This is a genomic window from Vibrio lentus, assembly GCF_030409755.1.
GTDB classification, from domain to species: Bacteria; Pseudomonadota; Gammaproteobacteria; order Enterobacterales; family Vibrionaceae; genus Vibrio; species Vibrio lentus.
Genome location: NZ_JAUFQE010000001.1, coordinates 1,787,814 through 1,903,156, shown reverse-complemented (window position 1 = coordinate 1,903,156; position 115,343 = coordinate 1,787,814). Strand labels below are relative to the sequence as shown.

Sequence of the window (115,343 nt, the reverse complement as noted above, 5' to 3'; positions counted from 1 at the left end):
TGACCAAATTTGGAAGGTAATGTCTCTGTGTATGCAGCGTGGTTTTGATACTGAAGGTATTCTTGATGGCGGACTAGAAGTCACCCGTCGAGCGCCAGCTCTTTTGAAAAAGCTGGAAGCGAATGCTTCGATTGAAAATGATCCAATGGAGATCATGGATTGGATTAACCTGTTTGCCTTCGCCGTGAGTGAAGAAAACGCAGCGGGTGGTCAGGTTGTGACATCACCAACTAACGGTGCTGCTGGCGTTATTCCTGCGGTATTGATGTACTACCATCGCTTCATCAAAGAGCTAGACACCAAGCAGTTAAAAGACTTTTTAGCAGTATCTGGCGCTATTGGCATCTTGTACAAAACCAACGCTTCGATTTCTGGTGCTGAAGTGGGTTGTCAGGGCGAAGTTGGCGTATCTTCTTCAATGGCAGCGGCTGGCCTAACCGCCCTACGCGGTGGCAGCAACGAGCAAATCTGTATTGCAGCTGAGATCGCAATGGAGCACTCACTTGGCATGACATGTGATCCAATCGGCGGGCTTGTTCAAGTACCGTGTATTGAACGTAATGCTATGGGCGCGATGAAAGCAATCAATGCATCACGTATGGCGCTGAAACGCACAAGCAAGTGCCTTATCTCGTTAGACAAGGTTATCGAAACCATGTACCAAACGGGTAAAGACATGAACAAGAAGTACCGTGAAACATCTTTAGGTGGCTTGGCCGTGATCCACATGGCGCCACCTTGTGAGTAACAGACAAGAACACGAGTTAAGAAAGCCCCTATAGAGATGGCATTCTTGTAAACTTAGTTTTCAATATCAAAACAAAGCCAGCTGCCAAGCTGGCTTTTTTAATGGCTAAAACCCAACGGCCAATTGAAAATGGTATTCACTTGAAAAACTTTACAAGATGAGCGTCGATAACTTTTCCTTTATTTGTTCATTACTTAGCCACAAATAAAAATGGTTGAATTTCACACAGTCATGCATCCGCTAGCAAAATCTAATATTGCAGATTTCATTCATGAGAAATATCAATGTACTCATAAGAAAAGGTATATCGAGTAAAGTTCTGTTTGGGACACATGTTTCATTTTATGTATTGCTACTAATGATAGTATAATTGGGCAATTACACTACATATCAACACAAATGTGAGAAAAAATATCCGCCTTCTTAGAAGGCGGTTTTGCTTTATAACCCCCTAGAAGGGGGCGTCCACGCTATCAGTTCTTCAATAACTGCAGTTGTTGTTCATACTCTATGTCCTGTTTATCTTGGTGTCGGACATATCGTCGAATGACTTCTTCATTCACACCGACCGTATCTACAAAATACCCTCTAGCCCAAAAGTGATTTCCCCATAGTTTCTTACGTATATGTGGAAATTTATTGAAAAGTCTAATTGCTGTCCGGCCCTTTAAAACTCCTAACAAACTCGAGATCGACAACTTGGGAGGAATAATGACAACAAGATGAACATGATCTGGTTGAACATTTAACTCTAAAACCTCGCAGTCTTTCATATTGCACAAAATATAAATTGAACGATAAAGCTCCTTTCCAACCTTATCTTTCAAAATCTTATATCTATACTTTGGAGTCCAAACTATATGGTATTTGCAACGCCAATAGACATGTGATGAACTTCTGTAATCGCCCATGTGGTTGTTTCCTCTTACTTGTGGTGAATAAGAGGTTACTTCTAACATGGGCACTTCTTCAGGCTATAGCCTAGAGGAACAATCACCACCGCCCTAGGCGGTGGTTTTGAGGAGCCAATAAAATAATGTGGAATAGATTAAACAAATCAATGATGTTCTGCCAAATGATGTTCGGACTTTCGTTCTATGGCGTCATGGTGATCTTGACTCGTTTCTTCCTTGAAGATCTGAACTACAATGAAGCCGACACCATGATGGTTGTTGGTGCTTTCTCTGCAATCGGACCGCTGTTTGCTATCGCAGGTGGCTTCATCGCCGATAAATTTTTAGGCGCATACCGATCTTTGACTATTGCCTTTTTAGGCTTCGCTAGTGGTTATGTTTTACTGGTACTCGGTGCAGCAGCAACCAATGTACCGATGGCATTATGTGGTATCGCTTTAGCAAGTTATGCACGTGGTTTGATGTCCCCTTCTTACCCAAGTCTTTACAAGCGCACGTTCAAAACTCAAGAAGATTTTGAAAACTGCTACCCGATTAACTACTCAGTAAACAACATTGGTGCGTTACTAGGCCAATACTTGTTCCCAATGCTAGTGCTTGTTGTTGGTTTCCACGGTGGTTTCCTTCTTTCAGCTGTTCTAGCGGGCGCAGCGCTGCTAATGATGATCTTTGTTCGCAAAGGCCTTGTTGAAGCCAGTGCTGAAATCGATCAACAACCGGTAAGCACTAAGAACTGGGCAGCCTTCCTTGGTCTTTCGGCAGCAATGATTGGCTTGGTATTCTTCATGTTTTCTAACATGGATATTGGCCAAAACATCGTATACGCAATTGGTGGTGCTGCGATCGTCTACTTTGTTTCTTTGATGCTGAAGTCGAAAAAATCAGACATGCTGAAAATGGGCACTATCTTAATCATCACATTCCTGACCACATGTTTCTTCGTGTACTACGGTCAAATGATGACGTCGATGACAATGGTAGCGATCAACACAATGCGTGGCGACCTATTCGGCTTTATCCCCGTAGCACCTGAAGCTTCAATGGCAATGAACCCATTGTGGTGTATGGTTGCTGGCCCGATCATCGCAGGTATCTTCTCTAACCTAGAAAAGAAAAACATTAACTTCTCAACTGCAACGAAAGTAGGTTTCTCATTCATTCTAACGGCTATCGCTTTCGGTATCCTTACAATGGCCGTAACCACAGTTGGCGACGACGTTCTAATTCGCCCTGAAGTGTTCCTAGCGATTCACTTCTTCCTAGCGTTTGGTGAAGTGATTGTTGGTTCAATGGTTGTAGCCTTCATCCTGTCTGTCGCGCCTAAGCACATCGAGAACTTCTCTGTAAGCCTGTTCTCTGTTGCAATCGCACTGTCAGGTATTGTTGGTGCGGTATTCTCAACGTCTATTGCACTAGAGAAAGGTCAACAAATCACGCAAGAGATCGTACAAACGGTTTACGGTGATTACTTCCAAATGCTGACTGTTCTTGCGGTAGTAATGGTGGGTATCGCAATGGCTGCATCGTTCATTATTCGTAAGATGCTGGAAGCAGCGAAAGCCGCTGAAGAAACTATCGAATTAGAGCAAGCAAACAGCTAATTCTGCTTACGTTAAACAGTTCGAATACATCAGCCCTTTAGTTTTCTAAAGGGCTTTTTTGTCTATATTTTTGTTTCTATTGATAGCGGGTTCAAGTTACGTTGCGCTTGTGTAAATAAAAGTAAATGATAATTATTAGTATTGAGTGTTTTCTTGTTCAGGATTATGATGTGGAAATTAAAATCTAAGAGAGCCTTATATGAGCAAGCCTAGCCCTATCACATTAACTGTTACTCAAACCTCAACTATCACACCAAACATGCAACGTATAACGCTGAGCGGTGAGGGGTTAAGTAAATACCCAACTGAATGTGCCGGCGGCTACATCAAGCTTTTATTCTCGCCATTGGGTACAACCGATTTAAGCCAACTGGATGACGGTGAGCGCCCAACCATGCGCACTTACACCATTCGTCAGTACAACCCTGTAGAAAACTGGATTGAGGTTGATTTCGTTCGCCACATCACCACAGATTTGCAATGTGGCTTCGCTGCAAGATGGGCAATGAACGCAGAAGTGGGTGACACAATTTCAGTGGCGGGACCTGGTTTGATTCAAGGGCTGAATCTGGAGTCTGATTGGTTCTTCTTAGTCGCAGACATGACCTCACTCCCTGCGCTTTCTGCAAAAGTAAAATCACTTCCAGAGCATGCAACAGGTCACGCTGTTATTCAGATCAATTCAGCAGCAGATAAACAAACGCTTGCAGCGCCTCAAGGCATCAAAGTTACTTGGTTAATTGAAGATGAAACCTCAGAATCCCTTTCACAAACGGTTCGCAATTCAGAATGGTTAGACGGTCAGGTTTCGATTTGGACAGCGTGTGAATTTGAAAGCATGCGCGAGCTGAGACAATACTTCCGAAACGAAAAAGAAGTCGCCAAAGAGAACATCTACATCAGCAGTTATTGGAAGCGTGGCGTCACTGAAGATGGCCATAAAGTATTGAAGCAACAAGATGCTCAAGCTTTAGCGGGTTAAGTCTGTTACTGCATGCGTCTTTTGCTAGATAAATAGACAACGCCCTTAGCGAAGTTCATCTCGTTAAGGGCGTTTTAGTTTGAATCCGATGAAGAGCAAAGCTGAAATGTAAAATTAAATACTCTCACCCACTTCAATCTCATAACCGAGATCCAGCTTCGCCACCCATTCATTGTTGCCTTGTAAACGCGCTACAACTTGCTCTGCAGCGACTTTACCGATCTGCTCCCTAGGTGTTACGACAGTCGCTAAACGCGGCGTCATCGCCACTGTGATGTCGTGTCCGTGGAAACCTGCAATCGCCATCTGCTCGGGGACTTGAATACCACGTCGTACACATTCGTAAAAAGCACCAATGGCCAAATCATCGTTAGTACAGAAAATGCCATTCACTTGTGGGTGTTTCTCAAGTAGCTCACCAATCAGTTTTGCACCAAGAGTAAACGAGGAAGCGTCTTCCGTTTGCAGTGTCACAGGCGTTTTATCGGCTTCTTGCATTGCATGCTCGTAGCCCGCCATTTTCAAGCGAGTACGCTCATCCATACGTGCTGCTAAGTAAGCGATATTGGTGCGCCCTCTCTCGAGCATGGTTTTGGTCATCGCTCTAGCCGCTTCGAAGTTATCAAAGCCAACCGCTTGTTCAATTCTTGGCGACACTGAATCCATAATCTCAATCACAGGGATAGAAACAGTCTGCAACATCTTACGCGCTCTATCGGTGTGCACGTTTTCTGAAAGGATAATCGCATCAACGTTGTAAGAAAGCAGTGAAGCGATGCTCTGCTCTTCCAGTTCAGCGCTATAGCCATAGTGGGCAATCATGGTTTGGTAGCCTGCGGGCGCTGTGACTTGTTCAATGCCACGGATAACTTCAGCAAAAACTTGGTTGGTTAACGAGGGAACTAAAACACCAATCGCATTGCTTTTTGCGTTGGAAAGAATGTCTGGTGCGCGATTAGGGATATAACCTAGCTCGTCTACTGCAGCGCTGATCTTATCGCGCAGAGCTTCTGACACTTGAGAAGAGTCTCGCAGGCAGCGACTGACGGTCATTTTAGTGACACCAACGAGGTTGGCAACATCTTGTAATGTGGGACGTTTTTTCTTATTCGACATAATTAGTAATTATTATTTTTGAGTTATGTTACTGGTAACAGTGTATCCGACTGACGTGGAATTTGAAGCCTAATTTAGTAAAATGTTGATACAGCGTCATAATTACAAACGCCCTCTTGTTGAGGGCGTTATTGATTGTTTAAGCGTTCACTTTTACTTCAGTTCTTGGAGACTGACTCCAAGTCACGTGAAACTTTTCAGCTTCATCTCTATCGACTCGCGAATAAGTATGAGAACCAAAATAGTCACGTTGCGCTTGCAATAGATTCGCTGGTAGCACTTCAATGCGCAGAGAATCAAAGTAGCTTAATGCTGAACTAATTCCCGGCATCGGCACACCATACAAAGCTGAGTTCGCTACCGCGATGCGCCAAGCAAGCTCGCGATCTTCCACTTGTTTGATGAAAGCCTCATCGAATAACAGGTTCGCCAGCTCACTATTTTGTTGGTAAGCCGATGTGATACTTTGCAAGAAAGCGGCACGAATAATACAACCCGCTCGCCAAATCTTAGCAATTTGAGTGAAATCGAGATTCCAACCCTCTTTGTCTGACGCAGTTTTAAGCAAATCAAAGCCTTGAGCGTAAACAGACAACTTGGCGCAATATAGAGCATCGTGAAGCTCAGAAATAACCTCTGTTTTATCCAACTGACTGGCATCAGCAATATTGCCCTTTAGAAGCTGACTACCTTGAATACGTTGTGATTTTTGACCGCTCATCGCACGTGCATAAACCGCCTGTGCAATGGTTGGCGTTGGGCAACCTTCTTGAAGGCTGTTAACTGCCGTCCACAAACCCGTACCTTTCTGCCCTGCTTTATCAAGCACAACCTCAACGAACGGCTTACCCGTTACAACATCTTCTTGTTGAAGAATATCGGCACTGATTTCCATCAGGTAACTATTAAGTACACCGTTGTTCCATTGATCAAAGACTTGTCCAATCTCTTGAGCTGGCATTTCAAGCACATCACGCATGAAATGGTACACTTCGCAAATAAGCTGCATGTCGGCATATTCAATACCATTGTGTACCATTTTCACATAGTGCCCTGTACCAGAAGGACCAACATACGCAGCGCATGCTTCACCCGCTTCAAACTGACCAACAGGTAGTCCATTAGCATCCACTTTTGCAGCAATCGCTTCCCACATCGGTTTCACATATTGCCAAGCTGATTGGTCGCCACTCGCCATGAGCGCAGGGCCAACACGAGCGCCTTCTTCACCACCAGAAACGGCGGTGCTAAAGAAGCGCAGTTTGCCTTTGTAGCTCACTTCACGCGCCTCGGTATCTGTCCAAAGGCTGTTGCCTGTATCGATAACAATGTCGTCATTTTCTAAGCCAGCATCAAGCAAGCTATTTACGACGATATCGACAGGTTTTCCAGCAGGAACCGACAAAGCGATGACACGCGGCCTCGCGAGCCCTTGCAGCACATGCTCAAGGCTAGTCCCTTGTGTGAACTGACCTTTACCAGTAAACGATTCATTAAGCAGCTTTGCTTCTGAACTGGCGCGATCAATATTGTCTGTATTCAAGTCAAAGCCAGCAACGTTAAAACCGTTATCCAGTAGGTTGAGTGCAAGGCTTTTTCCCATCACTCCTAAACCAATCATCGCGATGTCATTTTTTATCTGAGTCATGGTTTAGCCTATCTGCTTAATTTGTTTGAGTGCACTTTCTATGACTTGCTCAACATCTTGCGATATATCGACAAATAACGCTTCATCTAGCTCAGGTTCAACTAAGGTTGCGAATTGGCTTTTCAACATTTCTTGACCATTAAAGTAATGGTTTTCGCGAGCTTTATGGCGATTCCAAATCGTATCGAAACTGCCCTGAAGGTAAACAATCACTAAGTCTTCATTGTTCTCTCGCAGAATCTCGCGGTATTGAGGTTTCAATGCAGAGCATGCAATCACAGCACTCGGTTGTTCGATATATTGCTTATTCAGTGTTTCTAGCCATCCTTGACGATCTTCGTCAGTCAGCGGGATACCTTGACGCATTTTTTCAACGTTGCTTTGCGGATGGAAGTCATCGCCATCAAAGAATTGAAGTTCTAAAGCCTGCGCGATACGGCTGCCAATCAGGCTTTTTCCGCATCCAGATACGCCCATCACGAGTATTTTTTTGCTTTTCATAAGGCAAGCCTTCCCTAAGCCCCAACCAAAACAGGGGCTGACAATCGAATCTAATAGTTAAACTTGTGTTGCTGTTGGTAGGTTCCTGAACGTTAAACTCACTCAGGAACCTTCGCTGTTATTGCCACCAAAGCGCGAGCTGAGGGAAGATAATAACCAGTGCCAGAACCAATACTTGAAGTGCAATGAACGGCAGCAGTGAAGAGAAAATCTCACCTAAGCTGATGTCTTTTGGTGCTACTGATTTCAAGTAGAATGCCGCAGGACCAAACGGCGGTGACAAGAACGACACCTGCATGTTTAGGCAGAACACAACGCCGAACCATACTGGGTCAAAACCAAGGCCAGTGATGATTGGAACGAAGATTGGCATTGTTAGAAGTGCTACACCTACCCAGTCAAGGAACATGCCTAGTACCAACAAAATAGCCATCATGATTAATAGCGTTACTGTCGCGTTACCGCCACTGAGCGCAAGGATGGTTTCTTCAACAAAATCAATGCCGCCCATCAGGTTGTAGATACCAACCAATGCGCTTGCACCGATACCAATCCACATGATCATGCCGCAGGTACGCATGGTTGCGATGGCACTCTCTTTCAACATGCTGAAGTTCAGTTCACCACGGATTAGCGCACTGATCATGATGCCAACTACACCCAAAGCAGACGCTTCTGTTACTGATGCGATACCTGTGTAGATACTGCCCAAAACCGTTGCGACAGAAAGCAATGGGAAGAACAGAGCTTTGAAGTAGCTTGGCTGATTGGCGATATCGTCTTCTGTCTCATCATCACTTGGAATAGGCGCAAGAGAAGGGTTTAGCTTACAGCGAATCAATACATAACCGATATAACAGCCAGCAAGAATAAACGCTGGTAAGAATGACGCTTTAAATAGGTCGCCAATCGATACGCTGGCTGTCATACCGTAGATGATCAGTACGATACTTGGTGGAAGCATGGTACCAAGTGCGCCACCCGCACAGGTTGTACCGATAGCAAGCTTACGGTCATAACCCAAGCGAAGCATTTGTGGCAGAGCAAGAATACCCAGTAGTACCGTTTCACCACCGATAACGCCTGACATCGAAGCCAATAGAACCGCAACTAATAGCGTTTGAACTGCAACACCACCACGAACCTTACGGCCAACAGATTTCATTGCATCAAACAGATCACGCGCGATACCCGAACGGTCTAATAAAGCCGCCATCAATACGAACATCGGAACGGCAAGGAAAACATAACCAGAAGCAAAACTGTAAGTGCGGCTCGCAATCAAAGGTAAGGCATCAGGGCCAAACCAACAAAGAGTGAAGAAAATCGCGACAAAGCCTGTTACGAACGCTAGCTGCATACCGGTCAGTAGCAAGCCAATCATCATAACCAGCATGAGCAAACTGCCCCATGCGATACCAATAGAAGATAAATCAAACATCGTCATTCTTCCTTAGACCCATCAACTCTTGGATTAGGTGCAATACAAACTGGACAACAAGAACACACAAAACGACAAAAATCAGGCCTTTCAGCAGCGCAGGATAAGGCGCGTTTAACACTGAGCCAGATGTCTCAAGGCGGAATTCACCCCATGGTGCAAACCACGCTTCTTCCGCAGTGAAGTAAGCGGCGTAAGCGAGCATGCCAGCAAAGGCCAAACCAACAATGTGGTGAACAAGATTAAGATATTTGCGTGCTTGGTTAGACACTGAATCGTAGATAAGAACCACACGTACATGCTTATTCGCAGCAAACGCGTAGATACCACCAATAATGAATAAAGAACCACCGATGAAAGAAGCTGTTTCATGTACCCATGTGGTCGGGGCATCGAATGCGTAACGCATCACAACTTCATAAAATGAAATCAATACAGTAAAAATAAACAACCAGCTAACGAGATTACTGAACTTTATAACAAAACGATCAAGCGCATTTCTTGGTTGCTCGTCGTTTTCAGCTGGTGCGTGGGGGATTTTATCGGTCATGAGCCAAATTTCCTGGGAGAATACGGGAGAGCAGTGCCCTCCCCCGTCAGTAAACTAAGTTTAAATTACAGTAAGCCGTTTTCTTCTAGGAACACAGTCACTGAGGTGTAAACTTTTCCTGCGTTATCAGAACGCTCTGCAAATACCTTCCATTGGCCTTTCGCGATTTCACGGAACTTCTTACGCTCTTCTTGAGACCAGTCGTGGATAGTGATTTCTGGGTTCGCTTGAGCTTCTTTAAGCGCAGCCTGGTCAGCCATTTTCAGCTGAGTCGTCATGTCGTAAGAGAAGTCACGAACTGATGTTTGCAGAATCGTTTGTAGATCAGCTGGCATCTTGTCCCACTTCTTCTGAGATACAGAGATATCGATAAGAGGCAGTGAGTGGAAGCCCGGTTGAACTGGGTGAGTAGCGATATCGTTCATGCCCGCTTTTTGGTTGGTAGAGAATACCGTGTAGTCCGCAGCATCAATAACGCCTTTGCTTAGGCCAGTAAATACTTCAGAACCCGGCAGGTTTACTGGAGTAGCACCCGCGGCTGCAAATACTTGTTGAACTAGGCCTTCAGGCGCACGTAATTTCAGGCCTTTAAGATCCGCAACACCATCGATTGGCTTTTTAGAAATGAAAGATTCAACACCCGTCGTAGAAGCACCAACAAACTGAACACCGTAAGGCTTGTACAGTTCGGTCATTAGCTCATTACCACCACCGTAGTTCATGTACTGAAGCAGTTGTGTTGTGTCTGACCATGCGCCAACCATGTTACCGATAAGACCAAATGCTGGATCTTTACCAGAGAAGTAACCTGTTGCTGTGATGTGACCATCTAGGATGCCCATTTTGATCGCGCCTAGCGTTTCTGTGTGCTTAACCACAGCGCCTACAGGCAGAAGATCGATATCAATACGTCCGTTAGACATCGTCTCTACGCGCTCAGCCCACTTCTGCTGAACCTTGAAGTTCAAATCACCAGAAGGATCTGAAGATTGAATTTTAAGTTTAAAGTCTGCAGCCATTGCTGAAGTAGCAAATAGACCAGTGAGGGAGGCAGCAATCAGCGTTTTAGTCAGAGCTTTCATTTGGGTATCCTTATGAGTTTCACAGAGTCCGGTTTGTAATTATATGTTACCGGTAACGTTAGGGTGGATGTTACCGGTAACTTTACAGCCTTGTCTATGAGAAGGATCACATCTTTAACATTAGTAAAACGTTTGCTATCAATAAGAAAAATGCGACTGAAAAGTCACATTATAGGTTGGAGGTAGGATTTAATTTCTTTTTAAGTCAGTGAGATAACTAAACCTGCAATGATAAAAACGACGCCTACACCACGTGTAACGTGCCACTTTTCCTTTAAAAAGTAGATCCCCATCACTACGCCGAAGATGATACTTACTTGCCTAAGAGCAACAACCAAGCTGACGTTCTCAGTCATGGTCATCGCAAACAACACCAAACCATAAGTCGAAGCCATCATGATGCCGGCCACTGTGGCTTTCTTTCGTAGTATCCACGCATTAGTAAACTCGATTCTTTGGTTGGTTACGAATAACCAAACACTCAGCGGAATCACAATCGCCCAAAACTGAATGCCTAGGTAGAAAATCGCAGTGTGTTTGTTAGTAACGGTGGGTGTGCTTAGAGGCTCTAATAATAGAAGCGCCTCTTTATCAATGATGGAATAGCCCGTGGTACCAATAGCGGCAATTAACGCCCACAACACGCCGAGGTTGAGATACGCTTTTAACCTAAGATCTGAAAACTGCTTTAGTGGTACAAACATGCAGCCTAAGGTTATTAAAGTGAACCCAGTCCATTGATTCGACGACAATTCATAGCCGATCAACACCGTGCCTAAACCTACCATCAACACAGGCAGTGCTCGTGCCATTGGGTAAATAACACCGATATCAGCCTGTTTATAGGCCGCGCCTAACCCAATCAAATAGATGATTTGACAGATCCCACTCAAGAAAACCAGTTGCCAGAATGGAAGTGAGATATTTGATAGCCCTACACTGTGAACATACCAAATCAAATATGGCGTCAATATCGCTGCGGCGGCAAAGCCAGAGGCTAGGAAGAAAGACGAACCCGATCCTTGATTAGACTTACCTAAAACGTTCCAACCCGCATGAAGCAAAGCCGAAACAATCACGATTACAATGGCAGAGAATTCCATTTCATTCCTAAATTATTGATGAACTAGCACAACGGCTGACAACCGGTGATAAAAAGGCCTCCGAATAAGAGGCCTTTGATCGTTTCAATTGGGCGAACCTGCATAATTGCAGATATGCCAGCATTCTAAATGTATGACTAACGCTCGAGCTGTGCTATCGACTCAATACTGATCGCATCATGACGCCAATACTCAATATCGCAGTCAATCAAATCGCCGTTCTGATTGTAGTTAACACGCTCAACCACCATAGCCGGAGAACCCGAAGTCGCACGCAGTGCTTGCGCTGTTTCACCCAGTAAAGACGTTGTGCTCACACGATAACGTATCTTCTGATACACCACGCCAAAGTGCTCTCGGTAGATGTCCGTCAACGACTTAGACAAGTCGTAGTCAAGCAAGTTAGGGAACAGTTCAGGTCGAATATAGTTGGTCACATACACAACTGGCCTATCTTCAAGGTAACGAACTCTGTCTACTCGATAAACATCCGAAAAAGGTTGTAGCTCAAGAAGCTTAGTGGCCTCCTTGGTTGCTAGCATGCCTTTCGCTGCCACTAATTCTGTTTTCGGCTTACGATTCTGCGACAAAGCCATATTAGTGAAGTTCAGCGTTTGCGTTGGGTCGTAGCGTAGTGGCGCTGGAGAGATAAACCAACCACGGCGGTCTTCTCGATAAATACGCCCTTCCGCTTCAAGTGAAGACAGCGCTTCACGCAACGTTACTCGTGTTGTATCAAACGATTCAGCCAGTTTGCGCTCCGCAGGCAGCTTCTGTCGTGGCGTTAACATGCCCGACTCTATCTGCTCTACGATGACATCTTTGATTTTTACGTACTGCACTTCATTTCCTTTTATTCTTGTTCTTGTCGTCAGCCACTCCTTGGCCAACTGCAATATAAAATGGTTCGCTAGCGTTTGCGCCAAGCTTGGGTGCGCTTCTCAAATAACTTGTTGATTAACATATGAATCAACTTCGCACTTGCCGCCGATATCATGATCATGACGGCCATGGCTGCTGCTGCACCGGTTTGTCCCGCATCGTCCATATTCAGTACTGAAACTGACGCAGGTATCGTATCGGTAGAATACAAGAATACTACCGCAGATGTCGTGGTAAGTGCATTAATAAACAGGTATGTCGCAATATCTAAAATCGCAGGCAAACAAACCGGCACCGTCACCTTAAAGAACAGCTTGTATTGCGGTAGGTTAACCGAGGCCGCCGTCGCTTCTATCTCCTCAGGCAGCTGTTTTAATGCGGTTAATGCCGTCATGTGCCCTACCGTGTAATAGTGAACCACGGTGTTGATCACCAAGAACGCCATCGTGCCATACAAAAAGTTAAGTGGGTTGCTCAAGTCATTGAAGTAGAAGATGTACCCCAAACCCAACACCATTCCCGGAACCGCCATCGGCACAACGCTGAGCATTTGCATTGCTTGACGAACAGGACCAAATGCTCTGCCTTTCTCAATGCAATATGCACCAAGGAAAATCAACACGGTACCGATAATAGCAGTCCATGCGCCCAGCGTTAGAGAGTTGAAGAACGGTGTCCAACCATAAGTACTCATTTCTGCGAAGTTATAGTTATTCAAGGTGAGTGCTTTGTTCCAAGGCCAGAACGTGACCATAGAACCGTATATCGCCATGCCTAGCACGATAACAACAGCAGCAGAGATGATGAAGCAATAGAGCAAACACACGCCGTCACGTAGAGTGTTTGGTTCAGGTTGGTACGCGACGGATCGAGTATCAAACAAGCTCTTCTGTTTCTTTTGAACCCAGCGATCCACTGTAAACGCAAGCAGTGCCGGCAATAGCAATAAAATACTGGTTACTGCACCCATAGAGAAATTCTGTTGCCCTACCACTTGTTTAAAGATGTCTGTCGATAGAACGTTATAACTGCCACCAATCACCTTTGGCACACCAAAGTCACAAACCACCAGCGTAAATACAACGATCAGCGTGCTGATCAAACCATACTTTGCCGCAGGTAGCGTCACCATGAAAAAGGTTTTTAAAGATGAAGTATTGAGTGCACGTGCCGCCTCATACAGACGAGCATCAGAGGTTCTTAACGAGGTGGTAAGAATCATCAAGGCGTGTGGAAAAGTCCAGAATATTAAGCCGAGTGATATACCAATCAAACCGTATACCGAACTTCCCCCTAACACTTCTTTGGCGATACCTTGGTTGCCAAATAAGAAGATCAAACTGATCGCAGGAAGCAACGATGGAGCTAGAATCGGCGCTGAACCCAACACCTGAAAAAGCCCCTTGAAAGGCATACATGAACGAGTCAACGCATAGGCATAACCAAACGCTAATACACCCACGACAACCGTTACTAACAGCCCAAGCGTAAACGTGTTACCTACCGACTGCCAGAGGCTCTGCGAAGCAAAATACGTTGCGAAATTCTGTAATCCTACAAATTCACCGTCTGCGTTCTGAACACTCTTTTTCAACATTGCCCACAGAGGCATCAGAATGAATAGCGTCATGACCACTGACAAAAAAGCCAGAAGCCCGAATAGGATTACGTTGTCTTTACTTAACCGAGCAAGAAAAGGCGTTACTCGTCGTTGAATTAGCAGCTTAGATTGCATCATTTGAGTCGATTCCATGATTGTTACGCCGCCTCGTCTTTCATCACTTGCAGGCTTTCAGATGGGTAAGCTCTAAGACCTTCTTCATCAAACGCTACGTAACGAATATCGCTACGACGCAGTTTCAATCGATTAAACTCTTTGACTGACACATCAACGATGATCTCTTTAGCCGTTGAGTCATGTTGCAGCTCGCACTCAACTCGATAGAACGCCCCGAGGAACTCGCTAGATATGATTCTTACGGGTAAAGACTCGTTAAAGCGATCAACAAACTGAATTTGTTCTGGACGCACCGCGATATCAAAACGATCGCCATGCTTTGGTGTCAAATTATCTAAAACTGGCAACGCTAACATCGACTCTGCAATGCGCATTTTGCCTTTCGCAGCAACAGAAGCTTGAATGAAGTTCATGCTACCAACGAATTCAGCGACAAAGCGGCTAACTGGATTTTGATAGATTTCTTGCGGAGCACCCACTTGCTCGATAACACCATGATTCATGACCACAATGCGATCGGCCATGGTTAAGGCTTCATCTTGATCATGGGTCACCATGATGGTGGTAATGCCCAGCTTACGCTGCAATTGACAGATCTCATCACGCAGGTGTGTTCTTACCTTCGCATCAAGCGCAGAGAGCGGTTCATCGAGGAGTAGCAAACCTGGAGACAAGGCCAATGCACGAGCGAGAGCCACGCGTTGCTGTTGTCCACCAGACAGTTGATTCGGGTATTTTTGGCCAGAAGTTGGTAAACCAATGGTTTCTAACCAAGATTCTACCGCTTCCAGAGCTTCTTTGGTCGACATCCCTTGGTTCTTCAAACCAATTGCGATGTTCTCTTCCACAGTCAGATTTGGAAATAGAGCATAAGATTGGAATACGATACCAAAATCGCGCTTCTCAGGAGGTAGGAAGGTCGTATCATTACCGTTCTGCTCAATAGAGCCTGAGGTCGGTAAATCCAGTCCTGCAATCGCACGTAGTAGTGTCGTTTTACCGCAGCCAGATGGGCCAAGGAAACAGACGAATTCACCTTTATCGATCGATAGATGTCTTTTAACGCTGTAAATTGGCCAAATTGCTTTACAACGTTTTCAATATTCAAATAAGTTTGGTTGCTCATACTACAGCACTCTTTAAATGGTATACACCAAATTTAAACTTTGAATATTGCAGTTGAGTGACAAATTTATAGAAGCTAAATGACAGTTATATTGCAGAAATAATAAGCATTAAAGATTGCTATTTGTTCAGCATTAAAAGTCAGTTCAACGTTGAAAACCCTCAGTGACTTGCCCATAAATCACTGAGAGCCCAAATGTAAACTTCTAATTTAAACGCCAGATTAATCTATGATTCAACCTTGTCGGCTTTACCTGCCGCACCTGCGAGCTTTGCCAATTGCTTATCCAGCCACAATGGCGTGTTGCCAGAGTCTTCCGCGTTCTCTTTTCTTCGAACAGCATCTCTAACCATCATTGCCCCAACCCAACGGAATGGCTCTGGTGGGAAATAGCCTCGTGGACCGCTAGTTAAGCCACTACGTGTCCATTCGTTATCATCTCCGAACACCATTGAAGACAAAATTTTGCCGCCCATGCGGGTTTGAGCCACACCATTACCTGAGTAACCGAGCCCATAATAGATGTTGTTTTGGCCTTTTAGATTACCGAAAAATGGCAATCCTGTGACGGATCGGTCTGAACCGCCCGACCAGTTGTAATCGAATTCATTCTGCTCCAGTTTAGGGAACAATTTCTGGAAGGATTGATTGAGAATCGGTAGGTAGTTAGTCGTTTGGTTGAACATGCTTTCAACCTGATTCGCAAACGAGAATTTATTGCCGCCTTTGCCCAACATGAGTCGTCCATCCTCAGTGTCACGGTAGTAATGAACAAAGATGCGCGAGTCCACTACCGCCGCTCCTTTTTCGGGACCAAACTGCTTGAGTTTTTCTGGAATAGGCTTAGTCACTACCATGTCAGACGAGACAACCACAATGCTGCGTTTGAACTCTTTAAAGTGATCGAGCATCCATGCATTGAGCGCTAAGATCACTTTATCGGAAGTTATCGTCCCATCCTTAGTTTGGACGCGAGCTGGTGAGCCGTAATCAAGAGAAGTCATTTCTGTATTTTCGTAAATTTCGACACCCAATTCGATCGCAATGCGGCGCAAGCCTCTCGCCAATGACGCTGGCTGAACGCTACCAGCAGCTTCCGAGTAATAACCTTCAATATGACGATCCGACCCTGCTTTATCAGGCAATGACTGATCGCACTTCTTCCAACTGTTGATACCCTGCTTGACCAACTCATTAACGATAGGCGTCATTCCGCCCTTTTGAGATTCATTGGTTGCCGTGTAGTAAGTTCCACTTCTATAAAGATGCGCATCGATTTTATGCTCGTTACAGAAAGCTTCGATCTCGTAAATGACCTTTTCAGATTCCTTAACCAACCATTTGGCTTGCTCTTTCCCATAGAGCTTTTTCAAGGTTGGATACTTAGTCGACCACGTCAACATACAGCCACCGTTCGCGCCAGAAGCACCGCTGCCACACAAGCCTTTTTCAATCACTACAACATGTTTTTCGGGCTGTTGTTGTTTGATTAAAATCGCCGTCCATAAACCGGTGTAACCACCGCCGACAATGGCGATATCACAGTTAACGTCTTTTTGAAGCGGTTTAGCGGATTCTAGCCCAGCATTGATGCTGCCAAATTCCTGTTCCAATGCTTGCTTGAACCAATATGAGTAGTGCTTTGTCATTTGTTGTACCTTACTTAAAACCTAAAGGTGTAAAACTAAAAAAGGAAGACCGAAGCCTTCCTTTACTGATTCCTAACTTCTAATGAGCTGAATAGGTCGTCAGATTAAGATTTTGGCTCTGATTTAGCGTCAAACTTCTCAGACCATGTTTTCAGAACATCTGCACGTTCGCTGCCCATACGAGCGAAGTCCATTTTTGCCATGTTCTTCTCTACGTTCGGGAAGTTTTCTGCTTTACCTGTGACATCTTGGTGGCCAACAACTGGGTACATTTCGATGTAAAGTTCATTCGCTGCTTTAGAGATAGACCAATCGATAACACGTTGTGCTGCATCTGAAGGCTTAACAAGACCTACCGCTTCAGATTCCCAACCGATACCTTCCGGTGTAATCACAGAAAGTGGCGCGCCTTGAGTCTTCAGCTTCGCGCCGCGGCTCGCCATAGAAATACCGATAGCCACTTCACCCATACCCGCTTGAACACATGGCTTCGAACCTGAGTGCGTGTAATGAGCAATGTTTTGGTCTAGCTTCTGCATGTAGTTCCAACCTTGGTCTTCACCCATGTTTTGTAACCAAGCCGAAACCTGCATGTAACCCGTACCAGAAGACGCTGGGTTTGGCATTGCAATGTGGCCTTTGTAGATAGGCTTCGTTAGGTCATCCCAAGATTTAGGTGCAGGTAGGTTCAATTGCTTAGCAACTACTTCGTTGAAACAAACCGCATTGAAGAATGCGTCATTGCCATACCAAGCTTGAGTAGATTGCGGATCGTTAAGATTTACACGCAGCGCTTCTACACCTTGAGGAGTGTAAGGCTTAAGAATGCCCTCTTCTTTAAGCAAAGCCATAGAAGAACCCGCAAGACCCCATACGACTTCTGCACGAGGGTTGTTTTTCTCGGCCAATAATTTTGCCGTCATGATCCCAGTTGAATCACGAACCCATTTGATGTTGATGTCTGGGTTTTCACTTTCAAATGCGTTTTTGTATTTCGCTAAAATGTCAGTTTCAAAAGCTGTGTAAACCGTCACTTCCTGTGCTGCATAAGCATTACCAGCTAGTAGAGTAACTAATGCTGCAAGTGATCCTTTCATAAAACGGTTTTTCATCATTTTCTCCAGTCAGGCCCGATGCCAAGGTTAGGAATTCCAAGGTTAAAGTTGTTAATGCTAGAAGCTCCATCTAGTGGCTTCTATATCCATAAATTCATTTAGGTTGTGAGCACACACATTTACATTGGTATGTACCAGATTTCGAGTATTAAGCTAACTGGCTTTTATGACGATTAAATGAACAAAAAATGGCAATTTCAAGATCGGAAAATTTCTCAACACATGTGACAAATTTGAATATGAAGCTTTTGTGAAAATAACGTTTGGGCTATTTACGACCGTTTAAATTGGTTGTTAAAGTAATCGCAAATATTGGTATAGTCCAAAATACAAATCACGAGAATTGAACATGAGAAACGAATACTTACTGCTGACACCGGGTCCTCTATCTACTTCTGAAACCGTTCGCCAAGCGATGCTAAAAGATTGGTGTACTTGGGATGATGAATACAACAAAGACGTTGTTGAAGTGATTCGTAGCAAGCTTGTGACTTTGGCGACTAAGCAGGCGGGATATACAAGTGTATTAATGCAAGGCAGCGGCACTGCTTCAGTTGAAGCAACAATCGGTAGCGTTATCTCTAACAGCGGTAAGCTTCTTGTGGTTGATAACGGTGCGTATGGTGCTCGTATTGCTCAAATCGCAGAATATTTAAACATTCCATGCCATGTCGTTTCCCCAGGTGAAACATCACAGCCTGACTTGAACGAAATGGAAACGGTATTGGCCATGGATTCAGACATTACTCACGTGGCGATTGTCCACTGTGAGACCACTACAGGCATGCTGAATCCAATTGAAGAGATTGCTAAATTGGCAAAACAGCACAACAAAACCGTCATTCTTGATGCTATGTCGAGTTTTGGCGGTATTCCTATGGATATTGCTGACTTAGGTATCGATTACATGATCAGCTCGGCAAACAAGTGCATTCAAGGTGTACCGGGGTTCGGCTTTGTTATTGCTAAGCAATCAGATCTGGAGAAGTGTAAAGGCCAAGCTCGCTCATTAAGCCTTGATTTGTTTGACCAATGGCACTGCATGGAAAGCAACCATGGTAAATGGCGCTTCACCTCTCCGACTCATACAGTGCGCGCTTTCTACCAAGCTCTACTTGAATTGGAGCAAGAAGGTGGCATCGAAGCTCGTCATAGTCGCTACCAAACCAACCAAACCACATTGGTTGCAGGTATGCGTTCTCTTGGCTTTGAACCACTGCTCAGTGATGACCTTCATTCACCGATTATCACCTCTTTTTATTCTCCAACTCATAGCGATTACCAATTCAAGGAATTCTATGACCGTTTGAAAGAGCAAGGGTTTGTGATTTATCCGGGCAAGGTTTCAAACGCAGACTGCTTCCGCATCGGTAACATCAGTGAAGTTTACCCTTCTGATATTGAAGCCCTCATTGGCGCAGTGAAAAACGCTATGTACTGGGACATCAAATAATGACCACGACCAATCAAGATTCTGTTCTAAAGACGACACACTTTCGAAGCGAAGGCGATGTGAACACCACGCCAGCGCGTGAGAAATGGAACGAGTCGCTAAACGATGATGCAACTCAAGCGATGTTAAAACGTGACTCTGACGTATTTCTTCATCAAGCGATGTCAACGCCTTGTCTAGACACACTTGAAGCTGCAGAGGGCATCTACATTCAAGATGCGACGGGCAAGAAATACATGGACTTTCACGGTAACAATGTTCATCAGCTGGGTTATGGCCACCCACACATCATTGATAAAGTGACTCAACAAATGGCGTCATTGCCGTTTTCACCGCGTCGATTTACCAATGAAACCGCCGTTCAGTGCGCAGAAAAGCTGACACAGATCTGCGGTGGTGATTTGAATCGCGTGTTGTTTGCTCCAGGTGGTACTTCAGTTGTTGGTATGGCACTCAAACTGGCTAGACATGTCACCAACAACTTCAAAGTCGTTTCATTGTGGGATTCATTTCACGGCGCGTCACTCGATGCAATTTCAGTGGGTGGTGAAGCCTGTTTTCGTGAAGGTATGGGACCATTGATGGCTGGCGTAGAACGTATCCCACCAGCTGTCTCTTATCGTGGCGCTTTCCCGCTTGATGACTCTTTTTCGCTTCGCGGGCAAAGCTCAGGCGGTGAAAGTGAAACTGCATGTGATGTGCACTATGCCGATTACCTTGAGTATGTGATTGAAAAAGAAGGCGGTATTGGTGCCTTCATTGCCGAAGCGGTTCGTAACACAGACGTTCAAGTACCAAGTAAGGCTTACTGGAAACGCATCCGTGAGATCTGTGACAAACACAACGTCATGTTGATCATTGATGACATCCCAAATGGCATGGGTCGCAGTGGAGAATGGTTCACTCACCAAGCGTTTGATATCGAACCTGACATCTTATGTATCGGTAAAGGCTTTGGCGGCGGCTTGGTTCCAATTGCAGCCATGGTCACTAAAGACAAATACAACACGGCAGCGCAAGTTTCACTGGGTCATTACACCCATGAGAAAAGCCCTATCGGCTGCGCGGCGGCACTGGCTACCATGGAAGTGATTGAGCAAGAAAATCTACTTGAAAAAGTGCAAGCAGACAGCGTATTCGTTCGTGAACAACTGCTGCAAATGAAAGAGAAATATCCTGTCATTGGTGACGTTCGCGGCATCGGTCTTCTATGGGGCGTTGAGTTGGTCACCGACCATATCACCAAAACCCGAGCTTTCGATGAAGCAGAAGCCGTACTTTACCAATGTCTGAACGATGGCCTGAGCTTTAAGGTGTCACAAGGTAACGTGATTCAGTTGAGCCCACCATTGATCATCAGCCGCAGCGAACTAGAAGTCGCTCTGTCTGTCTTCGAAAAAGCGATAGCAAAAGTCTGTAAAGACTTTGAGTACCTTTAAACCATCATCTAACCAATAACCTAAAACAATCATTTGCTCTCCCAGTACTTTGAACTGGGAGTGACACAAAAATAGGACATTATTATGAACACAACATCACCTATCCAAGCGGTTATCTTTGACTGGGCTGGCACTATCGTTGATTTTGGATCGTTTGCTCCAACCAGCATTTTCGTTGAAGCATTCAGACAAGGTTTCGACTTTGATATCGACTTAGCAGAAGCGCGTGAACCTATGGGTATCGGCAAATGGGACCACATCCAAGCGGTGGGTCGAATTCCAGCTGTTGACGCTCGTTGGAATGCTCAATTCGGACGCTCGATGACCAGTGAAGACGTTGATGCGATCTACGCGGCATTCATGCCTCTTCAGAAAGCAAAAGTAGCCGACCACGCAGCTCCAATTTTAAACGCTATTGAAGTGGTAAATAACCTAAAAGAAAAGAACATAAAAATAGGCTCTTGTTCTGGTTACCCACGTGAAGTAATGGATGTACTGATCCCAGCTGCAGCAGATTACGGTTATCTTCCTGACAACGTAGTAGCAACGGATGACTTACCGCAAGGCGGTCGCCCTGCTCCATTCATGGCACTTAAAAACGTCATTGACCTAGGTGTGACGAACGTCGCTGCGTGTGTGAAAGTGGATGACGCTGCACCGGGTATCGATGAAGGCCACAACGCAGGCATGTGGACAGTAGGACTTGTACTATCAGGCAACGAAGCAGGCTTAACCTACCAAGAATATGTGGATGCTGACGAAGCGACACTTGCAACTGCGCGAGAAAAAGCAAGCGTGAAGCTAAACAAATCAAACCCGCATTACCTGATCGATACTATTGCCGACTTACCTAGAGTGATTGCAGATATCGAAAAGCGTTTACTTGAAGGTGAGCGTCCATAACTCCTGTAACATCCGCAAATCAAGGTCTATAGTCCAATAATCCGTACAAATGAAAATGAAACCTCGTATCGCCTAAAAATGATACGAGGTTTCTTCGTTTCCAATATTTGAGACAACAATTAATTGACAAAAACCTCTGTAAATAGCACCTTAAATATATAATTTTTAACAATTTCATTGACTGCAATACGCAACTAAACTAACAATATAACAACAGTTCCAAGATAGGTTCGACCTGAATCGACGCCTGGAACGATTTACTGTTGCAGTGTCCCAATCAGTAAGTCGTCGCTTTAAAGGCTCATTCAGATAACAATAAGAGTTAATCCAAGGATAAGATTATGAAAAAACTGTCAAAAATCATGTGTGCTGTGATAGCTGCTTCAGGTTTCGCTGCTGCTCCCTCAATTGCTTCAACCACGTATGTTGGTGCTAAAGTTGGCATGGGTTGGCTAGATAGCGCTTGTGTAAGCGGTGAAAAGTGTGAAGATGATTCTGTTGCGGGTGGTATTTACGGTGGTTACAACTTTACCGATAACATTGCTCTTGAATTGAATGCAGATTACTTAGGTGATTATGATACCAGCTTTAACAACAACGGAACGCCCAAAGCATACAGTGATTCGATCGTAGCCATTTCTTTAAGCCCAATGTATCGACTAGCGATTAAACAAGAGTTTGATATCTTCTTTAAAGCAGGTCCTGCTTACATCATGCACGATGACGAAGACGACGTTGTATTAGCACTAGGTATCGGTGCTGAGAAACAGCTATCCGACGACTGGGCTCTTCGAGTTGAATATCAATACTTCGATGATTTTGACGATAAGATTATCCAAGACCTTAACTCCAACCTTGTTACCGTTGGTCTAAGCTACAATTTCGGTACAGGTAACACGACAGCGTCCGCCGCAACAGTAGCTTCTGCGGCAGCCGTAACACAGGCTCCATCTGAACCAATTGCAGAACCTGAAGCCGTTGTGGTTGAAGAAGAGACTGTTGTAATTAAAGCGCAAACTGAAAGCTTCTCTCAAGGTATGTTTGAGACAAACAGTACTGACTTGTCTACAGAAGGTAAAACTGCACTAACACCATTAGTAGAAGTGCTTCAAACTTACCCTCAATCATCAGTTAATGTTGTTGGTCACACCGATTCAACAGGCGCTGCTGAGTACAACATGATGATCTCTAAGAAACGTGCTGCCGCTGTAGCAGCATACATTGAAGAGCAAGGTATTGAAGCAGGCCGTATTACGGCTACAGGTGAAGGTGAAGAAAACCCAGTAGCAACAAACGATACTGCTGAAGGTCGTGCGCAGAACCGTCGTGTTGACGCAACAATCCCAAGTTTCGAATACCAAGAAGAAGCGAAAATGGAAGAGGTTATTGTAGAAACGGCTGAATAATAGCAGTCAACTCTAGCTTGAATAATAAAGGGCGGAACACTTTAAAGTGCTCCGCCCTTTTCTTTATCTGGCTCTACCCATACACCGTAAGCCGTAAGCCGTAAGCCGTAAGCCGTAAGCCGTAAGCCGTAAGCCGTAAGCCGTAAGCCGTAAAAATTAGCCTACCGACACAAGGTATACAATAAGAAGACTAAACGATTTCCCAGCTGTGGGTCATTTCTACGCCAGCGCCTAGCATTAGGCATACTGAACAGTATTTCTCTAACGAGTCAGCACATACTTTAGCAACCAGCTCAGAATCAAGATTGTCGCCAGACACTTCAAAGTGAATATTAATCACAGTAAAGATTTTAGGTGCCGTTTCACGACGCGTTGTTTCAAGTTTTGCATTACAGCCTGTGATGTTTTGGCCTGCTGATGTCAAACCATCTACGACATCAACAGAGCTACAACCACCAGCGGCCATCAGCACCATCTCCATAGGGCTTGGTGCTGTAGCTCCACCGCTTCCGTCCATAACGATAGAATGGCCTGATTGAGATTGACCTAGGAATTTAAAGCCTTCGACCCATTTAACTTCTGCTTGCATGTTGTTCCTTAGATGTACGAAAAGCGTCATCATTAACTAGTATTTTATATCAATGCCTACACCCTACTACTGGCGGCATTTATGAGCAAGATTTCTGTTTGAGATATTTATTTCATGAATTGTGCAATTTTTTCCATCTAAAACCTGTCTCTATTCGTACATTCAAAATCGAATGAAAAGACGTCAAGATGAGGTATCTATGAATAAATTATCTAAAATATTGGTATCACTCGTGGTTGCGCTACCACTGATTTCGCTGTTTGTGAGCCAGACTGGCACTGCCAATACAATGGATAAAACGGCTAACTCAGGTAAGAGTGAAATAGCGACACTGGCTGGTGGTTGTTTTTGGTGTACAGAATCCGATCTGGAGAAGCTCACAGGAGTCTCGGATGTTGTCTCAGGATATTCTGGTGGCGAATTAGAGAATCCAACCTATAAACAAGTTTCGTCAGGTAAATCTGGTCACATCGAAGTGATCAACGTGACTTACAACCCTGATGTGGTTAGCTACGAACAGGTGCTTGACCAATTCTTCAGACACATCGACCCAACTGATGACAAAGGTTCATTCGTTGACAGAGGTCCACAATATCGACCTGCTGTTTTCTATCATAACCAAGAACAAAAAGACGTCGCTCAGAACTTCATGATGGAGATAGACAAGGCTCAAATCTTTGGTGAACCATTAAAAACAGAACTGATTAAGTTTGAAAAATTCTGGCCAGCAGAAGATTACCATCAAGATTATTACAAGAAGAGCAAGGTTCGTTATAACTACTACCGCTACGCTTCTGGTCGTGATCAGTACCTAGATAAAATCTTCGGTGATGATAGAAAAGAAAATCCGAAAACGATCCGTCAGATCATCGATGGACAAAATGCGACAGCCAATGCTAAGACATACAGTAAGCCGTCTGATGCAGAGATCAAAGCGTCTCTAACTTCACTGCAATACGATGTTACACAAGACGACGCGACAGAGCGCCCATTTGACAACAAATACTGGGATAACAAGCAAGAAGGTATTTACGTTGATATCGTAACGGGTGAGCCTTTGTTCTCTTCAAAAGACAAATACAAATCAGGTACAGGTTGGCCGAGCTTTACACAGCCAATCAGCGAGGCTTATGTCGTAACGACTACTGACTACAAGTTGCTTTACCCGAGAACAGAGGTTCGCAGTAAATTTGGTGACTCTCATCTAGGACATGTATTTAAAGATGGTCCAAAGCCAACAGGTTTGCGCTACTGCATGAACTCAGCCGCTATGCGCTTTATCCCAGCAGATAAATTGGCTGAAGAAGGCTACGAAGAATATATTGAAATGTTCGAAGGCTAAATACTAAAAAATTAGAGCTACACCTATAACAACAAAGCCAGCATATCGCTGGCTTTGTTGTTACTGACAAAATGTGATTCATTAGCCTGGTAACGTTATTAACCCGTTAACACAGTATCTTCGGGGTATTTCAACAAGGAAGGTTCTGGGCGAGCTAGCATATAAGCCAACGTCAAGGGACCGATACGTCCAATCACCATAACGACAATCATGATGTATTTACCCGGCTCAGTCAGGTTCGCAGTGAGTCCTGCTGTTAGGCCAACGGTTGCAAAGGCAGAAATCACCTCAAACATCACGCGATCAAACGCTGCCTTTTCAGTAAGCATTAACAAAAACATCGCAGTGGTTAATAACGCCCCACTAACCACAATAATGGCCAAAGATTTTGTTACCGCTTGCCAAGTCACGGTGCGCTTAAACATCACGACATGCTTTTTCTGACGCAAGAATGTCCAAGTTGCGACAAACGCAACTGCAAAGGTCGAAACCTTAATACCACCACCAGTAGAAGTCGAACCAGCACCAATCAACATCAGTACGATCATCACCAATAATGCCGGTTGCGTATACTGAGATAAATCGACACTGTTGAAACCGGCAGTACGAGCACTCGCCGATTGGAAAAATGCAGCTAACCACTGACCTTGTATAGAGAGGCCTTCCATCGTTGCTGAGTTATTCCTCTCCAATAACCAAAACATAACCGTCCCTACCAACAACAAAGTTGGTGTTGCGGTCAGCATGATCTTAGTATGCAGATGCAAGTGCTGGAAGCCTTTACGCCAGTTACTCGATAAGTCCCCCACTACCGTGAAGCCTAATCCACCAAAGATGAATAAACCCGCCAAAGTACAAATCACCAATGGATCATCAACAAAACTCATCATGCTGTCTGAGAACAGCGCGAAACCTGCGTTATTGAATGCAGATATAGCGTGAAAGAGTGCATAAAAGCTTCCCGTTGCCCATCCCATTTCTGGAACCCAACGGAAACAGAGCAACACAAACCCAACAAACTCCGCCACCAACGCAAAGATGATGATCTTCTTAACTAATTTACGGAGATTAATCTTACGATCTTGACCCAGCGCTTCCTTCGCCAATGCTTGTTGCTTGAGACTTAATCTAACGCCAAACATATAGAGCAGCACTGCAGACAGGGTCATCTGCCCTAAACCGCCGACTTGCATCAAAAACATCAGCAGTATTTTGCCCGCCAGAGTGAAATGTTCACCTGTATCGACAACACCCAAGCCTGTCACACTGATTGCGGATGTGGCAGTAAACAGCGCATCTGTAAAACTAAGCCCAGTCACAGAAAAGACTGGCAGCGTCAACAAGATTGCAGAAGGGATAAGAACACCTAAGAAACTCGTAAGGATAATCTTTGGCTCTGAGCCTTTGCGCGGCTTTTTATCTGTCTTGAGCGTGTAGAAAGTACCTTTTCGTTTCAACGAATTCATACGGTTACCTTATTACCAATTACTTATTACCAGTTACCAATTGCGTAGCTTTCTAGACAAGGTCTCTTTCGGCCCTGCAATGATCACCACATCACCGATCTCTAAACTGACATCAAGTTCAGGTGCTTTGGTTAGGTTCGGGCCGCGCTTGAAGCCAAGTACTTCAACCCCTACCTCTTTGCACAGCTTTAGGTCGCGAAGTTGCTTACCTAAAAACTTTGAGCCAATAACGATTTCTGTCATCGCTAAGCCACTGCCAAGGTCGATAAATTCGAGAACGCGTCTGTCCAGCATCTTACGAGCAACACGAATACCCATATCTCGCTCCGGCATGATGATATGATCAGCACCAATCTTAGAGAGGATCTTGCCGTGGAACTTATCATTCGCCTTAACCCAAACTGCTTTTGCTCCAGATTCTTTCACCACCAAAGTCGTTAGAATGCTTGAGTTAACGTCAGAGCCTATCGATACCATCACCATATCGTAATCATCGAGTCTTAACTCTTTCACCGTCTCTTCGCTCGTGCAGTTCGCAACAATCGCTTGTGAAACAAAAGCCGCTGCTTCTTTCACTCGCTCTTCATCAATATCGACGGCCAGTACCTGTGCCCCTGAACTTTGCAGCTCTTTGCAAACAGACAGACCAAATCGCCCTAAACCGATAACTGCATATTGTTTGTCGCTCATTTGAAATCCTGTTTAGAAATTTTAATTACACGGGATAGCCAAACCTACATTAGTTTCTATCTCAAAAAAAGTTAGTTCTGCAAGAATAAGGTTATACTATTGTCATAATCGTTTGATTTATAAAGGTAGAGAACAACTCGAGTTTCTGCTAATTTCCAATTCATAATTTCTGCGGCAGCACACACAATGAATGAATTCATAACCCAAGTACAAACCTACATCAACCAGAGCCATAGTGATTGGGCAAACAGCGTCCTATTCATCACTATTGCGAGTTTTCTCGCTTGGGTAGCTTGGCGAATTATCCATAATCGCTTAGAAATTCTGGTTCAGAAAACTCCATTCCACTGGGACGACCTACTGCTAGAGGCTCTAAAAACGCCTGTCAGCACGTTACTTTGGTGTTGGCCTGCTACTGTGTCTATAGGCCTGATCCTTCAAGGCCAGTTTGGCAATGAAATCAACTGGTTAAAAACGCTTAAGCACATACTGATCATCTGTACTTTTGTTTGGTTCACGTTGCGAATGATTAGCAACTCTGAAGCGTATGTCTTAGAACAGAAGACCAGGGACGAAACCACCGTTCAGGCTATCGCGAAAGTTGCTCGCTTGTTCTTTATGGTGATGGGCGGCCTGACCATCATGCAGGCGTTTGGGCTCAGTCTTTCAGGCTTACTCACCTTTGGTGGTGTGGGTGGCTTGATCGTCGGTTTAGCGGCTAAAGACTTACTGTCGAACTTCTTCGGTGGCATGATGATTTACTTCGACCGCCCTTTTAAAGTTGGAGATTGGATACGCTCACCAGACCGCCAAATCGAAGGCACCGTCGAACGCATTGGCTGGCGCATGACCATCATTCGCACTTTTGATAAACGTCCTTTGTACGTACCGAATTCTGTGTTCAGTAACATTGTGGTGGAAAACCCATCAAGAATGTTGAACCGCAGAATCAATGAAACGTTTGGGCTTCGCTATCAAGACGCAAACAAGCTTGCTCTGATTGTGAATGACGTAAAAGCCATGCTTGAAACGCACCCTGACATTGATGCCAAACAGACGCTGATCGTTAACTTTGATAAGTTCGGGCCATCAACGCTCAACTTCTTTATCTACACCTTCACCAAGACGGTTAATTGGGTGAGATACCACGAAGTGAAACAAGATGTTTTATTGCAGGTGTTAGCGATTATTCATAAGCACAATGCTGATATCGCCTTCCCAACACAAACACTCAAGATTGAAGCGCAAGACATCAACGATTCTCAAGTTGTAATGAATTCGAGCCCTGAAGCTCATCGATAAGCCATAAGCGTGGTAACATAGTGTTAGTAACCCTTTACGCCTAATTACCACTTTATGATTTTACCTGTCATTCTAGCTGGCGGCTCCGGAAGCCGCCTCTGGCCATTGTCTCGCGAACTCTACCCTAAGCAATTCCTCAACATTGCTGGCGAACAATCAATGCTTCAGCAAACGCTTCAACGCCTGCAAGGTCTTGAGGACTATCTAACGGGTAGCAAGTGCGCTGCTCCATTCATTATCTGTAATGAAGAACACCGCTTTATTGCAGCTGAACAAGCTCGATCGGCTAACATCCAACATAGTGGTATTCTGCTAGAGCCCGTCGGTCGAAACACGGCTCCAGCCATCGCATTAGCGGCATTACAAGCCTTAGGTAAATCAACCAATAATGAGCAGGATGCATCAGACCCGATCTTATTAGTACTGGCTGCTGATCATCACATCGCTAACACCTCTGAATTCCAACAAGTGATCAGTCGTGGTGTTGATTATGCGAAGCAAGGCAAACTGGTGACATTTGGAATAACCCCTAATGCGCCAGAAACAGGCTACGGTTATATCAAACAGGGGAAACCTCTTTCCCCGCTCGTTCAAACTGATACTAATGCTAAAGAGCAGTCAACCCATCACGCCTATGCCATTGATTGCTTTGTTGAAAAACCTGATAAAGTAACTGCAGAAGAATACATACGTTCAGAGCAATACTTGTGGAATAGCGGCATGTTCATGTTTAAGGCATCCAGCTACCTTGGAGAACTCTCTCAACACCGCCCAGATATCTTGACGGCTTGCAAACTCGCTCTTTCAAAGCAAAATACCGACCTCGACTTTATTCGTATCGACGCAGAAGCATTCAAAAATAGCCCAAGTGACTCTATCGATTATGCCGTGATGGAAAAGACCTCACACGCCGCAGTGATCCCGATGGATGTTGGTTGGAATGATATTGGCTCGTGGTCTGCTATCTGGGATGTCAGTGATAAGGATGAACACAACAACGTCATTGAAGGCGATGTGTTAACCGTCGACTCTCAACACAACTACATTCATGCGGAGAATAAGCTTGTCGCGACGGTAGGTGTCGAAAACCTCATTATTGTCGAAACCAAAGATGCAATATTGGTTGCGAACAAAGACAAAGTTCAAGGTGTTAAGTCGATTGTTAGCCAACTGAATCAGGCTGGTCGAACGGAGCATGTCCATCATCGCGAGGTGTTTAGGCCTTGGGGTAAATACGACGTGATCGATCTAGGCAAGCGCGACAAAGTGAAACGTATCACCGTAAAAGCGGGTCATCAGCTTTCACTACAGATGCATCACCATAGAGCGGAACATTGGGTAGTAGTGGCAGGGACTGCGAAAGTAACCAACGATGAGAAAACGTATCTCGTCGAAGAAGATCAATCCACTTACATTCCGTTAGGTCATATCCACAGCCTAGAGAACCCTGGAGACTCACCTCTCGAAATGATCGAAGTACAAACCGGTAGTCATTTAAGTGAAGACGATATCATTCGATATCAAGACAGCTATGGGCGAGATGTTCGAAACCAACAAGCTTCTTCGTCTCAGAACAACAAATCGAAATAAAGCGGCGACAATCAAGTGAAACCAACATTAGACCTTAGCTGCTTTAAGAACAACGATATTCGCGGCATCATTGGTGACCAAATCAATGGGCACTTTGCCTACCTGCTCGGCAAGGCATTTGGCGAGTACGTCCTATCCACGACACCTGAAACTTCATTCGATGGCTTAGCTCAAGTGGTGATTGGTCGTGATAACCGAGAAACGTCCCTTTCATTGCAAGAAGCCATGACCAAAGGCTTAATCGAGTCTGGAATAACCGTCGTTGACCTTGGAATGACAGGGACTGAAGAAGTCTACTTTGCAACTCGCCACCTTAACGCCATTGGCGGAATCCAAATTACGGCAAGCCATAACCCAATCAATTACAACGGAATGAAGTTGGTCGGCTTGGACGCTAGCCCGATAAGTAAAAACAGTGGGTTAGATGAAATCAAACTACGTATTAAAGTATTACATCAAGAGCTGAACAGCGATTTATCTATCGGTCATGTACAACCGAATAACTCTAGCCGATCGACCAGCATTCTCGCCCCTTACGTAGATCACCTGCTCACTTATATAAATCCATCCAAACTATCACCGATGAAGGTGGTAGTTAACGCTGGAAACGGTGTTGCAGGACATGTTATCGATGCTTTAGAGGAGCGTTTCAACAAACTCAATGTTCCTGTCACCTTCATCAAGGTACACCATGCCCCTGACGGAAAATTTCCTAATGGCATCCCAAACCCATTGATTAAAGAGAACCAAGTAGCAACTCGAAATGCAGTCTTAGAGCACTCCGCCGATCTAGGTATTGCGTGGGATGGCGATTTCGACCGTTGTTTTTTCTTTGACGAAAAAGGCAATTACATTGAGGGTTATTACATTGTCGGGTTGCTCGCTGAAGCCTTCTTACTAAAAGAATCGAATGCAACCGTATTACACGATATGCGCATGACATGGAACACGATTGAAGTCGCCAACAAGCTTGGTGGGAAGGCTATTTCGGTCAAAGCTGGGCATGCGCTCATCAAAGAGAAGATGCGAGAATTAAACGCGGTGTATGGTGGTGAAATGAGTGCGCACCATTATTTCCGTGACTTTGGGTATTGCGATTCAGGAATGATTCCTTGGCTCTTGGTGATTGAACTGATCTGTGAGACTCAGCAATCTCTTCATCAATTGACCAGTTCGAGTATGGATAGATTCCCTTCTTCGGGAGAGATCAATCGTAAAGTTTCCGACCCAGAACAAGTCATGGCTTATGTGTTGGCACACTATCAAGTTTATGCCGTTGAGATCGATCACACAGACGGGCTCAGCATGAATATGGGCTCGTGGCGCTTCAACTTAAGAAAGTCCAATACAGAGCCGTTGATACGGCTCAACGTGGAAACCAAGCAAGATAGAGCTTTGCTGTCACTCAAAGTCGACGAGTTACTGTCTTTTCTCATTTAAGAGTACAAGGCACTTTCCGTTTACAACTAAGAACCACAAAAAAGCCCTTACTAGCAACGGCTAATAAGGGCTTTGAATTTTCAGTCGCTTAGTCGCTGACTGTAATTCGTCTATTTGTTGCGGCGAGCTTCAACAGCGTCTGCCAACTGGCGAAGTACTGTTTCAGTATCTTCCCAACCAATACATGCATCAGTAACAGATTGGCCGTAAGTTGCAGCTTTACCATCAACAAGATCTTGGCGACCTTCAACAAGGTGAGATTCAATCATCACACCAAAGATAGCTTTATCACCGCCTGAGATTTGAGCACTAACGTCATCAGATACGTTCATTTGACGCTTAAACTGCTTAGAGCTGTTTGCGTGGCTGAAATCAATCATTACCTTTTGCGGAAGGCCTGACGCTGCTAGTTCTTCTTTGATTTTACCTACATGCTCAGCGCTGTAGTTTGGCTCTTTACCGCCACGTAAAATGATATGACAGTCAGGGTTACCCACTGTTTCAATAATTGCTGAGTGTCCGTACTTAGTTACAGATAAGAAATGGTGCGAAGCGCTTGCCGAACGAATAGCGTCTGTTGCGATCTTGATGTTGCCATCAGTACCATTCTTAAAACCAACTGGGCAAGATAAGCCAGAAGCCAATTCACGGTGAACTTGAGATTCAGTAGTACGCGCGCCGATTGCACCCCAGCTGATTAGATCTGCTACGTATTGAGGTGTGATCATATCTAGGAATTCACTTGCTGTAGGCATTCCCATATCAGTTAGGTCAAGCAATAGCTTACGTCCAAGACGAAGACCATCATTTAGCTTGAACGTATCGTTCATGTACGGGTCATTGATTAGGCCTTTCCAACCAACAGTTGTACGTGGCTTTTCAAAGTAAACACGCATTACGATTTCTAGGTTATCGCCTAGTTCGTCGCGTAGCACTTTCAAACGTTTACCATACTCAAGCGCAGCTTCTGTGTCATGAATAGAACATGGGCCAACAATAACAAGCAAGCGGTCGTCGCTTTCTTCTAGAATATTGTGGATCGCTTTGCGGCTTTCAAAGGTTGTAGAAGAAGCAACTTCTGTCGCTGGAAACTTTTCTAAAACAGCAACAGGTGGTAATAACTCTTTTACTTTGTTAATTCTTACATCATCAGTCTGGAACATTGCTTACTTCTTCCTTTTTTCTATCCTTGAGCTGAATGTACGTTGTCTCACGTAACTTTCTATCAGCACTAATCTTCTTGTTCCCTGTAACTTAACTAGTAAAAACTCTAGTTTCAATCACTAATTGAAAATAAACGCAATTTTTTTTGTGTTTTATATTTAAAACACCCTGTATACCATTATTTACACACTATCGATTGCGTAATTTATGACAGGTTAAGAACGGTTATAGTTCAAGCTTCACCATACATGTAAAATTATGCAGAACTTGAAAATAAAAAAGCTCACGTGATTAACGTGAGCTTCTAACTAATTACATTCTTTTCAATGGCTTGACAACGCTATCAAGCCCTTCAATTTTTAATGCCAAACACAGCTTGAGTAAGTCACCTAACTCACCAGAGGGAAAGCCTTTTTTATCGAACCACAGTAAGTATTCCTCTGGCAGATCGATCAATATACGACCAGCGTATTTACCAAATGGCATTTGCATTCTAGCAAGTTTAATCAGGTTCTGTTTCTCTAGCATTACAGGCTCTTTCTAGGCTTTTTCTATTCTTTGTAGAGTATCACCTAAACGCTCAACCCAATAGTTGATTGCATCTTTGGCATCATCCAGTGAATCAATCATTGTCGAGAAATCTTTATTGCCTGCTTCACGGTCAATGGCTGCAAACAATGGTGTGCCCTCTTGAGCATCACTTACCAAGAGCTCAACACTGGCGCTTCCCACATTGGTGTGCTCTCCGGTCGTGACCTTAGATATGGTAGACATCGCAAGACCAAACGGCAGTACACTACTGGTCACGGCTAAGATGGGGTTGGGGGTTTCAACGTTACTCAAGGCAATGCTTAGGCGCAGCGTATTCCCGGTAGGCTCATCGACAATCGTTTTATGGGGCGATATTTTCTCTTCCAAGCGTGCAACCATGTGATCAGTCAGCTCTTGAATCTCTTCCTGATCGAGCGAACCTTCTTCTGCAAGCACAAAGATCTGGTCGATCACCACTGAGTCGTACTCATCGAGTTTGGCTTTCAGGCGCTGTGAATCACGTAACCCTATCCTCACCCATACAAGATCGACGCCTCCATCAGGTCCGACGCTAAAATCTTCATAGCTGGTGAATTTGGTTGCAGTTTTAATTGGGCCGCCTGCACAACCAAACAAAAAGATGCTGGTTGCAACAAGCAAGAGAAGTTTTAAAGGTGTCATAGCGCACTTCGGTTAAATTTATGAATCTAAACAAGTATGCCATACCCTATGTGAAAAGATTGTAGAAAAAGGGGTTAAAACTCAGAGCTATCTCTAAAATTAGTCATGTTGCACAGTGTGTGCATACTCGACAATCACTTGATTACCTTCAATGTAAGCATTTTGGATCTCGCCATCCACACTCATTCGGCTTTTCAAATACACCACTTTAGGCCCAGATTGGTTGCCTTCTTTGAGTGAAGGGAACACATTCCTAGGTTCTAAATGAAGTAAACGACAAAAGTGGCTAATGAAAGACATCGTTAATGGCGTCTCGCCTCTCAACACTCTAGAGAAATCAAGCTGGTTCATTCCTAGCTTTTTTGAAAACTCCATCTGCGTAATTCGCATTCTCGATTTTTGTGACATCCAAGTTTGATACAGCGCATCTCTATCTTGTTCTGTGAATTCCATACTGCTTCCTTTATATAACTTATACCAATCAATTGTCCGGCTTTTCATACATGGCGTGTCAGGGTTTGGTTAGTGGAAACCAAAGGTTTGGTTTTGATATGCGCGCAATTGTCTTATAGAACGGAACGCAATCACCAAAATCATTCACAAAAACGATTAGAGCAAATACTTTCTTCATTTATATCAATAATTTATACGTTAACGAACTAAACATATAGCAAGTTAATTTGTATTAAGAATTAAAAGTTCGAGATTAGCATTCCACATTTCAATCGATTGATTCGCATTTATAAAACTGGTTGGCTACATTCCGCTTGCTTAAACGCACTTCTGGCAAACTATTTGAAAGAATAGGACGCAAAGCCACCGGTCTGTCGACAAATATTCTGTCTATGATAGCGGGGCCGCCACTTAATAGGATTTAAGTGTCAATGCATGCCGGAGTGTTCTCTTTTTTGTCGGCCAAATACAGTAAGGACAAATAATGAAACAACTCCCAAAAAAATCACTCATCGCGCTATCGCTACTTAGCGTAAGCGGTGCAAGCTTCGGTCACGGTTATGTTTCGGCATACGATAATGGCGTAGCAGAAAGCCGTGTCGCGCTATGTAAATTCCCAGCGAGTGATACGCAAGAGAAAAACACGAACTGTGGCGGTATCCAATATGAACCACAAAGTGTAGAAGGCCCTGAAGGCTTCCCTGAAGTCGGCCCTGCCGATGGAAAAATCGCCAGTGCGCAATCATCTTTAGCGGCAGCGCTAGACGAGCAGACTGCAGATCGCTGGGTTAAACGTCCTATCAAGTCGGGCTCTCAATATTTTGAGTGGACGTTCACTGCCAACCACGTGACTAACGACTGGAAATACTACATTACTCAACCAGACTGGAACCCAAACCAGCCTTTGGCGCGCAGCTCTTTTGACTTAACACCATTCTGTGTTGTTGAAGGCAATGGGCAACAACCACCTATGCAAGTAAGCCACTTGTGTAATGTTCCAGAGCGCGAAGGTTATCAAGTGATCCTTGCGGTATGGGACGTGGGTGATACTGCGATGGCTTTCTACAACGTTATCGATGTGAAATTTGATGGCGACGGCCCTATCATTCCTGATTGGGATCAAGGCGGTCAAATCAACCCAACTCAAGATCTAAACATTGGTGATGCTGTTTACACTCGTGTCTTCGATCAATCGGGTGAGAACGCTTCATACAGCACAGAGCTCGTCATTGAGAGCAACGAGCAAGGCAAAGCAAATAACTGGTCTTACGCGCTTGCCTCTAAGATCAACAAAGAACAAGCGCAAATCAAAGCAGGTCAGCTGAACGACCAAGGCGATTTTGCACCCGTGTACGGCACGAACCCTGTTTACCTAAAAGCCGGTTCAGGCTTTAAGAGCGTCGAGATCGGTTACAAGATTGATACTCCAGAGCCCGAGCATGAGCTAGCAGTGACAGGCCTAGAATCTGAGTACATTATTGATGAAAACCAGCCAACACAGCTTGATCTAACATTAGAAGCAACTGGCGATATTCAAGCAGAACTGACGGTGTACAACCATCACCGCGAAGCACTTGCTTCTCAAAAATCAGAACTGGCAGACGGACAAGTTGAAGATGTTCAACTCACTCTGTCTAAATCGGAGGCTGGCCACCATATGCTTGTGGTTGTGACTAAAGATGACCAAGGTAACTTAGTGGATCAGAACACGCTTGATTTCCACCTAATGGACGAGCAAACACCGCCACCCGCTGGCGATTACGACTTCGTATTTCCTGAGAGCATTGAGTCTTACACAGCAGGTACTAAGGTACTAAGCAGCGATGGTGGCGTTTATCAGTGTAAAGAGTTCCCATACTCTGGTTACTGTGTTCAATGGACTCCAACAGCAACTCAATACGAACCAGGTGTTGGTTCACACTGGCAAGATGCTTGGAACAAAGTGGACTAATGACTAGCCAGTCACTTACTTTCTAATAGGTACGTGCTAGTAATCAGCAAAACAAAACGGATGCCTAGAGCATCCGTTTTCTTATTCAGTAAAAGTAGAAACACCAGTTATTAAAATAGAAACATCAGTTATCAAAGTAGATAGTGGTCCGCCAGCAAAGCGACAAACAAGATCATGAGATGATAAATGGAGAATTTAAAAGTCTTCATCGCCATATTAGGCTCATCACGATATTTAAGTACCCAAGCGTGATAAACAAACCCGCCGTTTAGCACCAAAGAAGCGCTCAAATATATCCAGCTACTCATACCGACCAACACCGGCAATATACATATGATGCTAAGCAACAAGGTATAGAGCAGAATTGATGTTTTGGTGTAGGCGATCCCATGCGTCACAGGCAACATGGGAATGTTCACCTTGGCATATTCGTCACGACGATGAATCGCCAACGCCCAAAAGTGCGGAGGTGTCCAGATAAAGATGATCATCACCAACAACCAAGCGTTTGAATGCAGCTCATTGGTGACCGCCGTCCAGCCCAATAACGGAGGCATTGCACCTGCGATCCCTGCAATCACGATGTTTTGCGGCGTAGCCCGCTTCAAGTACATGGTATAAATCACCGCATACCCTAATAAGCTCGCAAAGGTTAGCCAAGCAGTGAGTTGATTAACCCACACCACTAACGTGACAAAGCCAAGTAAACCAATGCCAGCAGCAAAGCTAAACACCCGTACGCTGCTAAGTTCTCCTGACGGCAAAGGTCGTCGATTTGTGCGAGTCATTTGCCCATCGATCTTTTTGTCGATCAAATGGTTAAATGCCGCTGCCGAGCCCGCCATCAACCCTATTCCGATCATTCCAAACAGAGCTTGCTGTAAAGGTAATCCGTTAGGCACTGCTAAACACATACCCACTAAGGCCGTCAGTAACATCAAAGCCACTACCTTGGGTTTAGTCAGCGTTAAATAGACCTTCCATGTGGCTTTGTTTTTCGAGGCCAGCTCATTTTTTGGAGCACTTTCTCCGTTGCTTGCTATCTCTTGACTGGCAGTGATCTCTTGACTTAAAACTGCGCCTTGAACCACCACTCCATGTTGTGTTGATGTTCTAGTGACCATGATTACCTCCTTGTAATACATCGTTCTTCATCAAGTACTCACTCGGTTGACGTTGCCAAACCACAAAGTTTGTAACAACCATGGTGACAAGTAACAGAGCAGCCACCAAATTATGCAAAACGGCTACCGAGATCGGTAGGTGAAACCATACATTGCTGATCCCCAAACTGACCTGTGCAAACAACACTATCGCCAAAGTGAGAGCCAGCTTTCTTTGCGGTCCTTTTTCAAGCTTCCAAAGCTGATAAACAATCATCAACACCGTAAGTGTGGCAGCGATAGCCCCGAACCGGTGCATAACATGTATAGTTAATCGCGCGGGATATTCCAACACACCAAACTCATAGTTATCATGGCCGTGTTGAGCAAAATCGAAGGCATTCTTGAAATCTAAATAGCTCATCCAATTACCTTCACAAATAGGTAATTGGGTACACACCAGAGCGGCGTAGTTAGACGATGTCCATCCACCTAGTAATATCTGACCAACCACAACGATTAACCCAAACAATGCCCAGACTTTAAGAGGAGAATGGGAAATAGACTCACTAAAGTGATGTTGGACATTAGACAGGCGACAATAGAGTAAACAGAGCAGCGACAGCAGCGTGAACCCGCCCATAAGGTGAGCCATCACCACAACAGGCATCAGCTTTAGAGTAACCGTCCACATACCTAACAGGGCCTGAAAAATCACAGTGGCGGAGATAAGCAAAGGAAGTCCAACAGAGGTGATGTTCTTTTTGATGCACCAAGCAACAACCACGAAGATAAGCAATCCAAGTGAGCCAGCAAAGTAGCGATGTATCATCTCTATCCATGCTTTATCTGCTTCAAGAGCTCGTTCTGGGAATTGTAGATTAGCTTCACTGATTGCTGTGGCATTGGATGGCACGGCCAGATTACCATAACATCCTGGCCAATCAGGGCAGCCAAGACCAGCATCCGACAAACGAGTATAAGCACCGAGCACAATAACGGTGAGTGTCAGTAAAATAGTCAGCCTCATGATTACCATGAGTAATTTGGGCGCTCCATTTTGCATCGCTTATCTCCCTATATCGAATCGCTGACAACGCATCATCACTTCTTCACTAATCCCAACATCTGTCTATCTGTCTATTTGTCTATTTGTCTATTTACTAGGTATTACCACTGGTTAACCCACACGTGATAATTTGAGTAACTTCCTTAGGTCGTGGATCATCCCTTTAGATTGGCTAACTAATTGAGACGGTTCAGAAACGCTCTTATACTCCATAACAAGCTGGCCCAGAGGGTCAATAATCACAATCGATGCAGGAGCAAATTCAGCTCTCAGTTGGTCTCCACCAGCAAGAAACTCTAAATCAGGCTTGTTAATGGTTCCCTTCAAAGAAACGCCCTCAGCCACAAACACCACCGCCGTGACTCGCTCTTTGTTCTTACCTAAAGCCAAGTAACTCTGATTAAGGTAGTGTAATTGTTGCTCACATAGGCTTTCGCATTCAGTCGGGGAGATATATCCGACCAACCAACCTTCTTCAGCCACAGGCAACGTGATACCAAAATCTTCCAAGGTCACCCTTGGCTCAACGAGTTCTCCGGAATTGGTAACGCCTGCTGTGTACCAATGCTGATCGAGCACGGTTTTAGCAATAATGGCAGGCAAAGCAAAAATCAGAATCAGCCCTATCAACATCAAACGACCTTTCGAGCGACGCTTCTGCAATAACCGCGTCTCTTCTTCTGTTTTGCTTAAAGCTTGAGGTTTATCCATGTTAGTCCCCTACCTTGGGTGTCCCTTTCATATACCGATAACCAATTAACACCATCAAAAACAGCAATACCCCTGCCATTACGAACCATTGAACTGAGTAACCAAAATGCTTTTCAGATTTCATTGCCGTTGGTCGCCATAGAAACTCATAAGGCCATGAATCTAAGTTCTGCGGTTGAAAAACAAAGGTCATAACTTCTTGTTTAGTGTATTGAGATAGCTCTTCGATATTAAGATTCTGAATGCGTTTCGGTGTCGTTTCTTCTAGACCCAATGTTTGACTCAGAGGGTTAATCGACCGTGTGTACAAACGCCCAGACATCGTGGTTGGTAATACAATGTCGCCTAACTTCGGTAGCTCTCTTCTATCATTACTCGCTGCAACAAACCCAAGATCGATCAAAATCCGTTTATCTGCACCTTGCGACTGAATATTGCCCAGCATGTAAATCACATAACCAACGACACCTTGATTGATCTGATTATCTAACAAGAGCACCAAACCGCTTTGTGCTGCCAGAGTGATGTTGACCTTTTGTCCGTTCCAAATCTGACGGGTTAAATCGACTTGAGTTTGAGTATTGCCGCGTTGCCAGTCGCTGATCACTAGCTCTAAATCCTTGGGCGATTGCTGAGCTCTTTCTAACAATTGCTGTTCATAGCTTAGTTTCTCGTTACCTCGGTCTAACTGCCACAAACCTAACTTGATTAAAATGCCGACTGAAACCACAGTTAAAACAACCGCTGCCCAAAAACCTTTACTGCGGAACTTGTGTTCATCATCAATCAATCGGTTTGGAGTTATCACTATGGCGTCATCTACCTTTGTGTTGTTATTTAAAGTTGTATTGGTCGCTTTGCTGTTTTTCATCGCTTTCAACTTGATGAAAGGTCTAATCCAAATCGCATCAGGCAAACACAACGGCAAAAAGCTGAGTCACTTCTTAGGTCGTCGGGTAATGCTGTCTGCCATAGTGGTGCTGTTACTTCTGCTTGCTTTGGCTTCTGGGGTCATCACTCCTAACCCTCGTCCTTATTAATTCAGCTTACGCTCAGTGATCATCAGATTCGTGTTGTCACTAAAGCACGTACACAAACACGAACAGACCTAACCAAACCACATCAACAAAGTGCCAATACCAACTGCCCGCTTGGAACGCAAAATGGTCTTTCGGAGTGAAATGGTCTTTCGCAACTCTCATCAGTAACACAATCAAAAAGATCGTACCTAAACAGACATGCAAGCCATGGAATCCAGTCAATAAGAAGAAAGTGTTGCCGTAGATTCCGGATTGAAGTGTTAGCCCCATCTCTTGATAAGCATGAACATACTCTTCAACTTGGAAGAACAGGAAGAACCCAGCCAGCACAATCGTGATTTCTAGCCATACGATCAATGCCATGCGTTTATTTTGTTCAAGACTGATATGTGCCATGTGCAGCGTCACAGAGGAAAACAACAGAATAATGGTGTTCTTGAGAGGGATACCTTGCCAAGGCATGGCTTGGGTCGTGACGCCATTAGGGGTGGTTGTTAAAGGCCAAATAGATTGGAACATCGGCCACAACACCTCATGGGTCATCTCGTTGTTTCCTGCCCCACCAATCCATGGCACAGAAATCATCCGAGCGTAGAAAAGCGCACCAAAGAAAGCGCCGAAGAACATGATTTCAGAGAAAATAAACCAACTCATACCCTGTCTAAAGGAACGTGATATCTGCTCAGAATAGAGCCCACTCAACGATTCCGTGATGACGTTACTAAACCAACCAGCAAGCATATACAGCAGCACACCAAAGCCAACAAACAGCACCGCTTTCCCAAACACACCACCAGCAGAGTCGGTCTCCATGTGTTGCACCGTTAAGCCCGCGCCAACCGCGACAAGAAACAGAGCAATAGCCCCGACCAGAGGCCAATGACTTTGATGTGGAACGAAATAAACTTCCTTTTTAGAACTCATCGCTCAACTCCTTATGTTGATACTGGTTCTGTAAATCCCTAGTTACTTGCGAGTGTCTCAGCTTGAGGCTGACTCTTGTTCAGGCCAACATCACTCGTGATATTAAACAAGGTGTAAGAGAGAGTAAGCGTATGAATCGATTCAGGGATCTCAGGTTCGATGTAGAAGATCAAACCCATCTCTGCGCTCTTGTGTCCGTCCAGAGGCTGCTGGTTAAAGCAGAAGCACTCCATTTTATTAAAATATGTCGCCCCATTTCCGGGAGACACCGATGGCACCGCTTGCCCAACTAACGAAAGACCCGATAAGTTTTTCGCAATGTAATTCGTTTGAACCACTTCCCCAGGGTGAACCTCTAACACTCGAGTTTCAGGCACAAACTGCCAAGGCATATCTGGCTTGATGTGGGACATGAACTCTACTCGAACCGTACGAGAATAATCAGGTTGCATTCCTTGGGGCTGAACCGCTGAAACCGTATTGGTTTTTCCGTTGATCCCTAAGGCTTCGCACATCACGTCATACAGAGGAACCAGAGCGAAACCAAAGCCAAACATGCCAATCACACTCAGCACCAAGTAGCACGTCAATTTCTTTGTCGAGCGTTTAGGTAATGGCAGATTATCGCTGTCTTGTTGGTGTTTTTTGTTCTCGCTCATACTCCTTCCCCTTAATCAATTTTAGGTGGATGAGTAAACGTGTGATGAGGAGCTGGGCTTGGAACCGTCCACTCTAGGCCTTCCGCTCTGTCCCATGGCTTGCTTGGAGCAGGCTCTCCGCCTCTGACACATTTGATAGCCAACCATAGGAAAATCAATTGCGATAAACCAAAGGCGAAGCCACCAATCGAAACGACTTGGTTAACGTCAGCAAACTGAATCGCGTAGTCAGGGATTCGGCGAGGCATGCCCGCTAAACCTAAAAAGTGCATAGGGAAGAAAAGTACATTGACCGATATGACTGATGTCCAGAAATGCCACAAGCTGAGTTTGTGGTCGTACATATGCCCAGTCCATTTCGGCAGCCAATAATAAGCTGCGGCCATGATGGAGAACACAGCCCCCGTCACCAGAACATAATGGAAGTGAGCCACCACAAAGTAAGTATCGTGATATTGGAAATCAGCAGGCACGATAGCGAGCATCAATCCAGATAGCCCACCAATTGTAAACAGAACAATAAAGGCAATCGCAAACAGCATTGGGGTTTCAAACGTCAAAGCCCCTCGCCACATCGTAGCCACCCAGTTGAATACTTTCACACCGGTCGGCACCGCAATCAGCATGGTGCAATACATGAAAAACAGTTCGGCAAATACCGGCATCCCAGTGGTAAACATGTGGTGCGCCCAAACCAAGAACGACAACAGTGCGATACTACAAGTGGCATAAACCATCGAGTGGTAACCAAACAGACGCTTGCCACTGAATGCAGGAATGATCGCAGAGATGATACCGAACGAGGGTAAAATCATGATGTACACTTCGGGGTGTCCAAAGAACCAGAATATGTGCTGGAACATCACAGGATCCCCACCACCCGCAGCATCAAAGAAGCTTGTTCCAAAGTATTTATCGGTTAATACCATTGTGACCGCGCCCGCCAGCACGGGCATGACGGCGATAAGCAAGAAAGCCGTAATCAACCAAGTCCACACGAACATAGGAAGCTTGAACCAAGTCATTCCCGGCGCGCGCATGTTCACGATGGTGACGATCACGTTAATCGCCCCCATGATCGAGCTAATCCCCATAATATGAACGGAGAAAACAAATAGAGCGGTACTGTCTGGGCCGTAAGTTGTAGAAAGCGGTGCGTAGAATGTCCAACCAAAGTTCGGCCCACCTCCTTCCGTAAACAAAGAGCCAATCAAGATCAAAAATGCAAAAGGCAAGATCCAAAAACTCAGGTTATTCATACGGGGTAACGCCATATCCGGCGCGCCAATCATCATCGGGATCATCCAGTTAGCCAAACCCGTAAATGCAGGCATCACGGCACCAAATACCATGATCAAGCCGTGTACCGTGGTCATTTGATTAAAGAAGTCTGGTTCAACGAGCTGCAACCCCGGTTGGAATAGCTCTGCGCGGATCACCATCGCCATCGCGCCGCCCGTTAAAAACATCGCAAAACTAAACCAAAGGTAAAGGGTACCTATATCTTTATGATTGGTTGAGTACAGCCAGCGACTCCAACCTTTTGGTGCCGCGTGAGAGTCATGATCATCGATGTTGGTATCAGTGTCACCTAAAACGCCTTCGCTTACATGGCTCAACGTTTGCTCGTCAGCGGGAGCCGATTTTACAGGTTTATCGATTGGTGAACTCATAACTGCTCCTTAGCATCACTTTGTGCTTCATCCGTTGAGCTTTCTGATCCGCCTGATTGTTTAACCTTGTAAGCGTTAATATCTGAAGCCTGAACAACGTCACCAGTATCATTACCCCAAGCGTTTCTTTGGTACGTTACAACCGCTGCAATTTCTTTCTCTGTTAACTGGTTATCGAATGCTTGCATCGCCGTGCCTCCGCGACCATAGACGATGGTATCGATATGAACACCAACATCACCAAGCGCAACAGGGCTTCCTTTGATGGCTGGAAATGCGCCTGGGATACCTTCACCATTCACTTGGTGACAAACCGCGCATCGAGTTTTATAAACGTCTTCACCTAATACATTCAACTGGTCTAAAGAAAGTGACGCGTCTAATGCATCTTTCGCCGCTTGCTGTGCGGTTAATTGCAACTCTTTCTGCTCAGCTAACCATGAATCGAATTCTTGCTCTTCCATTGCATGTACCACAATCGGCATGAATCCGTGCGCCCGACCACACAACTCCGCACACTGACCTCTGTAAACACCCGGTTCATCTACTCTGGTCCACGCCTCATTAATGAATCCGGGAACCGTATCTTTCTTAACCGCAAACGCTGGCACCCACCACGAGTGAATGACATCGTCTGATGTCATCAAGAAGCGAACTTTGCGATTAATCGGCAATACCAACGGCTTGTCTACTTCAAGTAGATAATGAGCGCCTTTGGTCTCTATGCCTTCAATCTCTTTATCGCTGGTTGCAAGTAAGCTAAAGAACTCGACATCTTCTCCAAAATAGCTGTAATGCCATTTCCATTGTGAGCCAGTGATTTTGATTGTTAGGTCTGATTGAGAGGTGTCTTCCATCGCTATCAAGGTTTTCGTTGCCGGAATGGCCATAGCGATAAGAATAATGATGGGGATGACGGTCCAAAGGATTTCTACTTTCGTGCTTTCGTGGAAATGGGCAGCAACCGCGCCCTTCGACTTTCGATGCCTAAGAATGGAATAGAACATGACGCCAAATACAATGAACGCTATCGCGCAACAGATGTAGAAGATCAACATATGAAGTTCATACACCTGACCGCTAATATCTGTCACCCCACGCGTCATGTTGTATTCGCTACTTGCGCTGACGAGAGGGGAAACAAAAGCTACAACAAAACTATTCAACAGCAACGCTAGCCTGACCAGTAATCTCTTCAAAAGATCTCTCCTCATCCATCCTAATTGGATACTTGCGACCTATGTGTCGTTGTTTGCCTAACGACACTCATTGTTAATCCGACTACTCATCAAAGGCTGAATCCCAAGCTACACATCACGTAGCGTTTAACCTTAATTCGTCAGTTCACATCACAAAACTATACGAACTTATACGGTTCAAAAACGTTCAAGGTTTTAACCAAAGATTCAAATACGACGAAATTGTTAGTTTTTGTTATATTTATGTAAAAGGCTAGTTAGTGATATCCAATTGTTCAAGGTAAGTTTACTTACTAAACAGTCAATTATTTGAAGTCGCTTGACCCATAAGCCCTTCCTCTTCCCTTGCTGTTGGAATTTATTTTAAATTGAGTTTTACGATTGCCTTAATAGAAATAATAATCAATATCATTTAATTTAAAGCAACAGTAAGTCATCCCGACATTAAAAGGTTTAGTGATTATGCAAGATGCTATGAACTGGTTAGCGAGAGACCCAGATCCAAGAACTCGTGAAGAGCTTCAACATCTCATCGATAAGAAAATGCACGCCGAGCTCGAAGATCGTTTTACACAACGATTAGAATTCGGTACTGCAGGCCTGCGCGGCAAAGTAGGATGCGGCCCAAATAGAATGAACCGTTTGGTGATACAAGAAACGGCGACAGGGCTTGGTCATTATTTAATTGAACATGTCGCTAATGCGGCGATTCGTGGTGTGGTTGTTGGGTATGACGGACGTCTAGATTCTAAACAATTCGCCATTGATACCGCTTCGGTACTGACGGCTTTAGGAATTAAGGTTTATTTGACCGCGAACGTGGCGGCAACACCGATTATTGCCTTTGGTATTGAACACTTCAACGCAGCCGCCGCTGTCGTTGTGACAGCTAGCCACAACCCACCTGAATATAATGGGTTTAAGGTGTATTGGGAGAATGGTGCTCAAATTATTCCACCACACGATGCGGGCATCGCCGATGAGATTGACGTCGCGTCAACCAAACCAATCCCACTAATCAGCCTCAGTGACGCTGAAAAGCAAGGGAACTTAGTTTGGTTAACCGAGGGTTACTATCAAACCTATCGCGCTGCGATAAATCAAAGCCATTATGTACGTAACGACATCGATTCAGCGCATACGACCGTGACCTACACGGCAATGCATGGTGTCGGAGCACAAATGGCAGAAGATCTTCTGCACGATGGTGGGTTCCATAAAGTATTCAGTGTGGCGGAACAAAGAGAGCCCGATGGTCACTTCCCGACGGTTAACTTCCCCAACCCAGAAGAAAAAGGCGCGATGGATCTCGTCGTCAATTTAGCGAAAAGTGTCGATGCCGACATCGCTTGCGCCAACGATCCGGATGCAGACCGATTTGCCGTTGCGGTTAGAACCGATGATACAGTTAGAACCGATGAAGCCTCATACAAGATGCTTACTGGCGATCAAGTCGGTGTGTTATTTGCTCATTACTTACTATCGAAGCCTCATACAAAAAACCAATTAGTTGGCAACAGTATTGTCTCTTCGACCTTACTCGAAAAAGTCGCCAACTCTCATGGGGCTACCTACTTCCAAACACTGACCGGCTTTAAATGGTTAGCGAATATCGGGATGCAACTGGAAGATGAGGATAATGAATTCTTGTTTGCCTATGAGGAAGCGCTGGGCTACACAATTGGTACTCAAGTGCGCGACAAAGACGGACTTTCTGCACTGGTAGTATTTGCTCAACTGGTTGAAGAGTTGAAGTCTCAAGGTCGAACCGTTTGGGATCTTCTGGCTCAAATTTCGTTGGAACATGGCGTCCATACCAATGCTCAACGCAGTATCGCTCTTGATCCGGATTCACCGTCGATAGGTTCAAAACTTAGATCGGCACAACCTAAAACCATTGGTGGCGTAACTGTCTCGGTAATTGAAGATCTGCAATCTTCTTTGCGATACATTGTTGGTGGCGATACTGAAACCATTAACTTACCCACAAGTGACGTATTGATTTATCACTTGGAGGACGGTTCTCGAATTATCGTTCGGCCTTCTGGCACAGAACCAAAAGTAAAAGTCTATTATGAGACGGTGACAAAGTTTGAGGGTTCAGAAACGTACGATGAAGCTCGTCAACGTGGAGAAGAGTATACAAATAACTTGATTGAACAACACCAGCAAGAACTCAGTGCTTAAGTGTACAGTTCAGTGTGAAGCTTATATCTGATGAGATAAAGTCGCCGATTAAACAGACAAACCATCAAAACAAAAATGGACGCTCATTAGCGTCCATTTTTCGTTTTATTTACAATGCAGCTAGCCGATAAAAGAAGACAGCATCCAAATAGCTAAAACGATGAATACAGCGCCCATCACCTTTTGTTGATAGGTACGAAACTTTGCGTTTTCCACAAGAGATTTACCAACCGTGCCTACTAAAGCAACCAACAAGAAATTGAATGTCAAACCAAGCACATTCAACAGCAAGCCCAGCATCAACATCTGTTCACCTGAAGTGGCTTCAATATTGGTAGACACAAACTGAGGTAAGAACATCACAAAGAAAATCAGAGCCTTAGGGTTAAGTAAGTTACTAATCAATGCTCTTTGGTAGTAGGTTTTCGCAGCAGAGTTATCACTGAGCTCAGGCGCATTCCCCTGTTCGGTTCGCAGGCAATCCCAACCCATCTTTAACAGATAAGCACCCCCCAACAAGTTCAAGGCTTTTAAGGCAATAGGGCTCATGGCGATCAACGCTGACACTCCCATAGCTGCCAATACCGTCAGAATAATCCCTGAGGTTGCATTGCCTAGACTTGCAAACACACCAACTTTTCGGCCATAACTCATGCTAGAGCTGGCAATAAGCAGCATATCTGGGCCAGGTAAAAGAAGAAGTGCAACAACGGCAGTAAGGTAGACAGGTAATATTGCTAAATCGATCATGGGTTTCAGTATTGATAAAAACGGAGGCGGATTTTATATCAATTACCAACGCCCTTCCAGATGCAATCAGTTGTCATGAGTGAATTATTTCGAATTAAACACCACCAATCAGCAACAAAGCCAATTTATTAACTGTGAAGGTTGAGCTAATTAGCTCGCTACCCACTCAATTTCAATCAATGTAACTTCACCGCACTTTAGACGACCAAGAAATATATCACCTCGATGAACTTCCCCAACGCCCTTAGGAGTGCCCGTCATCACTACATCACCGTCTAGCAGCGTAGTGTAAGAAGATAACTCTTCGAGGATAGTTTGAGGAGCATAAAGCATTTGTTCAACATGCCCTTTTTGCACACGGACACAGTTGATAAATAGCTCTAGATTTAAATCCGAGAGATCCAAGTTAGTGGTGGGAACAAAACGACTTAGAACAGCCGAACCGTCGAAGGCTTTGGCTCTCTCCCAAGGTAAACCTTTGGCTTTCAAAGCACTTTGCAGTTCACGCTTAGTCAGGTCTAAACCTAACCCTACGGCGGAGTATTCACCGTTTTCAACAATGAAACAGATTTCAGCTTCGTAATGCAGAGCTTCTTGCTGGAAGGAACTTAGAGAGGAGGTGACACTCGTACTCGGTTTGTTGAAAACAACCATAGCGTCAGGGATAGCATTGTTGAGTTCTTCAATATGATCCACATAATTGCGCCCAACACATATTACTTTTGTTGGTACTGCCGTTCGTTTGGAGTTCATCAACTGTTCTTGATCTACAACGCTGCTCATAGTTTATCCCTGAACTATTTTAAGGAGTTCAGAGTTTAACGCATCATAAAGATAGAATCTTTGACAAGATGGTGGCGAAGTTCAAATTTCTGATCTTGAGCTCAATTTGTTGATTTGGCTAATTTTAGACAGTTTTCGATGCCATGAGCATCTAACACTTGAAGGGAAAAACCACTAGTTTCGAACAACTCGATAAATTGAGATTTCTAATCACAGGATTGTATTTATTGTATTTATTGTATTGATTGTATTTTACGTAGAACAAAACGAAAAATACCCTCTCCAATCGAAAGATCAGAGAGGGCTTGGCATGGTGTCTAGGACAGTATCCTAAAAGGTAAGTTTAAGGAGTAAACACTATGCTAAATCAGTCTGCGACTTATAGGTAGTAACGACCACCGATAGTCCACTTGTCATCAGTATTACGACCGTTGTCGTCGTTTAGGTCGAACTGGTAACCAGCGTAACCAACAAACTTAGGAGTGAAGTTGTACTCAGTTTGAAGAGCTAGCTCTTCACGAGCTGTTTCTTTTGACTCGCCTGTAACTACACGACCTTCAACCATCTCGTAGTTGATGATGAAGTTTAGGCTGTTGTCTAGTGCGTATGCAGCCAATAGCTCGTATGCGTCACTTTCAGCTAGAAGGCCCGTCACTGTAGTTTTATCAGTACCTACTGTTTCAGATGCTGATGTAGAGTTCATGAACTCGTTAGAAGCGTATACACCCGCTAGGTAAAGACCTTTACCATAAGAGCCGTATGCAGCAGAGAATACGTGAGATGATGCAGTTTCCGTCTCACCCATCATCTTGATGTCGCCAGTGTTGTAGCCGTAGCCAAGTTTAGCACCCATGATCTCGTAACCTAGGGTTACTTGAGTACGATCCTTAACTTCAGTGTTTAAACCGTATGTGTAAGATTCATCAGTAATGCCTGTAGCATCTGATTCTGTTACTGAGTAGATATCAGAAACAGTTTGAGTACCCTGCCAACCTAGACCTATAGTAACTTTACCAGCTTCACCTAATTCAAAACCGTTGCGGTAAGAAACCATTTTGTCTGCACGACCAGTACCAAGAGCACCGTGGTTGTCGTAGATAAAGTCATTCGCGAACGCGATTGGCATATCCGCAACACCCGCTACGTCGTAGTAAGGAGCCCACTGAGTACCTACTACTGCGCGACCAAAGTCATCGTGAGTAAGACCAACGTAACCTAGACGAGTTGTAAACGTCTCTTCACCACCTTCAAGGTAGTTAAGTGCCCATTCGCCTTTAGCGTCAGCAGTAAAGCCGTTACTCAGTTCTTGAGTAGCGTTAAAGTTGATACGTGGTGAGTCAGCACCTACATCTGTATCGCCGTTCTCAGAACCATTTAGGTTTACTGAAACGTGACCGCCAACTGAGAATGTTGTGCCGTCTTCGTTGTAAAGTTCTACAGCAACTGCCTGTGTACCAAATACTGCACCAGAAATTGCTAGCGCTAAAAGTTTCTTATTCATTGTCATATCCATTATGTAACTGGGTGAGTTATTCACTAACAACCTCGTGTTTACGGAGAAGTTGTTACCTGCATTTAACAAGTAGGAAAACACTAATCGATGAATGTCGAAAAAGTTGCATTAAAATATATAAAATAAAAAAAAACAATGCTATAAAAAACAAAATTAAAAAACAAAACAACCACTTAAAACAAAAATGACATTAAATTATTGTGTTTTATTTATATCTAATATAATGATTTTTTGTTTTTAAAATCACAATAAGAGCATTAAAAATCAAATTAAAAATAGACTCATCAGACCATCAAATAAACCACAGTTGAAAATGAAACATCCTGTAACATTCAGAACCCACTGGAAATCTTTAAAGGCGTGAAATAAACCCTCTACTTCGAATGCAAAGTAGACCTTTAAGTATCCAGACAAATGCTGGATACAAAAAAGGGTAATCAGCCAAAGACCAATTACCCTAATAAATCACTTAACTTGTTGTTTTATTGAACGGATTTATTTAAAACAAACCTCGGCCCAACGCGCCAAACCTGCCGTTACCGAACCAAAATAGTTTCCACTTACGATTGGAACATTCGGCACCGCTTGCTCTACAGCTTCGCGCAGTATTGGAGAACGAGCAGAACCACCCGTCATATAGATAACGTCTGGTTTTTTCTGGCCTTGCTGTATTGCTTCTTTCACCAACTCAATCATTTTTGATTTCGGAGTTTCGATAGCATCCACCATCTGCTCAACTGAGATGTCGACTTCAACTAACTCAGAAGCGACATTAATCGCAGCTCGATACTGAGCGCATTCCGCCAACGCAATCTTAGCTTCTTCCGCTCTGCGCACAATGCTGTAGCCTAACGTGTCGTGATAAACCTTCATCAATCGATCCAATTTTTGTGGCTCTGCCGCTTCCTTACGAAGTAGCTTCAAAGCTGCAAGGTTTTCTCGAGAATAGAAGTTCTTCTGAGCTTCAACGTTATTGATTGCGATCGGATTCCAGAACTGGGTCAACGGCATATCGATACCTGAAATCCCTTTACTGCCGATGCCAAAAGGTGACATCAATTGTTTGAAAGCAAGATAGATATCGAGGTCGTTACCACCAACTCGCTGGCCACTGTGTGCCAATAGACTCTGAGTTCGATCCGATTTACCTGACCACGCCGGTCCCATTTCAAGTAATGAGCAATCCGTCGTACCACCACCAATATCGACAACTAATACGGTTTGGTCTTGAGTCAGTGTACTTTCATAATCAAGTCCCGCCGCAACGGGTTCAAACTGAAACGCGATATCTTGAAAGCCCGCACGCTTAGCTGCGCGAGACAATATATGTTCAGCTTGTCTGTTTGCTTCTTCCCCGCCACGACCGTGGAAGTTGATTGGTCGGCCGATAACGGCTTGTTTGATTTGCTCTTGAGTCGTCAGCTCAGCTTGATTTTTAATATTCGCCATCATGGCACACACTAAATCTTCGAAGAAGCTCACCTGAACATCATGTAAGCCGCTAGCACCAAGGAAAGACTTCGGAGACTTGACGTAATAAACGTCGCGTGGGTCTTCTAAATAGAGGTTCAACGCTGCCTGACCAAATGCCATATCTTCCGGCACCAAGTCGATACTCTCTTCACGGTTCAATGCAATCGCACGACGCAACACCTGTTCACCTATAGCATCGCTGGGCTTGATGTTTAAGTGGCGAAATAGATGCTCAGAAACACTTTCTCTAGTCGGTGCAAACACGGTTGAGGGAATATAATGACTCTTACCTTCTAGCGGTAACAAGCTAGGTTCTCCATTAACCATAGCTGCAACGGAACAGTTAGCTGTTCCATAATCAAATCCAATAAACATAATATCCCCCACTCAACAAAAGGGGCGAGATGCTACATGAAAAGCCTAAAAATTACGAGGTCATTTCTAAATTTAACTGAGTAATTTCTTAGCCTAACTGCTCTTCAAGAAGAAACAAATGTGCTACATTTCAGCACAAATGAATGACGGGTCAGATAGATGAAAACACCTTGCTTAGCGGCTTGTAAAAATAATGGTGGCATATGCAGCGGCTGCCACAGAACAATGGATGAAATTATAGGTTGGAAAGGCTTATCTGAAAGCGAAAGAGGTTCAGTGATGGATAGCCTTAGCGGTGCGAGTTCAACTCACCAGTGTCCACAATGTAATGCACCAGCTCAGTGTGATATCAGCGCGGGTAAAGAAACCTGTTGGTGCTTTGAGCTAGAAAAACGTGATACTAGTAGCATCCATAAAGGCGGGGTTTGCATGTGTCGCAAGTGCTTGTCTGCATTACCTATTCAGTAATGAGTAAACCTGTCTGAACATCTAAAACATCAAGTGAAGCGAGATGTCACTTTCTCGCTTCAAATAGTAATGATTCCGAGTGCTAGTGCTAGTGCTTCAGAATACATATGTCAGTCTGGTCAGTGTTTACTTCGCTTTTGCAATCAGCGCCGGCTGAGAAAACTGTACACCACTCCAACCATGAACCATGAAGTTACGAATATTTTGATGGTCGGTATTCTCAGGAAAGCCTAATACATCATTACGATAAAACTGCCCAAAACAAGCCAGTGTTTGCTCGGGAGAAAGCTCTTGAGCTAAACCAAAAGCAAAAATCTTACACGAACCATTGTTCTGTCCCGCGGCATTCACGACATCACCATTACGAAATTCACTCTCAGAAAAGTCATAGTTCGCCTCAATCACCTGCATTGTATCTTCAAATTGAATGCTTTCTGGAGCTTGAGTCAGCGTGTTTAGTAAAGTTTCCAGTTCCATTTAATATTTCTCCATCAGTACATAATTAACGACAGCAGTGTATCGTGTTTTGAGATAAGAGTAAGCTGAGTTTTAATATTGGAAAGCCATTCACTTTTTGACCCAACTTTTGCAATTACTTAAATGAAACTAATGACATACATTTATCAGGACGTTATATTATTTTGAACAGATGATTAACATTGTTCATTGAAGAATATGCATAAAGATAAAAACTTAGAACTGTTCAGATACCTTAAACCCGGTACAAGAACAGCAGGTGTGTTGGAATTTGGCCCAGATGACTCAATTCAGATAAGCACGCTGTATATCGGACACAAACAAGAGCAGTACTTGATTCTGGAGCTTTCACAAAAAGCCACGGAAGCACTGACGCTAAGAAAGCTTAGTAATGTCGACATCATTATTCGAGCGATTACCGATACAGAACTTGGTCACATTGTCGCGTTTAAGACCAATGTACTAGCTCATATCACCTCGCCCGCACATCTTGTATTTCTTCGCCCACCTTCTAGCTTTGCGACAAAACCTATTCGCGAGCACGAAAGGTACAAAGTTCGTCTCGAGTGTGAAGTCACCTTTGACACCTTGTCATTGGATGCAACCTTGGTGGACTTTTCTGCATCAGGTTGCGGCATCTATATTACCCAGCAATCGGATATCGATATCGGCTGGAAGATCAAGGTCGACTCAATGCTGACTGAGTATTTAGATAGCAAACTTGTCTACAAGGTTGTGAGTAAAAAAAGACAAGGCCAAGGTTGGTTGTTGGGGGTACAGTTCCCTGAACATATAGAGATGAATGACGAATTGAAAACGTTGCTGTTGGAGCAAGCCTTTACAGCGGGTTCTTTATAAAGACAAGAACGCTCTATTAGCTCGGTTGCTCCATGTCGCCTGAGTAAACGTTTTTGAAATGCACAAAAGCTTGGTGCAACGATTCCTCTTTGATCGGCTTAACTATCACATAATTGGCTCCTGCCGCCATGAAGCTGTCTCGCGTCGACTGTTGTGCATCAGCTGTGCAGGCATAGATCGGTGTTGATATTCCAATTTCACTTCTTAATTGCAGGGTTGTTTCTACGCCGCCTAAATTCGGAAGTTGGTTATCCATCAAAATAAGATCAAACGCCTCGGCTTTCGCCAACTCTATCGCTTCTAAGCCATCTTTAGCCCAAACGACAACCATCCCATACTTCTTACAAAAAGCTTGTGCGATAAACGCGTTCGTGTGGTTGTCTTCCACCAGCAATACTTTAAGGGAATGACTAAACAGCGCTTGAGGGTCAATCTGAGGTTGCAGAGGCGATCCTAATAATGGTTGTGAAGATAGCTCTACAGGGATCTCGATAACAAACTCAGATCCTTCTCCTTTAGCGCTGCGCACTTGGATATCACCTTCCAGCATATCGACTAGGTTCTTAACGATGGTAAGTCCTAAACCGGTTCCGCCATACTCGCGAGTTGTGGTTTCTTCTTCTTGCACGAAAGGTTCAAACACGGCGTCTATCTTGCTCTCATCAATGCCGATACCGGTATCTTTAACTCGAATGATCAAACCAGCGTTGTCTGAATTAAAGATACTCTCCAATTCGAAACTTACTGAGATGCTGCCTTGATGAGTAAACTTGAGAGCATTACTCAGTAGGTTAAACATTATCTGGTTCAATCGAACTTGGTCTGTATAGAGTTCAATATCATTAACTAGATTGTTCACGATGCTAAAGTCGACCGATTTATCTTTACACAGCGGACGATAGATACTGTCGAGCGTATTGATAAGCTCGACTAAGCGAAAATCTTTCTTCTGAATGTTGAACTGTCCCTGCTCAATTTTAGAGAAGTCCAAAATGTCGTTAAGTACCGCGAGTAGATGTTCGGCACTGTTACAAAGTACATCGACCTGCTCTCGGTTATCTTCGCTGTGAATCGAACGTTTAAGCAGCTGAGAAACGCCGAGAATGCCGTTTAGCGGAGTCCGAATCTCGTGACTCATCTTTGCTAAGAAGTCGGCGCGAACGTTAGCAAGATGCTCGGCTTCTTCACGAGCGCGATCGGCCTGTCGCTCAGCTTCAATGAGCTTCGTAATATCTTGACCTTGTACCACCACCCCTGTAATTCCGTGCTCTACTCGGATTGCAGACATATTCCATCGAAATACCTTCTCTCCGATCGGTACATTGATACCCGTGAGCTTTGACCCTTGAACCACCATTTGAATATTAGGCAGCATTCGTTGTTCGAACTCCTGAGCTATCACACCATAGTTATCATCTTCATCAAACAGCGCCATACGAGCCGCGGGGTTCATTTGGATCAAGTCGCCTTTATCAGACCAAACCAATATCGGTGAATGAGCAAAGTTAAACAGGTCTTGGAATTTTTGATTTTGTTCAGACAATCGTTCAAAAGTATCTTCTAACGTGCATCCAATATGATGAAATTCGAAGATATTAGAACCATCAAACTTGTTGTAGTCTTCATTATCGCCACTCGCTGAGCGAGTAAAATCCATTAACTTATCGAGTTCAGCCGCGACCTTTCTCTGTATCCAAGCTTTAGCAAAGAAGGACATGAGTATGATCACGACAATCACAACAATGATCGCGCGTTCATAGTTTTCTTCTAACGCAATAAAGTTAGTGTTCTTTTGAACCGCGCGGATAATGAGTGGTGTATCGACCGCATTGATCTTAATCGTCGCGATAGTCACAAAATGACTGGGGAGTTGATCATGTTGTTTGTAGTTGAGGATATCCGTGATCGTATAACTTTCATCCCCACTGAATGTAGAAGTCACTGGCGTACCGTGAGCCTCTATAACAATGTTTTCGCAGTTACTTCCCTGTTGAATAGATTCAGCAAGGGAGAAGTTATTATCCAAGACAATGGCGATGTACAACTGACCAAGCACCTCTCCAGTTTCATTATCAACAATCGGCGTACGTCGAGCCAATAAATGGCGTTCTCCAATCTCCGTCACCAGCTTTAAAAAATGCCAGTTACTGCTGAACGCGACTTCACCAGAAATGTTTTCCAGATTGGACTGATCCAAACCGTAAAATCGACCATTGCCATCATCCCAAACGACACCGTCATGAGTAGAAACGAAACGCAAGTCTGGTGCATGATCTGGTTCTCGCTGGTCAACACCAAAGAAAAAGTAACTCAGCGCTTCTTCATCATCATTGCTATTAAAATATTCTCTTAATACTGCACTGTGCGAACTGCTGTCTTGGTGAATTTGTAAGACCGATAAGCGGTAATCAAACATGTTCTGTATCAAGCTAGATGTCTGCTGAACCGTCCGATTCGTCTCTTGCTTTACAATGCTACTGCTGGTTTCATAATTATGAATAAGCACGCCAAGTGCCATAACCCCTATCACTAAAATAATGATACGGGTAATCAGTTTGGCTAAGGTGTTCCTAGGCGTACTGGCGTAGCTTTTCTTCATTATTGACCTGAGTACCTAAATGCTCGCTGTTTGAGTTCAGAAATTCGTTCGGGAGAATCTTCTTTGGTGACTAATTCAAAATCGCCAGAATACACGGTCGGTACTGCTAAACCCGTCAGATCCCATTTAATGGCTTCTGCCATGGCAATACCTGTGTCGTCATTCATCCGCATCACAGTCACGTCTAAATCACCTCTTTCGATGGCTTCAAGCTCGGCAGAACCGCCTCCCCAACCATTAAGAAGAATATCTCGCCCTGATTCACGAATGGCATCTGCGGCACCCAATGCCACATCAGTTGCACATGCATAAATAAAGTCTAGGTCTTTATCTTTCGCTATGCTGATTTTCGCCGCTTGATAACCGCTTTCTTTATCCGATTTAGTGTAAAAAGAGGACTTGAGTGCAAAGTTAGTATCGGTATTCACGTCATGGATAAAGGTGTCTCCACGAGCATCACTGATATAGCCTTCTGAACGATACAAAACCGAATATTGGCTGTCTGATTTACTGTTACTTTTAAAGTACTCGGCCAGCTTCAAGCTGCCTGTCGCATGGTCGAAACCCACATACATAAATGGCTGCCTATCAGCCCATGATCGAACTGGGGTAGTAATATTTTGGAGAATCAGCTTAGTATCCGTTGACGTCAAAACGTGTTCAATAAATTTACGATGACGAGTGGTGTCAAGAGTGAAAATTAAGTAGTCCGTTTTGTTTTCAATGGCTTCTTGTAGTGAAATACTTTGCTGGGTGATATCCGCGTTAACTCGCGTAAACACCTGATTTATCTGATAGTTAATTCTCAGCTTATCGAGCCTTTTTTCGAAAGCTTCGATATTGCGAACCCAATAGTCTGAGATCTGTTGTCCTGGATACACCACTGAGATTGTGATGGGTTCGTCTTGAATTTTTCTTAAGGGAACGGGGTGGTTTTGCACAGCCTCGATCATTTTATCGGTCAGTGCTTTTTGCTCTGGAAATTTAGAAAGGTAATCTTGGTATTCCCAATAACCATTGAGGACATGGGTACCATGGGAGAGAGCGGGCGCAGAAAATACGGCAAGTCCCAACAACATCAGTAAACGTTTCATATTTTTCTCGTTTCATATGAGCTACTTTGGCTCACTTTTTAACCTAGCATGACACCATATCTTTGTATGGCTACAAGATATTATGTAGGACAACGATGATAAATGATAGCGTCTAACGCTAATTAGAACGACATTCTAAATGTGCAATATGTCAATTTGGAAATGAGACTGTAATGAGTGAGTTCTATGATGAGATCGAGCCGATCACACAAGATTAAATTACCCTTTACATTCAGTAATTTAAGTTATTTACATAGAGAGGATTGCATTATTAAGATTCAATCAATAACGAATATTTTAGCTATGAATTATGAGACTTCGATATATTGAATTTGGTCTTCTTGCCACTCAATAATTAGTTTGAGTGATACCAATTTTTCTTTGCGAGGCTTAGGTAATTGTTTGATCGCGTATTCGGTTTTCAATGCCTCACTTTTTGACCTGACATCAAAACTCCAAACCAGCTCAAGTGGGCCTTTGCCTTTAAGGGCTTTTGCACCTTTACCGGTTTGATGTTGTTCAAATCGGCGTTCTAAATTATTCGTTACACCGCAATAAAGTGCGTTGTGACGATTGCGGATCAAGTACACCACCCAACCCGCATTTTTATCTAAGATAGACATCTAAAGTAGTGATTCAACCATTTCTTTAAGCTCAGCAACTTCCGCCTTTAGGCTCGCGACTTCGGTTTCCAACTCTTCAAGTCTTCCGCTATTCGCGGTTGGTTGAGAAGCTCCTACAGACGCAGTTGCAAATGACTCAACATCCACTTCACCACTCAATAAATGTTGGTAACGCGATTCACGTTTACCCGCTTCACGTGGCAGCTTCACCACTAAAGCACCCGCTTCTCTTACGGCTAATTTGTCTAGCGTAGCTTCCACTTCCTTAACATCGCTGAAATTTGCCAGGCGACCTGTTCTTGTGCGCAATTCACCAGGCGTTTGTGCGCCACGAAGAAGCATACAGCAGATTATCGCACGCTCTTGCTCAGTAAATTGCAAATCACCAAATTCAGTATTACAGAAACGGTGCTGATACTTATTCACGCGACTATTGAAGCTGCTTTCGTCACTGACAAGACGACGCGCTATCAATCCATCAACAGCATCTAATACTTCAGACTCAGAAAGAGAGAGCACAGGCTCACGGTTACTCTTTTGGTTACATGCAGTGGTTAAGCTGTTCAACGTTAACGGGTAATGATCAGGAGTGGTAACTTCTTTCTCGATCAAACAACCGATAATTCTCGCTTCAATTGGGGAAAGTACTGTGTTCATCATTTTTCCTTTTTATTATTTTGATTACTCCGTCTCAACACTGAAGAATGCAGCCAATGATGACTAGTGCTCAGACAAAATAGGTACTCTTTTCTTTCGGCCTTGTTCGTCAATCATTATGATTTTAGAACGGTTTAGCTCTATTTCCACGACTTCCAGATAAGTACGTTCTTTGACATACGCCTCTCGAAGCTTGCTTTGTTCTGCTGAAGATTCGGTAATACCCTCTACCAGATCGTCTGTTTCTAATTGTTGTTGATTCATTTCACATTTCGTATCAATGAAGTATCTATACTGGATACTAACTTGAACTCTTAGATAAAAACAATCGCACTTGAGCGAGAGTGTCGAATAATTATACAACCTTACTTTTGCTTTGATCTAAAGACTGTTACAACACCAACTGATGTGCTTTAATCAGAACCAGACAACGTATTTGACGATTAGGAAAAGGAATCTATGAGCAGCGTATTTGAAATTGTTAACCAAGCACGACGTAAGAACAAACTTAAGCGTGAACTTTTAGACAACGAAAAGAAAGTTCGTGACAACCGTAAGCGTGTCGACCTTCTTGATAACCTACTTGACTACGTCAAGCCAGAAATGACTCATGACGAGATCCTAGGCATTATCAAAAACATGAAAGCTGACTACGAAGACCGCGTTGATGATCACATCATCAAAAGCGCTGAGATTTCAAAAGCTCGTCGCGACATCAGCCGCCGTATTCGTGAACTAACAGAAGAAGACAAGCAAATCCAAGGTAAGAAATAATCTAACCTAGCGAATTTACTTGCAACAATGTTAGGGCGTATTGACCTTTCGAGGTTAAATTTTGTTCGAGATAAAAGCGTTTTAATCGCGGCGAGGGGGAAGTCGCCTAGTCATTCTAAGCAAATCTCCCTCAACAAAGAGTAAAACGCTTTTAGCCGAACCCTTCGGGCAGCGTTTGCTGGTCATTTCTACTACGTTATCGGCTTCTCATGTAGGCTAGCTACACATCGACGCCTCTGCCTTGTACAAATACCCAGCAACTCGCTGCAAAAACCAGCTCGAAAATTCAACACGCCCTAATAACCCACTCTTTGTAGTGGGTTTTTTTATACCCAAATACTAACGTCTATACTTAAGCGAACGTAAATCACTGAGTGAATATAAGTAGCTGAGTGAACCTAAGCAATGGAGTGACCTTATGTACGCGAGTATTCTGATTACCTTAGCGCTATCAACGGCACAACCCTACCCTGAAGAATTTGAGAAGCTTTATACCGAAGAGCAAGAAATCACTTATGACGACCTCGTGGTCGATGTTCATGGTTACAAAGTTCCCACGAGATCAGCATTCCGAGGCTGGATGCTTCTTAATCATGCACAGGACCAAGTCAAAGCTGTCGGACAACAATTCAAAGACAATGGCATCACACAAAGCATGCCTCTGCACTTAGTTCTGTTGCAAGGAACCGACTGGGCGATGAGCAACACCACGCTGTTTACCCTTCCCAATAAAAAGCACATTCCCAACATGATTAACACCCTCAAATACATCCAACAATATATTGAACCAGAAATCGGGGTTGTTATCCCTGTGTCAGGGGAGCGAACCGATATCTATAATCAACAAGCGGGGGGTGCGCTACGAAGTAAACACTTGGAATTTTGTGCCTTAGACTTAGTGCCCGCGAATGATATTACTCGCGAAGATCTCCACGTGAAGCTTAAAAAAATTCATGCTGAATTTGGGCAAAAGAATAACGTTGGACTGGGTTTATATTCTGGAGTTCGGTTCCATATTGATACTTGTGGATTCAGACAATGGTAAATATACACAGAAGGGTCATAATGACAACGATAAGATGAGTGTCAATCTGACACCAGCATGAAATGCAAAGCCATAAACAATTGATTTAAATCAATAAATAAAAATGGAACACTAATTGCTATTGATAAGTATCATCATTATTAATAGCAATTAGGAATTCACATGAAGACGATGACTCAACGCTTTCAAACTCTACTTTCTGTTTCAAACTTCAGTTTAGCAATAACGGCTCTGCTAATGCTTCTTAGCATCATAGTGGCTTATCCTATGGCCGACCATTTCTCACTGCCAATTCAAGTCGTTGCGCACATCAGTACAATATTGGTGGCTGCCTTGCTAAAGATTAGTTATGTCGGTCGCTGTCTTGCTCAATATAACCTAGGGCTAGAAGTAAGGTAGGAATAGAACAACCATTAATAACAGCACCATTTAAATTCCACGCACCTCGGATCATTGAAGTACGCTCAACGTCTTCATCAAAGAGGTGTTCGTTGGCTTAAACGATATCTAAGCTGCTAAAAAGGTCATAAAGTTGGTGGGATTTATAAGGTTTAGGTAAGTAAGCATTCATACCAGCTTCAAAGCAATCTTTAATGTCCTCGTCCAACACGCTGGCTGTCAGGGCAATGATCGGCAATGGCGTAACGCCCTGCTCTGCTTCCCAATCTCGGATCGCTCTAGTTGCGGTAATACCATCCATGACAGGCATCATACAGTCCATTAGAATCGCATCAAACTGAGCGCCTTGAGTAATTACATCTACCGCTTCTTGACCATTGCTGGCAATCAGATATTCATAACCCGCTTTCTCAAGAAAGAAGCTCGCTATCTTTTGATTCATCAAGTTATCTTCGACAATTAATATTCGTCGATTCAACGAGCGAATTTCTTCCGTCTCAAGTTCCTCTTGCTCAACTTCTTCTTCACCGACATCAAGCGACAATAAGCTATTTAAAAATCGTTTACCCAAGAAGGGTAAAGTATGAGATGAGTGAACAGGCTCCGTTATCAAGTTCGTTTTGAATAGGTGATGTTGACACACGATCACACGAGAAAGAGGATAGAGTTCCTTAAGCACAGCAAGATCTTTATCCATGGAGTGATGTAACGTATGGCAATAAAGTATCAAGTCACTCTCGGTAATACTTGCATCCAGTTCAGAGATCGATGGAACCACCTGCGCTCGGATATTAAAACGCTCGCACTCTTTTACCATCTGGTCTAAGTAATTAAAGGAATTTGAAATTATCGTTGCATGACTCAAATTCTCGAACGTTTGAACGTGGCTTTCTATAATATCGACATACAGACAAAACGAGAACGTGGAACCCTCGCCTTTCACTGATTGGGCGCTGATATACCCTCCCATCAGATCAACAAGCTGTCGACAAATCGCTAGCCCTAAACCTGTGCCTCCAAACTGTCGAGTGATACTGCCATCTTCTTGTGTGAAAGGTTCGAAAATCGACTCTAGTTTCTCTGGTTCAATCCCTATACCGGTGTCAGTCACAGTGCAATCAAGCTTTCCTCGACCTAACGACATGGGTGTATAAGCAATATCTGTGGTGATTGAGCCTTTAGACGTAAACTTAATCGCATTCGATAGTAAGTTGGTGAGCACCTGTCTAACACGATACTCATCAAAGAAGAGCTGTGGTGGTGTTTGTGGGTCAATATTAATGTCGAGTTCAATATCTTTGCTCATCGCTTTCGACAGAATCACACTCACAGAGTCATAGACGGCCTCTCTCAAGTCGGCATTGTGTGGCGACAACATTAAGTTACCCGACTCAATTTTTGAAAGATCGAGAATGTCATTTAGAAGAACCAGCAAGGAGTGAGAAGACGATTCGATATCCCCAAGCACTTCTTGCTGATTAGCGCTCAGTTGGCTCTGAGATAAAATCTCGGCCATGCCGATAATCCCATTGAGCGGCGTACGGATTTCATGGGACATGTTCGCTAGAAAGGCACTTTTGGCTTTGTTTGCCGAAATCGCGTCTTCTTTGGCTTTTATTAACTCTTGGTTGTGATGGTAGTTACGTTCCATCACTCGATTTAGAGTCTCAGTGAATTCAGCAAGCTCATCGTTCCCTTGAATGTGAATCACCTTGGGCTTGCCATAGCTATCTGCGCATTCCGACACCCCTTTTAGGATCGATGATAGGTTTCGATTTAAGCGTAGAGAGGTAGCGATTCCGAGCCATAACAGAGCGCCTGAAGCAACCAGAATCAGTAATGTTATGATCAAGGTTTGGCGTTTTTGTAGGGCAATGTTCTTTGTCAGATCAAATTGTAATTGCTTGGTATAAGCACCAATTGCTTGTGAAATAGCTCGTTTTTTCAGCTCTAAGTTTTTCAAATGGTCATAGATTTCTGGTGACGAGAAGTCACCTTTGAGGATTCGCGATGTAAATTTGTCTTGAAATTCATCTTTGGAGACTGTGTCTAACAGTTGTCTAATATTTGAAGAGCGAGTGTCCGAACGAAAAAACGTGTCTAATAACTGTTGTTGTCTTTCCAAAGCACCAACATAACTCAGTAGATATTGGTTTTTCAATTCTGGAGAGCGATACAAACTGTAGCTTAACCACGCCTCTCTCTGAGTCCAGAACACGTAATTAGTCAAATGGACAAACATCGCCTCTGCTTGGCCGATATCTTGATCTACCAAGATCATTTGATATTCAGACAGTTCCATCAACACGTCTTTCAGCAAATCAAAAGCGTGTTCAGTTAATCGTGCGTTGTCGTTAGTTTCTGGCATTTGAGCAAGGCTCATCAAAACGTTTTTAAGTTCGACCAACTGTGGTTCAACACTCCAGTTAGCGTCGAACTGTTGAAGTCTTATCTCATACTGAGTGAGCCGATCCAGTTCTGATTGCAACTTTAAAAGCAGCTGACCTTTCTCAGGAGAGTCATTAGACAGAACCAACCATCGATAGGCATTACTTGAAATAGTATTGAAAGATTGAAGCGCTTCGACCTTAATACGCGTTGTTTCAAGGTAGTTCATCTTCTTATCGTTCTTTAGCACTTCATTGACTGTAAACCCAAACATAATGAATACAGAAACCGTGGAAAGAAAAATAAGACGCCATCTAATTGACATGTTTATCATTTTTATAACGACTCCCTTCCCGACAGTAATTTTACCTAGCCCACGTTAAGGATAGGACATTAACAGAGGTTATTGATCAAATTGGATATGAACTGACGATACTCTGAGCCCAGAATAGACATTTATATCAACTGGTATCACTTTCGGTGCTTTAAGAGTGGGAGGAATTTATTTGAGTCAGTGAGGTGTAAACCCATGAGGTCTACTCAAGAGAGGTACAAACAAGTGAAGCAAGATTTATCTAGTTATTATCACTCGCATAACAAGTGAAAAAGAAAGCCTATCGGTCTCACAAGGCAGAGAGTAACAACTCTAGACATTAATAAAGTCGACAATTAGGTGAAAATTGTGAGATCTAATCGTTTGCGTCATGCACTTTTCGCACTCTACCTAAGCTTATGCCAAGGTCGAACAGGAAAAACGGTCGGTTTGCTTATCTGTTGTTTACCGTTTACGTGTAACCTGAGTTAATGATCACATCTTTAATGATCACCATGACCTGTATTACATATCATATTTTGATTTGAGTATTTTTTGGCGAAAATTAAGTGCTACAGATTGTTAAAGTCAATAGCCTTTATGAGTGCTAAAACCTTAATTTATGACTAAGGTAATGCCAATTTACAGACAATTTATCTGCATTTATTTTTCCTAGCAGAATAACCCGTCGTACCTTACAATCCTGCCACATAAAAATTACAAGTTACACACAAGGCATATCAAGCGCATTTTAAGTGGCGTTAAAGACCACAAAAGCTTAGATAGCTCAATTCCCCCATGCACTCATGGCTACCCTACATTCGCTATGATTGCAGAAATTAACGTGAAAGGTCCCGAGTAAAGATGAGTCCCGAAAAGCACCTCCTAGACTGGCAAACTAGTCAAACTATTGCTGAATCAATCGCTCCTACTTTAGGTCAGTTGTACCGCCAAAAAGGCGTTGAAGTTATCCTCTTCGGTAAAACACTGGTTAACGCAACAACTATCGACATCATCAAAGCTCACCGCATCGCAAAACGTTACACTGGTTCTCCGCTTACCGCAGAACAGACTCAACCAATCATTCAACACCTTCTCTCTATGGACTTGTCTCCATGTCGTATCGATGTTGGCCGCCTTGCTCATACATTCTGGCAAGATCGCGAAGACACACACGGGTTGGATGATTTCCTACAAACTGCACTTTTAGAATCGCTTGAAGGCGATGCGATGACAGAACCTCGCGATGTTGTCTTGTACGGTTTTGGTCGTATTGGCCGCTTGCTCACTCGTCTATTGATCGAGAAAAGTGGCCCAGGTTACCCACTGCGTTTACGTGCAATTGTTGTTCGTGGCGGCAAAGACGGTGACTTAGAAAAACGTGCAAGCTTGCTACGTCGTGACTCTGTTCATGGCCAATTCAACGGCAGCATCGTTGTAGACCAAGAACGTAAAGCGATCATCGTTAACGGTAACTTCATCCAAGTTATCTACGCAAACAAGCCAGCAGAAGTGGATTACACCTCTTACGGTATCGAGAATGCACTTGTGGTTGATAACACAGGTGTGTGGCGTGATGCTGAAGGCCTAAGCCAACACGTTGCGTGTAATGGTGCGAAGAAGGTTCTACTGACTGCGCCAGGCAAAGGTGAAATCAAGAACGTTGTATTTGGTGTAAACCAAAATGACATTCAACCAGAAGATACGATCATCTCTGCTGCAAGCTGCACAACAAACGCGATTACGCCGGTATTAAAAGCGGTTCACGACAAGTTTGGTGTCCTATCAGGTCACATCGAAACGGTTCACTCATTTACCAATGACCAAAACCTTATCGACAACTTCCACTCAGGTGATCGTCGTGGTCGTGCTGCATCATTGAACATGGTACTGACATCGACTGGTGCTGCTAAAGCGGTATCAAAAGCGATGCCAGAAATGGAAGGTAAGCTAACAGGTAATGCGATTCGCGTACCTACGCCAAACGTTTCAATGGCAGTAGCAAACCTAAACCTTGAGAAAGGCACAAACAAAGAAGAGTTGAACGAATACCTGCGTGAAATGGCGCTATCTTCAACTTTATCTGCACAGATTGATTACACCGACTCAACCGAGATTGTATCTACCGATTTGGTTGGTTCTCGCCACCCAGGTGTGGTTGACGGTGTTGCAACTATCGCGCAAGACAACCGCGCTGTTCTGTACATTTGGTACGACAACGAGTTTGGCTACAGCTGTCAGGTTGTTCACTGTATGGAACAGATGATGGGTGTTCGTTACAAGACATACCCTGAAGTTTAAACGACTTCGATCTTGTAACTAACTCAGCGCAAACGGCTCCACAACATAATAATTATATCTGCGAAGTCTATTATGGGCTTCGCAACCCTTCTTGTTTTACTCCCCCGTATAAACAGGAAGGTTGCCACTTAGATCTGCTCTCTCTATCTGATCTAAGTGGCCTTTTTACATCTGTTACTTTTATTTTGGTCTCTATTACGCCAACTTTGTCTTCTTCACTCTAACAAAGCTCGACTTCACACCTGTTACAGCTCAACCTCAACATCTGACTGAATCGTACTCGAACACGCAAGGACATAACCTTGCTCAATCTGTTCTGGCGTCAAAGTCTCTTGGCTGCTTGATTCCACTGAACCTTTGGTTACTTTGCACTTGCAAGAACCACAAATCCCACTGCGACAGGCAATAATAATCGGAACACCAGCTTTCTCTAATGAATCAGCCAGTGGTGTACCCGCTTCCGCTTCTACTTCTGCGCCAAATGCAGGAACAAACACCTTAACAGCGCCATTTGAATCTGCAGACGCTCCCGCTTGTGACTCTTCTGAAGCTGTATCGCTATTGGCCAGTGAATCCGTGTTTGGGTTCGCTGGCGTGAAACTTTCTTGATAGAAATTTTCCATGTTGAATTCTAGTTCTTTCAGGTAGCTTTCTATGTTTTGCATAAAGCCAACTGGACCGCATAGATAAACAGTTCGGTCTAAAATATCAGGGCTTAGTTTTACTAACCAATTCTTATCTAATCGACCTTGAGGAGCTAATGTTCCTTCACTGTCTTTTAGCAGCAATTTAAGATTGAAGTTGCTGTGCGCCTCATCTAATTGATGCAGTTCTTGAAAGTAAATGGTCTCTCGCTTATTGCGTGCCATGTGCACGAAGTCGATCTCAATATCACTGCCTTGAGCCAGCCAATATTTTGCCATCGCCATCACAGGTGTAATACCGCAACCTGCACTCACTAGCGTCACTTTCTTCGTCGCTGTTGGCATGCAATCAATACAGTTAAACGCGCCAGCAGGCTTCAATACTGAAACCTCATCACCTTCATCAAGCTCATCAACAATAAAGTTCGAAACCAAGCCACCTTCCACACGTTTCACCGTGAGCTTCAGGCGATTATCTTCAGGACAAGAAGCCACAGAATAGGCACGATAATCGGTTTTCGTCGGCATATCTAAACCCAGAGTAATGAATTGTCCTGGCTTAAAATTAAAATGTAAGTCTTGTGGAATACTGCCAAGCTCAAAGCTGACCGTATCTGGCGTCTCGTGCCATTTCTTTAAACACACTAAATTGATTGAATCGCTATCCGACCATGCATACATAGTTCACGCACCTTACTGATGATTAAATGACTAAAGATTTAAATCTAAAAAGCCCCGCAGCTGTTTGTTTTATTAAAAACGTCACAACAACGAGGCTTCAGGTTGGCTTAAATTAAGCCGCTAAGATTGTTTTAAGATCTTGTTCTGGCGTTGAAATAGAACGCATATCGAACTCGTCTTGCATAATCTTAAGTAGGTTTTCAGTTAGGAACGCAGGGGCTGTAGGGCCTGTGTAGATACCTTTCACACCTAGAGCGAACAGAGTAAGCAAGATAACGATCGCTTTTTGCTCGAACCAAGATAGAACCAGCGTTAACGGAAGTTCGTTGATACCACAATCAAACTCTTGAGACAGTGCGATAGCAAGCTGAATCGCAGAGTAAGCATCGTTACATTGGCCAACATCTAACAGACGTGGGATACCGTTAATGTCGCCGAATTGGTTTTTGTTGAAACGGAATTTACCACATGCCAATGTCAGGATTACTGAATCTTCTGGCGCTTGAGCTGTGAAGTCTGTGTAGTAACTACGTTCAGATTTGTCACCGTCACAACCACCAACTAGGAAGAAGTGTTTGATGTTGCCTTCTTTCACTTGCTCAACAACCGCAGGTGCCGCTTCCATCAGCGCGTTACGACCAAAACCGACAGTGATCATTTGCTCGATCTCGTCGTGTTTGAAACCTTCTTGCGCCAGTGCACAGTCGATTACTGCGCTGAAATCGTCGCCTTCAAGGTGATCAACACCTGGCCAGCCTACGATGCTGCGTGTAAATAGACGGTCTGCGTAAGAACCTACATCAGGGTTAAGCAGGCAGTTAGACGTCATTACAATTGCGCCAGGGAAGTTAGCGAATTCTTTTTGCTGGTTCTGCCAAGCGCTACCGTAGTTACCCGCAAGGTGTGGGTACTTGTTTAGCTCTGGGTAACCGTGTGCTGGTAGCATCTCACCGTTAGTGTAAACGTTGATGCCCTTGCCTTCAGTTTGTTGAAGAATCTTTTCTAGATCATGCAAGTCGTGACCAGAAACAAGAATACAGTGACCTTTTTTAGTCTTCACATTCACGGTTGTTGGTTGCGGGTGACCGAAGGTATCTGTCTCGCCTTTGTCTAGCATTTCCATTACTTTGTAGTTCATCAAGCCAATCTGCATTGATGTATCAAGTAACTGTTTTAGATCGGATGGATCTGTACCTAGGAACGCCATGATTTCATGGTATTCAGCAAAAATAGCGTCATCAGTTTGACCAAGAACACGAGCGTGCTCCATGTAGGCTGCCGCACCTTTTAAGCCGTATAGGCAAAGAAGACGAAGACCAATCACATCTTCGTGTTGAGAGTCGTGACCACGGTTTACAGCAGCTTGAGGCGCAAGTGCCAATAGCTCTGAAGAATCTGTTGGAAGATCGAACTGTGCTGCTGCAGAAAGCTCTGGAATTTCAAAACCAATCAATGTTGCTGCTGCACGAACTTTTTGCTCTAAACGCTGCTTGAATTCATGAGACTGTTGCGCGAATTCGATAATACGAGCAGGGTCGAAGTTAACGTTAGTCAGTGTTGCGAAGAACGCTTTTGGTGCCCACTCATCAACTTCTGTATCAATAACATCGCAAGCGCGACCTAGGCTTGCCCAAAAAGAAACACCTTGAAGAGAATGCACCAACACGTCTTGAAGGTCGGATACTTCCGAGGTTTTTCCACACATGCCTTGTGCGAAAGAACAGCCTTTTACGGTTGGGGTTTGAATCGTTTGTTCACATTGAATACAGAACATAAAGGGGCTCCAGTGATTTTTTATTAGCTGTAAGTGCTTTGCTTACAGTGACTTATTCCAAACCCTATAGAGCATCAAGCGTGCCAACTTTTAAGTTATTGATTTTTATAAACTTAAGTAAATTCCATATTTTTAGTGCGTGAATATGACTACATATAAACCCGAAAACCACACACACCTGTGTCATAGTGACTCTTGAAGAATATTTTACGGTGTTCATGTTTCGTTCAGAATAGAAGCGATAAAGTAACAACATAGAAAGAGAGGAATGAATATGAAAAATATATTAGTTACGATTGTTGCATTGTTTACCGGCCTTTTGGCGCTATTCACAAGCTTGATTCTTGCTATTCCTTTGGCTATCGCAGCTTTAATTACTGGCAAGCGCATTCAGAATCAAATGAAGAAACAAGGTTTCGCAGCTCATATGAACACGCGTCAGTCATCAACCAATGATGCCGGTGTTATTGAAGGTGAATACGAAGACCTTTCAAGCAGAAAGTAATCTAAACTTTAGCTTCAGACATAGTGAAAGCACAACAGAGACAACATTACATAATGCAAAGAAAACCCCTCCTAGCACTGCTAGCCTTAACGACTTTAAGTCTCGTTGGTTGCTCCAACGAGACCATCGCCCCCGCTTACGAAACATCTCCTAACTTGCCTGAATATCAGCAAGACAGCTTTGAAGCCTACGTGAACGATACTCAAGATTGGTTACTGAAAAATCGTGTGTTCATGACCAAAGACAAGCAGCTAGAGATTCAACTCAATTCACCTACCGAATATCAACCTGCGAAACCTAACGGTAAGGCGGTTTTATTGGTTCATGGGTTAGGTGATTCACCCTACTCGTTTAAAGACATCGCAACGCACTTAGCAGAACAAGGCTACCTAGTGAGAACGGTATTGCTACCGGGCCACGGCAGTCGTGTTGGTGACTTAATGCAGCCAAACTTAGAAGATTGGCAGGGCGTGGTGGCTCATCACACGAAGTTACTTGAGCAAGAGTATGATTCTGTTTGGCTTGGCGGTTATTCAACAGGCGCGAACCTCGTAACTTCACAGGCGATGAACGATCCTAAGATCTCTGGGTTACTGTTATTTTCTCCTGCGTTCCAACCGAGTTCGTCTGCGGTTCAATATGCAGGGCTAGCAAGCTACTTTGTCACTTGGGCGGATCAAGATCCTGAAGACAATGTATTGCGTTACAACTCGTTGCCAATGAATGGTGCCTCGGTTTACTACGAGACATCAGAAGTGGTTCGCGAAGACTTACAAGATAAACACTTCGATAAGCCCGTATTTATCATGATGAGTGAAGGCGACAGTGTGATTGACACCAGCTTTGTTCAACAAGCATTTACGGAGTCTATGCCAAACCCAAACAATGTCTTAGTTTGGCAAGGGGAAACCACACTCGACGATCCTCGCGCTGTTCAATACAGCATGAAGATCCCAGAGCAACGTATTTCGAACGGTTCTCATATGGGCTTACTGTTCTCACCAAGCAATCCGTACTACGGGATCAATGGTAGCGAAAAGATCTGCTCTAACGGTCAAGAGGAAGGTTTAGAAGCACAGTGCAACGCAACAAGTGAAGTGTGGTACTCAGCGTGGGGATATCGTGAAGAAGGTAAAAACCATGCGCGTTTGACCTACAACCCGTACTTTTCAGATTCCATGGAAAAGCTCGATGCGGTTCTGAATTCAGAAGGCTAACAAGCTCAAGTCTGTCGAAGCCAATTCATAGAAGTCAAAAAGGCTCACTAGATAACGTCTAGTGAGCCTTTTTAATGGATATCGTTTCTGGCCAGTATATGAACTATCGCTATATCGTCCACACCACACGCACAGCAAGCAGAATCAACACCACGCCTGACAATCGATCGATCAACTGCGCTTTTGCTCGAATGCGCTCTACGATCAACGGGCTAGAGAGCACCAAAGTAATAAAGGTATACCAAAGGCCATCAACAATCAGTGGCGTTGAGACAATAATCACTTGATTGCTCAGTTCATTACCTAACGCCACAAATTGGCTAAATAGAGCGATAAAAAACAGCGCGATCTTAGGGCTCAAGATTGAGATCAAGAAAGCTTCGCGAGCAGACTGCATGTAGCTCATCTGTTCACCCGCTTCCAATTTCGCGGCAACACCACCTTTCGAACGCAACGCGTTTACACCGAGATAGAGCAGATACGCTGCACCCGCTAAACTGATCCCTTTGAACAACATTGGTGATTGCTCAAGCACAACGGCTAAGCCGACAATGGTTGCGAACGCGTAAATACCTATGCCCGCAGCGTGTGACCAAGCTGCGATAAGTCCGTTCATACGACCACCAGCCAAACTGTGCTTAGCGATCATCGCCAAGCTTGGGCCCGGAGACATTGCACCCAACAAGCAGATAGCTAATAAAGAAAACCAAATTGTTACTGTCATCATTCCATTCCTAGTAAAACAAAGCGCTCTAGCTGAACACTCTACAATTAATACTCAATACTTAGCGCTTACAATAATCCGCAGTAGGTATTATTTGAAATCAAAGATTATCATCACTGGTATGATTTGAAATCATACTGATATTGTAACTCGACTTTTGGATGGCTTTAAACGCTTTCTCTCGAGCCCATTTATGGGCAGAGTCGTTGTCATACTTAGGATGCCACATCAGCCAATAGGTATGCATTTCTGTCTCAAACGGCAGCGAAAAGTAAGCGACATCGAGATGTCGACCCAAGTTATAAGCAATATGCTCCGGCACAATCATCAAGTAGTCGTCTTGCATTAACACGTTTCCCGCCGATGAAAAGAACGGTACCTGCAACGCGATTCTGCGTTTATGTCCCTGTTTCTTTAACGCAATATCCGAATAGCTGTCTTTGTCTCCCCCACCCGTGACTTTGATATGTGAGTAACTCACGATGTCTTCCGAGCTTATGGCTGATTGCTTAGCCAACGGATGAGAGGCTCTCATCAAACACACGGACTTATCCTCTCCGAGCTTGATACTTGAGACATGATCCGGCTTTTTGGGGAACATACTCGACGCCAAGTGAATACCTGATTCATTGAGCGTTTCAAGGAAGTTAGGCTGCCACAAACGATAAGCCAAGTTGATATGAGGCGCGTCCTTCGACACCTCGGACACAATAATGGGCAAGATATACTGAGCAACATAATCACTCGAAGCCAACACCAATTCACCTTGCCAATCTTGTGGATCAAATGGCTTATCATCTAAGAGGTGGTCAAACTCGCCCAGCAAGTCATCGAGCTTGCTTTTAAGCAACAAAGCACGGTTGGTTGGAACCAGTTTGTTCCCATCACGAACCAGAAGGGGATCACCACATAGATCTCTAAGCTGAGCCAGTTGACGGCTCACCGCCGACTGCGTGATGTGCAGACGCTGAGCGGCTCGACTGACATGGCACTCTTCAAGAAGTACATGCAGCGACCGCAGTAAATTTAAATTGATATTACCTAACATCAGCAACCTTAGAGTGAATAAGAATAGAGTGAGTAAGAATAAGTTGAGTAAGTACGGACAAATGACGACACGGTGAAGGTAAGCGGCATTAACTCAAGACATATTAAAAGACGAAGTTTGCTTGTTGAAAAATTCCGTTAAGACAGTATGAGTCATAAGATGTCGAAGTTCAGGATAGCCTTGCAGCTGGTCGCGAATTTGGTTCAAACGCTCCATGCTTTCAACTTCAACATAAAGCATCATGTCGGTCTCACCGCTGATAGAGTGACACCACTGCACACCATCAATGGCGTAGATATTTTTAGCGTAAGACTCACAATTATGGTTACTGCTCGACATGTCAAACTTCAAAGAGATATAAGCGCCAACGTTCTTCGGTAAATCAGGCTCGGTTACCTGTGCACAATATCCTGTAATGATCTTATCGTTTTCCAGCTTCTTGATTCTGGCGTTCACCGCAGAGCGAGACAGGCTGACATCTCTGGCGATATCGCTCACTGAACATCGAGCGTTAGTTTTTAGAATATCTAAAATTTGGCGATCAAATTTATCCATGCTTCTGATTCTTTCCATTTATTGTTCTATTTATAACGCCTAATTTGACACAACTTTCTTACTTATAACAGCCATTATGACAGCCGACACTTTCACGCTTAATCAAATTAATACCGTTAAATTGACGGTGTCTTAAGACGTTTCGCTAGCTGTATTATTGATGTCGACAATGTATGCTTTCAATCTCAGCCTCACAAGACTGCATCATAAAACCGATATCAAAGCCAATAGCAAGGACAGCGAATGACGCAACTCAAACAAGAAATCACGCTTATTTCAGGAATTGGACAACTCTCTACGACCTTGCTTGGCACAGGATTATTTATGATCCCAGCTATCGCGGCAGGCATTGCAGGGCAGCTATCACTACTAGCATGGTTAATCCTGTTTATCGCCATTTGCCCGATTGCACTAACCTTCGCAGCATTAGGGAAACGCTACCCCAATGCAGGGGGCACGGCCTATTTTGTGCGCCAAGCGTTTAACGAGCGTTTAGAGACCAGTGTGGCTTGGTTGTTTGTGAGTGTTATTCCTGTCGGTATTCCGGCGGCGATTGCATTGGCAGGTGGCTTTGCTCAACAACTGTTACCAGCACCACTCGACACACCATTAGGTGCTCAATCCTTTACCGTCGCTCTGCTTATTGCCGTCAATTTGATGGGCAGTAAATCTTCAGGCCGCTTGCAAACCGTAATTGCCTTATCGATTTTTGCTTTAGTCAGCGCGTTTGTCTGGAAAGCCGACATCACTGCTGCTGACATCGCAGTTCCGACTATGACATCCGATTCAATGTGGTCTATTGGTTCTGCATTGGCGGTTATGTTTTGGTGCTTTGTAGGAATCGAAGCCTTTGCTCACATGGGAGAGGAATTTAAGAATCCACAGCGTGACTTCCCCATCGCCATCATTGCCGGGTGTTTCGTCGCAGGCTTGGTGTACTGGGCTTGTTCAGTGGTTATTATCAAGCTAGGCGCTTATGGTTCACCAGAATTTGATGCTGCCTCTATCCCGTGGGTGACAGAGCAACTGTTTGGCAATGGCTTTAAAACCGTCATCAGTGTACTTGGCTTCTTTGCTTGTTTTGCTAGCCTAAACCTTTACACCCAAAGCTTGTCTCGCATGATTTGGGCTCAAGCTCGCCAACACACTCCGACCAGTAAAATGGCGCAGCTCAACAGCCGTGGCGTACCACTTTATCCAACCTTAGCAATCGGCTTTATTGCGCTTATTTCGTGTGTCATCGGCGAGCTGTCTAATTTAGATCTCGAATTCTTTCTTAAACTCGCCAATGGTATTTTTGTTCTAGTTTATCTGCTTGCGATGTTAGCGGCCTGCCGATTACTGACTGGCGCATCGAGATACACAGCCATGATTTCACTGGTCATCTGTACCTTGGTGTTTATCTGCCTAAGTTGGTCGATGCTCTATGCAGTGACTGTTTTTGTGACATTGTCACTCCCTTGGCGCAAATGGTTGGGTAAACCCACCGTCTCTATCGACAAGTTGTAACTCGATTAGTGATGAATCAGAAAATTGTAAACAAGCCCTACCAATATTACTGATAAAAAAGCCGAGCGATCTGTTTGATCTTCGGCTTTATGTCAGCCAGTCGGATATTACCAAACCCCAGCACTGCACCACTCCAATCACGAGCATCACTTGATCCATATTCATAAAAGTCAAAAGGACGAATGATGATATTTTCAAACTCTGCTCTACGGCTCCACTCATGTTCAGATATCCCTTGATACCACTTCACGGTCACATGTAGCCCTGCAGCCTGACTGATCACTTCAAGATCGCTATGAAACTCACTTTTAATCGCTTCTATCATCGCTTCATGCTTGAGTTTGTATGAACGACGCATCTTTCTAATATGGCGCAATAAATCGCCTTCACGTACAAAGTCTGCCAGCGCTTCTTGTGTATGTGACGCCGTGTCTCCAGTGAGCGCATCTTTAATCTCAAGACACTTCGCCACCAGACTTTCTGGCACCACCAAATAACCTAGTCGCAAGCCATTGAACATCACCTTACTCAGGGATCCGACATAGATGATACGATCATCGAACCCTAACTTACCCGCTAACCCTTGCATGCTGGTATAAGGGCGATGAGCAAACTGAAACTCACTGTCGTAATCATCCTCAATGATCCATGACTGATGTTGATTGGCCCAATCGATCAGTTTAAGTCGTTGCTCAGTATTGAGTGTCGTCCCCATTGGGTATTGGTTACTCGGCGTGACATACAGAGCCTTAGCATTACTGGACAACACTTTTTCAATATCTATTCCAACCTTTTCACGCACGCTCACACCGTCTAGCTCTAGCCTCAACAGATCGATGATTTTATGCACTTGTCGATAGCCGGGCTCTTCCACAAGGATTTTGTCCCCCATCGCTAACGTTGCCATCAAACCAATTGAGATGGCTTGCTGCGCACCTGCGGTGATGATGATTCTATCCGTACTGCAATGAACTGAACGACTGCTTGCCAGATACCCACTCAACGCTTCCCTCAAGGCTGAGCTTCCTTGAACCTCTTGATTGCCCGCAATGTTCTGACGTGTAGAGTGACGTTGCAGCAACCTCTGCCATTTCGCAAAAGGGAACGCATCTAAGTCAGGAACTCCGGGGGCAAAACTGCGGTTAATGTCGTTAGGTGTCACTCGCACGCTACTTGGCTTATCAACCTCTTTACTCACATCATGTGAACTCTGAATACTGCTCGATTGAGATAAACTCAAGAAATGCTCTGGTTGTTCAACCGAGACATAAAAACCTGAGCCTTGCTTACTCTCAATATAGCCTTCAGTAACCAGTTGTTCGTACGCATAGATCACCGTATTTCGACTTACCGACAGTTCTACAGCCAACTTACGTGTCGAAGGTAACTTACTGCCCTTACTCCATAAATCTTGAACGATCTTTTCTCTGATCGCATGAAACAAGGCGGTTTGACGTGTGTCATGTTGCTCGTCTAGCTGTAGGTCACCGACATCAATAGGCTGCATAACTGGATCCAAACAGTGTTTAAAAGTGGCTCTATTTAATAGATCAGTTAATCGCTACATTAATCAAAAGGCAATGATTAAGGAGCGATTATGTTATCTAACACGAAAAGAACCACGATTAAAAAAGGGGCTCACAAAGCCGTATTTGAACAAGAGAAACTTCATCAAATCATAGATGAGAGCTTAATCGCACACATTGCATTACAAGGCGAACATGGACCCATGGTTATTCCAATGCTCGCGTGGCGAGTGGATGATACGGTCTACATTCATGGCGCTAAAAACAGCCGCTTGTTGAAAGGCTTAAAAAAAGGAGAGCCAACCTGTTTAACGTTCACTTTGTTCGATGGTTGGGTGTTAGCTCGTTCGGCATTTCATCACAGTGCGCATTATCGTTCAGCTGTGGTGTTGGGGTCATTTTCAGTCATCGATGACAACCAAGAAAAGGATCGCTTGTTGAATATCTTTATTGAGCAAATCGCGCCGGGAAGAACCGATGAAGTCAGGCTAAGTAACGAAAAAGAACTCACCGCAACCGAGCTATTGGCGATACCTTTAACGGAAGCCTCCGTGAAGATTGGTAAGCATGGTGTGAATGATGATAAGGCTGATATGGCCGTTCCCGTTTGGGCTGGCGTATTGCCTTACCGAACCGTTGTTGGGCCACTAGAAACAGTACCAGAGCAGGAAGGAATCATTGAAAAGCCTGATTATCAAGCAGCCTATGGCGAACGTTGGTACCAGAATTAGCACGACAAGGTGGTCAGCAAAGGATAATTGTATACAATCTGATTTATCAAATTTTTAACATAACTAAATAGTTAATCAGACAATGCAGAAAAATAAGGAAACTCTCCCACTTCAAGGCTTGCTCAATGGTATTGGGCAAGTCTATTTCACGTCATCTGTCATGACGTCCTTTCTGCTATTGCTCGCCATTTCAATTGAGTCACTGTCACTGGCTTTTCTTACCTTATTCGGTGCGAGTTGCAGCTACGGATTTGCCTTACTGACCAATAAACCGTCTCATGATATTGAGAATGGCATGTATGCGCTAAATGGCGCACTGATTGCTTTGTTCATCGGGAATTTTTTTGAAGTAAATGGGTGGCTGATTTTAGTGGTAGCCCTCGGCTCGCTCATTACCGTACCCATCGCCAAGATCGTGTTTAGCTTTAAGAAGTATCGCGGTTACACAAGTGCCTTCATTGCCACCTCTTGGTCTATCTACATGCTTCAATCAGGCTTGAACCTCCCTTTTTTCACACCCTCAAACACTACGCTACAATCGACAGCGTTTTTAACATTCAACGATTGGTTGAACCTACCAAGCATGGCCATAACGTTGTTAAAAGGCATCAGCCAAGTCAGCTTCATCAACAATGAGTTATCGGGGTTAGTTATCTTGGTTGCGATTGCGTTCAACAATATTAAGCATGCGCTATGGGTAATACTTGCGGTGACCGTCGGCACCTTTTTCAGCCAGTTAATCGGTGTCTCTGACGAACTGATCAAACAAGGCCTGTATGGTTACAATGCTGTGCTTGCGACCTTAGCGCTTGTCCTATATCAACGCATCCCTTGGCCACTGATTATTCTATCCATGCTTCTAAACTGCTTGGTCACTTTGGGCTTTCACAAATTACAGCTCGTTCCCCTTACCGCACCATTCATTTTAAGCACGTGGGGCATGGTTTATTTTGCCAGCCTGCTTAGAAAGAAAGGTTCGAACAGTACAAACTCTACTCCAGCTAAATAATCATGGTTAAGGTTATGGTTAACGATGCTTATTACTGATAACGAAGCTAACTATCCAACTGAAAGCGCTCTGTATATTGCTTAGGCGTCAAACCTCGATGCTTTTTGAACATACGATTAAAGCTCGCCACGTTGGTATAACCCAAACGTTTTGCCACCTCTTCAATAGGTAATGAATATCTCAACAACTCAACCGCGATATTGCTGAGCACGTAACCAGTGATGGTTGAAAAGTTAACGCCGAGATCGTGTAACCGACGCTGAAACTGCTGCTCAGACAACCCCAATAAACTGGATACCTTACTTAAGGTGGGCAAGCCAAAGTGACGGCTGTAATTGATCATTTCATAGGTGACTTTATGGTCATCGGCGGCATCAGGCATATTTAGATAGTTGTCCAAGTCATGAAAATTCATGGCCAGGCTCATTTTACTGACGGACGGAGATTGGTTGGTAGAGAGCCTTAATTTACTTGGTAGCCACACCTCGGTTCTCGGTTTGTCCCACTGGATATTGCAACCAAAGTACTCCTGATAAAGCGCAACATTCTCTCGATGCCCCGCAATTGTCACAGCTGCTGGCTTAAAGTCCTCCCCTAGGTAACAACGCAATATCTTCATCATAAAGATAGCGACTCGAATCGAATCATGAACCTTCCCCGCCTCGGAGTAAGATGGGTTGTGATAACACCACTTGATAAGGTTCCCCACTTGAGCCCCATACAGGTAAGCCCCAGACTGTAAGCAGTGTAGCCCGGTGTTCACTCGACGGATCGTCGAGGCCAAATCGTGACCAGAGAAAATCCAATTCGATAGTGGACCAAGCTTTTCAATTTCTACACGGTCAGCAAGCTTTAATATGATGTCAGGATCGTTGGTTTGTTGCTCAAGGCCCACAAACCAACGGTCTACTTCACGTACAGGAATGAGGTTCATCGGGTTCTTAAATACCGAACTTGGAATACCCAATTGTTCGGCATCAACACCATCGTAAGCAACTGCGTACTGGTATATTCCCCAAATACCTAATGCTCTCAGGAAGTTAGAATTATTCATATGAGCGTCTTTCCTTACATAGCAAACACTAATCACGTCATTTAATATCGATTATTAACGTAATCTGTAAAATTACAACCTGTGAATTTGCATTCCATCACACTCGGCGTTCAAATTTTACTTAGGGTTGATCAATGAGTTTACTAAGTGTCCCATTCGTTGGAACAGGCGCAGATACCGCATTACACGTTGTAGCAGGCGTTGTGTTGGTCGCAACAATCGCAGCAGCCTGTTACGGCTTTTGGCGTATTCATGAATTACCAATCAATAAAGCTCACAGTAAAGAGCACCACCAGCTCGGTTTAATCACCGCTTTAACGTGGATTGGCTTCATATGGCACTGGGTATGGGTACTCGCAGTAATCGTGTCGTTTGTTGATATGGAAAAAGCCATTATCAACCTTAGAGATACATGGCGTGCGCCAAGCAACAGCAGCACAGAGAGTACGAGTAATAACAATACTAGTGCTGTCGGCAACGTAAACAGCACCCAATCGGTTGATAATAAGGAGAACCCAGCATGTTAGAAGGTTTGGCTGTATGGGCACTCTTTATTTATTTGCTGCGCTTAGTGGGCATGCCGTGGAACAAAGGTACTAAGGCGTTTGCTTACTTAGGTGGCACGTCTTGGTTACTGTTCGTCTGGGTTGGATTAGTCAACTTTACCCCCATGGATCTTTCTGGCGGGTCGGTTGTACAGTCTCCACATATTCAGTTGCGTCCAGACTCAACATCGGTCAGCGGCAAAACCACCAAGGTTCACATCAGTCCAAACCAAGACGTGACGAAAGGTGAGTTGATCTACGAGATTGATGACACCAAATATGTCATCGCGAGAGACAAAGCGAGCGTTCAACTTGAATCTGCTCACGTAGCTTTAGATACCGCTCGACAAGAAGTCAGTATCGCAAAGGTCAGCCATCAGTCTGCGCTTGAAGACATCAAAGCGTCTATCGCACAAATTGAATCAGCAAAAACAGACTTAGTCCTTCAATCGAAGACACTCTCTCGTTACCAGCGACAAAACAATGTTGTTGAACATACGATTACTGAGACCGACATAGACCAGCAAACGGCCAAGGTAGAATTAGCAACACATAACGTCACCACTTTGGAATCTCAACTGAGTAAAAAAGAAGTCGACGCCGAGAACGCGAAGTTAAACATCCACAAAGCAGAAACGAACGTCAGTAAAAAGCAAACTGAAGTCGACTCTGCAAAGGCAACCTTAGCCCAAGCGCAATGGGACCTTAACAGCACCAAAGTCACCGCACCAACAGATGGCTTTGTGACTAACTTTATTCTTCGTGAAGGGCAGCGAGTCTCAATGATGCCTCGTATCCAGATGTATACAGAAGAGAAGTACGTGCTAATGCGGGTTAATCACCAAGCGATTCGTAACGTAAAAGTGGGCCAACCAGCTGAATTTGCAACGCCGGTTTATCCAGGAAAGGTTTTCTCTGCAACCGTCGAAGGGATTGTTGAAGCGACAGGTGAAGCACAAGCCAGTTTACTTGGTATTGATGAACAGGTTCGAGTCACAACCGGACGGAATCTTCAAAACAAACACCACTTCGTGAGACTGAAGATCGAAGAAACAGAAGGCTATGATATCCCAGTAGGCTCTGTTGGACTGGCATGGGTGAGTGGCGAAAAGCCAATCAGCTTTATGGCATTCTTAGATGTTATCCGTGGAATCATTATCAGAATGAAGTCGCAACTGTACTTCTTCTATTCGATATAACACGACTTCAATAAATTAGAACCAATAGTAAGCCCACATAGACTGATGTCATGTGGGCTTTTTTAGTGCTTGCGTTGGCTTTAGTCTCTGTCTTGGTTTGAGTATCAGTTGGCTTCTTGTCTTTATCGCCTACTTACCACACTTGAAAATACTCAAATCCCCTTACTGATAAAATGTAAAATTGGTTGCAGAGCATCAACAATTCGCAAAATGCATTTTCATAATGCAAAAACACCATTCAAATACGCACCAAATTGCTGTAAAACAGCCCAATTCGTAGGTTTAAAAGTTGGCACGCTATCTGCTATGTATATATTGACCCTTCTTAAGCCGAGGGTCACCTAGCCAACTGACGTTGTTAGTGAACCTTTCTTGTTCACGATATATATAGGCCAATTGCGAATATTGCGATTGGCCATTTTTTTGCCTGCAATTTAAGAAACATCGCCCATCCAATATACAGACATCCATTCATGACCATAATCGCTAGCATTCATAGCGAAGCTCAATCCTGACTCTTCATCTACGCCATAGAAAACGTTTTCTAATTATTTTTAAAAAATTAATTTAAAAAGTAATCTCATGTTTTAAATCTCTATTTTTAACAAAGCTGCCTTAATATCTGACTTATTGACAAAACTAGCATTGACTATGTTATTTATATCACCATAATGCGCTCGTTTGCCTGCAATACGGCGACCGTTATTTTTAATTTTGATCAATTGCGGAGGTAAAAGATGGCTGCGGATAATAACTACAGTCTTGGGCCGGTTCCAACATCGGCTAGGAAAGGAGTTGCTTCACTCACCATGGTAATGCTTGGACTCACTTTCTTCTCTGCAAGTATGTGGACAGGTGGTTCACTCGGGACAGGTCTTTCTTTCAACGATTTCTTCCTCGCCGTTCTCATCGGTAATCTAATTCTTGGTATTTACACTTCTTTTCTTGGCTACATCGGCTCATCTACTGGCCTCTCTACTCACCTCCTCGCTCGTTTCTCTTTCGGTACTAAAGGCTCATGGCTTCCTTCTGCTCTACTTGGTGGTACACAAGTCGGTTGGTTTGGTGTGGGCGTTGCCATGTTTGCGATTCCAGTACAGAAAGCCACGGGCATTGATACCAACACCTTGATTGTTGTATCAGGCTTGTTGATGACAGGTACGGTATACTTCGGTATTAAAGCGCTAATGGTACTCTCAGCGGTTGCCGTTCCTGCGATTGCCATTCTGGGTGGTTACTCAGTACTGACCGCGGTAGACAGTGTTGGCGGGCTAGAACAGCTACAACTCATCGAGCCGGAAACACCAATGGACTTCTCAATGGCACTAGCAATGGTTGTCGGTTCATTCGTGAGTGCAGGTACTTTAACTGCCGATTTCGTTCGCTTTGGTAAAAAGCCAGCGAGCGCAGTATTAATTACAATGGTCGCGTTCTTCATCGGTAACTCACTGATGTTTATCTTTGGTGCAGCCGGTGCAGCAGCGACGGGTCTCTCTGACATTTCAGATGTGATGATTGCGCAAGGACTACTTCTTCCTGCCATCATCGTTCTAGGCTTGAACATCTGGACAACCAACGAAAACGCACTTTATGCATCAGGTCTTGGTTTATCCAACATCACCGGTCGCTCAAGTACTACAATGTCTATCATTAACGGCATCGTAGGTACGATTTTCGCGCTTTGGTTATACAACAACTTCGTCGGCTGGTTAACCTTCCTTTCGCTGGCAATTCCACCGATTGGTGGCGTAATCATCGCCGACTTCTTTGCGAACCGTAAACGTTACAAAGATTTTGCAAAAGCAGAGTTCCAAACCGTTAACTGGGCTGGCATTATCGCGGTAGCAACAGGCGTAGCCGCTGGTCACTTCCTTCCTGGCATAGTTCCTTTGAACGCCGTGTTTGGTGGTGCGATCAGTTACCTCGTGCTTAACCCTCTATTGAATAAAAACGCTCTGAAATCTCAGGCCGCTTAAGGACACACTATGACAACCTTATTAATCAAGAACGCGAAGCTTCAAGACCAAGATGGCTTGAAACAAATCCTGATTGAAAATGGTCAATTTTCTCGCATTCTCGATAATGACGCGCCAATCAATCATCAAGGTGAGATCCTTGATGCTGAAGGTGGCATTGCAGTTTCTCCTTTCTGTGAACCGCATATTCACCTAGATACTACGCAAACGGCTGGAGAACCTAACTGGAACATCTCTGGTACTTTGTTTGAAGGTATTGAGCGTTGGGCCGAACGTAAAGAATTGTTATCAATTGAAGACGTAAAGTCTCGTGCGAAACAAACACTGAAATGGCAGATTGCTAACGGTGTTCAACACGTGCGTACTCACGTTGATGTATCTGATCCAACGTTAGTTGCGTTACGAGCAATGGTTGAAGTTCGTGAAGAGATGAAAGAGTGGGTCGACATCCAGATCGTTGCATTCCCTCAAGAAGGCATTCTTTCATACCCTAACGGTAAAGAATTGCTTGAAGAAGCCGTGAAGATCGGTGCTGACGTTATTGGTGCTATCCCTCACTTCGAATTTACTCGTGAGTACGGTATTGAATCTCTGCACTATGCGTTCGAGCTTGCACGCAAATACGACTGCCTGATCGACGTTCACTGTGATGAAATCGATGACGAGCAATCTCGCTTTGTTGAAACACTGGCGGCTCTTGCTCATAAATTCGACATGGGTGAAAAAGTAACGGCAAGCCATACGACAGCAATGGGCTCTTACAATGGTGCTTACGCATCTCGCCTATTCCGCTTGCTAAAAATGTCGGGGATTAACTTCGTCGCGAACCCGTTAGTAAATATTCACTTACAAGGTCGTTTCGATGACTATCCGAAGCGCCGTGGCGTGACTCGTGTTAAAGAGATGCTAGCGGCTAATATCAATGTGTGTTTCGGCCATGATGATGTGTTTGACCCATGGTATCCACTAGGTACAGCGAATATGCTGCAAGTTCTGCACATGGGACTGCACGTAACACAAGTAATGGGCTACGACCAAATCAACACCTCACTTGATTTGATCAGCAAGAACTCAGCTCGCACTCTAAACATTCAAGACAACTACGGTATTGAAGAAGGTAAGCCTGGTAGCCTACTGATCTTACCTGCGGACAATGGTTTTGATGCTGTTCGTCGCCAAGTGCCAGTTCAATACTCGGTACGACACGGCAAGGTCATCGCTGAAACGCAACCTGCGAAAACAAAAATTAACTTAGATCAGACAGAAGATATCAACTTCAAACGTTAATATCGTCTATACTGATGAAGAAAAGGAAGCTACAGGCTTCCTTTTTACTTTGTCATAGCGTGTAACTTTATAAAACTATCAACTATTAAGGGTAGTTTTGTTAACGAGCACAACATGACAAAAAAACTCGCTGATTTCTCAATCAATGAGTGTACAACCGGAAAGACTGTGTTAACATGCACTCGCTCTGTTAGCCGGAGTTATTTAAGTTAGATAAATAGTAAAAAATGACATGTAAAATCGTTACCCGTTTTTGTAAGTAGTTTTTCCTTATTTCTTAGCAATATTAAATAATTCAATTATCAGCGCATTGCAGTAATGCAATCAACAATTTAGAAAATTTATGAATAAGGGACAAATTATGTCTAACACAAATACTGGCACTGTAAAATGGTTTAACGAAGAGAAAGGTTTCGGTTTCATTTCTCAAGACAACGGCGGTGCTGACGTATTCGTACACTTCCGTGCAATCGCTTCAGAAGGTTTCAAAACTCTGAAAGAAGGCCAAAAGGTTTCTTTCGAAGTTGAAAACGGTCAAAAAGGCCTACAAGCAGCAAACGTTGTTGCTCAATAATTAGCTTTTAGCTAAAAAAGAATTTTAAAGCGCTGATTTTTATCGGTGCTTTTTTATGCCTGCAACAAAACTTCTTATCTGAAATAAAGCTTCTACCCCGTTATCATCTCCTCCCCACTGCGTCATATTACCTACTTTTCAGCTACCCGCTTTCCCCAAACTCTCTCGACTCAACTAACCTATCAAAGCTCATCTTCTATTGATTCTCAAAGCAGCAAGAAGACAGCCAATCAATCTATCAAAAACATAGCGATTCTTCTTAGCAGTTACCAACTTTATGCTAAACCCTCATCAATCGACTTAGTGAAACTCCAAATCTAACCTTCTCCTCTTTGGTCAAAGAACAATCGATTTAACGTTCGATATAAATATGCAATCGATTTCCATAATAAAAATGATTGATTTATCCAACCCTTATCCATTAATTATATAATTTTTAAAGCAAATACATGCAAAATCCGCTAACCTAGCGACAAGTGGCTTTAGTTGGTTTGGTATCTGTAGTAAAAATAATGAACAAAGATGAATTTCAGAAATCCACCGCTAATTTGAAAAAAGCGGTGCCTCTTATGATGAAGAATAGAGTGTCGACAACACCTGCAAATTACGCACTTTGGTACACCTATGTCGACAACGCTATCCCGCAGCTCACCAAAGATATGGATGGTGTGTTAGAGCACTACGGTATCTGCCCTCCTGCGGTAGGTGAACAGCTCTACAACAACTACGTTGCAAGCAAATCTGAAACGAATATCAATGACTTACGAGCAAACCTAGAACTGTTAGTTTCTGAGGTTTCTAACTCAATGAACGATACTCTCACCGACACTTCTGCTTTCTCTGAGATGATCGATAAGAGCTTCGAAGACTTATCTCGCGTCGACAATGAAAGTTTGTCTATCGATGAAGTGATGTCGTTGGTTCGTCAGCTGGTTTCAGAATCTCGCAACATTCGACACTCGACTCAGTTCTTAAGCTCTCAACTGAACTCTGCAACGTCAGAAATCAGCAAACTCAAGACACAACTTGTCAAAGTACAGAAAGACGCGCTATTTGATAGCACGACCACGCTTTATAACCGACGCTCTCTGGATCGTGATTTAGAGACGTTGTGCGAAGCTAAGCAGTCGTTATGCCTCATTCTTCTCGATATTGACCATTTTAAAAACTTCAACGACACCTATGGCCACTTGTTTGGCGATATGGTTCTTAAGGGCATTGCGCGTAAGCTAAAGCAAATGTGTCGCGAAGGGATTTCCGCTTACCGATTCGGTGGCGAAGAGTTCGCTCTCATCGTACCGAACAAATCATTACGCATTGCACGTCAACTTGCTGATACTAATAGACGATCTCTGGAAAAACTGTCGATCAAAGATCGCCGCAGTGGAGAACAGGTCGGTAGCATCACCGCATCGTTTGGCGTTGCAGAGCTTGAACCTGGTGAATCCGCGGAATCCCTGATCGAGCGTGCTGATAAGCTACTTTACGAAGCAAAATCTCTAGGCCGCAATAGAGTGATGCCGCTGTAGTCTGCAATCACCTAAACAAATTTACAGTTAAACGGCGTACTTACTAAGCCCTGAGCTCTAGGTTCTAGGTTCTAGGTTCTAGGTTCTAGGCACAAAAATAGACTCGTAATTAACATCGAAAGCAAAAAGCCCCAATCAATAACCAGTAGGTTAATCATTGGGGCTTTGTCGTTTATGCACAGTCGTCAGTGTTTGATGTTAAAGACAACCAAAATCGCTAACTCATGACTCAGCATCTTTCATGAGTACGAAAGACTAAAGTGCGTAGCAGTAATTAAGGCAATAATCTTCACCGCTCTTAGCTCGGAACTCTTTATCTTCGCTGCATGCTTTTGGTTTACCCTTCTCATCACCTTGAACTAGGCTGATCCAGTGACGTATTGCTGTCGTGATTCCTTGACGCTCAGTATTCGTTTGTACCGCTTCCATTGGTGACTGGCCAAAAGTAGTGCACGACTCGAGCTGAATATCATCGATATCGACCAGTTCAATGCAACCTGTCCCTTTGTGACAACCAAACATCACTTCTAAATGGCTTCCACTGCTATCTCGGAACAAGATTGAGTCTGGGTCACACTTCTCACCCATGAAAGCTACAAACTGCTTAGGATGCTTTAGACCGCTGTGTTGGCCATCTTTGAAATAAGCCATGATATGGCGGTAATCAACTACGTAGCTCGTTACATCTTGATGTGAGCCGTTCTCTAGTGGGAACAATCGGTCTAGCAGTTGCTTCGCTTTGAGTTGCTTCTCAGTTTGCTGTTTGGCACTGATAGTCTCCACGGCAAAGACAGCTTCAGCGATAAATGGTTTTGTTTGTTTTTGGATTTCTGTTTTATCGAATGTAAGCATATTCATAGCCTTTCCCTCTTGACTAACCCGGTGAACATTCACCGATTTTTAAAGCAAAAATGTGTCCTAGAGCAATTATTCCAAACTAACGTTTAACTTATTTGTCATTTTGTGAATTGCTTAGTTTGTAGATTAGCGCTTTTTTACATACAATTTCACAACAAAAATTTTACAATGTGAATTTTACAAATATGGCCTTGTCAAAAAGTTTAGTTCGTCAGTCACATTTCCTAGGTACTAAGATCCGTAACCTTAGGAAGCGTAACCATTTAACCATGGAAGATCTGTCTGCGCGTTGTATTAGAATCAACCCAGAGTACGCACCTTCCGTTTCTTACCTTTCAATGATTGAACGTGGAAAGCGAGTTCCAAGCATCGATATGCTGGAAGTCATTGCGCAGGTCTTTCAGAAGAACCCCACGTGGTTTCTTGACGATGAATCAGAACAACAAGCCATTGCGCCTGACAAAGGGAATCGTGGCGGGATAAGTGGCATGGCACTCGAGCCGAGCTTTCTTTTCTCTAACGACATCCTGCAAATTGCGATACCAGAGATGTTGTCGCAAACCGGCATCTCTGGTCGTCAATTTGCCCACCTCTTGATTCGAGCTCACCAAGAAAGCAATCAAAACCACTTCCCTGATCTAGAACGAGCAGCAGAAGAAGTTGGCTTGAAACGCCTCAACCTTGGCGTTGAAGACCTTATCGACATCGCTAGAAACTTAGGTATTCAAATTCGCTGGGTAACACGCACGCCTCAAGACGTGGTGGATGAGCTTGGAATCAATGCTAAGCAATTAGTGACTTCGTTCTTCGAACCACCCGGTACGATTTTCTTGAACGAAATCCTCAAAGAGTACCCAACTCGACTGAAATACGATTTGTCGGTTTATATCGGCCATTGCATTTTGCACAGCAAGGAAGGGCTTAAGAGTGTGTTGTCGGTCGGTAACAACAACACATGGGACGATAACCAAATATCGGGTTCTTCTCAGCTGAACTCTCAAGACATTCTTCAGGCATGGCGAGACTTCGAATCTAGCTTCTTTGCTGGCGCATTGCTGTGTCCAAAAGTTCCATTTAGACAACTGCTCGATCGTACTGGTTATGAAATCGACGTTCATAAAAGAGCGGGGGTTTCCCCCTCTGTTGCGATGCGCCGAATGACGGTAGTATCGCCCTACCCTCACTGGCACTACTTTGATGCTTATGGGCCGGGGAAACTCAAGGCGGTATACCGCGGGAACGGGATTCCACTGCCTTGGGGGAATATGAGAACGGTCGCCGACCCATGTCAACATTGGGCTGTTTTCCGTCGATTATCTGAACCTAGAGCAGGTAGCTCAGCTCAAATATCTATTTTGAATGTGGGCGATGAGCCAAGAATCTACTGCTGTGAATCCATCAATATGACGGATCCTGCGGGTAACAATCGTGTGTTGTGTGCTGGTATAGACTTAAACCCGGCGATTGATGCTCAAGGTGGTAATTCAAGAGATATCGCTGAGCAGCTTAAGGCTTCATGTGTCAGCAATGGTGGCTCGGTAGCGATACCGCGTAACATCAAGAAAGATCTCACGACAGTAGCCAAGATTCTAAATATAAATTGGATTGAACGCGGGATCGAAACAGAGGCGAGGCTTATCTGCTCCAGAGGAGGGGAATGTCCACGCCAACCAAGCTGCTATTCAAAGTGTGGTGGGGATTAGCGACCTTTTAGCGAGTCTAATGCAGCAAAGCAATAATATGGTCTCAAATAAGAACATGCTCTCAGATAAAAACATAGTGAACTCGTTTGCTATGTTCGATTCACGAGCTTAGTAAAAATAACCAATAGAACTCAAAATTCAGGCAAAAAAAAACCAATCACAATAAAGGTGATTGGTCATATATTTTGTGTGAACAATATGGGTTCACTAACAACGTCAGTTGGCTAGGTGACCCTCGGCTTAAGAAGGGTCACCATTACCAATGCAGTATACGTGCCAACTTTTCACCCACGTATTTACTACGCATCTGGACACGTATTAGACACGAATTGCTGTTTATTTTGCAAAGTGGAATTGCAAATTGCAAAATAAAACAAAAACGCTAGTGATTATGTTGTTATTAAATAATAATTAACGTTCGATTAATCCTCTCAGAGCCTGCCACCTTCCATTCCCCCAACCTATTTTCAAACTAATAACTCATAAAATTTCCATATGACACGCATAAAAAAACGCGAACATTGAATATCAACATTCGCGTTTCATTGGGTTCGATTCAAAGCTTCCAACGTATAGCTTCTAGTTTCTAATTGCTAATTGCAGAAGGTAGCTTTCTAGAAAAGCGACCTTCACAGTAATCAACTTAAACTGAACTCGTCTTTATTTTTGAGCAGCAGGCTTAGAACGATTTCTAGATGGCTTGCTACCAGACGGTTTGTTCGTCGAAGGTTTATTGCCAGAAGGCTTGTTAGACGCCGATTGGTTTGATGAACGGCCAGGGCCATAGCTACCACCGTAACCTGATTTCTTCGGCTTACCAGCACCGTTTTGACCGCCTGAATTGGTGTTCTTCTCAGCGCCTCCAGCAGCATTACCGCGCTTATAGTTGCTACCATTGTTTCTTACAGACTTATCATCACCAGCAACTGCAGAGTTGCTGTCAGAGCCTTTGTTGCCTGAGTTAGGCTTGTTCGCATTTGGCTTACGCTTAGGAGCAGAGCCTGAACCAGAAACATGACGCTTGTTCTTACCTGCTGGTTTGTGCCCACGAGCATTCTCACCAGAACGTTGACCATCAGAGTGTTCACGTGTCTTTTTCGGCTTCTTAGGCTTAATCGGACGCGAATCCAAACGAGATTCAGGCAGTTTGTTTACCGGTGCAAAACCTTCAAGTTCACGGCGCTCCAGCACTTGCTGAATAAGACGCTCGATACCAAACAGTTCACCCACTTCATCAGCACATACCAATGAAATTGCTTTACCCACTTCACCAGCACGGCCAGTACGACCAATACGGTGAACGTAATCTTCTGATACGTTTGGAAGGTCGAAGTTCACTACTTGAGGCAGCTGCGGAATATCGATACCACGAGCTGCAATATCTGTTGCCACTAATACTCGTACTTTACCCGTTTTGAAGTTCTCTAGGGCTTTAGTACGCGCGCCTTGGCTCTTGTTGCCATGAATAGGTGCAGCAGAGATGCCTTGCTCGTCAAGGAAGTGAGAAAGCTTGTTCGCACCGTGTTTCGTTTTGCTGAACACGAGCACTTGTCGCCAATCATTATCTTTGATCAGCTTAGCGAGCATTGGTGCTTTTTTCTTTTTATCTACTGGATAAATGCTCTGTTCAACAGTTGGTGCCGTTGAGTTTGCAGGGCTTACCGAGATTTCAACTGGGTTGTTTACTAAGCCTTTAGCCAAGCCACGAATATCATCAGAGAACGTTGCTGAGAACAGTAGGTTCTGACGTTTTTTAGGCAAGAAAGCCAAGATCTTACGGATGTCGCGAATGAAACCCATGTCTAGCATGCGGTCAGCTTCATCTAACACAAGGATCTCTAGCTGATCAAAACGCACTGCATTTTGATTGTATAGGTCAAGTAGGCGACCCGGTGTTGCCACCAGTACATCACTACCTTTACGCAGTTTTTGCATCTGAGGATTAATTTTCACGCCACCAAATACAACCGTAGAAGTCAAAGGTAGATTGATACCATACTTAACTACGCTGCCATTCACTTGCGCAGCAAGCTCACGAGTCGGTGTTAGTACTAACGCGCGAACTTGATTCTGACGTACGCGAGGACCTTTTGATAACATTTCAAGAATAGGTAGCGTGAAGCCAGCAGTTTTACCTGTACCTGTTTGAGCAGCGGCCATTACGTCTTTGCCCGTTAGGACAGCTGGTACCGCTTTCTCTTGGATTGGTGATGGCTTATCGTAACCTTGTGCTTCAATAGCTTTAAGGATCGGTTCAGAAAGGCCAAGGGAGGTAAAACTCATAGATTATTTTCTCAGTTGAATAACATTTAGTATGAGCAACGCGCAGAAAGAAGTCGTTGCTACAGCTTTCGCTCATCAATAGAATTGATAAGGAGCAAAGCGCGGTATTCTGAGGCTTTTCCCCACATTCAGCAACTAAATTCTAATCACAGTTCTAATTCAACCTACATAACTTGTCGCTTCTGTTCGTACATTTTTTCATCAGCCGCTTTCAAGAGCGCATCGACATCATCGTAGTTATTGTCATGAATAACCCAACCAACACTAATTCTAAGGTAAATTGAGTGTGTCTCGTAGACAACTGGCGTCGTACATATCGCCTTTCGAAGTTTAGCCACAATCGACGATACATGTTGATCATCGATGATGCGTGGCAACAAGACTAAGAACTCGTCCCCTCCTATCCTTGCGACGATATCTGAACCGCGCAATTCACTCTTTATACGCTTAGCACATTCAACTAACACCTGATCGCCAGCCGCATGACCAAACGTGTCGTTAATTGCTTTAAACCCATCGAGATCGATATTTACAACCGCAAAGGTTCTCGCTCTCTGCTTTTGAGTGGTGGTAAATGCCTGCCTAAGGCTGTACATGAAGTATCGACGATTCGGTAGCATGGTTAGCTCATCATGCATAGAACGGCTGTCTGCAATGCGGTACAGACGATAAATAGTAAAGAATGCAATCGCTAACACAAGCATGATGGAATAACCCACCAACCTAACCCCGTGTATTCGATACCAAGGCACGTCCATCAACACATGTTCGTTCCCTGATAGCGCCAAGAACCACCCTCCATAAGGGAAGTTAACTTGCTCAGTGGCAAACGCATTGGCAAATACGTGTTGTTCACCATAGAAGATAGGGCCATCTTTGCCTGAACTATTCGCACCCCGAATCGCGAGTTCGTACTTGTTCTCGATTTTCCCAATTCCGACATCTTCAAACAGTTCAGCTAAGTCAATAACAGCGCTAGATACACCCCAATAGTCTTGATTAAAAGGTGGGTCTCGAAAGATAGGAGTTCGCGTGATGAGAGCTTGGCCACCTTGAAGTAATTCAAAAGGCCCAGCAATAAAGGTGTTGCCAATATTTCGAGCTATCTCAACAGATTCCCATTGGTTTGGATAATCACGATAATTAATACCGAGAATCTGCTCATTACCTTCCATTGGGTAAACGAAATTAAGGATGTCATCTTTGGCGAGCCCGATAATTCGAATGTGAAATCCATCTCGAATGATGTTTTCGGCTATTTTGTCCCAGCTTTTCATATCGCTTTCTGGGTTTATCGTCACAAGCGTGGAGAAATTATTGAGGATATACATATCCGATACGATAGCGGCTTCTATACGAGATCGAATGATGGAAAGCTGCTTTTTTGCCTCAGAATATGATTCATTTTTGAGGAAAGTTAATTGCTTGGCGTGAAAAACCTCTATGGCTGTCACGACAACCAAGAACAACAACAAAGATAATAATTTGGCAGGCCACTGCTTACTCGAACCACTTGGCATTTACGAACCTCTAACACATTTGTTCTGTTTACTGCCTTGAATCGGCTCATTTCTGGCTAATTCTTTCAGTATGCCGACAAGCTATTAAAAATCCACACTTTGCGTCGGGTCTCATTTCATTATTGAGCGATTCATCACTTCATAGTTAGTTAACTACACTGATTATTAAATCAAAAAACCTTAATGAACCTTATAAAGCTTACATTGTATTGACCCAAACCTTACATTGAAGGATTCATCAGTGTTATTTTATACTTACGATCAATCAGCTTGGTACCTTACGAACATGAAGCTAAAAACGCTAACTCTGTGCACATTGTTATCAGCCTCCGCTACAGTTGCGGTTCACGCACAAGCTACTTCTGATACGCAAACGGCTTTTGACACACAACAGGCTGTTAACATACAAGAGCCTGTTAACATACAAGCAACAAGCGTACCAAGTGTTCAATCACAAGCTGATGGTCTCTACTCTCAAGAACAATCTTTTAAACAGTCTGCTGATCTGATACGCACAACCTACGAAAGCCAACTTTACACTCTGGCTGCATTTAAAGAGGGTCACTATGGTTTACGTATGTATCGACAAACATTAGACGATAAGTATTCCGCCGCCGTATGGAGCGACATGGCACGTGTTGCTAGTAAGCTTAGCGGCCTGTCGAATGACGTTCAAACCATGGAACAAATCGTACTCTACTCAGAAAAGCGCGTAGCTTCGTATGTGGGCGACAACGATGAACGCAGTGTGCGCCGTTACAACATCACTAAACATATGCCTGAATACCTTTATCTCGGTGTTGACCTACTCGGCTCTATGGCGCGAGCCAATGAATACGGTTTAGAGCACAAGAACGATGCCAAGCTTCGTGAGATTATTCGTCGTTACGACTTTTCACGATACGTGACCAATGAAGATATGGTGAAAGCGTGGGCAGCCCAACTCGCTAATCAAGTTTACTGGCTACGCCAATTGGGTGAGCAAGATGTGGTTGATGAGTTTGTCGAAACCTTCAAAAAAGCCTACCCAGATTCGCAAGACAGAAAGCTTTCAAGCCAGCAATACGGCAATAAGCTCTATGGTATGACACATGTAATCTTTGGTGATTCGGAATATTACCAACATCAAGTAAGCGAACAAGAACACCAATGGATCTACGATTATTTCAGAGAGAACATTGATACCATTCTGCTGCGCGCTAAAGAAGATGTGATTGCAGAGGTTGGATTAACCTTCTTATTGGCTGGCTTAGAAGATGATCCTGTTGTCGAAAAAACACGACTCGCTATCCAAGCTTCTATCGACAAAGACCACGGCATGATCCCTTCTATCACAGGCGATTTTGACCTTGAGTACGGCGAACACCGCAATGTGTTAGCAATCATGCTACTTGACTGGCAGCAAGTGAACGAAGCACCAACGTTAAAAGGCAACCCTAAGGTGTTTACTACGATTCCGTATGGGCTAATTGAAAACCAGCCATTGAGTAAATAGAAACTCCGGAGTTCATCTATAAAACCCAAAAAGCCGCAAACCTCTCAAGGTCTGCGGCTTTTTAACTCTTACCACACCAACACTTCATTCTGGCTTAGGTTTAAGTTCAGGGGCAGACTTTGTTCATCACTATCGTGAAATCCCCCTTCTGCATATCCTTCTATCAAGGAAACATCGTCACAGAGTGTTTTACAAAATCGATAGACACCCTGAGGGTGATAACTCATTAAGGTATTTCGTGATGGATAATAACTTGAGTTCAACAGATTGAAGATCACCGTATGATTCGCAAGATCAAACATGCGAGCGATCATATCAGTTAGGTAATCTGAATCACGTGAGTTGTAATTGAGCGAACCACTGGCAATGACTACATCGTGTACCTTAAGGCTCATCTTACTCATGTCACCCGATAAAAACTGGCAGCGTTGTTCTGTGTAGTTTTGCTTGGCCTTTTTGAGGAAGTCTGCGTGTTGATCAACGCCGGTGTACGATTGAATTCGATAGAAACTGTCGAGCAGTTCAAACAGCTCGCCATAGCCACAACCCAAATCTAAGACACTCTTCCTTTCGAAATCAGCCGAACGAGCGATCACTTCAAAGCGACACAATTGACTCTCTTCGCTCGTCCAACCTAGAGCTTTAGCCTTGTCACCATTCGAGCGGTTAGTCTGTTTTCGATGATACCAGTACACCTTAAAACGATCACGCCAGTGCATTACGTAAAGTCCACCTGAACTTTTCGACCACCAGCCTGTTCTTGATTGTGGTATTGCCAATCATATTGTGCGAGTAGCCTTTCTGTTAACTCTAAGCCGAGGCCAAAACCTAATTCATTATCTTCGATTGAGCCGTCCGTATTGCAGTTAACAATAACGACTCTTGAACCCTTTTGGACGATATCCACAGTGCCATTCCCTGTGTGCTGATAGGCGTTCCGAATCAAATTGGTCAGCACAATGCGTGTTAGGCCGGCTGGTAGCTGATATTGTGATTCATCACTCTCTAAGCTAACTGTAACTGGTTTCCCATTGAGTAAGTAGGTTAAGTCGTGGTTTATCTGTTGCAACATATCGCCAAGATGAATGTTATCAAGAGGCAGGTCTTTGTCTTGTTGTCGAGTGAGCCATAATAAGGTTTCTGTCAGGTCTGTCATGGTGAAACCCGCTCGCTTGATTCGATCTATCACTTCAAGCTGCTTTGCTGGGCTCTTACCCTTTTGAATCAGCTTTTCTAACAGCTCACTGTTGGTTCTGGTGACTGCAATAGGTGTACGTAATTCGTGGCTCGCGTAACCCAGAAATTTCTGCTCTCGCTCTAAGCTGCTTTGAACCGAACTCAAGCTATCACGAATGATGCTAGCCAAGGTGTTCAACTCACTAAAATGAAAATCTGGCGTAGGTTCATTAAGGTTATCTTTATCTAACGACTTAGCCCAATTCTTTAACTGTTCAACAGGCGATGCCACTTTACGTAATATCAAAACTAAAATAGCGAAAAACAAAACAATCGCGGCTAACGCCGTCAGAAAAATTGTCACAAAATGAGGCAGTGCTTTGTCTTCTAAGAAGTGGTCTTGTGTTTGGTCAAACACAGCTGAAACGTAACGCACTTCATCTCCTTTCATCACTTTCATGACAAAGTAACCTTCTTTTGGCGGTGCAAAGATTGACTTACCAAGAACCTTTTTTGAGATGACATTTAACTCAACGTTACTCTGTTCAATATAAATTTGAATGCCTTGTGGTAAATCGCCCCATTGCGTTGCAACCGTAAACTCTTGATTGGTCACAGGCTTACCCGGCTTCACAACATCTTGTTGAGCTTGAGCAATCATAGAGCCACGCATAGCTACATCCATACCTGAGATAAAGTAATTTATACTCAATGCTGATAGAACCAAAATCGTCGTTACGCCCGTAACCAGAATCGCCAGCAAAACGTAGATTCTTAAACTTGGTCTAATCTTCATCCTTCTGGTAACTCCTTAATCGCAAACCCTTTGCCCGCAATGGTATGCAGCAGTTTGTTGGCTTGTTCAGCATCCACTTGTTTACGTAGATTGAAGATATGCACTTTTAAGCTATTGCTGTCTGGTTGATCATCGCCCCACACTCCCTGCATGATGGTTTCTCGTGATACCGGATTGGGACTAGAACGCATCAGGATTTCTAATATTTTCAGAGCCGTAGGTGAAAGTTTTAGGGGAGTATTCGCTCGAGACGCTTGATGTTGTTTCAGATCGATTTCTAGATCGCTCACCGATAAACGGCTCACCTGACCACTGCGACGCTTTGCCAGAACTTGAGAGCGAACAATAAGCTCTTCCATAGCAAAGGGCTTCACCAAGTAATCATCAGCCCCTTTTGAAAAACCGGTCAGCTTATCATCGAGGGTGTCTCGTGCTGTGAGCATCAATACTGGCGTATCAATACCTTGCGCTCTGAGATTCTCGCACACCTGCAATCCGTTCATTTTAGGCAAGTTAAGATCGAGGATCACTGCGTCATAGCGATTACTCTCGATTAAGCTGAGCCCTGCTAATCCATTAGCTGCATGATCACACTGGATGTCTTCTAAATCGAGGTAATCGATAACAGCAGTGGCTAAATCAAGGTCGTCTTCAACCAAAAGCAATTGAAGCTTATCTGTGAGTTTATTGGTGACGGATTCTGCCATCATGACGACCTCTATTGTTAATTGTATTGTGGCTGGTAATGCGCGCTTCTGTAATGCGCTAGCCTATAGAGCCATAACTGTAATGAACCTAGACCGAAGTTGCTGAGCCTCACTCAGCAATCATCAACCTAGATATCATTAGCTTAGCCATTATTAAGCCGTTTGTTCAACGCCTTTAACTCGATTCGATACTTTAAGGATAAGCGACTTAATCTCACACTGAATCATCAATAACGATGGAGTAAGAATCAGCGTAATGAAGGTCGCAAACAAAATACCGTAGCCTAGCGCTGCTGCCGCTGGAATCAGGAACTGAGCCTGCAAAGACGTTTCACTTAATAGTGGCGTCAAACCTGCGAACGTTGTTACCGATGTGAGTAGTACGGCTCTTAGTCGACCAGAACACGCTTCAACAATCGCATCGTGAACCGACTTACCCTGCTCTTTGATTAGCTCGTTAAAACGAGAAACCAACAACAAGCTGTCATTCACTACCACACCACTCAACGCTAGAATACCGTTTAACGATAGGATACTGATTGTTAAGTCATTCCACCAGTGCCCTAAGATTGCGCCAACAATACCAAATGGAATCGCCGTCATGATGATCATTGGCTGTATGTAAGACTTCAGCGGGATAGCAAGCAGCGTGTAAATAGCGATCATCGCAAGCACAAACATACTCATCATGGAACTAGCCGTCTCTTCTTGCTCTTCCGTTTCGCCTGCAAAGTCGACCGTTAACCCTGGGTATTGCGCTTCTAAATCAGGTACTAAGTTCTGTTGTAATTGATGCACAAGTTCAGCAGGAGCCACTAAGTCTTTGTCTAATACCGCGCTGATGTAAACCGCGCGCTGACTATCAATACGAGTAATCTCTGATACTTGGTAATCTGAATGTACTTCGGCAACCGAACTCAAAGGCACAACCGTACCATCGTTGGTTCTCACGCTCGATTGCTTAATATCAGCAATGGTTTGACGATCGGACTCTGGGTATCGAACTCGAACTTTCACCTCATCTTTACTGCGTTGGAACTGCTGAACAATGTCGCCACCAAACGCTTGTAACACTTGTTGTGAAAGGCTTGCCGTGTCAAACCCTAATGCTCGGCCTTGCTGTGTTAATTCAAAGCGATACTGAGGTTCACCAAGGTCCAAGTTATGGTCAATGCCACTCACACCATCAATGGTTTGCAGTTTAGCTAAGAACTCATTGCCCGCAGCCGTTACTGATTCTTCATTCCACGCTTTCAGTTCAACTTTGAAGTTGTCGACCATCTCCATTTTAGACAAGACTTTAAGCTTCTTAACGCCCTCCATTTGGCCAACGGTTTCTTCCCACAAATCTGCAAATTCATTGGATGTGTAAACACTGTTGCTGTCGAGCTCAATTCTTACCTGACCCGAATCATCGGCATCAGCGATAACTTGAAGACTAAGCAGTTCCGACGCTTTATCTTGAGCACCGTATTGCGCTCTCAGAGTTTCATCCGTTTGTGTTGCCGCGGCTTCAAGCACCAACAAGTTTTGTTGTGTTTGACCAAAGCTCGCGTCGTTTTGCATCGACATATCGGCAGTCACCGTATCGCCCGGCATATCAGGGAAGAAAGCCACACGAACCGCGCCTGTCATTGGTAATCCAGCTACTAAGATTAGTAGCGACAAGAAAACCATCACCACGGCATAACGCAGTTTCAGCGCCCATTCAATCACAGGGCAGTAGATGCGCTTATTAAACCAACCTAACCCAGTATCTGCAGCGTGTTGAACACGAGCCCACAGCCCCTTCTTATCACTACGCTTAGTGTTAATGTGTGCAAGGTGCGATGGCAGAATGAACTTAGATTCAACTAAAGACAGCAACAAACAGATAGTCACAACCGTGCCGAATTGAGCATAAATCTGCCCCATTTTACCTTCAACATTAGCGAGTGCTAAGAAGGCAACAACCGTCGTTAACACACCAAATATGGTCGGTGATGCCACTTTCATAGTGCCTCGAACCGTACTGCCTATCGAATCCCCTTCTTCCTTACGCGTGGAGTAAATGCTTTCCCCGACGACCACCGCATCATCGACGACTATTCCGAGCGCCATGATAAAACCAAAGGTGGTCATTTCATTGATGGTTAACCCCATAAAGGTGTCTGTCATGAAGAACATGGTGCCAAAGAATACAAACGGTAAGCCCGCAGCTACCCAGAAAGCGACACGCACGTTTAGGAATACCGCTAACACGATGAATACCAGAGCAATGCCCGTTAACGCGTTCTTCACTAATAGGCTCAAGCGATCTTTGATCATGGTACTTTTATCGTACCAAGTTTCGATTTCGACATCGCTAGGCAGCATGTTGCTGTTTTCCCAGCGATCTACCACTTGTTGAGCCTGTTCAACGATGCTGACGACGTCTCCGTATTCATCCATCACGATTTGAATCGCCATCGCATTCTGTTGGTTATAACGAGAAAGCATGAAAGTATCGTCGGCAAACATGTCTTCAACGTTGGCAATGTCACCCAGTGTAATTTGCGTACCATCAGTCGTCGTCATCACCGGAATCGCGTTGAAATCTTGGATCTCGTACGCCTGCTCAGACACCTTCAAACGAACCGTTTTTTCGCCATTACGAAGGCTCGTCGAAATAGCCGCAGAAGATTCCGCATTGATCGCTTCAGAGACATCAGTCAGGGTTAATCCGTAAGCTTGCAGCTTATTCTCATCAACCTCGACCGAGATCATAGGATCGGCTTTAGCCTTAATCTCTAAGTCACGAATCGCCGATTGGCTCAGTAAATCCGACTTTAGTTGCTCGGCTAAGCTCTGTAACGTTGCTCGATCTGCGTCCCCATAAAGCTGTACCCATAAGGCGTGGTCTTGCATGCGAGCCTTATCAATTACAGGATTGTCAGCACCCGCAGGCAGGTTATTGATCGCATCAACCTTAGTTTTAACGTCGGTTAACAGGGTATCAAGATCATAGGTGCTCGTTTTTTCAATCGAAACATAGCTGCCATTCGCATCAGAAGTCGACGTAATACGCTTAATGCCCGGCACAGTTTCTAACGCGTCTTCGATCTTGATTGCTAACCCTTCTTCCGCTTGAACTGGGTCACCACTGTCATAAGTGACTGAAACAGTGACAACATCGGGTTCAAGACTTGGGAAAGCTTCTTTACGTAATGTGTTAAGCGATAACACGCCAATAATGATCACGCCCACTAACAATAAGTTCGCTGCCACAGAGTTGTTAGCAAACCATGCAATAGCGCCTGTATGCTGCTTGTTTGACATGATTAACCCTCCGCCTTAGCCAGAACGACCATGCCTGCTTTAAAGCTACTTAACGGACGCTTTACCACTTGCACACTGTCGCCAATTTCCACGTTTAGTTTGGTAGGATCGATGTAAATCAAACCGCTCTTTTCAAACTCAACATGCGCGTTGGATTTAGACAGCTGACTGTTGTTATCTACGAACCACAGGTCGCCTTGCTGAGAAAGAGCTGAAGCCGGAAGTTCCCACAATTGAGTGAGTTGCTTGCCCGAAATAGTGGCTTGCACGAACGTGCCTGGATAAAGATCTTTCTCTTGCTCCAAAGGGTTATCGACTTTTACGATCAGTGAACGCTGACGCGTGTCTTGTTGTAAGTGCTGCTCTACTCGCTCGACATAACCTTGCCACTGGTATTGGCCATCAGAACTCGACAGAGTTACTGCCCACGGCTGCTCTTTCAATTGCGTGTTATCGCTGTTAGGTAGGCTCAACCATTGGTTTTCAGAAAGAGGAACAGAAATCTCAACCTCATCAACGCTGTATAACGTGGCTATCTGAGCGCCCGTTTGTGCGTAGCTCCCCGGCTGAACATCACGACTCACGACCAACGAATCAAAAGGGGCAACCAAAGTTGTTTTTTCAAGGTCTTGCTCAGCCTTCACCAATTCAAGCTTGGCGTTCTCTAACGCTGCTGTTACTTGTGCCAGTTGTGGCTCACGCAATACCAAAGGTGAATCAGGCTCACCAGACAAACCAGAGCGTTGCCACTCAGACTTAGCTTGCTCGCCTTGTCTCTGTTCTTCCAATAAATCCAGTTGAGCTTGAGCAACATTCGCCTTTGCTTGTGTCACCGCTTGTTGGTAACTGGTCGAATCGATATTGGCGATCACTTCGCCTTGGCTTATCACTTGCCCAGTTTCAAACTGTGAGCTGATTGTTTCTACTCGGCCGCCAACTTCCGTCGAAAACATCAGTTCGTAACGCGACTTTGCTTCGCCATAACCCACAACTTCGGCTTGGTAGTCACCCAATGTTGCGAGTACCACAGACACTTGTTGCTGTTGTGTTGCAGGCAAAGTCGTCGTTTCAATAGATTTAGTTCCAACAGGCGTCGCTTGAGGCTCTGAAACCGTTAGTTCATTCGCCTTTTCAGGTGCAGGAGCCACCTGAGAACCGTTGTAAGCAAGGGCAGCAAAGATGCTTGAACCAGCAACTAGAGTGATGGCGATTGTGATGGTATTCAGTTTCATGAAGATACTCCCAAGCCCAGAGCTAGGCCTAAATCAATTCGGTTTACGAGACGGTTATAAATGGTTTGTGTTAGCTGCGCTTCAAGGTCATAGGTTTGTTGCTGAACAGAAAGTAGATCAAAAATGTCAACCAAACCCTGACGGTATTTCTCTTCATAACTGGTGAAGCTGCGTTGTGCGCTTACCAAGGCGTTCGTTAGATGTTGCTGTTGAAGTGTTAGTGACGACTCTTGTCCCATCGCGTTTTCCACTTCATTCACCGCACTAAGCAGTGTTTCTTGGTAAGCCCAGTAGCTGGTTTCTGTGGTTAGGTCTGCAATTTCAGCCTGCGCTTTCAGCTTGCCACCTTGAAACAGTGGTGCTGACACTTGGCCAAGTGCGCTCCACAAAGGTCCGGTAAGCAGCGCTTCGCTCGGAGACTCCGCCATATCAGTTAGACTTGCTGATAAGCTGATAGACGGCAGCATCGCTTTGTATGCAGCATCAGCGCGCAGAGTTTCCGCTTCGATATTGAAGAAAGCCGCTTGAAGATCGGGACGACCTGCCAGATTTTGTATTGGCATGTTGTCTAGCGGGTTAATAATGGTTGGGAATGAACCAAGTTCAGTAAGCGATAACTCATCAGATTCACCACTCCACTGCCCGGTTAACAAAACCAACTCACGTCGACTTTGTGCAAGCTGCTCGCGGTAATCGGCTAAGGTTGCCTGAGTCGATGCGCTACTCGTTTTCGCGTTATCTAAATCTTCAAGGCTACCTAGCCCTGCTCGGTATCGTTCTAGAACAAGTTCTTCGTTGTTTTCTAGAATCACTAAGCGCTGAGATTCGATATCGACAAGCTGCTGCTTCAAGCTAATATCAAGCCAACCTCTCATCACACTCGCAACCAAAAGATCTTGAGCGCCCTGAAGGTTAGCTTGAGATGTCGCAATGTCTTTTAAAGCGGCGTTGTTTGTGTCTGCTAGTTTCTGCCATAGGTCTAACTCCCAACCAACTGTGACATCCGTGGTATAAGTTTCAGTGGTGCTTGAGCCGTTTGTGCCTTCGTCAGCTTTTCCTGAAAAGCTCGCATCTACGGTAGGTAAGCGATCGCCAGACGTCACACCTTGCTGTGCATAGGCTATTTTGAGTGCTGTGATGCTTTGTTGGAGGCTTGGGCTATTCTGCAGTGCACGCTCGATATAGAGATCGAGATCCGGCGCATTCACGAGATCGGTGAGTTGCAGGTTCTCAGCGTCTAGCTCTTGTTGAGTAGACGCTTGATCACTAGAAGCCTGTTGGATCAGCTCTGAGAGTAAGTTTTGTTGTGTCTGATTAGTATTTTGTTCGGCTAGCGATACGTAGTCAGCCTGACTGGTTGAAGTACAACCGATCAAACCAATTAGAGCGAGCGCGATAACGGAATGTTTTAAAGGAAGATTCAATTTCATCTTCTTGTCTCCTGTAAGAATGGAGACAAGATAACGAGCTGGAGGTTAAGGGAGGGTTAAGGTGAACGTTAACCTAAAAGAAAATGCAAAGAGCTTATGTTAATACTTCTGATTTACGCTTGTGACTTGCTAGAAAAGAGCCCACCGATTTTATAACCGATCGCATAGCTAACCACCGCGACAGTCACAAACACCAAAGCTGAGAAGACATAAGCCACCGATGCTGCGACTCCAGCGCCCCATACTACGCTAAACACCAAACCGAGATACGCTTCTTGCGGCCACTGATAGATAGGAAACTGAGTACCACCAGCAATAAGATAAACCATCGCAAACAAGCCAATGAAGGTAGCAATAAGACCGATGAGAACGCGCATGTTCATAGAGAGACCCTTGATAAATTTGAGCTTGGTTGCCGTATTATAAGTCGGAACGGAATATTCTTAATCGAAACCGAGTGTTCTTAATAGAAACCGGATTGTCTTAATTGAAGCCGAATGCTATTAATCGCAACCTAATGATATTCAAGTATATCGGATAAAAGGCGCTGGCTCTATTACTCTTCCGAGTGAGCTTTAGTCACGACAGGCAAATGGCACTCGACAACGAAAACTTAAGTTCACTTGATTAGCAGGCACAAAAAAGCGGACACCCTTCTCACGTTGAATCCGCAAGAAAGATGTCCGCTTCTACTGAATCTCGCTTAAAGCAGGATGAAGATACCTGCTAAACACGCACTCATTAGGTTGGCTAGCGTACCAGCAGCTACCGCTTTCAAACCTAGGTTAGCAACTTCAGCACGACGCTCTGGTGCCATAACACCAATTGAACCCAGCTGAATTGCGATAGAACCAATGTTAGCAAAGCCACATAGAGCAAAAGTCACGATGACTTGGCTGTGTTCAGATAGCAGCGCTTTATTCTCAACGAAATCGATGAAAGCAACAAACTCGTTCATTACGATCTTCTGACCAATGTAAGAACCCGCCATCAATACTTCATCACTCGGGATACCGATCAGCCATGCTAGTGGTGAGAACAGGTAACCGAAGATAGCTTGCAGCGTAATACCCGCAAAACCGAACGTCTCACCTAAGCTTTCTAGGCCCGTGTTCACCATCGCAATCACACTCACGAATGCAATCAACATAGTACCAACGGCTACCGCTACCTTCATACCGTTCATTGCGCCGCTTGCCAGTGCATCGATCACGTTGCTTTGGTCAGCTTTATCAAGTTCGATATGGTCGTAGTCACTTGGTGTGCTGCGCTCAGGAACGATGATCTTCGCCATTAACAGACTACCCGGAGCTGCCATGAAGCTTGCTGCGATAAGGTATTTAAGTTCAACACCTAAACCAGCATAACCACCAAGCACACTGCCCGCTACCGACGCCATACCGCCCGCCATTACAGCAAACAGTTCAGAACGAGTCATAGACTTTAAAAATGGACGAATAAGAAGAGGAGACTCACCCTGAGAAAGGAAGATATTACCTGTCGCAACCAAAGATTCAGCTTTACTGGTGCCCAGCAGTTTTTGCACCGCCCCACCAAGAACTTGAATCACTTTCTGCATGATGCCTAAGTAATAAAGTGCCGAGATCAAAGCGCTAAAGAAGATGATAATAGGAAGTACGCGAATCGCGAAAATGAAACCATCAGTAGCAAGGTCACCGAAAAGGAAAGCGATACCAGCGTCCGCAAAACCAAGCAGGCTTGAAACACCATTGCTCATGCTCGTTAGTGCCAATTGTCCCCATGGGAAATACAACACTAAGGCTGCAAAACCAATTTGAAGTAACAATGCACGAGACACGGTTTTCCAGTTAATAGAAGAGCGACTCTCAGATAACAGACATGCGCAAGCAATCAGTGCAATAACACCGACAAGACCAAATAGAATATTCATAATGTGTCCTAGTAATCCTTAAAGAGTGAACATGAGCCAAACAAATGACATCAAAGGAATAGGACAAAGAACCGCAAGCAAAACGCTACGCGATGAAGGAGCTAACAAGGTTAGCGAGTGTGACAACGAGTTGTTCATGTAAAAAATCACCTTATACAAGCAGTGGAACGTAGCTGGTCCGGTCCGTGGGGTCATTCACATATCCATGTGACGGCTTGTATTGGCTAAGCACCGGCTTAAAACCGGAAAAGAAGTATAAACAGTTAAGTGAGACTTTCATCACATTTCTTAACGCAAACGTTCGCGCGGTCAAGGATTAAACAAAACGCGGTGTTTATCATCATCTACGTGCTTCAAAAGCTGTAAACAATCTGTATGAGGTTGATTTTGGAATGTTAAATCTTTAAGAGTCTTCGAGTAACCACTCGGTTAATTCTGTGTCATTCTTTAAGCTTTTCTGTGCTCTACCTCATTTCCGAACACTTCAATATTCATCTTGAGTTTAGATACGTATATACTTTGTTTGATCTCACAAAATAATTATCTATAAAATTCCAATAGAGCTGATTAGATATAACGGCCTTCGAGACTAAGAGAGGAAACACGTGAAGAAAATGGACGCTCCACACGACATGACGAACGGAGCTAAATTCAAAACAAATAGACATGGCTATGTGACAGTAGTTGAATATTATAATACCCATACTGTTATTGTCGCGTTTGAAAACACCGGAAATATCCGCGCTATCAGTGCGGCGAAATTACGTACAGGTCAACTTACCGATCGTTCTATTGCGCCTGAATCAATTATAATTGGTGAAAAAGTTGAATCCGTTAAACATGGCATTCTTACTATCACTCAAGTTGAATCTGAAAATATTGTCGTGCTCAAAAATGCTAATAACGAAGAAATTAGAATGTTATTACCCGCTGTGCAAAAAATGAAAGACAAAGTAGAAGAAATCGACAATGAAAAAACCGAGATGCCAAAACCAACCTCTCTGAGTCAATTAACCAAAAGAAATAAAAAGACCAAAGACGTTAATAATATGCTTAAGAAGATGCTTACCGACTACGGTCGATACGATTAGTGCATTAATTCCGCTATAAACTCCACAATATTCACATTCCGATAGACAAATAAAAACAAGCCCTGCCTTTCTCAATAAAATACGTTGCATATTCGAGTGAAAAGTTAAATTTGATCAAAGTCTCACTCTGGATCTTTGCCATAAATTAACGAGATCTGCATCACAATCTCATTTTGACTTTGTGATGCAAGTCTTATTGAAATCTCAATATTTCCATTACTATGCTCTCACACAATAAGAGAACGAAGCTTCTCAACCCTTAAAATCCAATTGAGACAAATATTATGAAAAAGATTCTTGTAGTTTGCGGTAACGGCCTTGGTACTTCACTTATGATGGAAATGGCAGTAAAAGAAGTAGCTAAAAAAATCGGTTTCGAAGCAGAAGTTGATCACGAAGATCTATCATCTGCAGCATCAAGCAATGCGGATATTTGGGTAGCTGCAACAGACGTTGCAAACCAACTAAAAGAAGGCGGAAAAGAAAACATCATCAGCCTTAAAAATATTTTTGACAAAGCATCAATCGAAGAACAACTAAAAACTTTCATGTAAGGTCAAAATTATGCAAAACTTTTTCGAGTTCATGCTCGGCTTATTAAAAGAGCCAGCGATCATGGTAGGTTTAATTGCTTTCATTGGTCTTGTTGCACAGAAAGCAGATATTTCTACCATTCTAAAAGGCACAATTAAAACCGTAATGGGTTTCCTAATTTTAGGTTTTGGTGCTGGCGCTCTTGTTGGCGCTCTAAATAACTTCTCAGTTGTATTTACAGAAGCATTCGGTGTACATGGTGTTATTCCAAATAACGAAGCGATTGTGGCATTAGCACAAGAAGCATTCGGTTATGAAATGGCTCTAATCATGTTCTTTGCATTCGTTGTGAATATTTTATTGGCTCGTTTAACTCCTTTAAAATATATTTTCTTAACGGGTCACCACACCATGTTTATGTCGATGCTAGTGGCAGTTATTCTGTCTTCAGCTGGCATCGAAGGAACCGTTTTAGTCGCTATTGGTGCAATTCTTGTCGGCACACTGATGGTTGTGATGCCTGCACTGGGCCAGAAGTACACTGAAAAAGTAATGGGTACAGACCAACTGGCTATCGGTCACTTCTCTACCCTTTCTTACATCGTGTCTGGTTTCATTGGTAGCAAGTTCGGTGACACATCGAAAACAACGGAAGACATTCAAGTTCCTAAAAGCTTAATGTTCCTACGTGATACACCAGTCGCAGTAGCAACAACCATGGCTATCTTCTTCATGCTTGCGTCTATTATTGCTGGCGGTGAGTTTGTAGAAACAGTATCAAGTGGTCAGAACTGGGTTGTATTTACCTTCATGCAATCTCTCATCTTTGCGGGTGGTGTTTACATCGTACTGCAAGGTGTGAAGATGCTGATTGCTGAAATCGTTCCTGCATTTAAAGGTATTTCAGACAAACTAGTACCGGGTGCAAAACCTGCTCTTGATTGCCCTATGGTATTCCCAGTAGCGCCAAACGCAGTACTTATCGGCTTCCTATGTTCTTTCGGCGCTGGTCTACTCGCAATGGCAGTACAAGGCGCACTTGGTTGGACAATCATTGTAGCGGGCGTAGTTCCTCACTTCTTCGTTGGTGGCGCGGCTGGTGTTTACGGTAACGCAACAGGCGGTTTACGCGGTGCAATCCTAGGTTCATTTACGCAAGGTCTGTGTATTTCATTCCTACCAATGCTGCTACTTCCAGTACTGGGTGGCCTTGGCCTTGAAGCAACAACATTCGCTGACTTCGACTTCGGTGTGGTTGGTCTGATTCTAGGGTGGATTGTTTCATGAGCCTGTTTGATTTAGTGGGTAACCAAGGCGTTATCATCAACTCTGAAGAAAACCTAACGGTTGATACAGCGATTGATGTGACATGTTCAACACTGCTAGCGAGCAACAAAATCGAAGCAAGCTATGTTGAAGCTATCAAGCAAAAGCACAAGGATATTGGCGCGTACTATGTGCTTGCACCAAAGATTGCGATGCCTCATGCTCGCCCTGAAGATGGTGTAAACGAAGCATCACTGCAAGTGACAGTATTCAAGAAGGGTGTTGATTTAGAGTCGGAAGACAACGGTGACGTTTATCTTTCAATCACTCTGGCAGCCATGGATTCAGATAGCCACATCCATACCATTATGGCGCTGTCTGAACTGTTCCAAAATGATGATGACATTGATGCCATTATCGCAGCGGAAACAGAGCAAGCGATCATCGAGATCTTAAAGCGATACTAGCTTCAATTTTTAGGTCTTAACCTTTAGCTCCTGCTGATGTTTATCTCCTAAAAGCCCCATTAAAAAAGCGATAGCCTCGGCTATCGCTTTTCTGGTTCTGGTTCTGGTTCTGGTTCTGGTGCTTAGTCATTTATCTTCTAGCATGACTTGCCAATACGTGGTTTACAAAAATACATGGTTTACAATTACACGACTAACAAGTGCATCACACCAACGCCTCACAACCAATAAGCATTCACTAGCGTTAAAACGCAAACATTCTTTTATCGGTCGATAATTCAAAGCAGTATTGTGCGTGTTTTTCAAGGCATTCAAACACTTCTCGATCTAACTTATAGTTTTCAACATGGTCTCTCAAAATTGCCATCGTCTGCTCTAACGTCATACCAGCACGATACGGACGTGACTGAGATAATGCTTGGAATACATCGACCACAGCGACGATCCGACTCGGTTGATCCAACTCTTCTGCCGTTTTGCCCATCGGATAACCTGAACCATCTAATCTTTCATGATGATTGGATGCCCACTGGCAAACCTGAGGAGAACTAAACAACTCTTGCAGTGCAAATCGAGTATCTGTTGCATGTCGCTTAATACAACAATACTCCTCTTCCGTTAGCAAATCCGGCTTATGAAGAATGTCATTAGGTGTTTGCAGTTTGCCGATGTCATGAACTAGCCCTGCTAAATAGAGTTTGCGCTGAGTTGTGTATGAATAACCCAACTGCTTGGCGAGATATTCTGAAAGTTGCCCTACCTTCAAAGAGTGCTTAAAGGTAAATGAACTCTTGGTATCAACCACATTGGCAATGAATTCGGCAAAAGCCACGGTTTCATCCAGCGACATTTGTTGAGAGAAGAACGGCACAGGCTCAAAGTTGTCCCGCATGTTTTCAATGTAAGGGATCTCCATCGAAAACCAGAAATCGTCCAGATCGACTAACTCACACATATGTTGCACGAGATTGGTTTCGAACATCTCGTCCGCTTGTTCAGTTAAACGTTCAATAATGCTCGCTTTGCCATCCGGTGTTAGGTTTCCATACCGATCTGAAGAAGTGATGCCGTAAAGGTAGTCCACTCGATCCGCGAGCATGACAATCGCAGCCAACTCTTTTTCTAACTCACTGATCGGCATCGCTTTAAGCTCAACCCAAGGGGTATGGTGATAAAGCACCGGCTTAGCGAATATAGACAGAACCGGGCACTCTTTTAGGATTTGGTAGCCCTTTTGGCAATGGTGATAGCTCGCATCTGGAATAAACCCAGAAGTCAGGCTGAGTTGCTCATCAATTTGCGATACGCCGCAGTCGTGAATTAACCCCAATGAGAACGCAAGTTGTGCCTGCTCTTCTTCCCACCCAACACTCAGAGCACATCGATACGCGATGTAACCCACCCTCTGTCCATGATTTTTGCTTTCAAAACCGACGTTATCAAGCGCCTTCGCAATACCAAATAGAGCCTTTCTAAGGTCTACGGTTACATTCTGGCAATGTTGATTCATTATTTAAGCCTAGCATTTTTATAGTTTTTATATATTTAGGTTGCCAATACTAATGCATAGTTAATGATTATATACACAACTATTGTAAGGTTTAATGAGTTTCGTGATAGAACTAACGTATCACGTAATATTCGTGCTACAAGTTGTTGCATATTGTTTATTATGCGACATTATATCCTGCTGTTAATCGTACATTTTCAAACCAACCGAGGACAAAAACACGTATGTTCGAAACTGTTATAGACGAAGAACTCTCCATTGCATTGGTCGAAGAAAGCTTCGCGACCCATTACGCTGACTATTCACAAAGCCAAAATGAGTATCTTAGCCAGTGGTTAGCATGGCCACCGCACTGCAAAACAGAGCAAGATTTTAGGATTTTCATCCAACGCTCATTACACGATTATGCTGAAGGGAAAAGCATGACATGTGCCATCGTGTATCAAGGAAAGATCGTCGGTAACTGCAGCTTCAATACCATCGACCACAATACCAAGAAGGTAACGATTGGTTATTGGTTGTCACAGACTCAACAAGGCAAAGGCATCGTCACTCGTGTGGTTCAAAAACTGATTGATATTGCTTTCAATGAGTTAGATATGGAAAAGATTGAAATATCAGCCGCTACTGAGAACATGAGTAGTCGTAAAGTTTGTGAGCGCTTACATTTCACATTGGAAGGCATCATCACTTGTAACGAGAACTTGAATGGTCGCATCATCGACCACGCTATTTATGGCCTGCATCGTTCAAAGAGATAAACGATAAGCGATAAGCGATAGCTATTTGAAAATTCCACAGAGTAGCTAGCAAGTTCACGATAAACACCTGTAGATTAAAAATAGCAAAGCCACGGCATTCGACCGTGGCTTTGCTATTTTACGAGCCTAAGTAGATCTTAAAGCACCCAGTTATACGACCTTAGGAATCACGATACTGAATTTAGCGCCACCGTGATTGCTGTCATCGATCTTGATATCCCAAGCAAGCTTCTTAGCCGCCGAAATAGCAATCGCAAGCCCTAACCCCGAGCCTCCCGTACTCGACGTTCTACTTGAATCTAGGCGAGAAAATGGCAGAAAGACTTCATCGCGTCTATCTTCTGGAATCCCAGAACCGTTGTCTTCAATAACCACCAGCCAACTCTCCGAGTTTTCATCCAGAGTCATCCAGATTTTATCTTGTGTATAGTTACCCGCGTTCTTGAGAATATTATCGAACACCAAACGAGCCATCATGCAATCGCATTTAATATTGAAGTCTCGCGTTATCTTAGATTCAAAGATGATGTTGTCTAATTCCGAGTAACGAATCCTATCCAAGCAATACTCAGCAAGATCCGCTCTCACTTTCACCAACTCAAAGAAAGAGTTATCCATCACGTTCAACTTCGACAGCATGATAATTTCTGAGGTCAGCTCGTTGATGTCTTCAATATAACCATCAATGTCATCAAACAAGGCTTGATGATGACTTGGTGCCCCTCTCCTCAATAGATCCGTTGCTAGCTGTATACGGCTCAACGGCGTACGAACTTCATGTGGGATGGCTTGGGCGAAGATATGACTTTGCTTAACTTTACTTTCGATCTCTTCCGCCATGACGTTAAAGCTGCAAGCAAGATCAGACACTGGATGTATCTCATCCATACTAGAACGGGTACTCAACTTACCTCGACCAAACTGCTTCTGCTTCTCAACGAGTAACTCGATTCTTTCCTGAAAGCGTCTCACAGGTAAGTAAACACTTGCACCAATTGCCACGATAACCGCCAGCAGTAGCCCTAATAGGAAGTGCCTTTCAGAATCCTCATACCATTCAATATCAGGCGAGAAGAAATCCCCTACCTCGCTGAATGCAAAGCTAAATTTAGAGTTGGGTAGTTGAAATACAGCCGAATAGAGATTGTTCTCACTGAGATAAATCGGAACACCATTTAACCTTGTATATAACTCGCATTTTTGGCAAGGAGCCTCTCCCGACCAATTTTCTAACAGGCGTAAATTGAAGATATAAAATTGTTGGTAGCCTGTTTTATCGAGCTCTTGGTATAGCGAGTTCTCTTGATTGCGCTGGCGGATATATTGTTCAACAAAGTAAGAACCATCGTTGAGAAACGTCTCTATCTCGGTTCTTCGCATATGCCCTTCACCAAGATTTAAGAACAAGAAGATCGTCGCCGACATCCCAATGACTATACCGAGGTATAAACGAGCGAACATAGAAACCGAACGAAACTTGGTAACAATAAACTTACGCAACCAGCATGTACCCCTTGTTACGAACCGTACGAATCAACTGTTTGTCTTTTGCATGTATACGAAGCTTGCGACGTAATCCTGAAACTCGCATATCAATCGAACGGTCATTAAACGCGTAATCAATCCCTCTGAATAGCTGACAGCACTGATCGCGAGTCACGACCTGACAGATGTTATTGACAAGAAGGTTGAGAATTTCAAATTCAGCAGAGGTTAACTTGAGATTTTGACCATATAACGTGGCACTTTGAGCCGTAGTATTAATGACAATATCACACTGTTTTTCAGTGCCTGTATCCATTGTTTCAACCGCAGGCGAAGCTCTACGCAACAAGGCTTCAATGCGAGCTAACAACGCGTGTCCACGAATAGGCTTAGTCACGTAGTCGTCTGCACCAAATTTAAATAAGCTAACTTCACTCATCTCATCTGCTGAAGCGGTAAGCACCAAAATGATTCCGTTGTAAAACTCACGAGCCTGGCGGCAAATTTGAGCACCACTCAAACCTGGTAACATCAGATCCAACAGAACAAGATCAGGTTCAGTATTACGAATCGCTTCAAGTGCTAAATTCCCATCATGAACAACGCTGACATTGTAACCTTCCGCTTCGAGATAAAGCGTCGTTAAACGAGCGATCTCTTGGTCATCTTCGACAATGAGCACTTTGGTTTTCGACATTCCTATCACCAGTATTTATTAAAAGCGAGGGCAGTATATATACTGGTCATATATCATCAATGTTGTTATTAGAGCCTTGAGTTTACCGTACGCAAAACATTGTAATCACTTTTGTACATACACGTTTACAAAACACGTCGTTCAACAACCCGTACGCCTCAGTTTATGAAGGCCCAACTCAACTGGAGGAATCACTCTTAGGGTTTTACATACTCATCCAATGCTTACATTTGCTTTATTTTCTTACGCGCACTTACATTTAAGACATTTACAAATCACAATCAAATCAACCATCTACTCACTTACCACCCATCAGTTGATATTACTAATAATAAGCCCAAAAGCAGCCTAAAAAACCACTACATCAATAATCAACTCAAAAGAAATCGATTACCTTTTCGGTTCACCAGTACTTTCCATTTTTAAACACATGACAAATCCTGTTAAGCGACGGGCTCTTAACGTAACATTCACCCAACTAATAATTCGAACCGATATTAGCCATTAATCACTTCTTCACAGGGCTCACGTTAAGATGAATAAATCGCTTTCACTGTTACTTACAACCACAGCATTAATGTCAACACCACTTATTGCTGATACCAATAAACATGAAATGGTAACTAAAATTCAAGAACAGGTAAGCGCTTGGATAGATATTCAAGTCACACCACAAAACAGCATTATTCAGAAGATGGTTTTTAACTGTGAGTTTTACAGTGCCACCCCTTACATCAAATCGCCAGACGGCAATGAGAGCAGCAGTGGCTCATACCTCTTTTACTCACACAAAGGCGTATTAGGAACCGTGACAGAACCTTATACCACTCAACCTTTGCCTGAGTTGACCATGTGCCTTAAAGAAGACTTCGTCATCACCAATCAGGACGAAGCACAACTGTTGTTCGAAGCCATCGAAACTGTCTATCCAAATTATTCGATGTTCGATGATAATTTCCCTAAAGAGATCACCAAGACACCCAATGGATGGCAATTAATTGATGGTGAGATATTTGATGATAAAAAAGGTTATGTCATCGAAACAACACCTCAAGGTAAAGTGACAAAGATCATCCGCTCACTGAACCTGTAACACGTTGTTTTCACTTTAATGCATCGCTTCTTCTTTAACACAGTCTTGTACTGACTGTTAAAAGCCAGATTCCAATTTGATCAACGGTCTACTGAATGCATGAGTTCAGTAGGCATCGATCGTCCCAAATATCAGTTCACCGAGTTCAATATGATGACAAGTTATCAACCTTTCGAGTATCTCCAGTGTCCAATTTGGATATATGACATTGATAATAAGAGAATAACTTGGGCAAATAGCAGCGCCCTCCCTCTCTGGGAGTCTGAGTCCTTATTTGAACTGACGTCGCGCGATTTTAGTGTCGAGATGTCCAAGGCGATAGAAGCCACTCTTGAAGAGTATCAAAGGCAGTTTTTACGAGATGAAAGCATCAAGACATGGTGGAACTTCACACCCAAGTACATTGCTAAGCGGGCACTGTGTTTGTTCTCTGGGATCCCATTACCAGATGGTCGTACCGGAATGCTGGTACAGGTCATCGCAGAAGAAGGCAGCCTAAAGCACGACCTTGCTTGCTCTGATGGCTCTAACCTATCCCTTTTGTTTGATAGATCGGGAGCGGTAGTGAGTGCTAACTCTGCATTTTCCCAAAACTACGGATCACCGTTTACCACCCTCTCCGATTTCGTTTCAAGTGAAGAAATAGCCGACCAATGGTTATTTTCAGCACGTAAAGGCCAAGAGATTTTAGAAGAAGTTAGCTGCCAGATTGGTGATAAAGCGCATCATTTTGATGTACAGGGAAAGTGGTTATTTGATAAGAGTGAATTGCTGTTAGATCTGACTTGCACAACCAAACAAAAAGAGAAGCTGATAAGAGCCAGATACAACGCGGAGCACGACTGCTTAACTGAGCTTTATAACCGCCGTGGCATCACCAACCTTCTGGAAACCAGTATCGCCTATCGCTCCCCCTTTGAGTTGATGTTCGTTGACCTTGATGGCTTCAAACTGGTTAACGACACGTATGGACACAATGTCGGCGACCAGCTACTCAAACAAGTGGGTGAACGTCTCAAACAGCTCGTTGATGAAACCTGCATGATTGGTCGATTTGGTGGCGACGAATTCATCGTCATCGCCCACACCTGCCGAAACCACAACATCCCGTTACTTTGCTCGCGTATTATCAATGCCTTAAACCGCAGTTTCCATATTAGAGGGATTGGCACCTTGTCTGTGGGTTGCAGCATTGGTACGGCACACTTCCCTGACAATGCCGTCGATCAAGAGTCATTGCTGAAACAAGCAGGGATGGCGATGCACATTGCCAAAGCTAATGGTCGAAATCGTTTCCAAACTTTCACCCCTAACTTAGCGCAGATCCTTCATCGGAAAGTAGAAATCCGCCATCGATTGACTCAAGCCTTAGAAAACGACGATCTTAATCTGCATTATCAACCGATCATGAACATCAACAATGACAAGGTGAAAGGGTTTGAAGCGCTACTCCGATGGTCAGACAAAGAGCTGGGTAACATTGGCCCTGATGAATTCATCACATTAGCGGAAGAAACGGGTCAAATCGTACCGCTAGGAAAATGGGTGCTCAATTCAGCACTCAAACAGTTATCGATATGGCATCGGGAGTTTGATAGTGAATTGATGATGAGCATCAATATCTCGAGTATTCAGATGCATGCAACCTTTGCTGAACAGCTGTCTGCAATGCTTAACTTCTACAATATCAACCCTCAAAGCATTGCTCTTGAAATCACGGAATCTTCAATGATTTTCAAACACGGTGAAGTTAGGCAAGCACTGAACGATATATCGAAATTGGGTGTTGAGCTTCACCTCGACGATTTCGGAACCGGCTATTCTTCTCTCTCTATGTTGCACGACCTGCCAATTAGCACGGTTAAACTCGATAAAAGCTTTGTCCACGGTTC

Annotated in this window: 98 protein-coding genes, 2 pseudogenes and 1 riboswitch (2 of these 101 cut by a window edge); of the genes and pseudogenes, 40 read left to right on the top strand and 60 right to left on the bottom strand. The window is 44.0% G+C overall.

From position 1 onward, the window contains the following. On the top strand, positions 1-748 hold the 3' portion of the coding sequence (locus tag QWZ07_RS08120; protein WP_192854018.1) for an L-serine ammonia-lyase. Its footprint begins 623 nt before the window's first position; only the last 748 of its 1,371 coding nucleotides appear in the window; its start codon lies off the left edge, out of view; its stop codon occupies positions 746-748. Positions 749-1,221: 473 nt separating this feature from the next. On the opposite strand, the gene tnpA is transcribed toward QWZ07_RS08120, so the two are convergent. Continuing rightward, on the bottom strand, positions 1,222-1,659 hold the full coding sequence (gene tnpA, locus QWZ07_RS08115; protein WP_192854770.1) for an IS200/IS605 family transposase: 438 nt from the start codon (positions 1,657-1,659) through the stop codon (positions 1,222-1,224). A gap of 125 nt (positions 1,660-1,784) precedes the next feature. Between tnpA and QWZ07_RS08110 the strand changes: the two genes are divergently transcribed. Together QWZ07_RS08110 and QWZ07_RS08105 are read left to right on the top strand one after the other, a co-directional pair. Then, the gene (locus QWZ07_RS08110) at positions 1,785-3,263 is read left to right on the top strand and encodes a peptide MFS transporter (RefSeq protein WP_029223660.1); all 1,479 of its coding nucleotides are present in this window, start codon (positions 1,785-1,787) and stop codon (positions 3,261-3,263) included. Positions 3,264-3,462: 199 nt separating this feature from the next. Continuing rightward, positions 3,463-4,245: a siderophore-interacting protein gene (locus tag QWZ07_RS08105; RefSeq protein WP_192853042.1), complete on the top strand. Its 783-nt coding sequence runs from the start codon at positions 3,463-3,465 to the stop codon at positions 4,243-4,245. Positions 4,246-4,359: 114 nt separating this feature from the next. Here the strand turns inward: QWZ07_RS08105 and gntR are convergent, their stop codons facing one another. The 12 genes and pseudogenes from gntR to QWZ07_RS08045 form a co-directional block, all read right to left on the bottom strand. Continuing rightward, positions 4,360-5,361, bottom strand: coding sequence for a gluconate operon transcriptional repressor GntR (gene gntR / locus QWZ07_RS08100; protein ID WP_192853041.1), 1,002 nt, complete (start codon positions 5,359-5,361; stop codon positions 4,360-4,362). Positions 5,362-5,500: 139 nt separating this feature from the next. Then, positions 5,501-7,009, bottom strand: coding sequence for an NADP-dependent phosphogluconate dehydrogenase (gene gnd, locus QWZ07_RS08095; protein ID WP_192853040.1), 1,509 nt, complete (start codon positions 7,007-7,009; stop codon positions 5,501-5,503). A 3-nt stretch (positions 7,010-7,012) separates the two neighbouring features. Beyond that, the gene (locus QWZ07_RS08090) at positions 7,013-7,510 is read right to left on the bottom strand and encodes a gluconokinase (protein WP_192853039.1); all 498 of its coding nucleotides are present in this window, start codon (positions 7,508-7,510) and stop codon (positions 7,013-7,015) included. A gap of 118 nt (positions 7,511-7,628) precedes the next feature. Beyond that, a complete protein-coding gene (locus QWZ07_RS08085; RefSeq protein ID WP_004730130.1) occupies positions 7,629-8,951 on the bottom strand; it encodes a TRAP transporter large permease in 1,323 nt (440 codons plus the stop codon). After that, complete coding sequence (locus QWZ07_RS08080; RefSeq protein WP_004730132.1) at positions 8,944-9,501, bottom strand: TRAP transporter small permease subunit; 558 nt, start codon at positions 9,499-9,501, stop codon at positions 8,944-8,946. Before QWZ07_RS08080 ends, QWZ07_RS08085 begins: the two co-directional genes overlap by 8 nt. A gap of 65 nt (positions 9,502-9,566) precedes the next feature. After that, positions 9,567-10,583 (bottom strand): TRAP transporter substrate-binding protein, encoded by a 1,017-nt coding sequence (locus QWZ07_RS08075; RefSeq protein WP_016797095.1) that lies wholly within the window; start codon positions 10,581-10,583, stop codon positions 9,567-9,569. Positions 10,584-10,783: 200 nt separating this feature from the next. After that, positions 10,784-11,686 carry an EamA family transporter gene (locus QWZ07_RS08070; protein WP_102525559.1) on the bottom strand — a complete coding sequence of 301 codons (903 nt, stop codon included), beginning with the start codon at positions 11,684-11,686 and terminating at the stop codon, positions 10,784-10,786. A 137-nt stretch (positions 11,687-11,823) separates the two neighbouring features. Further along, positions 11,824-12,528 carry a phosphonate utilization transcriptional regulator PhnR gene (gene phnR / locus QWZ07_RS08065; protein ID WP_016789432.1) on the bottom strand — a complete coding sequence of 235 codons (705 nt, stop codon included), beginning with the start codon at positions 12,526-12,528 and terminating at the stop codon, positions 11,824-11,826. Between the two features lie 68 nt (positions 12,529-12,596). Then, the gene (locus QWZ07_RS08060) at positions 12,597-14,306 is read right to left on the bottom strand and encodes a putative 2-aminoethylphosphonate ABC transporter permease subunit (protein ID WP_192853048.1); all 1,710 of its coding nucleotides are present in this window, start codon (positions 14,304-14,306) and stop codon (positions 12,597-12,599) included. Between the two features lie 20 nt (positions 14,307-14,326). Further along, a pseudogene (locus QWZ07_RS08055) lies at positions 14,327-15,432 on the bottom strand (putative 2-aminoethylphosphonate ABC transporter ATP-binding protein). A 227-nt stretch (positions 15,433-15,659) separates the two neighbouring features. Next, positions 15,660-17,081, bottom strand: a complete 1,422-nt coding sequence (locus QWZ07_RS08050) for an FAD-dependent oxidoreductase (protein WP_192853038.1) — start codon at positions 17,079-17,081, stop codon at positions 15,660-15,662. A 104-nt stretch (positions 17,082-17,185) separates the two neighbouring features. Continuing rightward, entirely contained in the window at positions 17,186-18,196 is a 1,011-nt protein-coding gene (locus QWZ07_RS08045) for a putative 2-aminoethylphosphonate ABC transporter substrate-binding protein (protein ID WP_192853037.1), read from the bottom strand. A gap of 349 nt (positions 18,197-18,545) precedes the next feature. Between QWZ07_RS08045 and phnW the strand changes: the two genes are divergently transcribed. From phnW to QWZ07_RS08025, 4 genes are all read left to right on the top strand, one after another. After that, positions 18,546-19,649, top strand: a complete 1,104-nt coding sequence (gene phnW, locus QWZ07_RS08040) for a 2-aminoethylphosphonate--pyruvate transaminase (RefSeq protein ID WP_192853036.1) — start codon at positions 18,546-18,548, stop codon at positions 19,647-19,649. After that, positions 19,649-21,088, top strand: coding sequence for an aspartate aminotransferase family protein (locus QWZ07_RS08035; protein ID WP_192853035.1), 1,440 nt, complete (start codon positions 19,649-19,651; stop codon positions 21,086-21,088). The genes phnW and QWZ07_RS08035 overlap by 1 nt, the downstream gene beginning before the upstream one ends. 84 nt (positions 21,089-21,172) lie before the next feature. Next, on the top strand, positions 21,173-21,991 hold the full coding sequence (gene phnX / locus QWZ07_RS08030; protein ID WP_192853034.1) for a phosphonoacetaldehyde hydrolase: 819 nt from the start codon (positions 21,173-21,175) through the stop codon (positions 21,989-21,991). Between the two features lie 341 nt (positions 21,992-22,332). After that, a complete protein-coding gene (locus QWZ07_RS08025; protein ID WP_192853033.1) occupies positions 22,333-23,397 on the top strand; it encodes an OmpA family protein in 1,065 nt (354 codons plus the stop codon). 190 nt (positions 23,398-23,587) lie between these two features. On the opposite strand, the gene QWZ07_RS08020 is transcribed toward QWZ07_RS08025, so the two are convergent. After that, a complete protein-coding gene (locus QWZ07_RS08020) occupies positions 23,588-23,986 on the bottom strand; it encodes an OsmC family protein (protein ID WP_192853032.1) in 399 nt (132 codons plus the stop codon). A 199-nt stretch (positions 23,987-24,185) separates the two neighbouring features. Here QWZ07_RS08020 and msrB point away from each other — a divergent pair, with 199 nt between their 5' ends. Then, the gene (gene msrB / locus QWZ07_RS08015) at positions 24,186-25,328 is read left to right on the top strand and encodes a peptide-methionine (R)-S-oxide reductase MsrB (protein ID WP_192853031.1); all 1,143 of its coding nucleotides are present in this window, start codon (positions 24,186-24,188) and stop codon (positions 25,326-25,328) included. 98 nt (positions 25,329-25,426) lie between these two features. On the opposite strand, the gene QWZ07_RS08010 is transcribed toward msrB, so the two are convergent. Together QWZ07_RS08010 and QWZ07_RS08005 are read right to left on the bottom strand one after the other, a co-directional pair. Beyond that, complete coding sequence (locus QWZ07_RS08010; RefSeq protein WP_102266262.1) at positions 25,427-26,794, bottom strand: TrkH family potassium uptake protein; 1,368 nt, start codon at positions 26,792-26,794, stop codon at positions 25,427-25,429. Positions 26,795-26,827: 33 nt separating this feature from the next. Beyond that, positions 26,828-27,484 (bottom strand): potassium channel family protein, encoded by a 657-nt coding sequence (locus QWZ07_RS08005; RefSeq protein WP_017106229.1) that lies wholly within the window; start codon positions 27,482-27,484, stop codon positions 26,828-26,830. Between the two features lie 186 nt (positions 27,485-27,670). On the opposite strand from QWZ07_RS08005, the gene QWZ07_RS08000 reads away from it, so the two are divergent. From QWZ07_RS08000 to QWZ07_RS07990, 3 genes are read left to right on the top strand one after another with little or no spacing between them, the layout of a single operon-like run. Then, a complete protein-coding gene (locus QWZ07_RS08000) occupies positions 27,671-28,786 on the top strand; it encodes a mechanosensitive ion channel family protein (protein ID WP_192853030.1) in 1,116 nt (371 codons plus the stop codon). Between the two features lie 54 nt (positions 28,787-28,840). Next, a complete protein-coding gene (locus QWZ07_RS07995; protein ID WP_192853029.1) occupies positions 28,841-30,376 on the top strand; it encodes a mannose-1-phosphate guanylyltransferase/mannose-6-phosphate isomerase in 1,536 nt (511 codons plus the stop codon). A gap of 15 nt (positions 30,377-30,391) precedes the next feature. Beyond that, complete coding sequence (locus tag QWZ07_RS07990; protein ID WP_192853028.1) at positions 30,392-31,816, top strand: phosphohexomutase domain-containing protein; 1,425 nt, start codon at positions 30,392-30,394, stop codon at positions 31,814-31,816. 110 nt (positions 31,817-31,926) lie between these two features. Here the strand turns inward: QWZ07_RS07990 and aroG are convergent, their stop codons facing one another. The 4 genes from aroG to QWZ07_RS07970 all read right to left on the bottom strand — a co-directional run bounded on the left by aroG (position 31,927) and on the right by QWZ07_RS07970 (position 34,645). Next, complete coding sequence (aroG, locus tag QWZ07_RS07985) at positions 31,927-32,979, bottom strand: 3-deoxy-7-phosphoheptulonate synthase AroG (protein WP_017106233.1); 1,053 nt, start codon at positions 32,977-32,979, stop codon at positions 31,927-31,929. 313 nt (positions 32,980-33,292) lie between these two features. Continuing rightward, positions 33,293-33,508 carry a DUF3820 family protein gene (locus QWZ07_RS07980; protein ID WP_017106234.1) on the bottom strand — a complete coding sequence of 72 codons (216 nt, stop codon included), beginning with the start codon at positions 33,506-33,508 and terminating at the stop codon, positions 33,293-33,295. Positions 33,509-33,520: 12 nt separating this feature from the next. Then, positions 33,521-34,192, bottom strand: coding sequence for a DUF3313 domain-containing protein (locus QWZ07_RS07975; protein WP_192853027.1), 672 nt, complete (start codon positions 34,190-34,192; stop codon positions 33,521-33,523). A 99-nt stretch (positions 34,193-34,291) separates the two neighbouring features. Further along, positions 34,292-34,645 carry a hypothetical protein gene (locus QWZ07_RS07970; protein WP_017106235.1) on the bottom strand — a complete coding sequence of 118 codons (354 nt, stop codon included), beginning with the start codon at positions 34,643-34,645 and terminating at the stop codon, positions 34,292-34,294. Positions 34,646-34,967: 322 nt separating this feature from the next. Then, a riboswitch (cyclic di-GMP riboswitch) is annotated at positions 34,968-35,057 on the top strand. 72 nt (positions 35,058-35,129) lie between these two features. Between QWZ07_RS07970 and gbpA the strand changes: the two genes are divergently transcribed. Beyond that, on the top strand, positions 35,130-36,596 hold the full coding sequence (gbpA, locus tag QWZ07_RS07965) for an N-acetylglucosamine-binding protein GbpA (protein ID WP_102298940.1): 1,467 nt from the start codon (positions 35,130-35,132) through the stop codon (positions 36,594-36,596). 131 nt (positions 36,597-36,727) lie between these two features. Here the strand turns inward: gbpA and cyoE are convergent, their stop codons facing one another. From cyoE to QWZ07_RS07945, 4 genes are all read right to left on the bottom strand, one after another. Next, the gene (cyoE, locus tag QWZ07_RS07960) at positions 36,728-37,720 is read right to left on the bottom strand and encodes a heme o synthase (protein ID WP_192853026.1); all 993 of its coding nucleotides are present in this window, start codon (positions 37,718-37,720) and stop codon (positions 36,728-36,730) included. Beyond that, a complete protein-coding gene (locus QWZ07_RS07955) occupies positions 37,710-38,765 on the bottom strand; it encodes a COX15/CtaA family protein (RefSeq protein ID WP_192853025.1) in 1,056 nt (351 codons plus the stop codon). Before QWZ07_RS07955 ends, cyoE begins: the two co-directional genes overlap by 11 nt. Before the next feature lie 114 nt (positions 38,766-38,879). Next, positions 38,880-39,479, bottom strand: coding sequence for a redox-active disulfide-containing membrane protein (locus QWZ07_RS07950; protein ID WP_192853024.1), 600 nt, complete (start codon positions 39,477-39,479; stop codon positions 38,880-38,882). A gap of 1 nt (position 39,480) precedes the next feature. Then, positions 39,481-40,350: an SURF1 family protein gene (locus QWZ07_RS07945; protein ID WP_225998435.1), complete on the bottom strand. Its 870-nt coding sequence runs from the start codon at positions 40,348-40,350 to the stop codon at positions 39,481-39,483. Between QWZ07_RS07945 and QWZ07_RS07940 the strand changes: the two genes are divergently transcribed. Then, complete coding sequence (locus QWZ07_RS07940; protein WP_032500197.1) at positions 40,289-40,519, top strand: DUF2909 family protein; 231 nt, start codon at positions 40,289-40,291, stop codon at positions 40,517-40,519. The two genes, QWZ07_RS07945 and QWZ07_RS07940, sit on opposite strands and share 62 nt — an antisense overlap. Before the next feature lie 39 nt (positions 40,520-40,558). Here the strand turns inward: QWZ07_RS07940 and QWZ07_RS07935 are convergent, their stop codons facing one another. From QWZ07_RS07935 to coxB, 4 genes are read right to left on the bottom strand one after another with little or no spacing between them, the layout of a single operon-like run. Further along, a complete protein-coding gene (locus QWZ07_RS07935; protein WP_192853022.1) occupies positions 40,559-41,443 on the bottom strand; it encodes a cytochrome c oxidase subunit 3 in 885 nt (294 codons plus the stop codon). A 38-nt stretch (positions 41,444-41,481) separates the two neighbouring features. Next, positions 41,482-42,102: a cytochrome c oxidase assembly protein gene (locus QWZ07_RS07930; protein ID WP_192853021.1), complete on the bottom strand. Its 621-nt coding sequence runs from the start codon at positions 42,100-42,102 to the stop codon at positions 41,482-41,484. Between the two features lie 11 nt (positions 42,103-42,113). Then, complete coding sequence (gene ctaD / locus QWZ07_RS07925) at positions 42,114-43,775, bottom strand: cytochrome c oxidase subunit I (RefSeq protein ID WP_017105311.1); 1,662 nt, start codon at positions 43,773-43,775, stop codon at positions 42,114-42,116. Continuing rightward, complete coding sequence (gene coxB / locus QWZ07_RS07920) at positions 43,772-44,974, bottom strand: cytochrome c oxidase subunit II (RefSeq protein ID WP_192853020.1); 1,203 nt, start codon at positions 44,972-44,974, stop codon at positions 43,772-43,774. The genes ctaD and coxB overlap by 4 nt, the downstream gene beginning before the upstream one ends. A 462-nt stretch (positions 44,975-45,436) precedes the next feature. Here coxB and QWZ07_RS07915 point away from each other — a divergent pair, with 462 nt between their 5' ends. Continuing rightward, positions 45,437-47,161, top strand: a complete 1,725-nt coding sequence (locus QWZ07_RS07915; RefSeq protein WP_192853019.1) for a phospho-sugar mutase — start codon at positions 45,437-45,439, stop codon at positions 47,159-47,161. 120 nt (positions 47,162-47,281) lie between these two features. Here the strand turns inward: QWZ07_RS07915 and QWZ07_RS07910 are convergent, their stop codons facing one another. The 4 genes from QWZ07_RS07910 to yegD form a co-directional block, all read right to left on the bottom strand. Beyond that, positions 47,282-47,911 (bottom strand): LysE family translocator, encoded by a 630-nt coding sequence (locus tag QWZ07_RS07910; RefSeq protein ID WP_017105314.1) that lies wholly within the window; start codon positions 47,909-47,911, stop codon positions 47,282-47,284. Positions 47,912-48,061: 150 nt separating this feature from the next. Next, entirely contained in the window at positions 48,062-48,694 is a 633-nt protein-coding gene (locus QWZ07_RS07905) for a fumarylacetoacetate hydrolase family protein (protein ID WP_102312839.1), read from the bottom strand. A gap of 379 nt (positions 48,695-49,073) precedes the next feature. Continuing rightward, positions 49,074-50,195, bottom strand: coding sequence for a porin (locus QWZ07_RS07900; protein ID WP_102312838.1), 1,122 nt, complete (start codon positions 50,193-50,195; stop codon positions 49,074-49,076). A 507-nt stretch (positions 50,196-50,702) separates the two neighbouring features. Continuing rightward, on the bottom strand, positions 50,703-52,055 hold the full coding sequence (gene yegD, locus QWZ07_RS07895; RefSeq protein WP_192853018.1) for a molecular chaperone: 1,353 nt from the start codon (positions 52,053-52,055) through the stop codon (positions 50,703-50,705). Between the two features lie 159 nt (positions 52,056-52,214). On the opposite strand from yegD, the gene QWZ07_RS07890 reads away from it, so the two are divergent. After that, entirely contained in the window at positions 52,215-52,523 is a 309-nt protein-coding gene (locus QWZ07_RS07890; protein WP_192853017.1) for a DUF1289 domain-containing protein, read from the top strand. A 126-nt stretch (positions 52,524-52,649) separates the two neighbouring features. Here the strand turns inward: QWZ07_RS07890 and QWZ07_RS07885 are convergent, their stop codons facing one another. Then, positions 52,650-53,000, bottom strand: a complete 351-nt coding sequence (locus tag QWZ07_RS07885; protein WP_065105359.1) for a HopJ type III effector protein — start codon at positions 52,998-53,000, stop codon at positions 52,650-52,652. A 198-nt stretch (positions 53,001-53,198) separates the two neighbouring features. Between QWZ07_RS07885 and QWZ07_RS07880 the strand changes: the two genes are divergently transcribed. Next, positions 53,199-53,858: a PilZ domain-containing protein gene (locus tag QWZ07_RS07880; RefSeq protein ID WP_192853016.1), complete on the top strand. Its 660-nt coding sequence runs from the start codon at positions 53,199-53,201 to the stop codon at positions 53,856-53,858. Between the two features lie 16 nt (positions 53,859-53,874). Here the strand turns inward: QWZ07_RS07880 and luxQ are convergent, their stop codons facing one another. The 5 genes from luxQ to QWZ07_RS07855 all read right to left on the bottom strand — a co-directional run bounded on the left by luxQ (position 53,875) and on the right by QWZ07_RS07855 (position 59,095). Continuing rightward, on the bottom strand, positions 53,875-56,457 hold the full coding sequence (luxQ, locus tag QWZ07_RS07875; protein WP_192853015.1) for a quorum-sensing autoinducer 2 sensor kinase/phosphatase LuxQ: 2,583 nt from the start codon (positions 56,455-56,457) through the stop codon (positions 53,875-53,877). Continuing rightward, the gene (locus QWZ07_RS07870; protein ID WP_017111763.1) at positions 56,457-57,551 is read right to left on the bottom strand and encodes a substrate-binding domain-containing protein; all 1,095 of its coding nucleotides are present in this window, start codon (positions 57,549-57,551) and stop codon (positions 56,457-56,459) included. Before QWZ07_RS07870 ends, luxQ begins: the two co-directional genes overlap by 1 nt. Before the next feature lie 308 nt (positions 57,552-57,859). Then, positions 57,860-58,174 (bottom strand): GIY-YIG nuclease family protein, encoded by a 315-nt coding sequence (locus QWZ07_RS07865; RefSeq protein ID WP_065105355.1) that lies wholly within the window; start codon positions 58,172-58,174, stop codon positions 57,860-57,862. Further along, positions 58,175-58,831, bottom strand: coding sequence for a YceH family protein (locus tag QWZ07_RS07860; RefSeq protein WP_065112737.1), 657 nt, complete (start codon positions 58,829-58,831; stop codon positions 58,175-58,177). Between the two features lie 63 nt (positions 58,832-58,894). Then, on the bottom strand, positions 58,895-59,095 hold the full coding sequence (locus tag QWZ07_RS07855; RefSeq protein WP_192853014.1) for a hypothetical protein: 201 nt from the start codon (positions 59,093-59,095) through the stop codon (positions 58,895-58,897). 195 nt (positions 59,096-59,290) lie between these two features. On the opposite strand from QWZ07_RS07855, the gene QWZ07_RS07850 reads away from it, so the two are divergent. The 3 genes from QWZ07_RS07850 (at position 59,291) to QWZ07_RS07840 (ending at position 61,049) form a co-directional block, all read left to right on the top strand. Continuing rightward, positions 59,291-59,605, top strand: a complete 315-nt coding sequence (locus QWZ07_RS07850) for a DUF496 family protein (protein WP_017105326.1) — start codon at positions 59,291-59,293, stop codon at positions 59,603-59,605. Positions 59,606-60,023: 418 nt separating this feature from the next. Continuing rightward, positions 60,024-60,650: a D-Ala-D-Ala carboxypeptidase family metallohydrolase gene (locus QWZ07_RS07845; RefSeq protein ID WP_102517800.1), complete on the top strand. Its 627-nt coding sequence runs from the start codon at positions 60,024-60,026 to the stop codon at positions 60,648-60,650. A gap of 162 nt (positions 60,651-60,812) precedes the next feature. Further along, complete coding sequence (locus QWZ07_RS07840) at positions 60,813-61,049, top strand: SMP domain-containing protein (protein ID WP_017110768.1); 237 nt, start codon at positions 60,813-60,815, stop codon at positions 61,047-61,049. 97 nt (positions 61,050-61,146) lie between these two features. Here QWZ07_RS07840 and QWZ07_RS07835 read toward each other — a convergent pair whose 3' ends face one another. Beyond that, positions 61,147-63,711: a hybrid sensor histidine kinase/response regulator gene (locus QWZ07_RS07835; RefSeq protein ID WP_192853047.1), complete on the bottom strand. Its 2,565-nt coding sequence runs from the start codon at positions 63,709-63,711 to the stop codon at positions 61,147-61,149. Between the two features lie 903 nt (positions 63,712-64,614). Between QWZ07_RS07835 and QWZ07_RS07830 the strand changes: the two genes are divergently transcribed. Next, positions 64,615-66,051, top strand: a complete 1,437-nt coding sequence (locus QWZ07_RS07830) for a glyceraldehyde-3-phosphate dehydrogenase (RefSeq protein WP_017105329.1) — start codon at positions 64,615-64,617, stop codon at positions 66,049-66,051. Between the two features lie 245 nt (positions 66,052-66,296). Here QWZ07_RS07830 and QWZ07_RS07825 read toward each other — a convergent pair whose 3' ends face one another. Together QWZ07_RS07825 and hcp are read right to left on the bottom strand one after the other, a co-directional pair. Further along, on the bottom strand, positions 66,297-67,376 hold the full coding sequence (locus QWZ07_RS07825) for an FAD-binding oxidoreductase (protein ID WP_192853013.1): 1,080 nt from the start codon (positions 67,374-67,376) through the stop codon (positions 66,297-66,299). Positions 67,377-67,488: 112 nt separating this feature from the next. Further along, positions 67,489-69,150, bottom strand: coding sequence for a hydroxylamine reductase (hcp, locus tag QWZ07_RS07820; RefSeq protein WP_012600311.1), 1,662 nt, complete (start codon positions 69,148-69,150; stop codon positions 67,489-67,491). Positions 69,151-69,424: 274 nt separating this feature from the next. Here hcp and QWZ07_RS07815 point away from each other — a divergent pair, with 274 nt between their 5' ends. Both QWZ07_RS07815 and QWZ07_RS07810 read left to right on the top strand, forming a co-directional pair. Then, entirely contained in the window at positions 69,425-69,655 is a 231-nt protein-coding gene (locus QWZ07_RS07815; protein ID WP_029221973.1) for a hypothetical protein, read from the top strand. A gap of 53 nt (positions 69,656-69,708) precedes the next feature. Further along, complete coding sequence (locus QWZ07_RS07810; RefSeq protein WP_192853012.1) at positions 69,709-70,872, top strand: alpha/beta hydrolase; 1,164 nt, start codon at positions 69,709-69,711, stop codon at positions 70,870-70,872. 109 nt (positions 70,873-70,981) lie between these two features. Here QWZ07_RS07810 and QWZ07_RS07805 read toward each other — a convergent pair whose 3' ends face one another. The 3 genes from QWZ07_RS07805 to QWZ07_RS07795 all read right to left on the bottom strand — a co-directional run bounded on the left by QWZ07_RS07805 (position 70,982) and on the right by QWZ07_RS07795 (position 73,199). Beyond that, entirely contained in the window at positions 70,982-71,596 is a 615-nt protein-coding gene (locus QWZ07_RS07805) for a LysE family translocator (RefSeq protein ID WP_009845685.1), read from the bottom strand. Between the two features lie 100 nt (positions 71,597-71,696). Beyond that, positions 71,697-72,644 carry a LysR family transcriptional regulator gene (locus tag QWZ07_RS07800; RefSeq protein WP_192853011.1) on the bottom strand — a complete coding sequence of 316 codons (948 nt, stop codon included), beginning with the start codon at positions 72,642-72,644 and terminating at the stop codon, positions 71,697-71,699. Positions 72,645-72,737: 93 nt separating this feature from the next. After that, positions 72,738-73,199 (bottom strand): Lrp/AsnC family transcriptional regulator, encoded by a 462-nt coding sequence (locus QWZ07_RS07795; RefSeq protein ID WP_102276918.1) that lies wholly within the window; start codon positions 73,197-73,199, stop codon positions 72,738-72,740. Positions 73,200-73,442: 243 nt separating this feature from the next. On the opposite strand from QWZ07_RS07795, the gene yjeH reads away from it, so the two are divergent. After that, on the top strand, positions 73,443-74,708 hold the full coding sequence (gene yjeH, locus QWZ07_RS07790) for an L-methionine/branched-chain amino acid transporter (RefSeq protein ID WP_192853010.1): 1,266 nt from the start codon (positions 73,443-73,445) through the stop codon (positions 74,706-74,708). A gap of 46 nt (positions 74,709-74,754) precedes the next feature. Here the strand turns inward: yjeH and pdxR are convergent, their stop codons facing one another. Continuing rightward, positions 74,755-76,215, bottom strand: a complete 1,461-nt coding sequence (gene pdxR / locus QWZ07_RS07785; protein ID WP_192853009.1) for a MocR-like pyridoxine biosynthesis transcription factor PdxR — start codon at positions 76,213-76,215, stop codon at positions 74,755-74,757. A 90-nt stretch (positions 76,216-76,305) separates the two neighbouring features. Between pdxR and QWZ07_RS07780 the strand changes: the two genes are divergently transcribed. Together QWZ07_RS07780 and QWZ07_RS07775 are read left to right on the top strand one after the other, a co-directional pair. Continuing rightward, complete coding sequence (locus tag QWZ07_RS07780) at positions 76,306-76,965, top strand: pyridoxamine 5'-phosphate oxidase family protein (protein ID WP_192853008.1); 660 nt, start codon at positions 76,306-76,308, stop codon at positions 76,963-76,965. 82 nt (positions 76,966-77,047) lie between these two features. Beyond that, positions 77,048-77,974 carry an urea transporter gene (locus tag QWZ07_RS07775; protein WP_192853007.1) on the top strand — a complete coding sequence of 309 codons (927 nt, stop codon included), beginning with the start codon at positions 77,048-77,050 and terminating at the stop codon, positions 77,972-77,974. Between the two features lie 46 nt (positions 77,975-78,020). Here QWZ07_RS07775 and QWZ07_RS07770 read toward each other — a convergent pair whose 3' ends face one another. Beyond that, the gene (locus QWZ07_RS07770; protein ID WP_192853006.1) at positions 78,021-79,028 is read right to left on the bottom strand and encodes an AraC family transcriptional regulator; all 1,008 of its coding nucleotides are present in this window, start codon (positions 79,026-79,028) and stop codon (positions 78,021-78,023) included. 134 nt (positions 79,029-79,162) lie between these two features. On the opposite strand from QWZ07_RS07770, the gene QWZ07_RS07765 reads away from it, so the two are divergent. From QWZ07_RS07765 to QWZ07_RS07740, 6 genes are all read left to right on the top strand, one after another. Beyond that, entirely contained in the window at positions 79,163-79,555 is a 393-nt protein-coding gene (locus tag QWZ07_RS07765; RefSeq protein WP_065112725.1) for an MFS transporter, read from the top strand. After that, positions 79,549-80,772: an HlyD family secretion protein gene (locus QWZ07_RS07760; RefSeq protein WP_192853005.1), complete on the top strand. Its 1,224-nt coding sequence runs from the start codon at positions 79,549-79,551 to the stop codon at positions 80,770-80,772. The genes QWZ07_RS07765 and QWZ07_RS07760 overlap by 7 nt, the downstream gene beginning before the upstream one ends. A gap of 737 nt (positions 80,773-81,509) precedes the next feature. Continuing rightward, complete coding sequence (gene codB / locus QWZ07_RS07755; RefSeq protein WP_076667865.1) at positions 81,510-82,748, top strand: cytosine permease; 1,239 nt, start codon at positions 81,510-81,512, stop codon at positions 82,746-82,748. 9 nt (positions 82,749-82,757) lie between these two features. Next, on the top strand, positions 82,758-84,035 hold the full coding sequence (locus QWZ07_RS07750) for a cytosine deaminase (protein WP_065112724.1): 1,278 nt from the start codon (positions 82,758-82,760) through the stop codon (positions 84,033-84,035). Positions 84,036-84,396: 361 nt separating this feature from the next. Then, the gene (gene cspE / locus QWZ07_RS07745) at positions 84,397-84,609 is read left to right on the top strand and encodes a transcription antiterminator/RNA stability regulator CspE (protein ID WP_004730009.1); all 213 of its coding nucleotides are present in this window, start codon (positions 84,397-84,399) and stop codon (positions 84,607-84,609) included. A gap of 512 nt (positions 84,610-85,121) precedes the next feature. After that, on the top strand, positions 85,122-86,138 hold the full coding sequence (locus tag QWZ07_RS07740) for a GGDEF domain-containing protein (RefSeq protein ID WP_192853004.1): 1,017 nt from the start codon (positions 85,122-85,124) through the stop codon (positions 86,136-86,138). A 255-nt stretch (positions 86,139-86,393) separates the two neighbouring features. Here the strand turns inward: QWZ07_RS07740 and QWZ07_RS07735 are convergent, their stop codons facing one another. Continuing rightward, positions 86,394-86,996, bottom strand: a complete 603-nt coding sequence (locus QWZ07_RS07735; protein ID WP_102282063.1) for an aldolase/citrate lyase/malate synthase family protein — start codon at positions 86,994-86,996, stop codon at positions 86,394-86,396. A 170-nt stretch (positions 86,997-87,166) separates the two neighbouring features. Here QWZ07_RS07735 and QWZ07_RS07730 point away from each other — a divergent pair, with 170 nt between their 5' ends. Continuing rightward, positions 87,167-88,699 carry a DUF3612 domain-containing protein gene (locus QWZ07_RS07730; RefSeq protein ID WP_017110788.1) on the top strand — a complete coding sequence of 511 codons (1,533 nt, stop codon included), beginning with the start codon at positions 87,167-87,169 and terminating at the stop codon, positions 88,697-88,699. A 660-nt stretch (positions 88,700-89,359) separates the two neighbouring features. Here QWZ07_RS07730 and QWZ07_RS07725 read toward each other — a convergent pair. After that, positions 89,360-90,982 carry a DEAD/DEAH box helicase gene (locus QWZ07_RS07725; protein ID WP_076667862.1) on the bottom strand — a complete coding sequence of 541 codons (1,623 nt, stop codon included), beginning with the start codon at positions 90,980-90,982 and terminating at the stop codon, positions 89,360-89,362. A 164-nt stretch (positions 90,983-91,146) separates the two neighbouring features. Then, entirely contained in the window at positions 91,147-92,502 is a 1,356-nt protein-coding gene (locus QWZ07_RS07720; RefSeq protein ID WP_102360930.1) for a diguanylate cyclase, read from the bottom strand. A 286-nt stretch (positions 92,503-92,788) separates the two neighbouring features. On the opposite strand from QWZ07_RS07720, the gene QWZ07_RS07715 reads away from it, so the two are divergent. Next, on the top strand, positions 92,789-93,997 hold the full coding sequence (locus tag QWZ07_RS07715) for a DUF3541 domain-containing protein (RefSeq protein ID WP_192853046.1): 1,209 nt from the start codon (positions 92,789-92,791) through the stop codon (positions 93,995-93,997). Between the two features lie 106 nt (positions 93,998-94,103). Here QWZ07_RS07715 and QWZ07_RS07710 read toward each other — a convergent pair. From QWZ07_RS07710 to QWZ07_RS07675, 8 genes and pseudogenes are all read right to left on the bottom strand, one after another. Beyond that, positions 94,104-94,716 (bottom strand): annotated as a pseudogene (locus QWZ07_RS07710) (class I SAM-dependent methyltransferase). Continuing rightward, a complete protein-coding gene (locus tag QWZ07_RS07705; RefSeq protein ID WP_192853003.1) occupies positions 94,716-95,969 on the bottom strand; it encodes a sensor histidine kinase in 1,254 nt (417 codons plus the stop codon). The pseudogene QWZ07_RS07710 and the gene QWZ07_RS07705 overlap by 1 nt, the downstream one beginning before the upstream one ends. Continuing rightward, positions 95,966-96,676: a response regulator transcription factor gene (locus QWZ07_RS07700; RefSeq protein WP_065105505.1), complete on the bottom strand. Its 711-nt coding sequence runs from the start codon at positions 96,674-96,676 to the stop codon at positions 95,966-95,968. The genes QWZ07_RS07705 and QWZ07_RS07700 overlap by 4 nt, the downstream gene beginning before the upstream one ends. A gap of 153 nt (positions 96,677-96,829) precedes the next feature. Continuing rightward, positions 96,830-99,973: an efflux RND transporter permease subunit gene (locus tag QWZ07_RS07695; protein ID WP_192853002.1), complete on the bottom strand. Its 3,144-nt coding sequence runs from the start codon at positions 99,971-99,973 to the stop codon at positions 96,830-96,832. A gap of 2 nt (positions 99,974-99,975) precedes the next feature. Continuing rightward, the gene (locus tag QWZ07_RS07690; RefSeq protein WP_192853001.1) at positions 99,976-101,205 is read right to left on the bottom strand and encodes an efflux RND transporter periplasmic adaptor subunit; all 1,230 of its coding nucleotides are present in this window, start codon (positions 101,203-101,205) and stop codon (positions 99,976-99,978) included. Further along, on the bottom strand, positions 101,202-102,635 hold the full coding sequence (locus QWZ07_RS07685) for a TolC family protein (protein ID WP_192853000.1): 1,434 nt from the start codon (positions 102,633-102,635) through the stop codon (positions 101,202-101,204). The genes QWZ07_RS07690 and QWZ07_RS07685 overlap by 4 nt, the downstream gene beginning before the upstream one ends. A gap of 113 nt (positions 102,636-102,748) precedes the next feature. Continuing rightward, a complete protein-coding gene (locus tag QWZ07_RS07680) occupies positions 102,749-103,018 on the bottom strand; it encodes a hypothetical protein (protein WP_102559192.1) in 270 nt (89 codons plus the stop codon). Between the two features lie 320 nt (positions 103,019-103,338). Beyond that, positions 103,339-104,547: a NupC/NupG family nucleoside CNT transporter gene (locus QWZ07_RS07675; protein WP_017110799.1), complete on the bottom strand. Its 1,209-nt coding sequence runs from the start codon at positions 104,545-104,547 to the stop codon at positions 103,339-103,341. A gap of 614 nt (positions 104,548-105,161) precedes the next feature. On the opposite strand from QWZ07_RS07675, the gene QWZ07_RS07670 reads away from it, so the two are divergent. The 4 genes from QWZ07_RS07670 to QWZ07_RS07655 all read left to right on the top strand — a co-directional run bounded on the left by QWZ07_RS07670 (position 105,162) and on the right by QWZ07_RS07655 (position 107,905). Continuing rightward, entirely contained in the window at positions 105,162-105,638 is a 477-nt protein-coding gene (locus QWZ07_RS07670) for a hypothetical protein (RefSeq protein WP_192853045.1), read from the top strand. A gap of 284 nt (positions 105,639-105,922) precedes the next feature. Next, positions 105,923-106,192 carry a PTS sugar transporter subunit IIB gene (locus QWZ07_RS07665; RefSeq protein ID WP_009845707.1) on the top strand — a complete coding sequence of 90 codons (270 nt, stop codon included), beginning with the start codon at positions 105,923-105,925 and terminating at the stop codon, positions 106,190-106,192. 10 nt (positions 106,193-106,202) lie between these two features. Further along, entirely contained in the window at positions 106,203-107,459 is a 1,257-nt protein-coding gene (gene ulaA / locus QWZ07_RS07660; protein ID WP_017110802.1) for a PTS ascorbate transporter subunit IIC, read from the top strand. Further along, the gene (locus QWZ07_RS07655) at positions 107,456-107,905 is read left to right on the top strand and encodes a PTS sugar transporter subunit IIA (protein WP_192852999.1); all 450 of its coding nucleotides are present in this window, start codon (positions 107,456-107,458) and stop codon (positions 107,903-107,905) included. Before ulaA ends, QWZ07_RS07655 begins: the two co-directional genes overlap by 4 nt. Before the next feature lie 244 nt (positions 107,906-108,149). Here the strand turns inward: QWZ07_RS07655 and QWZ07_RS07650 are convergent, their stop codons facing one another. After that, complete coding sequence (locus QWZ07_RS07650; RefSeq protein WP_102339005.1) at positions 108,150-109,415, bottom strand: HD-GYP domain-containing protein; 1,266 nt, start codon at positions 109,413-109,415, stop codon at positions 108,150-108,152. A gap of 224 nt (positions 109,416-109,639) precedes the next feature. On the opposite strand from QWZ07_RS07650, the gene QWZ07_RS07645 reads away from it, so the two are divergent. Then, on the top strand, positions 109,640-110,176 hold the full coding sequence (locus QWZ07_RS07645) for a GNAT family N-acetyltransferase (RefSeq protein ID WP_017083233.1): 537 nt from the start codon (positions 109,640-109,642) through the stop codon (positions 110,174-110,176). Between the two features lie 150 nt (positions 110,177-110,326). Here QWZ07_RS07645 and QWZ07_RS07640 read toward each other — a convergent pair whose 3' ends face one another. Then, on the bottom strand, positions 110,327-111,676 hold the full coding sequence (locus QWZ07_RS07640; protein ID WP_102312806.1) for a sensor histidine kinase: 1,350 nt from the start codon (positions 111,674-111,676) through the stop codon (positions 110,327-110,329). Then, the gene (locus tag QWZ07_RS07635) at positions 111,669-112,358 is read right to left on the bottom strand and encodes a response regulator transcription factor (RefSeq protein ID WP_099166512.1); all 690 of its coding nucleotides are present in this window, start codon (positions 112,356-112,358) and stop codon (positions 111,669-111,671) included. The genes QWZ07_RS07640 and QWZ07_RS07635 overlap by 8 nt, the downstream gene beginning before the upstream one ends. Before the next feature lie 535 nt (positions 112,359-112,893). Here QWZ07_RS07635 and QWZ07_RS07630 point away from each other — a divergent pair. Together QWZ07_RS07630 and QWZ07_RS07625 are read left to right on the top strand one after the other, a co-directional pair. Beyond that, on the top strand, positions 112,894-113,451 hold the full coding sequence (locus QWZ07_RS07630) for a hypothetical protein (protein ID WP_192852998.1): 558 nt from the start codon (positions 112,894-112,896) through the stop codon (positions 113,449-113,451). 99 nt (positions 113,452-113,550) lie between these two features. Continuing rightward, a protein-coding gene (locus QWZ07_RS07625) for a putative bifunctional diguanylate cyclase/phosphodiesterase (RefSeq protein ID WP_192852997.1) crosses the window boundary here: on the top strand, positions 113,551-115,343 show its 5' portion. 199 nt of this gene lie beyond the right edge of the window; only the first 1,793 of its 1,992 coding nucleotides appear in the window; the start codon lies at positions 113,551-113,553; its stop codon lies off the right edge, out of view.

What these genes read in the sequence shown, in the direction of transcription:
- tnpA (WP_192854770.1), bottom strand. Translation starts at nt 1,659, where the DNA reads ATGGGCGATTACAGAAGTTCATCACATGTCTATTGGCGTTGCAAATAC.
- QWZ07_RS08110 (WP_029223660.1), top strand. Translation starts at nt 1,785, where the DNA reads ATGTGGAATAGATTAAACAAATCAATGATGTTCTGCCAAATGATGTTC.
- QWZ07_RS08105 (WP_192853042.1), top strand. Translation starts at nt 3,463, where the DNA reads ATGAGCAAGCCTAGCCCTATCACATTAACTGTTACTCAAACCTCAACT.
- gntR (WP_192853041.1), bottom strand. Translation starts at nt 5,361, where the DNA reads ATGTCGAATAAGAAAAAACGTCCCACATTACAAGATGTTGCCAACCTC.
- gnd (WP_192853040.1), bottom strand. Translation starts at nt 7,009, where the DNA reads ATGACTCAGATAAAAAATGACATCGCGATGATTGGTTTAGGAGTGATG.
- QWZ07_RS08090 (WP_192853039.1), bottom strand. Translation starts at nt 7,510, where the DNA reads ATGAAAAGCAAAAAAATACTCGTGATGGGCGTATCTGGATGCGGAAAA.
- QWZ07_RS08085 (WP_004730130.1), bottom strand. Translation starts at nt 8,951, where the DNA reads ATGTTTGATTTATCTTCTATTGGTATCGCATGGGGCAGTTTGCTCATG.
- QWZ07_RS08080 (WP_004730132.1), bottom strand. Translation starts at nt 9,501, where the DNA reads ATGACCGATAAAATCCCCCACGCACCAGCTGAAAACGACGAGCAACCA.
- QWZ07_RS08075 (WP_016797095.1), bottom strand. Translation starts at nt 10,583, where the DNA reads ATGAAAGCTCTGACTAAAACGCTGATTGCTGCCTCCCTCACTGGTCTA.
- QWZ07_RS08070 (WP_102525559.1), bottom strand. Translation starts at nt 11,686, where the DNA reads ATGGAATTCTCTGCCATTGTAATCGTGATTGTTTCGGCTTTGCTTCAT.
- QWZ07_RS08060 (WP_192853048.1), bottom strand. Translation starts at nt 14,306, where the DNA reads ATGATGCAATCTAAGCTGCTAATTCAACGACGAGTAACGCCTTTTCTT.
- QWZ07_RS08050 (WP_192853038.1), bottom strand. Translation starts at nt 17,081, where the DNA reads ATGACAAAGCACTACTCATATTGGTTCAAGCAAGCATTGGAACAGGAA.
- QWZ07_RS08045 (WP_192853037.1), bottom strand. Translation starts at nt 18,196, where the DNA reads ATGATGAAAAACCGTTTTATGAAAGGATCACTTGCAGCATTAGTTACT.
- phnW (WP_192853036.1), top strand. Translation starts at nt 18,546, where the DNA reads ATGAGAAACGAATACTTACTGCTGACACCGGGTCCTCTATCTACTTCT.
- QWZ07_RS08035 (WP_192853035.1), top strand. Translation starts at nt 19,649, where the DNA reads ATGACCACGACCAATCAAGATTCTGTTCTAAAGACGACACACTTTCGA.
- phnX (WP_192853034.1), top strand. Translation starts at nt 21,173, where the DNA reads ATGAACACAACATCACCTATCCAAGCGGTTATCTTTGACTGGGCTGGC.
- QWZ07_RS08025 (WP_192853033.1), top strand. Translation starts at nt 22,333, where the DNA reads ATGAAAAAACTGTCAAAAATCATGTGTGCTGTGATAGCTGCTTCAGGT.
- QWZ07_RS08020 (WP_192853032.1), bottom strand. Translation starts at nt 23,986, where the DNA reads ATGCAAGCAGAAGTTAAATGGGTCGAAGGCTTTAAATTCCTAGGTCAA.
- msrB (WP_192853031.1), top strand. Translation starts at nt 24,186, where the DNA reads ATGAATAAATTATCTAAAATATTGGTATCACTCGTGGTTGCGCTACCA.
- QWZ07_RS08010 (WP_102266262.1), bottom strand. Translation starts at nt 26,794, where the DNA reads ATGAATTCGTTGAAACGAAAAGGTACTTTCTACACGCTCAAGACAGAT.
- QWZ07_RS08005 (WP_017106229.1), bottom strand. Translation starts at nt 27,484, where the DNA reads ATGAGCGACAAACAATATGCAGTTATCGGTTTAGGGCGATTTGGTCTG.
- QWZ07_RS08000 (WP_192853030.1), top strand. Translation starts at nt 27,671, where the DNA reads ATGAATGAATTCATAACCCAAGTACAAACCTACATCAACCAGAGCCAT.
- QWZ07_RS07995 (WP_192853029.1), top strand. Translation starts at nt 28,841, where the DNA reads ATGATTTTACCTGTCATTCTAGCTGGCGGCTCCGGAAGCCGCCTCTGG.
- aroG (WP_017106233.1), bottom strand. Translation starts at nt 32,979, where the DNA reads ATGTTCCAGACTGATGATGTAAGAATTAACAAAGTAAAAGAGTTATTA.
- QWZ07_RS07980 (WP_017106234.1), bottom strand. Translation starts at nt 33,508, where the DNA reads ATGCTAGAGAAACAGAACCTGATTAAACTTGCTAGAATGCAAATGCCA.
- QWZ07_RS07975 (WP_192853027.1), bottom strand. Translation starts at nt 34,192, where the DNA reads ATGACACCTTTAAAACTTCTCTTGCTTGTTGCAACCAGCATCTTTTTG.
- QWZ07_RS07970 (WP_017106235.1), bottom strand. Translation starts at nt 34,645, where the DNA reads ATGGAATTCACAGAACAAGATAGAGATGCGCTGTATCAAACTTGGATG.
- gbpA (WP_102298940.1), top strand. Translation starts at nt 35,130, where the DNA reads ATGAAACAACTCCCAAAAAAATCACTCATCGCGCTATCGCTACTTAGC.
- cyoE (WP_192853026.1), bottom strand. Translation starts at nt 37,720, where the DNA reads ATGGTCACTAGAACATCAACACAACATGGAGTGGTGGTTCAAGGCGCA.
- QWZ07_RS07955 (WP_192853025.1), bottom strand. Translation starts at nt 38,765, where the DNA reads ATGCAAAATGGAGCGCCCAAATTACTCATGGTAATCATGAGGCTGACT.
- QWZ07_RS07950 (WP_192853024.1), bottom strand. Translation starts at nt 39,479, where the DNA reads ATGGATAAACCTCAAGCTTTAAGCAAAACAGAAGAAGAGACGCGGTTA.
- QWZ07_RS07940 (WP_032500197.1), top strand. Translation starts at nt 40,289, where the DNA reads ATGGCGTCATCTACCTTTGTGTTGTTATTTAAAGTTGTATTGGTCGCT.
- QWZ07_RS07945 (WP_225998435.1), bottom strand. Translation starts at nt 40,350, where the DNA reads ATGAAAAACAGCAAAGCGACCAATACAACTTTAAATAACAACACAAAG.
- QWZ07_RS07935 (WP_192853022.1), bottom strand. Translation starts at nt 41,443, where the DNA reads ATGAGTTCTAAAAAGGAAGTTTATTTCGTTCCACATCAAAGTCATTGG.
- QWZ07_RS07930 (WP_192853021.1), bottom strand. Translation starts at nt 42,102, where the DNA reads ATGAGCGAGAACAAAAAACACCAACAAGACAGCGATAATCTGCCATTA.
- ctaD (WP_017105311.1), bottom strand. Translation starts at nt 43,775, where the DNA reads ATGAGTTCACCAATCGATAAACCTGTAAAATCGGCTCCCGCTGACGAG.
- QWZ07_RS07915 (WP_192853019.1), top strand. Translation starts at nt 45,437, where the DNA reads ATGCAAGATGCTATGAACTGGTTAGCGAGAGACCCAGATCCAAGAACT.
- QWZ07_RS07910 (WP_017105314.1), bottom strand. Translation starts at nt 47,911, where the DNA reads ATGATCGATTTAGCAATATTACCTGTCTACCTTACTGCCGTTGTTGCA.
- QWZ07_RS07905 (WP_102312839.1), bottom strand. Translation starts at nt 48,694, where the DNA reads ATGAGCAGCGTTGTAGATCAAGAACAGTTGATGAACTCCAAACGAACG.
- QWZ07_RS07900 (WP_102312838.1), bottom strand. Translation starts at nt 50,195, where the DNA reads ATGAATAAGAAACTTTTAGCGCTAGCAATTTCTGGTGCAGTATTTGGT.
- yegD (WP_192853018.1), bottom strand. Translation starts at nt 52,055, where the DNA reads ATGTTTATTGGATTTGATTATGGAACAGCTAACTGTTCCGTTGCAGCT.
- QWZ07_RS07890 (WP_192853017.1), top strand. Translation starts at nt 52,215, where the DNA reads ATGAAAACACCTTGCTTAGCGGCTTGTAAAAATAATGGTGGCATATGC.
- QWZ07_RS07885 (WP_065105359.1), bottom strand. Translation starts at nt 53,000, where the DNA reads ATGGAACTGGAAACTTTACTAAACACGCTGACTCAAGCTCCAGAAAGC.
- QWZ07_RS07880 (WP_192853016.1), top strand. Translation starts at nt 53,199, where the DNA reads ATGCATAAAGATAAAAACTTAGAACTGTTCAGATACCTTAAACCCGGT.
- luxQ (WP_192853015.1), bottom strand. Translation starts at nt 56,457, where the DNA reads ATGAAGAAAAGCTACGCCAGTACGCCTAGGAACACCTTAGCCAAACTG.
- QWZ07_RS07870 (WP_017111763.1), bottom strand. Translation starts at nt 57,551, where the DNA reads ATGAAACGTTTACTGATGTTGTTGGGACTTGCCGTATTTTCTGCGCCC.
- QWZ07_RS07865 (WP_065105355.1), bottom strand. Translation starts at nt 58,174, where the DNA reads ATGTCTATCTTAGATAAAAATGCGGGTTGGGTGGTGTACTTGATCCGC.
- QWZ07_RS07860 (WP_065112737.1), bottom strand. Translation starts at nt 58,831, where the DNA reads ATGAACACAGTACTTTCCCCAATTGAAGCGAGAATTATCGGTTGTTTG.
- QWZ07_RS07855 (WP_192853014.1), bottom strand. Translation starts at nt 59,095, where the DNA reads ATGAATCAACAACAATTAGAAACAGACGATCTGGTAGAGGGTATTACC.
- QWZ07_RS07850 (WP_017105326.1), top strand. Translation starts at nt 59,291, where the DNA reads ATGAGCAGCGTATTTGAAATTGTTAACCAAGCACGACGTAAGAACAAA.
- QWZ07_RS07845 (WP_102517800.1), top strand. Translation starts at nt 60,024, where the DNA reads ATGTACGCGAGTATTCTGATTACCTTAGCGCTATCAACGGCACAACCC.
- QWZ07_RS07840 (WP_017110768.1), top strand. Translation starts at nt 60,813, where the DNA reads ATGAAGACGATGACTCAACGCTTTCAAACTCTACTTTCTGTTTCAAAC.
- QWZ07_RS07835 (WP_192853047.1), bottom strand. Translation starts at nt 63,711, where the DNA reads ATGTTTGGGTTTACAGTCAATGAAGTGCTAAAGAACGATAAGAAGATG.
- QWZ07_RS07830 (WP_017105329.1), top strand. Translation starts at nt 64,615, where the DNA reads ATGAGTCCCGAAAAGCACCTCCTAGACTGGCAAACTAGTCAAACTATT.
- QWZ07_RS07825 (WP_192853013.1), bottom strand. Translation starts at nt 67,376, where the DNA reads ATGTATGCATGGTCGGATAGCGATTCAATCAATTTAGTGTGTTTAAAG.
- hcp (WP_012600311.1), bottom strand. Translation starts at nt 69,150, where the DNA reads ATGTTCTGTATTCAATGTGAACAAACGATTCAAACCCCAACCGTAAAA.
- QWZ07_RS07815 (WP_029221973.1), top strand. Translation starts at nt 69,425, where the DNA reads ATGAAAAATATATTAGTTACGATTGTTGCATTGTTTACCGGCCTTTTG.
- QWZ07_RS07810 (WP_192853012.1), top strand. Translation starts at nt 69,709, where the DNA reads ATGCAAAGAAAACCCCTCCTAGCACTGCTAGCCTTAACGACTTTAAGT.
- QWZ07_RS07805 (WP_009845685.1), bottom strand. Translation starts at nt 71,596, where the DNA reads ATGACAGTAACAATTTGGTTTTCTTTATTAGCTATCTGCTTGTTGGGT.
- QWZ07_RS07800 (WP_192853011.1), bottom strand. Translation starts at nt 72,644, where the DNA reads ATGTTAGGTAATATCAATTTAAATTTACTGCGGTCGCTGCATGTACTT.
- QWZ07_RS07795 (WP_102276918.1), bottom strand. Translation starts at nt 73,199, where the DNA reads ATGGATAAATTTGATCGCCAAATTTTAGATATTCTAAAAACTAACGCT.
- yjeH (WP_192853010.1), top strand. Translation starts at nt 73,443, where the DNA reads ATGACGCAACTCAAACAAGAAATCACGCTTATTTCAGGAATTGGACAA.
- pdxR (WP_192853009.1), bottom strand. Translation starts at nt 76,215, where the DNA reads ATGCAGCCTATTGATGTCGGTGACCTACAGCTAGACGAGCAACATGAC.
- QWZ07_RS07780 (WP_192853008.1), top strand. Translation starts at nt 76,306, where the DNA reads ATGTTATCTAACACGAAAAGAACCACGATTAAAAAAGGGGCTCACAAA.
- QWZ07_RS07775 (WP_192853007.1), top strand. Translation starts at nt 77,048, where the DNA reads ATGCAGAAAAATAAGGAAACTCTCCCACTTCAAGGCTTGCTCAATGGT.
- QWZ07_RS07770 (WP_192853006.1), bottom strand. Translation starts at nt 79,028, where the DNA reads ATGAATAATTCTAACTTCCTGAGAGCATTAGGTATTTGGGGAATATAC.
- QWZ07_RS07765 (WP_065112725.1), top strand. Translation starts at nt 79,163, where the DNA reads ATGAGTTTACTAAGTGTCCCATTCGTTGGAACAGGCGCAGATACCGCA.
- QWZ07_RS07760 (WP_192853005.1), top strand. Translation starts at nt 79,549, where the DNA reads ATGTTAGAAGGTTTGGCTGTATGGGCACTCTTTATTTATTTGCTGCGC.
- codB (WP_076667865.1), top strand. Translation starts at nt 81,510, where the DNA reads ATGGCTGCGGATAATAACTACAGTCTTGGGCCGGTTCCAACATCGGCT.
- QWZ07_RS07750 (WP_065112724.1), top strand. Translation starts at nt 82,758, where the DNA reads ATGACAACCTTATTAATCAAGAACGCGAAGCTTCAAGACCAAGATGGC.
- cspE (WP_004730009.1), top strand. Translation starts at nt 84,397, where the DNA reads ATGTCTAACACAAATACTGGCACTGTAAAATGGTTTAACGAAGAGAAA.
- QWZ07_RS07740 (WP_192853004.1), top strand. Translation starts at nt 85,122, where the DNA reads ATGAACAAAGATGAATTTCAGAAATCCACCGCTAATTTGAAAAAAGCG.
- QWZ07_RS07735 (WP_102282063.1), bottom strand. Translation starts at nt 86,996, where the DNA reads ATGAATATGCTTACATTCGATAAAACAGAAATCCAAAAACAAACAAAA.
- QWZ07_RS07725 (WP_076667862.1), bottom strand. Translation starts at nt 90,982, where the DNA reads ATGAGTTTTACCTCCCTTGGCCTTTCTGAACCGATCCTTAAAGCTATT.
- QWZ07_RS07720 (WP_102360930.1), bottom strand. Translation starts at nt 92,502, where the DNA reads ATGCCAAGTGGTTCGAGTAAGCAGTGGCCTGCCAAATTATTATCTTTG.
- QWZ07_RS07715 (WP_192853046.1), top strand. Translation starts at nt 92,789, where the DNA reads ATGAAGCTAAAAACGCTAACTCTGTGCACATTGTTATCAGCCTCCGCT.
- QWZ07_RS07705 (WP_192853003.1), bottom strand. Translation starts at nt 95,969, where the DNA reads ATGAAGATTAGACCAAGTTTAAGAATCTACGTTTTGCTGGCGATTCTG.
- QWZ07_RS07700 (WP_065105505.1), bottom strand. Translation starts at nt 96,676, where the DNA reads ATGGCAGAATCCGTCACCAATAAACTCACAGATAAGCTTCAATTGCTT.
- QWZ07_RS07695 (WP_192853002.1), bottom strand. Translation starts at nt 99,973, where the DNA reads ATGTCAAACAAGCAGCATACAGGCGCTATTGCATGGTTTGCTAACAAC.
- QWZ07_RS07690 (WP_192853001.1), bottom strand. Translation starts at nt 101,205, where the DNA reads ATGAAACTGAATACCATCACAATCGCCATCACTCTAGTTGCTGGTTCA.
- QWZ07_RS07685 (WP_192853000.1), bottom strand. Translation starts at nt 102,635, where the DNA reads ATGAAATTGAATCTTCCTTTAAAACATTCCGTTATCGCGCTCGCTCTA.
- QWZ07_RS07680 (WP_102559192.1), bottom strand. Translation starts at nt 103,018, where the DNA reads ATGAACATGCGCGTTCTCATCGGTCTTATTGCTACCTTCATTGGCTTG.
- QWZ07_RS07675 (WP_017110799.1), bottom strand. Translation starts at nt 104,547, where the DNA reads ATGAATATTCTATTTGGTCTTGTCGGTGTTATTGCACTGATTGCTTGC.
- QWZ07_RS07670 (WP_192853045.1), top strand. Translation starts at nt 105,162, where the DNA reads ATGGACGCTCCACACGACATGACGAACGGAGCTAAATTCAAAACAAAT.
- QWZ07_RS07665 (WP_009845707.1), top strand. Translation starts at nt 105,923, where the DNA reads ATGAAAAAGATTCTTGTAGTTTGCGGTAACGGCCTTGGTACTTCACTT.
- ulaA (WP_017110802.1), top strand. Translation starts at nt 106,203, where the DNA reads ATGCAAAACTTTTTCGAGTTCATGCTCGGCTTATTAAAAGAGCCAGCG.
- QWZ07_RS07655 (WP_192852999.1), top strand. Translation starts at nt 107,456, where the DNA reads ATGAGCCTGTTTGATTTAGTGGGTAACCAAGGCGTTATCATCAACTCT.
- QWZ07_RS07650 (WP_102339005.1), bottom strand. Translation starts at nt 109,415, where the DNA reads ATGAATCAACATTGCCAGAATGTAACCGTAGACCTTAGAAAGGCTCTA.
- QWZ07_RS07645 (WP_017083233.1), top strand. Translation starts at nt 109,640, where the DNA reads ATGTTCGAAACTGTTATAGACGAAGAACTCTCCATTGCATTGGTCGAA.
- QWZ07_RS07635 (WP_099166512.1), bottom strand. Translation starts at nt 112,358, where the DNA reads ATGTCGAAAACCAAAGTGCTCATTGTCGAAGATGACCAAGAGATCGCT.
- QWZ07_RS07630 (WP_192852998.1), top strand. Translation starts at nt 112,894, where the DNA reads ATGAATAAATCGCTTTCACTGTTACTTACAACCACAGCATTAATGTCA.